This is a genomic window from Mesorhizobium sp. WSM1386 (genome assembly GCF_055901595.1).
This window is the reverse complement of sequence record NZ_CM148373.1, coordinates 896168-1007284: the sequence shown is the minus strand read 5'-3', so window position 1 is coordinate 1007284 and position 111117 is coordinate 896168. Positions and strand designations below refer to the sequence as shown.

At 64.3% G+C, this 111117-nt stretch carries 113 protein-coding genes, 1 tRNA gene and 1 pseudogene (2 of these 115 only partly in view); 53 read left to right on the top strand and 62 right to left on the bottom strand.

Annotated elements, in window-relative coordinates; all coding sequences use genetic code 11:
• From AC0NIH_RS04845 to AC0NIH_RS04800, 10 genes are all read right to left on the bottom strand, one after another.
• A protein-coding gene (locus AC0NIH_RS04845) for a 2-oxoglutarate dehydrogenase E1 component (protein ID WP_473460840.1) crosses the window boundary here: on the bottom strand, positions 1 to 2735 show its 5' portion. Its footprint begins 253 nt before the window's first position; only the first 2735 of its 2988 coding nucleotides appear in the window; the start codon lies at positions 2733 to 2735; the stop codon falls past the left edge of the window.
• A 134-nt stretch (positions 2736 to 2869) separates the two neighbouring features.
• Entirely contained in the window at positions 2870 to 3772 is a 903-nt protein-coding gene (gene sucD, locus AC0NIH_RS04840) for a succinate--CoA ligase subunit alpha (protein ID WP_023768441.1), read from the bottom strand.
• Between the two features lie 26 nt (positions 3773 to 3798).
• Positions 3799 to 4215: a PIN domain-containing protein gene (locus AC0NIH_RS04835; protein WP_473460838.1), complete on the bottom strand. Its 417-nt coding sequence runs from the start codon at positions 4213 to 4215 to the stop codon at positions 3799 to 3801.
• Entirely contained in the window at positions 4142 to 4438 is a 297-nt protein-coding gene (locus AC0NIH_RS04830; protein ID WP_023768439.1) for a hypothetical protein, read from the bottom strand. The genes AC0NIH_RS04835 and AC0NIH_RS04830 overlap by 74 nt, the downstream gene beginning before the upstream one ends.
• 83 nt (positions 4439 to 4521) lie before the next feature.
• Positions 4522 to 5019: a DUF1579 family protein gene (locus AC0NIH_RS04825; RefSeq protein ID WP_473460836.1), complete on the bottom strand. Its 498-nt coding sequence runs from the start codon at positions 5017 to 5019 to the stop codon at positions 4522 to 4524.
• Between the two features lie 3 nt (positions 5020 to 5022).
• Positions 5023 to 5394: a cupin domain-containing protein gene (locus tag AC0NIH_RS04820; protein ID WP_287272045.1), complete on the bottom strand. Its 372-nt coding sequence runs from the start codon at positions 5392 to 5394 to the stop codon at positions 5023 to 5025.
• Between the two features lie 4 nt (positions 5395 to 5398).
• A complete protein-coding gene (sucC, locus tag AC0NIH_RS04815) occupies positions 5399 to 6592 on the bottom strand; it encodes an ADP-forming succinate--CoA ligase subunit beta (RefSeq protein WP_287272043.1) in 1194 nt (397 codons plus the stop codon).
• A gap of 31 nt (positions 6593 to 6623) precedes the next feature.
• Complete coding sequence (gene mdh, locus AC0NIH_RS04810) at positions 6624 to 7592, bottom strand: malate dehydrogenase (protein WP_013892250.1); 969 nt, start codon at positions 7590 to 7592, stop codon at positions 6624 to 6626.
• Between the two features lie 363 nt (positions 7593 to 7955).
• Positions 7956 to 9155, bottom strand: coding sequence for a cell division protein ZapE (gene zapE, locus AC0NIH_RS04805; RefSeq protein WP_473460834.1), 1200 nt, complete (start codon positions 9153 to 9155; stop codon positions 7956 to 7958).
• A 185-nt stretch (positions 9156 to 9340) separates the two neighbouring features.
• On the bottom strand, positions 9341 to 9880 hold the full coding sequence (locus AC0NIH_RS04800) for a protease inhibitor Inh/omp19 family protein (protein ID WP_013892247.1): 540 nt from the start codon (positions 9878 to 9880) through the stop codon (positions 9341 to 9343).
• Between the two features lie 278 nt (positions 9881 to 10158).
• Between AC0NIH_RS04800 and AC0NIH_RS04795 the strand changes: the two genes are divergently transcribed.
• The 10 genes from AC0NIH_RS04795 to AC0NIH_RS04750 all read left to right on the top strand — a co-directional run bounded on the left by AC0NIH_RS04795 (position 10159) and on the right by AC0NIH_RS04750 (position 18359).
• The gene (locus AC0NIH_RS04795; RefSeq protein ID WP_473460832.1) at positions 10159 to 11163 is read left to right on the top strand and encodes an MBL fold metallo-hydrolase; all 1005 of its coding nucleotides are present in this window, start codon (positions 10159 to 10161) and stop codon (positions 11161 to 11163) included.
• Positions 11164 to 11259: 96 nt separating this feature from the next.
• Complete coding sequence (locus AC0NIH_RS04790; protein ID WP_023768430.1) at positions 11260 to 11826, top strand: hypothetical protein; 567 nt, start codon at positions 11260 to 11262, stop codon at positions 11824 to 11826.
• Positions 11827 to 11922: 96 nt separating this feature from the next.
• Positions 11923 to 12084, top strand: coding sequence for a DUF1328 family protein (locus AC0NIH_RS04785; RefSeq protein WP_013892243.1), 162 nt, complete (start codon positions 11923 to 11925; stop codon positions 12082 to 12084).
• A gap of 73 nt (positions 12085 to 12157) precedes the next feature.
• Positions 12158 to 13042, top strand: a complete 885-nt coding sequence (dapF, locus tag AC0NIH_RS04780; protein WP_473460829.1) for a diaminopimelate epimerase — start codon at positions 12158 to 12160, stop codon at positions 13040 to 13042.
• Entirely contained in the window at positions 13042 to 14382 is a 1341-nt protein-coding gene (mtaB, locus tag AC0NIH_RS04775; RefSeq protein WP_473460827.1) for a tRNA (N(6)-L-threonylcarbamoyladenosine(37)-C(2))-methylthiotransferase MtaB, read from the top strand. The genes dapF and mtaB overlap by 1 nt, the downstream gene beginning before the upstream one ends.
• 12 nt (positions 14383 to 14394) lie before the next feature.
• Entirely contained in the window at positions 14395 to 14751 is a 357-nt protein-coding gene (locus AC0NIH_RS04770; protein ID WP_474025160.1) for a hypothetical protein, read from the top strand.
• A gap of 254 nt (positions 14752 to 15005) precedes the next feature.
• Positions 15006 to 16382 carry a signal recognition particle-docking protein FtsY gene (ftsY, locus tag AC0NIH_RS04765; protein WP_474025258.1) on the top strand — a complete coding sequence of 459 codons (1377 nt, stop codon included), beginning with the start codon at positions 15006 to 15008 and terminating at the stop codon, positions 16380 to 16382.
• A 51-nt stretch (positions 16383 to 16433) separates the two neighbouring features.
• A complete protein-coding gene (locus AC0NIH_RS04760) occupies positions 16434 to 17108 on the top strand; it encodes a septation protein A (protein ID WP_473460823.1) in 675 nt (224 codons plus the stop codon).
• A gap of 55 nt (positions 17109 to 17163) precedes the next feature.
• Positions 17164 to 17784 carry a pyridoxamine 5'-phosphate oxidase family protein gene (locus AC0NIH_RS04755; protein ID WP_473460821.1) on the top strand — a complete coding sequence of 207 codons (621 nt, stop codon included), beginning with the start codon at positions 17164 to 17166 and terminating at the stop codon, positions 17782 to 17784.
• A 41-nt stretch (positions 17785 to 17825) separates the two neighbouring features.
• Positions 17826 to 18359, top strand: a complete 534-nt coding sequence (locus tag AC0NIH_RS04750) for an NADPH-dependent FMN reductase (protein WP_473461156.1) — start codon at positions 17826 to 17828, stop codon at positions 18357 to 18359.
• Positions 18360 to 18527: 168 nt separating this feature from the next.
• On the opposite strand, the gene AC0NIH_RS04745 is transcribed toward AC0NIH_RS04750, so the two are convergent.
• Together AC0NIH_RS04745 and AC0NIH_RS04740 are read right to left on the bottom strand one after the other, a co-directional pair.
• The gene (locus AC0NIH_RS04745; protein ID WP_013892236.1) at positions 18528 to 18734 is read right to left on the bottom strand and encodes a tautomerase family protein; all 207 of its coding nucleotides are present in this window, start codon (positions 18732 to 18734) and stop codon (positions 18528 to 18530) included.
• 176 nt (positions 18735 to 18910) lie between these two features.
• A complete protein-coding gene (locus AC0NIH_RS04740) occupies positions 18911 to 19831 on the bottom strand; it encodes an SMP-30/gluconolactonase/LRE family protein (protein WP_013892235.1) in 921 nt (306 codons plus the stop codon).
• Positions 19832 to 20123: 292 nt separating this feature from the next.
• On the opposite strand from AC0NIH_RS04740, the gene AC0NIH_RS04735 reads away from it, so the two are divergent.
• Positions 20124 to 20291: a hypothetical protein gene (locus tag AC0NIH_RS04735; protein WP_013892234.1), complete on the top strand. Its 168-nt coding sequence runs from the start codon at positions 20124 to 20126 to the stop codon at positions 20289 to 20291.
• A 152-nt stretch (positions 20292 to 20443) separates the two neighbouring features.
• On the opposite strand, the gene AC0NIH_RS04730 is transcribed toward AC0NIH_RS04735, so the two are convergent.
• The 4 genes from AC0NIH_RS04730 to ccmA all read right to left on the bottom strand — a co-directional run bounded on the left by AC0NIH_RS04730 (position 20444) and on the right by ccmA (position 22793).
• Positions 20444 to 21019, bottom strand: a complete 576-nt coding sequence (locus AC0NIH_RS04730; protein ID WP_473460818.1) for a DsbE family thiol:disulfide interchange protein — start codon at positions 21017 to 21019, stop codon at positions 20444 to 20446.
• On the bottom strand, positions 21016 to 21186 hold the full coding sequence (gene ccmD / locus AC0NIH_RS04725; RefSeq protein WP_023778908.1) for a heme exporter protein CcmD: 171 nt from the start codon (positions 21184 to 21186) through the stop codon (positions 21016 to 21018). The genes AC0NIH_RS04730 and ccmD overlap by 4 nt, the downstream gene beginning before the upstream one ends.
• 139 nt (positions 21187 to 21325) lie before the next feature.
• Positions 21326 to 21991, bottom strand: a complete 666-nt coding sequence (gene ccmB / locus AC0NIH_RS04720; RefSeq protein WP_023768421.1) for a heme exporter protein CcmB — start codon at positions 21989 to 21991, stop codon at positions 21326 to 21328.
• 193 nt (positions 21992 to 22184) lie between these two features.
• Positions 22185 to 22793, bottom strand: a complete 609-nt coding sequence (gene ccmA, locus AC0NIH_RS04715) for a heme ABC exporter ATP-binding protein CcmA (RefSeq protein WP_473460815.1) — start codon at positions 22791 to 22793, stop codon at positions 22185 to 22187.
• 285 nt (positions 22794 to 23078) lie between these two features.
• Between ccmA and acnA the strand changes: the two genes are divergently transcribed.
• The gene (acnA, locus tag AC0NIH_RS04710; RefSeq protein ID WP_224732379.1) at positions 23079 to 25769 is read left to right on the top strand and encodes an aconitate hydratase AcnA; all 2691 of its coding nucleotides are present in this window, start codon (positions 23079 to 23081) and stop codon (positions 25767 to 25769) included.
• A gap of 54 nt (positions 25770 to 25823) precedes the next feature.
• On the opposite strand, the gene AC0NIH_RS04705 is transcribed toward acnA, so the two are convergent.
• Positions 25824 to 26495, bottom strand: coding sequence for a ceramidase domain-containing protein (locus AC0NIH_RS04705; RefSeq protein WP_473460812.1), 672 nt, complete (start codon positions 26493 to 26495; stop codon positions 25824 to 25826).
• Positions 26496 to 26673: 178 nt separating this feature from the next.
• Between AC0NIH_RS04705 and AC0NIH_RS04700 the strand changes: the two genes are divergently transcribed.
• Positions 26674 to 27456 carry a DUF1223 domain-containing protein gene (locus AC0NIH_RS04700; protein WP_473460810.1) on the top strand — a complete coding sequence of 261 codons (783 nt, stop codon included), beginning with the start codon at positions 26674 to 26676 and terminating at the stop codon, positions 27454 to 27456.
• Between the two features lie 7 nt (positions 27457 to 27463).
• Here AC0NIH_RS04700 and AC0NIH_RS04695 read toward each other — a convergent pair whose 3' ends face one another.
• Positions 27464 to 28849: an NAD(P)/FAD-dependent oxidoreductase gene (locus AC0NIH_RS04695; protein ID WP_473460808.1), complete on the bottom strand. Its 1386-nt coding sequence runs from the start codon at positions 28847 to 28849 to the stop codon at positions 27464 to 27466.
• A gap of 502 nt (positions 28850 to 29351) precedes the next feature.
• Between AC0NIH_RS04695 and AC0NIH_RS04690 the strand changes: the two genes are divergently transcribed.
• Complete coding sequence (locus AC0NIH_RS04690) at positions 29352 to 29738, top strand: DUF2794 domain-containing protein (protein ID WP_013892225.1); 387 nt, start codon at positions 29352 to 29354, stop codon at positions 29736 to 29738.
• A gap of 151 nt (positions 29739 to 29889) precedes the next feature.
• Here the strand turns inward: AC0NIH_RS04690 and AC0NIH_RS04685 are convergent, their stop codons facing one another.
• The 4 genes from AC0NIH_RS04685 to AC0NIH_RS04670 form a co-directional block, all read right to left on the bottom strand.
• The gene (locus tag AC0NIH_RS04685) at positions 29890 to 30465 is read right to left on the bottom strand and encodes a GNAT family N-acetyltransferase (RefSeq protein ID WP_473460806.1); all 576 of its coding nucleotides are present in this window, start codon (positions 30463 to 30465) and stop codon (positions 29890 to 29892) included.
• Positions 30466 to 30582: 117 nt separating this feature from the next.
• Positions 30583 to 31356: a Bax inhibitor-1/YccA family protein gene (locus AC0NIH_RS04680; protein ID WP_023768411.1), complete on the bottom strand. Its 774-nt coding sequence runs from the start codon at positions 31354 to 31356 to the stop codon at positions 30583 to 30585.
• A 227-nt stretch (positions 31357 to 31583) separates the two neighbouring features.
• Positions 31584 to 34145: an ABC transporter permease gene (locus AC0NIH_RS04675; protein WP_473460804.1), complete on the bottom strand. Its 2562-nt coding sequence runs from the start codon at positions 34143 to 34145 to the stop codon at positions 31584 to 31586.
• 2 nt (positions 34146 to 34147) lie between these two features.
• Entirely contained in the window at positions 34148 to 34843 is a 696-nt protein-coding gene (locus AC0NIH_RS04670) for an ABC transporter ATP-binding protein (RefSeq protein WP_473460803.1), read from the bottom strand.
• 87 nt (positions 34844 to 34930) lie between these two features.
• On the opposite strand from AC0NIH_RS04670, the gene AC0NIH_RS04665 reads away from it, so the two are divergent.
• Both AC0NIH_RS04665 and thpR read left to right on the top strand, forming a co-directional pair.
• Positions 34931 to 35575, top strand: a complete 645-nt coding sequence (locus AC0NIH_RS04665) for an arylesterase (protein WP_473460801.1) — start codon at positions 34931 to 34933, stop codon at positions 35573 to 35575.
• 130 nt (positions 35576 to 35705) lie between these two features.
• Positions 35706 to 36302 (top strand): RNA 2',3'-cyclic phosphodiesterase, encoded by a 597-nt coding sequence (gene thpR / locus AC0NIH_RS04660; RefSeq protein ID WP_013892219.1) that lies wholly within the window; start codon positions 35706 to 35708, stop codon positions 36300 to 36302.
• Here the strand turns inward: thpR and AC0NIH_RS04655 are convergent.
• A complete protein-coding gene (locus AC0NIH_RS04655; protein WP_084018731.1) occupies positions 36206 to 36724 on the bottom strand; it encodes a low molecular weight protein-tyrosine-phosphatase in 519 nt (172 codons plus the stop codon). The two genes, thpR and AC0NIH_RS04655, sit on opposite strands and share 97 nt — an antisense overlap.
• Before the next feature lie 91 nt (positions 36725 to 36815).
• Here AC0NIH_RS04655 and AC0NIH_RS04650 point away from each other — a divergent pair, with 91 nt between their 5' ends.
• The 3 genes from AC0NIH_RS04650 to AC0NIH_RS04640 all read left to right on the top strand — a co-directional run bounded on the left by AC0NIH_RS04650 (position 36816) and on the right by AC0NIH_RS04640 (position 38389).
• Positions 36816 to 37112 (top strand): 4a-hydroxytetrahydrobiopterin dehydratase, encoded by a 297-nt coding sequence (locus AC0NIH_RS04650; RefSeq protein WP_473460799.1) that lies wholly within the window; start codon positions 36816 to 36818, stop codon positions 37110 to 37112.
• 138 nt (positions 37113 to 37250) lie between these two features.
• On the top strand, positions 37251 to 37613 hold the full coding sequence (locus AC0NIH_RS04645; RefSeq protein WP_023778919.1) for a YkvA family protein: 363 nt from the start codon (positions 37251 to 37253) through the stop codon (positions 37611 to 37613).
• Positions 37614 to 37885: 272 nt separating this feature from the next.
• Positions 37886 to 38389 carry an invasion associated locus B family protein gene (locus tag AC0NIH_RS04640; protein WP_013892215.1) on the top strand — a complete coding sequence of 168 codons (504 nt, stop codon included), beginning with the start codon at positions 37886 to 37888 and terminating at the stop codon, positions 38387 to 38389.
• Between the two features lie 69 nt (positions 38390 to 38458).
• On the opposite strand, the gene AC0NIH_RS04635 is transcribed toward AC0NIH_RS04640, so the two are convergent.
• A complete protein-coding gene (locus AC0NIH_RS04635; protein WP_224690089.1) occupies positions 38459 to 39811 on the bottom strand; it encodes a chloride channel protein in 1353 nt (450 codons plus the stop codon).
• A 99-nt stretch (positions 39812 to 39910) separates the two neighbouring features.
• Positions 39911 to 40210: a hypothetical protein gene (locus AC0NIH_RS04630; protein WP_023768401.1), complete on the bottom strand. Its 300-nt coding sequence runs from the start codon at positions 40208 to 40210 to the stop codon at positions 39911 to 39913.
• 348 nt (positions 40211 to 40558) lie between these two features.
• On the opposite strand from AC0NIH_RS04630, the gene rlmN reads away from it, so the two are divergent.
• From rlmN to AC0NIH_RS04610, 4 genes are all read left to right on the top strand, one after another.
• On the top strand, positions 40559 to 41794 hold the full coding sequence (gene rlmN / locus AC0NIH_RS04625; protein WP_473460796.1) for a dual-specificity RNA methyltransferase RlmN: 1236 nt from the start codon (positions 40559 to 40561) through the stop codon (positions 41792 to 41794).
• On the top strand, positions 41791 to 42237 hold the full coding sequence (locus AC0NIH_RS04620; protein ID WP_023768399.1) for a hypothetical protein: 447 nt from the start codon (positions 41791 to 41793) through the stop codon (positions 42235 to 42237). Before rlmN ends, AC0NIH_RS04620 begins: the two co-directional genes overlap by 4 nt.
• Positions 42237 to 42725, top strand: coding sequence for a hypothetical protein (locus AC0NIH_RS04615; protein ID WP_023768398.1), 489 nt, complete (start codon positions 42237 to 42239; stop codon positions 42723 to 42725). Before AC0NIH_RS04620 ends, AC0NIH_RS04615 begins: the two co-directional genes overlap by 1 nt.
• Before the next feature lie 157 nt (positions 42726 to 42882).
• The gene (locus tag AC0NIH_RS04610) at positions 42883 to 43440 is read left to right on the top strand and encodes a GNAT family N-acetyltransferase (RefSeq protein ID WP_473460793.1); all 558 of its coding nucleotides are present in this window, start codon (positions 42883 to 42885) and stop codon (positions 43438 to 43440) included.
• A gap of 7 nt (positions 43441 to 43447) precedes the next feature.
• Here the strand turns inward: AC0NIH_RS04610 and AC0NIH_RS04605 are convergent, their stop codons facing one another.
• The 3 genes from AC0NIH_RS04605 to AC0NIH_RS04595 all read right to left on the bottom strand — a co-directional run bounded on the left by AC0NIH_RS04605 (position 43448) and on the right by AC0NIH_RS04595 (position 45103).
• The gene (locus AC0NIH_RS04605; protein ID WP_473460791.1) at positions 43448 to 44128 is read right to left on the bottom strand and encodes an outer membrane protein; all 681 of its coding nucleotides are present in this window, start codon (positions 44126 to 44128) and stop codon (positions 43448 to 43450) included.
• A gap of 99 nt (positions 44129 to 44227) precedes the next feature.
• Positions 44228 to 44869: a LysE family translocator gene (locus tag AC0NIH_RS04600; protein ID WP_473460789.1), complete on the bottom strand. Its 642-nt coding sequence runs from the start codon at positions 44867 to 44869 to the stop codon at positions 44228 to 44230.
• Between the two features lie 108 nt (positions 44870 to 44977).
• Positions 44978 to 45103, bottom strand: a complete 126-nt coding sequence (locus AC0NIH_RS04595) for a hypothetical protein (RefSeq protein ID WP_473460787.1) — start codon at positions 45101 to 45103, stop codon at positions 44978 to 44980.
• Positions 45104 to 45183: 80 nt separating this feature from the next.
• Here AC0NIH_RS04595 and AC0NIH_RS04590 point away from each other — a divergent pair, with 80 nt between their 5' ends.
• The 3 genes from AC0NIH_RS04590 (at position 45184) to AC0NIH_RS04580 (ending at position 47714) form a co-directional block, all read left to right on the top strand.
• Positions 45184 to 46407, top strand: a complete 1224-nt coding sequence (locus AC0NIH_RS04590) for an argininosuccinate synthase (protein ID WP_473460785.1) — start codon at positions 45184 to 45186, stop codon at positions 46405 to 46407.
• Between the two features lie 172 nt (positions 46408 to 46579).
• Positions 46580 to 47164, top strand: coding sequence for a hypothetical protein (locus AC0NIH_RS04585; protein ID WP_249491025.1), 585 nt, complete (start codon positions 46580 to 46582; stop codon positions 47162 to 47164).
• A gap of 70 nt (positions 47165 to 47234) precedes the next feature.
• Entirely contained in the window at positions 47235 to 47714 is a 480-nt protein-coding gene (locus tag AC0NIH_RS04580; protein WP_473460784.1) for a hypothetical protein, read from the top strand.
• Positions 47715 to 47799: 85 nt separating this feature from the next.
• On the opposite strand, the gene AC0NIH_RS04575 is transcribed toward AC0NIH_RS04580, so the two are convergent.
• Complete coding sequence (locus AC0NIH_RS04575) at positions 47800 to 48597, bottom strand: lytic murein transglycosylase (RefSeq protein ID WP_023778930.1); 798 nt, start codon at positions 48595 to 48597, stop codon at positions 47800 to 47802.
• Between the two features lie 299 nt (positions 48598 to 48896).
• Here AC0NIH_RS04575 and AC0NIH_RS04570 point away from each other — a divergent pair, with 299 nt between their 5' ends.
• The 5 genes from AC0NIH_RS04570 (at position 48897) to rpsP (ending at position 53561) form a co-directional block, all read left to right on the top strand.
• Positions 48897 to 49994 (top strand): zinc-binding metallopeptidase family protein, encoded by a 1098-nt coding sequence (locus AC0NIH_RS04570; protein ID WP_287271984.1) that lies wholly within the window; start codon positions 48897 to 48899, stop codon positions 49992 to 49994.
• Between the two features lie 63 nt (positions 49995 to 50057).
• Complete coding sequence (locus AC0NIH_RS04565) at positions 50058 to 50660, top strand: DUF1236 domain-containing protein (RefSeq protein ID WP_473460781.1); 603 nt, start codon at positions 50058 to 50060, stop codon at positions 50658 to 50660.
• 477 nt (positions 50661 to 51137) lie between these two features.
• Positions 51138 to 52742 (top strand): signal recognition particle protein, encoded by a 1605-nt coding sequence (gene ffh, locus AC0NIH_RS04560; protein WP_023768384.1) that lies wholly within the window; start codon positions 51138 to 51140, stop codon positions 52740 to 52742.
• 7 nt (positions 52743 to 52749) lie between these two features.
• On the top strand, positions 52750 to 53091 hold the full coding sequence (locus tag AC0NIH_RS04555) for a chorismate mutase (protein ID WP_023768383.1): 342 nt from the start codon (positions 52750 to 52752) through the stop codon (positions 53089 to 53091).
• Positions 53092 to 53159: 68 nt separating this feature from the next.
• On the top strand, positions 53160 to 53561 hold the full coding sequence (gene rpsP, locus AC0NIH_RS04550) for a 30S ribosomal protein S16 (RefSeq protein WP_010912392.1): 402 nt from the start codon (positions 53160 to 53162) through the stop codon (positions 53559 to 53561).
• A 69-nt stretch (positions 53562 to 53630) separates the two neighbouring features.
• On the opposite strand, the gene AC0NIH_RS04545 is transcribed toward rpsP, so the two are convergent.
• Positions 53631 to 53894: a YMGG-like glycine zipper-containing protein gene (locus AC0NIH_RS04545; protein ID WP_224689593.1), complete on the bottom strand. Its 264-nt coding sequence runs from the start codon at positions 53892 to 53894 to the stop codon at positions 53631 to 53633.
• Between the two features lie 348 nt (positions 53895 to 54242).
• On the opposite strand from AC0NIH_RS04545, the gene AC0NIH_RS04540 reads away from it, so the two are divergent.
• Complete coding sequence (locus AC0NIH_RS04540; RefSeq protein ID WP_473460777.1) at positions 54243 to 54650, top strand: ACT domain-containing protein; 408 nt, start codon at positions 54243 to 54245, stop codon at positions 54648 to 54650.
• A 340-nt stretch (positions 54651 to 54990) separates the two neighbouring features.
• Here AC0NIH_RS04540 and AC0NIH_RS04535 read toward each other — a convergent pair whose 3' ends face one another.
• Positions 54991 to 56025 carry an aspartate-semialdehyde dehydrogenase gene (locus tag AC0NIH_RS04535; RefSeq protein WP_013892196.1) on the bottom strand — a complete coding sequence of 345 codons (1035 nt, stop codon included), beginning with the start codon at positions 56023 to 56025 and terminating at the stop codon, positions 54991 to 54993.
• Positions 56026 to 56462: 437 nt separating this feature from the next.
• Between AC0NIH_RS04535 and AC0NIH_RS04530 the strand changes: the two genes are divergently transcribed.
• Complete coding sequence (locus tag AC0NIH_RS04530) at positions 56463 to 58325, top strand: DEAD/DEAH box helicase (protein ID WP_023780815.1); 1863 nt, start codon at positions 56463 to 56465, stop codon at positions 58323 to 58325.
• A gap of 335 nt (positions 58326 to 58660) precedes the next feature.
• Positions 58661 to 59545, top strand: coding sequence for an AraC family transcriptional regulator (locus AC0NIH_RS04525; protein ID WP_031258834.1), 885 nt, complete (start codon positions 58661 to 58663; stop codon positions 59543 to 59545).
• A 79-nt stretch (positions 59546 to 59624) separates the two neighbouring features.
• Here the strand turns inward: AC0NIH_RS04525 and AC0NIH_RS04520 are convergent, their stop codons facing one another.
• Together AC0NIH_RS04520 and AC0NIH_RS04515 are read right to left on the bottom strand one after the other, a co-directional pair.
• On the bottom strand, positions 59625 to 60194 hold the full coding sequence (locus AC0NIH_RS04520; RefSeq protein ID WP_473460774.1) for a DUF3291 domain-containing protein: 570 nt from the start codon (positions 60192 to 60194) through the stop codon (positions 59625 to 59627).
• 82 nt (positions 60195 to 60276) lie between these two features.
• A complete protein-coding gene (locus tag AC0NIH_RS04515; RefSeq protein WP_473460772.1) occupies positions 60277 to 61695 on the bottom strand; it encodes a glycosyltransferase in 1419 nt (472 codons plus the stop codon).
• 140 nt (positions 61696 to 61835) lie between these two features.
• Between AC0NIH_RS04515 and AC0NIH_RS04510 the strand changes: the two genes are divergently transcribed.
• Positions 61836 to 62540 carry a DUF805 domain-containing protein gene (locus tag AC0NIH_RS04510; RefSeq protein WP_023780810.1) on the top strand — a complete coding sequence of 235 codons (705 nt, stop codon included), beginning with the start codon at positions 61836 to 61838 and terminating at the stop codon, positions 62538 to 62540.
• Here AC0NIH_RS04510 and AC0NIH_RS04505 read toward each other — a convergent pair.
• The 6 genes from AC0NIH_RS04505 to leuD form a co-directional block, all read right to left on the bottom strand.
• Positions 62530 to 63012, bottom strand: coding sequence for a GNAT family N-acetyltransferase (locus AC0NIH_RS04505; protein ID WP_023780809.1), 483 nt, complete (start codon positions 63010 to 63012; stop codon positions 62530 to 62532). The genes AC0NIH_RS04510 and AC0NIH_RS04505 overlap by 11 nt on opposite strands.
• A 6-nt stretch (positions 63013 to 63018) precedes the next feature.
• Positions 63019 to 64122 (bottom strand): 3-isopropylmalate dehydrogenase, encoded by a 1104-nt coding sequence (leuB, locus tag AC0NIH_RS04500; RefSeq protein WP_473460769.1) that lies wholly within the window; start codon positions 64120 to 64122, stop codon positions 63019 to 63021.
• A gap of 116 nt (positions 64123 to 64238) precedes the next feature.
• Positions 64239 to 64589, bottom strand: coding sequence for a VOC family protein (locus AC0NIH_RS04495; protein WP_473460767.1), 351 nt, complete (start codon positions 64587 to 64589; stop codon positions 64239 to 64241).
• 118 nt (positions 64590 to 64707) lie between these two features.
• A complete protein-coding gene (locus AC0NIH_RS04490; RefSeq protein WP_473460765.1) occupies positions 64708 to 65091 on the bottom strand; it encodes a RidA family protein in 384 nt (127 codons plus the stop codon).
• A 270-nt stretch (positions 65092 to 65361) separates the two neighbouring features.
• Positions 65362 to 66291 (bottom strand): hypothetical protein, encoded by a 930-nt coding sequence (locus tag AC0NIH_RS04485; protein ID WP_473460763.1) that lies wholly within the window; start codon positions 66289 to 66291, stop codon positions 65362 to 65364.
• A 71-nt stretch (positions 66292 to 66362) separates the two neighbouring features.
• Positions 66363 to 66968, bottom strand: coding sequence for a 3-isopropylmalate dehydratase small subunit (gene leuD, locus AC0NIH_RS04480; RefSeq protein WP_473460761.1), 606 nt, complete (start codon positions 66966 to 66968; stop codon positions 66363 to 66365).
• A gap of 159 nt (positions 66969 to 67127) precedes the next feature.
• On the opposite strand from leuD, the gene AC0NIH_RS04475 reads away from it, so the two are divergent.
• The gene (locus AC0NIH_RS04475) at positions 67128 to 67553 is read left to right on the top strand and encodes a GNAT family N-acetyltransferase (RefSeq protein ID WP_473460759.1); all 426 of its coding nucleotides are present in this window, start codon (positions 67128 to 67130) and stop codon (positions 67551 to 67553) included.
• A 91-nt stretch (positions 67554 to 67644) separates the two neighbouring features.
• Here the strand turns inward: AC0NIH_RS04475 and AC0NIH_RS04470 are convergent, their stop codons facing one another.
• From AC0NIH_RS04470 to AC0NIH_RS04455, 4 genes are all read right to left on the bottom strand, one after another.
• Positions 67645 to 68811, bottom strand: coding sequence for an NAD(P)/FAD-dependent oxidoreductase (locus AC0NIH_RS04470; RefSeq protein ID WP_473460757.1), 1167 nt, complete (start codon positions 68809 to 68811; stop codon positions 67645 to 67647).
• Positions 68812 to 68885: 74 nt separating this feature from the next.
• A complete protein-coding gene (locus AC0NIH_RS04465; protein WP_473460755.1) occupies positions 68886 to 70487 on the bottom strand; it encodes an ATP-binding protein in 1602 nt (533 codons plus the stop codon).
• Positions 70478 to 71170: a response regulator transcription factor gene (locus AC0NIH_RS04460; protein ID WP_473460753.1), complete on the bottom strand. Its 693-nt coding sequence runs from the start codon at positions 71168 to 71170 to the stop codon at positions 70478 to 70480. Before AC0NIH_RS04460 ends, AC0NIH_RS04465 begins: the two co-directional genes overlap by 10 nt.
• Before the next feature lie 3 nt (positions 71171 to 71173).
• The gene (locus AC0NIH_RS04455) at positions 71174 to 72718 is read right to left on the bottom strand and encodes a DUF4153 domain-containing protein (protein ID WP_473460751.1); all 1545 of its coding nucleotides are present in this window, start codon (positions 72716 to 72718) and stop codon (positions 71174 to 71176) included.
• A 446-nt stretch (positions 72719 to 73164) separates the two neighbouring features.
• Here AC0NIH_RS04455 and AC0NIH_RS04450 point away from each other — a divergent pair, with 446 nt between their 5' ends.
• The 3 genes from AC0NIH_RS04450 to AC0NIH_RS04440 all read left to right on the top strand — a co-directional run bounded on the left by AC0NIH_RS04450 (position 73165) and on the right by AC0NIH_RS04440 (position 74748).
• Positions 73165 to 74037 carry an HpcH/HpaI aldolase/citrate lyase family protein gene (locus tag AC0NIH_RS04450; protein ID WP_473460749.1) on the top strand — a complete coding sequence of 291 codons (873 nt, stop codon included), beginning with the start codon at positions 73165 to 73167 and terminating at the stop codon, positions 74035 to 74037.
• Between the two features lie 49 nt (positions 74038 to 74086).
• Positions 74087 to 74293 carry a DUF1737 domain-containing protein gene (locus AC0NIH_RS04445; RefSeq protein WP_473460747.1) on the top strand — a complete coding sequence of 69 codons (207 nt, stop codon included), beginning with the start codon at positions 74087 to 74089 and terminating at the stop codon, positions 74291 to 74293.
• Positions 74294 to 74460: 167 nt separating this feature from the next.
• A complete protein-coding gene (locus AC0NIH_RS04440; protein ID WP_023769487.1) occupies positions 74461 to 74748 on the top strand; it encodes a GIY-YIG nuclease family protein in 288 nt (95 codons plus the stop codon).
• 112 nt (positions 74749 to 74860) lie between these two features.
• Here the strand turns inward: AC0NIH_RS04440 and AC0NIH_RS04435 are convergent, their stop codons facing one another.
• Positions 74861 to 75283, bottom strand: a complete 423-nt coding sequence (locus tag AC0NIH_RS04435; protein ID WP_013892171.1) for a metallopeptidase family protein — start codon at positions 75281 to 75283, stop codon at positions 74861 to 74863.
• A gap of 182 nt (positions 75284 to 75465) precedes the next feature.
• On the opposite strand from AC0NIH_RS04435, the gene AC0NIH_RS04430 reads away from it, so the two are divergent.
• The 3 genes from AC0NIH_RS04430 to AC0NIH_RS04420 are packed head-to-tail and all read left to right on the top strand — an operon-like array spanning position 75466 to position 81333.
• Positions 75466 to 76560, top strand: coding sequence for an ImuA family protein (locus tag AC0NIH_RS04430; RefSeq protein ID WP_473460744.1), 1095 nt, complete (start codon positions 75466 to 75468; stop codon positions 76558 to 76560).
• Entirely contained in the window at positions 76502 to 77980 is a 1479-nt protein-coding gene (locus AC0NIH_RS04425; RefSeq protein WP_473460742.1) for a DUF6504 family protein, read from the top strand. Before AC0NIH_RS04430 ends, AC0NIH_RS04425 begins: the two co-directional genes overlap by 59 nt.
• Positions 77977 to 81333, top strand: a complete 3357-nt coding sequence (locus AC0NIH_RS04420; protein ID WP_473460740.1) for an error-prone DNA polymerase — start codon at positions 77977 to 77979, stop codon at positions 81331 to 81333. The genes AC0NIH_RS04425 and AC0NIH_RS04420 overlap by 4 nt, the downstream gene beginning before the upstream one ends.
• Before the next feature lie 271 nt (positions 81334 to 81604).
• On the opposite strand, the gene AC0NIH_RS04415 is transcribed toward AC0NIH_RS04420, so the two are convergent.
• The 4 genes from AC0NIH_RS04415 to AC0NIH_RS04400 all read right to left on the bottom strand — a co-directional run bounded on the left by AC0NIH_RS04415 (position 81605) and on the right by AC0NIH_RS04400 (position 84408).
• On the bottom strand, positions 81605 to 81844 hold the full coding sequence (locus AC0NIH_RS04415) for a Trm112 family protein (protein WP_023769037.1): 240 nt from the start codon (positions 81842 to 81844) through the stop codon (positions 81605 to 81607).
• Positions 81845 to 82009: 165 nt separating this feature from the next.
• Complete coding sequence (locus AC0NIH_RS04410; RefSeq protein ID WP_023769036.1) at positions 82010 to 82681, bottom strand: LON peptidase substrate-binding domain-containing protein; 672 nt, start codon at positions 82679 to 82681, stop codon at positions 82010 to 82012.
• 134 nt (positions 82682 to 82815) lie between these two features.
• Positions 82816 to 83826, bottom strand: a complete 1011-nt coding sequence (trxA, locus tag AC0NIH_RS04405) for a thioredoxin (RefSeq protein ID WP_473460737.1) — start codon at positions 83824 to 83826, stop codon at positions 82816 to 82818.
• 84 nt (positions 83827 to 83910) lie between these two features.
• The gene (locus tag AC0NIH_RS04400; RefSeq protein WP_287271925.1) at positions 83911 to 84408 is read right to left on the bottom strand and encodes a prolyl-tRNA synthetase associated domain-containing protein; all 498 of its coding nucleotides are present in this window, start codon (positions 84406 to 84408) and stop codon (positions 83911 to 83913) included.
• 213 nt (positions 84409 to 84621) lie between these two features.
• Here AC0NIH_RS04400 and AC0NIH_RS04395 point away from each other — a divergent pair.
• Positions 84622 to 84696 (top strand) — tRNA-Gly (locus AC0NIH_RS04395).
• Positions 84697 to 84854: 158 nt separating this feature from the next.
• Here AC0NIH_RS04395 and AC0NIH_RS04390 read toward each other — a convergent pair.
• Positions 84855 to 85601, bottom strand: coding sequence for a hypothetical protein (locus AC0NIH_RS04390; protein WP_473460734.1), 747 nt, complete (start codon positions 85599 to 85601; stop codon positions 84855 to 84857).
• Between the two features lie 171 nt (positions 85602 to 85772).
• Between AC0NIH_RS04390 and AC0NIH_RS04385 the strand changes: the two genes are divergently transcribed.
• The gene (locus tag AC0NIH_RS04385; protein WP_473460732.1) at positions 85773 to 87017 is read left to right on the top strand and encodes a M24 family metallopeptidase; all 1245 of its coding nucleotides are present in this window, start codon (positions 85773 to 85775) and stop codon (positions 87015 to 87017) included.
• Positions 87018 to 87222: 205 nt separating this feature from the next.
• Here the strand turns inward: AC0NIH_RS04385 and AC0NIH_RS04380 are convergent.
• The 5 genes and pseudogenes from AC0NIH_RS04380 to AC0NIH_RS04360 all read right to left on the bottom strand — a co-directional run bounded on the left by AC0NIH_RS04380 (position 87223) and on the right by AC0NIH_RS04360 (position 93220).
• A pseudogene (locus AC0NIH_RS04380) lies at positions 87223 to 88665 on the bottom strand (amidase).
• Between the two features lie 212 nt (positions 88666 to 88877).
• Positions 88878 to 89966 (bottom strand): Gfo/Idh/MocA family protein, encoded by a 1089-nt coding sequence (locus AC0NIH_RS04375; RefSeq protein ID WP_473460730.1) that lies wholly within the window; start codon positions 89964 to 89966, stop codon positions 88878 to 88880.
• Positions 89967 to 90307: 341 nt separating this feature from the next.
• Positions 90308 to 91471 (bottom strand): ABC transporter substrate-binding protein, encoded by a 1164-nt coding sequence (locus AC0NIH_RS04370; RefSeq protein ID WP_473460728.1) that lies wholly within the window; start codon positions 91469 to 91471, stop codon positions 90308 to 90310.
• A 64-nt stretch (positions 91472 to 91535) separates the two neighbouring features.
• Complete coding sequence (locus tag AC0NIH_RS04365) at positions 91536 to 92390, bottom strand: ABC transporter permease (protein WP_224689567.1); 855 nt, start codon at positions 92388 to 92390, stop codon at positions 91536 to 91538.
• On the bottom strand, positions 92387 to 93220 hold the full coding sequence (locus tag AC0NIH_RS04360) for an ABC transporter ATP-binding protein (RefSeq protein ID WP_473460726.1): 834 nt from the start codon (positions 93218 to 93220) through the stop codon (positions 92387 to 92389). Before AC0NIH_RS04360 ends, AC0NIH_RS04365 begins: the two co-directional genes overlap by 4 nt.
• A 313-nt stretch (positions 93221 to 93533) precedes the next feature.
• Here AC0NIH_RS04360 and AC0NIH_RS04355 point away from each other — a divergent pair, with 313 nt between their 5' ends.
• From AC0NIH_RS04355 to AC0NIH_RS04345, 3 genes are all read left to right on the top strand, one after another.
• Complete coding sequence (locus tag AC0NIH_RS04355; protein ID WP_023780908.1) at positions 93534 to 94478, top strand: MurR/RpiR family transcriptional regulator; 945 nt, start codon at positions 93534 to 93536, stop codon at positions 94476 to 94478.
• A 282-nt stretch (positions 94479 to 94760) separates the two neighbouring features.
• Positions 94761 to 96557, top strand: a complete 1797-nt coding sequence (locus AC0NIH_RS04350; protein ID WP_473460723.1) for an NAD(P)-binding domain-containing protein — start codon at positions 94761 to 94763, stop codon at positions 96555 to 96557.
• Positions 96558 to 96695: 138 nt separating this feature from the next.
• Positions 96696 to 97247: a CatB-related O-acetyltransferase gene (locus AC0NIH_RS04345; protein WP_318013308.1), complete on the top strand. Its 552-nt coding sequence runs from the start codon at positions 96696 to 96698 to the stop codon at positions 97245 to 97247.
• 68 nt (positions 97248 to 97315) lie between these two features.
• Here AC0NIH_RS04345 and AC0NIH_RS04340 read toward each other — a convergent pair whose 3' ends face one another.
• Positions 97316 to 98548, bottom strand: coding sequence for an amidohydrolase/deacetylase family metallohydrolase (locus tag AC0NIH_RS04340; protein WP_473460721.1), 1233 nt, complete (start codon positions 98546 to 98548; stop codon positions 97316 to 97318).
• A 28-nt stretch (positions 98549 to 98576) separates the two neighbouring features.
• Positions 98577 to 98942 carry a RidA family protein gene (locus AC0NIH_RS04335; RefSeq protein ID WP_031250770.1) on the bottom strand — a complete coding sequence of 122 codons (366 nt, stop codon included), beginning with the start codon at positions 98940 to 98942 and terminating at the stop codon, positions 98577 to 98579.
• Between the two features lie 216 nt (positions 98943 to 99158).
• On the opposite strand from AC0NIH_RS04335, the gene AC0NIH_RS04330 reads away from it, so the two are divergent.
• Positions 99159 to 99644, top strand: a complete 486-nt coding sequence (locus AC0NIH_RS04330) for a hypothetical protein (RefSeq protein WP_023769022.1) — start codon at positions 99159 to 99161, stop codon at positions 99642 to 99644.
• An 88-nt stretch (positions 99645 to 99732) separates the two neighbouring features.
• Here the strand turns inward: AC0NIH_RS04330 and AC0NIH_RS04325 are convergent, their stop codons facing one another.
• A complete protein-coding gene (locus AC0NIH_RS04325; protein WP_473460718.1) occupies positions 99733 to 100368 on the bottom strand; it encodes a methyltransferase family protein in 636 nt (211 codons plus the stop codon).
• A 278-nt stretch (positions 100369 to 100646) separates the two neighbouring features.
• On the opposite strand from AC0NIH_RS04325, the gene AC0NIH_RS04320 reads away from it, so the two are divergent.
• The 4 genes from AC0NIH_RS04320 to AC0NIH_RS04305 all read left to right on the top strand — a co-directional run bounded on the left by AC0NIH_RS04320 (position 100647) and on the right by AC0NIH_RS04305 (position 103957).
• Positions 100647 to 100904 carry a hypothetical protein gene (locus AC0NIH_RS04320; protein ID WP_473460716.1) on the top strand — a complete coding sequence of 86 codons (258 nt, stop codon included), beginning with the start codon at positions 100647 to 100649 and terminating at the stop codon, positions 100902 to 100904.
• 28 nt (positions 100905 to 100932) lie between these two features.
• Entirely contained in the window at positions 100933 to 101727 is a 795-nt protein-coding gene (locus AC0NIH_RS04315; protein WP_473460714.1) for a COG4705 family protein, read from the top strand.
• Between the two features lie 179 nt (positions 101728 to 101906).
• Positions 101907 to 102590, top strand: a complete 684-nt coding sequence (locus AC0NIH_RS04310; RefSeq protein ID WP_473460712.1) for a winged helix-turn-helix domain-containing protein — start codon at positions 101907 to 101909, stop codon at positions 102588 to 102590.
• Positions 102587 to 103957 carry a HAMP domain-containing sensor histidine kinase gene (locus tag AC0NIH_RS04305; RefSeq protein WP_473460710.1) on the top strand — a complete coding sequence of 457 codons (1371 nt, stop codon included), beginning with the start codon at positions 102587 to 102589 and terminating at the stop codon, positions 103955 to 103957. The genes AC0NIH_RS04310 and AC0NIH_RS04305 overlap by 4 nt, the downstream gene beginning before the upstream one ends.
• Before the next feature lie 207 nt (positions 103958 to 104164).
• On the opposite strand, the gene AC0NIH_RS04300 is transcribed toward AC0NIH_RS04305, so the two are convergent.
• Positions 104165 to 104593 carry an Lrp/AsnC family transcriptional regulator gene (locus AC0NIH_RS04300; protein WP_023769017.1) on the bottom strand — a complete coding sequence of 143 codons (429 nt, stop codon included), beginning with the start codon at positions 104591 to 104593 and terminating at the stop codon, positions 104165 to 104167.
• A gap of 123 nt (positions 104594 to 104716) precedes the next feature.
• Between AC0NIH_RS04300 and AC0NIH_RS04295 the strand changes: the two genes are divergently transcribed.
• Positions 104717 to 105820, top strand: coding sequence for a saccharopine dehydrogenase family protein (locus AC0NIH_RS04295; RefSeq protein ID WP_473460708.1), 1104 nt, complete (start codon positions 104717 to 104719; stop codon positions 105818 to 105820).
• A gap of 157 nt (positions 105821 to 105977) precedes the next feature.
• Here AC0NIH_RS04295 and lpdA read toward each other — a convergent pair whose 3' ends face one another.
• From lpdA to AC0NIH_RS04275, 4 genes are all read right to left on the bottom strand, one after another.
• Positions 105978 to 107369 (bottom strand): dihydrolipoyl dehydrogenase, encoded by a 1392-nt coding sequence (gene lpdA, locus AC0NIH_RS04290; RefSeq protein WP_473460706.1) that lies wholly within the window; start codon positions 107367 to 107369, stop codon positions 105978 to 105980.
• Between the two features lie 253 nt (positions 107370 to 107622).
• Positions 107623 to 108954 carry a dihydrolipoamide acetyltransferase family protein gene (locus AC0NIH_RS04285; RefSeq protein ID WP_473460704.1) on the bottom strand — a complete coding sequence of 444 codons (1332 nt, stop codon included), beginning with the start codon at positions 108952 to 108954 and terminating at the stop codon, positions 107623 to 107625.
• Between the two features lies 1 nt (position 108955).
• The gene (locus tag AC0NIH_RS04280; RefSeq protein ID WP_023769013.1) at positions 108956 to 109969 is read right to left on the bottom strand and encodes an alpha-ketoacid dehydrogenase subunit beta; all 1014 of its coding nucleotides are present in this window, start codon (positions 109967 to 109969) and stop codon (positions 108956 to 108958) included.
• A 4-nt stretch (positions 109970 to 109973) separates the two neighbouring features.
• Positions 109974 to 111117, bottom strand: partial view of a thiamine pyrophosphate-dependent enzyme gene (locus tag AC0NIH_RS04275; RefSeq protein WP_473460702.1) — the 3' portion only. 89 nt of this gene lie beyond the right edge of the window; only the last 1144 of its 1233 coding nucleotides appear in the window; the start codon falls outside the window, past its right edge; it ends in the stop codon at positions 109974 to 109976.

Here is a 111117-nt window from a genome sequence, read left to right as displayed (position 1 = left end):
GGGAATGGATAGAGCTGTTCGACGCGCAGCAGATAGATGTCGTTGATGCCGCGCTTCTCGCGCTCCTCGTAGAGATCGTAGTAAACCTTGCCCGTGCACAGCACGACGCGGCGGATCTTGGAATCCTTGGTGAGCTTGATCGGCTGGTTGGGCAAGAGCTGGGCGTCGTCCCACAGCAGCCGGTGGAACGAGCTTTCGCCCGAGATTTCCGGCAGCGTCGACACCGCCCGCTTGTGGCGCAGCAGCGACTTCGGCGTCATCAGGATCAGCGGCTTGCGGAAATCCCGCTTCAGCTGCCGGCGCAGGATGTGGAAATAGTTGGCCGGCGTCGTGCAGTTGGCCACTTGCATGTTGTCTTCGGCGCAAAGCTGCAGGAAGCGTTCCAGGCGGGCCGAGGAGTGCTCCGGGCCCTGGCCTTCATAGCCGTGCGGCAACAGGCAGACGAGGCCCGACATTCTGAGCCACTTGCGCTCGCCGGAGGAGATGAACTGGTCGAACACCACCTGGGCGCCGTTGGCGAAGTCGCCGAACTGCGCTTCCCACAGCGTCAGCGCCTTCGGCTCGGCCAGGCTGTAGCCATATTCGAAGCCGAGCACCGCCTCTTCCGACAGCATCGAGTTGATGACTTCGTAGCCCGCCTGCGCCGCCGACAGATTGTTGAGCGGGATGTAGCGGGTCTCGTCGCGCTGGTCGTAGAGCACCGAATGGCGCTGCGAGAAGGTGCCGCGTTCGGAATCCTGCCCCGAGAGGCGGATCGGGTTGCCATCGAGCAGGATGGCGCCGAAGGCGAGCGCCTCGGCTGTCGACCAGTCGATGCCTTCGCCCGATTCGATCGCCTCGCGACGGTTCTCGAGGAAGCGGATGATCGTCTTGTGCGCCTCGAAGCCCTTCGGCACCTCGGTCAGCTTCTTGCCGATCTCCTTCAGCGTCTTGACCGGCACGGCGGTCTTGCCGCGCCTTTGTTCGTCCTGGTTGTCGGCCGTGCGCAGGCCCGACCAGGCGCCGTCGAGCCAGTCGGCCTTGTTGGGCTTGTAGTGCTGGCCGACTTCCCATTCGGATTCCAGGTGCGCGCGCCAGTCGGCCTTCATCTGGTCGAGTTCGGCCTGGCTGATATGGCCCTCGGCGATCAGCCGTTCGCCATAGATCTGCACCGTCGTCTTATGGGTGCGGATGTTGCGGTACATGATCGGCTGGGTGAAAGCCGGTTCGTCGCCCTCATTGTGGCCGAAGCGGCGGTAGCAGAACATGTCGACCACAACGGGCTTGTGGAATTTCATGCGGAATTCGATCGCCACCTTGGTGGCATGCACCACGGCTTCCGGATCGTCGCCATTGACGTGGAAGATCGGCGCCTCGATCATCTTGGCGACGTCGGACGGATAGGGCGACGAGCGCGAGAAGCGCGGATTGGTGGTGAAGCCGATCTGGTTGTTGATGATGAAATGCAGCGTGCCGGCGACGCGGTGGCCGCGCAGGCCCGACAGGCCGAGGATTTCGGCGATCACGCCCTGGCCGGCGAAGGCGGCGTCGCCATGCAGCAGCAGCGGCAGCACCTTGGCGCGCTCCTCCAGCGGCACGATCTCCTCGCGGCCGCGACCGAACAGAGAGTCCTGCTTGGCGCGCGCCTTGCCCATCACCACCGGGTCGACGATCTCCAGATGCGAGGGGTTGGCGGTCAGCGACAGATGCACCTTGTTGCCGTCGAACTCGCGGTCCGACGAGGCGCCGAGATGGTACTTCACGTCGCCCGAGCCTTCGACCTCGTCGGGCGCGGCCGAGCCGCCCTTGAATTCGTGGAAGATGGCGCGGTGCGGCTTGGCCATCACCTGGCTGAGCACGTTCAGCCGGCCGCGATGCGCCATGCCGAGCACGATCTCCTTCATGCCGAGCTGGCCACCTCGCTTGACGATCTGTTCAAGCGCCGGAATCAACGCTTCACTGCCATCGAGGCCGAAGCGCTTGGTGCCCTTGTACTTGACGTCGATGAACTGCTCGAAGCCTTCCGCCTCGACAAGCTTCGAAAGGATCGCCTTCTTGCCGGTGGCGGTGAAGGAGATTTCCTTGTCGGCGCCTTCGATACGCGCCTGGATCCAGGCCTTTTCCTCGGGATCGGAGATGTGCATGAACTCGACGCCGAGCGTCGAGCAATAGGTGCGGGTCAGGATCTCCAGCATCTGCCGGATAGAGCCGAATTCGAGGCCGAGCACGTTGTCGAGGAAGATCGGCCGGTCGTAGTCGGCTTCGGTGAAGCCGTAATTCTCGGGCGACAATTCATTGTAGTCCTCGAGCGGCTTGGCGATACCGAGCGGGTCGAGATTGGCGTGCAGATGGCCGCGCATGCGGTAGGCGCGGATCATCATGATGGCGCGCACCGAATCGCGCGTCGCCTGGTGCACATCGGCGTCGGACAGGACCACGCCGTTGGTGACCGCCTTGTCCTTGACCTTCTTTTCGATCGTCTTCTCGACGATGCCCCAATTGCCGTCGAGCGCCGAAACCAGTTCGCCATTGGCCTGCAGCGGCCAGGAGGGCTTTGCCCAGGAAGCGCCCTTGGCGTTCCTGCGCACATCGCCGGCATCGTCTTTCAGCCCGGCGAAGAACTCCTGCCACTCGGGATCGACCGAGGCGGGATCATCCTCATAGGCGGCGTACAGCGCGTCGATATAGTCCGCGTTGCCGCCATAGAGGAAAGAGGTGAGCGAAAACTGGTCGTTGGCCTGATCTTGTCGTGCCATTTTTTGTCTGCGGAGCCCGGCTCCGTCTCCTGTTTTTGGAGGGGAGTAGGGCAGTAGGGGAGTAAGGCAGGAGGGAAAGCAGCCGCGCTCGTCCCGTTCTTCCTATTCCCCTACTGCCATACTCCCTTACTGCCTTAACCCTTGATCGCCTCGACCAGCGTCGTGCCCAGCCGTGCCGGCGACGGCGATACCTTGATGCCGGCCGATTCCATCGCCGCGATCTTGTCTTCCGCGCCGCCCTTGCCGCCGGAGATGACCGCGCCCGCGTGGCCCATGGTGCGGCCGGCCGGCGCCGTGCGCCCGGCGATGAAGCCGGCCATCGGCTTCTTGCGGCCACGCTTGGCTTCGTCCTTGAGGAACTGCGCGGCGTCTTCCTCGGCCGAACCGCCGATCTCGCCGATCATGATGATCGACTTGGTCTCGTCGTCGGCGAGGAACATCTCGAGCACGTCGATGAATTCGGTGCCCTTGACGGGGTCGCCGCCAATGCCGACGGCGGTGGTCTGGCCGAGGCCGACATTGGTGGTCTGGAACACTGCCTCATAGGTAAGTGTTCCCGAGCGCGAAACAACGCCGACCGAGCCCTTGCGGAAGATGTTGCCGGGCATGATGCCGATCTTGCATTCGTTGGGGGTGAGCACGCCCGGGCAGTTCGGCCCGATCAGCCGCGAGGCCGAGCGGTCGAGCCGCGCCTTGACCTTGATCATGTCCATCACCGGAATGCCTTCGGTGATGCAGATGATCAGCGGGATCTCGGCCTCGATCGCTTCCAGGATGGCTTCGGCGGCACCCGCCGGCGGCACGTAGACGACGGACGCGTTGGCGCCGGTCTTTGCCTTGCCTTCGGCGACGGTGGCGAAGATCGGCAGGTTCTCGCCCTTCGACCCGGTCCAGGTCTCGCCGCCCTTCTTGGGATGGATGCCGCCCACCATCTTGGTGCCATGATAGGCCAGCGCCTGTTCGGTGTGGAACGTGCCGGTCTTGCCGGTCAGGCCCTGCACCAGCACCTTGGTGTTCTTGTCGACGAGAATGGACATGGGTGATGCGCCTCTGAATTCAGCGATTACAAGAAAGGATTGACGGCTCGGACCGAGCCATAAACCTGGTTGTGATTGAGGTCTTCGGTGTAGAAAATCGGCGCGCCGAGCCGCTTCGCGGCTGCGAGCAGCGCTGCGTCGTAGTATTTAAGCTGATAGCGGCGCGCGACACGAAGTCCTGCGATGACATAGGCCTGGTCGACCGGGACAAACGGCAACGTGCCGAGGAACACCAGCCACTGATCGACCACTGCGTCGGCAGAGACTGACTTGCGTCTTGCAACGTTTGCGAACTCGGCCAAGGTCTGGCCAGAGACGCCGAAGACAGTCTCCAGCACAAGCCTTTGCGCGATATCGTGTCGGCGAGGATCACTTGTCCTCTCCGAAGCCGCGTACAGCAGGACGTTCGAGTCGAGAAAGCATTCTATCTTCTCGTTCGGCATAGATCTCGTCCCGATTCCATTTGTACGCCGGGCCCAGGTCGAGCGGAGTTTCGGCCATCAGCCTACGCATACCTTCCCGCGCCCAAGCAATCCGGTCTTCCTGCTCGACTTCATGCGCAAGCAGTGAACGAATAAGGGCGTTGAGCGTCGTCTTGCGGCGTTCGGCTAGGCCTCGCGCCTTTTCCAGCAGAGCCTCGTCCATGGCCAGGGTGACGTTCTTCATCGTTCATCTCCACATAAATACACAGCCATTATATGTGTGATTATGTGTAATTCTTCAACCGCCTTACCCACGAGCTCGATCATTCAGCCTTCCCCTATCACGGAAGGCGGGACGCGCCGGTAGAGGCCGCTCACCATGTCTTGCCAGCCGTCGCTGCCGACAGGCTGGAATTGCAGCCGCATGCGATAGCTGTCGCTGCCATCGAAATCGTAGCTCACGCGTGCGGCCCCGCGCGGTGACGAGCGCAGCAGCGTCAGCCTACTGCCGTCCCACGTGCCCGTGGCCGGCGATGCTGGCACAAAACCCATCGAATCGAACTGGTGCATGGTCACCGCGCCGCTTTGCTGGTCGAAGCCGAACACATTGTGCGCGCCGAACGAAACCGTGCCGTCGCGGCGCTGGCGATAGCGTTGCACCACGAACAGGCCGCCGAACTGTGCCTCCGCCAGCACTTCGGAAGTTGCCGTGCCGGCATCGGTCCATTGCGTGCCCGACACCTCTTCCTCGCCGCGCCACGCGCCGACCAGCGCCTGCAGGCGCTGGTGATCGGCCGAGAGCGAGGAGAAGGGGGACGCGTTCATGGCTCAGAGCCGCTTCAGGTCGGTGACGGTAAGATCGCTCTTGGCATTGCCGGTGTTGAGCGTCGTCGCCGGCTCGAACATCAGCACCACTGGCTCGGCGGTCAGCGCGCGCGGCCGGTGCTCGACGCCACGCGGCACGACGATGAAATCGCCCTCGCCAAGCTCGACCGGACCATCGCGGAAATCGATGGCGATACGGCCGCGCAGCACCAGGAAGGCTTCGTCCTCATGGTCATGCGCGTGCCAGTCGAAGGCCCCACCGAACTTGGCGACCTTAGCCTGGCTGTCATTGACGTCGCCGGCGATATGCGGATCGAAGACCCTGGTGATCTTCTGATCCGCCGCCTCGACCAAGTTTATCTTGCGCGGAGGCACCGGCTCAGCCCTTCACCGCCGCCACGATCTTCTTGGCCGCGTCGTCGAGATCGTCCGCCGACACCACGTTCAAGCCGCTGTCGTTGATGATCTTCTTGCCGAGCTCGGCATTGGTGCCTTCCAGACGCACCACCAGCGGCACCTTCAGGCCGACTTCCTTGACCGCGGCGATGACGCCCTCGGCAATGATGTCGCACTTCATGATGCCGCCGAAGATGTTGATCAGGATGCCTTTGACCGCCGGATCCTTGGTGATGATCTTGAACGCCGCCGTCACCTTCTCCTTGGACGCACCGCCGCCGACATCGAGGAAGTTGGCCGGTTCGGCGCCATAGAGCTTGATGATGTCCATCGTTGCCATGGCAAGGCCCGCGCCGTTGACCATGCAGCCGATGTTGCCGTCGAGCGCGACATAGGCGAGGTCGTATTTGGACGCCTCGATTTCCTTCTCGTCCTCTTCGGTGGTGTCGCGCAGTTCCATCACGTCGGGGTGGCGGAACAGCGCGTTGTTGTCGAACGACACCTTGGCGTCGAGCACGCGCAGCCGGCCGTTCTTCATGACGATCAGCGGGTTGACCTCGAGCAGGCTCATATCCTTCTCGACGAACGCCTTGTAGAGGATCGGGAACAGCGTGTTGCCATCGTTGGCAGCGTCGCCGTCAAGTTTGAGCGCGCCGTTGAGCGCCTTCAGATCGGCCGCGGTCACACCCTTTTCCGGATCGATGGCGACGGTGATGATCTTTTCCGGCGTATCATGCGCGACCGCCTCGATGTCCATGCCGCCTTCGGTCGAGACGACGAAGGCAACGCGGCCAACCGAACGGTCGACCAGGATCGACAAGTACAGCTCGCGCTCGATGTCGGCGCCGTCCTCGATGTAGAGGCGGTTGACCTGCTTGCCGGCAGGCCCGGTCTGCTTGGTGACCAGCGTGTGGCCGAGCATCTCGTTGGCGTTGGCGACGACATCGGCCACCGACTTCGCCAAACGCACGCCGCCCTTGGCGTCAGGGCCAAGTTCCTTGAACTTTCCCTTGCCGCGTCCGCCGGCATGGATCTGGCTCTTCACCACATAGAGCGGGCCGGGAAGCGCTTGTGCCGCTGCTTCCGCCTCTCCGGCCTTGAACACCGGCACCCCTTCGGCCACCGGCGCGCCAAAGCTCTTCAGCAGCGCCTTGCCCTGATATTCATGGATGTTCATATGGATTGTCTCCAGATCGGCTACTGGGGGTTCACTTAGAGGCGAGTTGCGGCGCGATCTTGACGCAGGCCTCGGTCAGGCCCTGCACCGTCGCCACCGAAGCGTCGAACATCTTCTGCTCGGCCTTGTTGAGGTCGATCTCGATGATGCGCTCGACACCGCCTGCGCCGATGACCACGGGAACGCCGACATAGGTGCCCTTGACGCCATACTGGCCGGAAAGGTGCGCCGCGCACGGCAGCACGCGCTTCTTGTCCTTGAGATAGGCTTCGGCCATCGAGATCGCCGAGGCGGCCGGGGCGTAGTAGGCCGAGCCGGTCTTGAGCAGGCCCACGATCTCGGCGCCGCCGTCGCGGGTGCGCTGCACGATCTGGTCGAGCTTCTCCTTCGAGGTCCAGCCCATCTTGATGAGATCGGGCAGTGGAATGCCCGATACCGTCGAATAACGGATCATCGGCACCATGGAATCGCCGTGGCCGCCGAGCACGAAGGCGGTGACGTCCTCGACCGAGACCTTGAATTCCTCGGCCAGGAAGTAGCGGAAGCGCGAACTGTCGAGCACGCCGGCCATGCCGACGACATGGGTCTTGGGCAGGCCGGAGAACTTCTGCAGCGCCCACACCATGGCATCGAGCGGATTGGTGATGCAGATGACGAAGGCCTTCGGCGCGTATTTCTTCAGGCCGGCGCCGACCTGTTCCATGACCTTGAGGTTGATGCCAAGCAGGTCGTCGCGGCTCATGCCCGGCTTGCGCGGCACGCCGGCGGTGACGATGCAGACGTCGGCGCCCTCGATGCCGGCATAGTCGTTGACGCCGGTCAGCCGGGAATCGAAACCATCGACCGGCGACGATTGCGCGATATCGAGCCCCTTGCCCTGCGGGATGCCCTCGGCGATATCGAACAGCACCACGTCGCCGAGATCCTTGAGGCCGATCATGTGGGCGAGCGTGCCGCCGATCATGCCCGAGCCGATGAGCGCTATCTTGTTGCGTGCCATGTGAGGATGTTTTCCCTTTGTCTGTGACTGCGCCCAAGTCTTTGACGACTTGATGACGGTGCCGAGGAAGGAGGCCGGAATGTTGCGGGAAACCGCGAGATTTCGCCGCACCCAATAGCCCCGGTGCGAGGTAAATTCAAACGATTATTTTGGTGTGAGCATTTTCAATCGGTTAGATGGTTTGGGATTTACGTAAACGTCAAGATTTGTAAGCCGACTTGGAGGAATTTACACAATGAAGATGGAGATCGTAAGGCTTGAAGCCGGCGATGACGCCCTTGTGATGCGGGTCCCGAGGATGTGTTCGAGTCTTGGAAGCTGGCGGGACAGCGGGGGGCGCGAAGGATCTCAACCTTGTGAACCTTAGGCCTGCGCCTGCGACGCCTCCGGCGCCGCCTTCGCCTTCCGCCGCTCCGCCCAATCCTCCAGCCAGTCCCGGCTCTGCATCTCGATCAGGCGTGAGGCCGTGCGTTCGAATTCGAACACCTCTACGCCGCGCTTGGCCACATAAAGCTCTTGCGGCGGAGCGTCGGCGCTCACCACCAGCCGCGTGTGATGGTCGTAGAGCGTGTCGATCAGCAGGATGAAGCGCTTGGCCTCGTTGCGTTTGCCTTCGCCCAGCACCGGCACATGGTCGATGAAGACGGTCGAGAAGCGCCCGGCAATGGCCAGGAAATCGCGAGCGCCAAGCGGCTTTTCGCAGAGATCGGCGAAGGAAAAACGCGCCGCGTCGCCGGCGGCGGCCGGCACGATCACTTGCCGCCCCTTCAGCGTCAGCGACGTCGCGGCCGTCGGCGTGCCGCGCGTCATCGTTTGCCAGGCCTCGTCGAGCGCCCGGTCGGCGGCAGCGTCCGCCGGCGTGACATAGACCGGCGTGCGGGCGAGCTTTTCCAGCCGGTAGTCCTTGTCACTGTCGAGCGACAGCACCTGGGCGTGCCGTTCCAGTATGGCGATGAACGGCAGGAACAGCTGGCGGTTCAGCCCGTCGCTATAGAGGTTCTCCGGTGCCACGTTCGAGGTGGCGACCAGCACCACGCCGCTGGCGAACAATGCCGAGAACAGCCGCGACAGGATCATCGCGTCGGCGATGTCGGTGACCGAGAACTCGTCGAAGCACAGCACCCAGGCCTGCTCGGCCAGCGCCTTGGCCACCGGCTGGATCGGGTCGTCTTCCCTGACCTCGCCATTCTTGCGCGCCTGCCGGTGCTTCTGGATGCGGTCCTGCACGTCGGCCATGAAGTCGTTGAAATGGACCCGGCGCTTGCGCCGGACCGGCAGCAGCTCGAAGAACATGTCCATCAGCATGGTCTTGCCGCGGCCGACGCCGCCATGGATATAGAGGCCCTTGACGACGTCCCTGGTCTCGCGCTTGCGGGCAAACAGCCAGCCCAGCGCACTCGATTTGTGCGCCAGCCGTTTTGCCGAGATCTCCGATGTCAGCCGGTCGAGTGCCGCGCCGATGCGTTCCTGCGCTGGATCGCGTTCGATCGCACCGGTCTCCACCAGATGGTCGTAGCGCTGCCTGACGGTCGCATGGGTCTGGAGGCCGTCACGCAGATGCATCGGTCACGTCGTTTGTACAGAGCAAGAATCCTCAGGGACGAGGTGTGTTGAGATTCAGGTCGGGCCGAGCCGAGAATGGTGGCTTTCGAGAACCGGAGCGGAGCGTACTTGAAGTACGTGAGCACCGGAAGCGCAGAAAACTGCCGTTCGCAGGCCGGCATCACCTGAATATCGGCATACATAGCCTACCTTGTAAGCGAAATCGCCTGGCCGCTGGAAGTCTGACCGTCGAATTTGGAGCCGCCCGAGGAATAGAGCCGCGCCAGCGAACCGCCATTCTCGTCATAGAGCGTCAACTGCTTGCCGGCGACATTCCAGGACTTGATGCCGTCGATCGGCGCCGGGCAATGCAGCGGCCCGGCGCGGAAGCCGGCGCCGAACTTGGTCTGCGGCGTCGCTACCTTGCAGCTCTGGCCGGCAACGCTGACGTTCCACACGCCGGCGACGCTGGCCGCGCTGAGGTCCGCGGCCCCTGCCGGCGCTGTGCCATCCGGCGGCAAGGACGCGACCTGCGTGTTCGCCGGCGCTGTCGGGAATTGCGCTGGGTCGGTGGTGCCGGGCGCGGCCGGCGGCGGCAGCTGGTTCGAGGTCACCTGGCCAGCCGGGGCCGGCTGCAGCGGCGCCGGCTGCTGGTCGTCCATCGACGAGAAGCGTGAGGTCGAGCAGCCGCCCGCAAAAAGCGCTGCCAACGATACGGCCACCAGACCGCTTTTCGAAAAATTCATTACAACCTCCGTCGGATCCGGCTGGGGGATGCCGTCCGCGCAATCTCACCTCCACCAAGATGGAGAAGGTGGCGAAATTTCAACCCGATATGGTTAAAATAGGGTTTGCAGCAAGATTTGTTGCAAATTTGTCGCTATGACATGGACCGGAGCTTCGCCGTTCGGCCTCGACGATCACAAATGGAGAAGCGTCCATCCCTGTCATTCTCGTGACGGCTGCTTGCACGAATCGGCGCAGATCCTATGTCTAGGGGCCGAAATTCGCTGGAGCGCAGACGTTGGCCGCGAGGAAGAAAAACGCCAACCGCTATTACAGCGGCCCGCCCAGCGACCATTTCGATGGCACCCTCTTCTTCAATCCTGGCGGCCAGCCGCCCGGGCGTTTCGCCGACGCGCTCAAATGGCAGTTCAACGGCCAACGCGCGAAGTGGCCCGCGGCCGATCCGAGCCCTTTTCCGCAGGCAAGGCCGGCAGCGAAGGTCGAAGGTGCCGACCTCGCGGTGACCATGATCGGCCACGCCACGCTGCTGGTCCAGACCGCTGGGCTGAACATCCTCACTGATCCGGTCTGGTCGCAACGCGCATCGCCGTTTTCCTTTGCCGGACCGAAGCGCGTCAACCCGCCGGGCATCGCCTTTGCCGATTTGCCGCCCATCGACCTCGTGCTGGTCAGCCACAATCATTACGACCATCTCGATCTCGCCACGCTCAGGCAGTTGAAAGCCGGCCATGACCCGCTGCTGATCACTCCGCTCGGCAATGACATGCTGATTGGCCATGCGGTTCCCGGCATGCGGCTGGCGGCCCATGACTGGGGCGACAGGGTCGACATCGGCAATGGCATCTTCATCCATATCGAGCCGGCGCATCACTGGTCGGCACGCGGCACCCGCGACCGGCGCATGGCGCTGTGGGCCGGCTTCGTTGTGGAGACACCGGGCGGCAAGACCTACTTCGCCGGCGATACCGGCTTCCACGATGGCATCAACTACCAGCTGATGGCTGACAAGCATGGCGGCTTCCGCTTCGCCATCCTGCCGATCGGCGCCTACGAGCCGCGCTGGTTCATGGCACCCCAGCACCAGAACCCGGAGGAAGCGGTGCAAGGCATGAAACTGTGCAATGCGGCTTTCGCCGCCGGCTGCCACTGGGGCACCTTCCAGCTCACCGATGAGCCGATCGACGAGCCGGTCCGGAGGCTGGCCGAGGCGCTTGCGGCCGAGCAGCTGCCGCCGGAGCGCTTTCGCGCCTTACGGCCCGGCGAAGTCTGGGACGTGCCCTGAGGTCAGGCCTTGGCATCTGCCAGGATTGGCGTTTACCTCACGCCGGTTTTCGCCCACCATGATGTCGTGATGTTTCGAGGAACGGAGTCGCGTCTCATGAAAACAGTCCTGGCAGCCCTCATGGCCGCCGCAATCTCCACCTCGACGGCCTTTGCCGGTGAGATCGGCGACCGTGCCGCCGAAGCGGAAAAGCTGCTCCAGTCCGGTGATTCCGCCGGCGCGCTGGAAAAGTTCCGCGGCGCCGAGGACGCGCTGTGGGAGGCGATGCCGCTCGCCGTGCTCAACGTCAAGCACGTCGACACGGCGGCGGGTTTCGGCATCTACACCGAGCGCGCGAACCACATCTACAAGCCCGGCGAGAAGATCGTGCTCTACATGGAGCCGGTCGGCTACGGTTACGGCTCCGACGGGCTCGGCAACAAGCAGATCTCGCTTTCGGTCGACCTGACCGTGGTTTCAGCCTCCGGCGAGGAACTCGGCAAGATGGAGAAGATCAGCCGCGTCCAGGTCGCCTCGCGCTCGCGCAACCGCGAACTGTTCTTCAAGCTGGACCTGTCCCTCGATGGCTTGCCGCCCGGCAAATACCGCTGCGACTTCCTCATGCACGACGAGAATTCGAGCAAGACGGGGCCGTTCAGCACCGACATCGAGATCGCCGGCTAGGTCTGCCACCGACATCGCTTCGCGAGCGACGGAACCCAAGCACGACAGCAGCGTTTTCATGCAGTTACAAAATCTGTCGGCTCGAGAGGCATTTCCATGCTCAGATGGATCATCATTCTCCTGATCATCGCCGCCGCCGCCAGCCTGCTCGGCATGCCGGCGTTGGCCGGGGCCGCAGCCACTGGCGCGCGCATCCTTATCGGTATCGTGCTCATCATCTTCCTGCTGATCTTGTTTGGGGTCTTCGCGGTGACGTAAAGCGGCTGCGCACTGGTAATTCCCGCCCGTTTCCGCCATATAGCGCCAAACGGACACGGAACTTTTCGGAGCGATGGCAAGCACGACCCCTTTCGCCAAGATGAACGGCATCGGCAACGAGATCATCGTCGCCGACATGCGCGGTCGCGCCGATCGGGTGACGGCGGCTGCGGCAATCGCGCTCAACGCCGATGCCGCGACCGGCTTCGACCAGATCATGGCGATCCATAACGCGAGGACGCCGGGCACCGCCTTTTTCATCGACATATTGAATTCCGACGGCACCGGTGCACAGGCCTGCGGCAACGGCATGCGCTGCGTCGTCCAGGCGCTCGCCGCCGAGACCGGCCAGAAGAGCTTCACCTTCGAGACCGTCGCCGGCATCCTCAACGCCAGTGAACATGCCGACGGCTCGATCTCGGTCGACATGGGTATGCCGCGTTTCGGCTGGCAGGACATTCCGCTGGCCGAAGAATTCCGCGACACCCGCATGATCGAATTGCAGATCGGCCCGATCGACGCGCCGGTGCTGCATTCCCCCTCCGCCGTCTCGATGGGCAACCCGCACGCCATCTTCTGGGTCGACCGCGACGTCTGGTCCTACGAGCTCGACCGTTTCGGCCCGCTGCTCGAAAACCACCCGATCTTCCCCGAACGCGCCAACATCACGATCGCGCAGGTCACGTCGCCCGAGAGCATGATCATCCGCACCTGGGAACGCGGCGCCGGCCTGACCAAGGCCTGCGGCTCCGCCTCCTGCGCCGCCGTGGTGGCAGCGGCCCGCACCAGGCGGACAGGGCGCAGCGTCAGCCTGCTGACCCCCGGCGGCGGCACGCTGCATGTCGAATGGCGCGACGACGACCATGTCATCCTGACCGGTGCCGCCGAATGGGAATTTTCCGGCAGCTTCGATCCCTCGACCGGCGCCTGGGCCCGCGACACCGAAAGCGCGGCCTGATGTCGGTTGCTCTGTCCAAGAGCCCGAACGTCGATGGCTCCCTTTCCGAGGCCCCCAGCCGCATCGACGTAGTGACCTTCGGCTGCCGGCTGAACACCTATGAATCCGAGGTGATGCGGCGCGAGGCCGAAACCGCGGGTCTCGGCGCGCTGGCCGGCGGTGCCGTGATCTTCAACACCTGCGCCGTCACCGGCGAGGCCGTGCGCCAGGCCAGGCAGGCGATCCGCAAGGCGCGCCGCGACAACCCGCAGGCGCGCATCATCGTCACCGGCTGCGCCGCGCAAACCGAGCCTGAAAAATTCGCCGCCATGGACGAGGTCGATCTCGTGCTTGGCAATGAGGAGAAGCTGAAGGCAAACGCCTATCGGGCGCTGCCGGACTTTGGCGTCAACGACACCGAGAAGGTCCGGGTCAACGACATCTTCTCGGTGCGCGAGACCGCCGGCCATATGGTCGACGCCATCGAGGGCCGGGCGCGTGCCTTCGTCCAGGTGCAGAACGGCTGCGACCATCGCTGCACCTTCTGCATCATCCCTTACGGCCGCGGCAATTCGCGCTCGGTGCCGATGGGCGCCGTGGTCGAGCAGGTCAAGCGTCTCGCCGGCAATGGTTATGCCGAGATCGTGCTGACCGGCGTCGACATGACGTCTTTCGGCGCCGACCTGCCGGGCGCGCCCAAGCTCGGCAAGCTTGTGAAGACGATCCTCCGGCAGGTGCCGGACGTGAAGCGCCTGCGGCTGTCGTCGATCGATTCCATCGAGGCCGATGACGAACTGCTCGACGCCATCGCCAACGAGCCCAGGCTAATGCCGCATCTGCACCTCTCGCTGCAGTCGGGCGACGACATGATCCTGAAGCGCATGAAGCGCCGCCATCTGCGCGACCAGTCGATCCGCTTCTGCGAGGATGTGCGCAAGCTGCGCCCTGCAATCGTCTTCGGCGCCGACATCATCGCCGGCTTCCCGACCGAGACCGACGACATGTTCGAGAACTCGATCAATATCGTCGCGGAGTGCGGCCTGACCCATCTCCACGTCTTTCCGTTCAGCCCGCGCGAAGGCACGCCCGCGGCACGCATGCCGCAGCTGCGCCGCGAGGTGGTCAAGCAGCGCGCCGCCCGGCTGCGCGCAGCCGGTGAAGCCGCCTATCGGCGTCACCTGTCGTCACTTCCCGACACGCGCCAGTCGATCCTGATCGAGCGTGACGGGCTTGGCCGCACCGAAGGCTTCACGCTTGCCGCATTGGGCACCGGCGCGCCGGGCGAGATCGTCGAAGCGACAATTACTGGCCACGATGGCGCCCGGCTGATCGCGGCCCCGCTTGCCGCTTGCGCCGCCTGAGAAACGCAAAGCATGGCTGGTTTTTTCAAGAAGATATTTTCGTTCGGCAAGAAAGAAATTGTCGAGGAACGGATCGACGAGACCGCGCCCCTCCCGCCGATCAAATGGGATGCGCTGGACGCGCTGAAGCCGGCGGCCGAACAGGCCGTACCGGAGTTCCTGAAGCGCGACGAGCCGCTGCCCGAGGCAGAGAGCGTGCCTGCGCCGGCAGTTGCGCCGGAATCGGAACTGGCGCCGACGCCCCACCCTCCCCTCGATGGGGAGGGTCGCCACGAAGTGGCGGGGAGGGGTGACAGCGCCGACGCTGGCGCTAGTCACCCCCACCCCCGAGCTGCGCTCTCGGGACCTCCCCCATCGAGGGGGAGGTAAAGCCTGCGCCTCAACCGGCACCCGAAGAACCAGCACCCGAGCCGGCGCCCATCATCCCGCCCTCGCCCGAGCCGACGGTTCCATCCGAGCCGGAACCGCTGCCCGGACCGGAGCCGGACGAGGAGCCGGCACCCGCGCCAGAGACCCCGGAGCCACCGGCGCCAGAGGAAATTCCGGTACCCCCGGCGGCTCCGGAGCCCGTTCCCGAGCCTCAGCCGCAAGAAGTTCCTGCTCCCGCGCCGGCCGAGCCGGAAATTGTTCCGTCGCGCCCGGAGGGACCGCCGGAACAAGCGCCCGTCGAAGTGCCGGTCCCGCCTGCCGAGGTCCCAGCCGAACAGCCCGCACCTGTCGAGGTGCCGCCGGCCGCGCCTTCCGCACAGCCGACTTCAAAGGCCAGCGCCGCCCCTCATCCGCCTGCCGGCACCTTCTCCCCGTATAGTGACGGGGAGAAGGAAGAAGCGCCAACGCCCCACCCTCCCCTCGATGGGGAGGGTCGCCACGAAGTGGCGGGGAGGGGTGACAGCGCCGACGCCGACGCCAGTCACTCCCACCCCCAAGCTTCGCTCGGGACCTCCCCCATCGAGGGGGAGGTAAAGCGCACGCCTGTTCCGCCATCGCCGGCGCCGGAGCCCAAACCCGCTCCTGGCAAGGTGACCGTCACCAAGAAGGTCGAGCAGAAGGCCGAACCGGTGAAGGCGCCGGAGCCGGCGCCGAGGCACTCCTGGTTCCAGCGCATGCGCGACGGGCTCGCCCGCTCCTCGCGCGAGCTCACCGGCAACATCGCCGGCGTCTTCACCAAGCGCAAGCTGGACGAGGAGACGCTGCAGGACCTGGAGGACGTGCTGATCCGCGCCGATCTCGGCATGGAGACGGCCTTGCGCGTCACCGATGCTCTAGCCTCCAGCCGCTACGGTAAGGACGTCTCCGACACCGAGGTGCGCGCCATCATGGCGGCCGAGGTGGAGAAGGTGCTGACCCACGTCGCCATGCCGCTGGAGCTCGACCTCTCGCACAAGCCGCATGTCATCCTGGTGGTCGGCGTCAACGGCACTGGCAAGACCACGACCATCGGCAAGCTCGCCGCCAAGCTGACCGATGGCGGCCTGTCGGTGATGCTCGCCGCCGGCGACACTTTCCGCGCCGCCGCGATCGAACAACTCAAGATCTGGGGCGAGCGCACGAACTCGCCGGTCATCGCCTCCAAGCTTGGCGCCGATGCCGCCGGCCTCGCCTACGATGCTTTCGAGCGGGCGAAGGAAGCCGGCTCCGACGTGCTGATCATCGACACCGCTGGCCGCCTGCAGAACAAGACCGAGCTGATGGCGGAACTGGAAAAGATTGTGCGCGTGCTCGGCAAGCTCGATCCGGAAGCGCCGCACACCGTGCTGCAGACCGTCGACGCCACCACCGGCCAGAACGCGCTCAACCAGGTCGAGATCTTCCGCAATGTCGCCGGCGTCAACGGACTGGTGATGACCAAGCTGGACGGCACGGCGCGCGGCGGTATTCTGGTGGCGATCGCGGCGAAGCACAAATTGCCGGTCTATTTCATCGGCGTCGGCGAACAGGTCGACGACCTCGAACCTTTCTCGGCAAGCGAATTCGCCAGGGCGATCGCTGGAGTTGCGTAGCGGCATGATCCCGAAAATTTTTGAACGGGATCGTGCGTAAGAAGGAAGATCATGAACCCACCCATTCTCGAACGCGACCCGTCCGACCCGCAGAAAGAGAAGAAGGAAGGCGTCAATCCCGTACTCAAGCTGGTGCTGGAGCTTGGGCCCTTGCTGGTCTTCTTCTTTGCCAATGCGCGCGGCCCATGGCTGGTGGAGAAATTCCCGGTGCTGGCGGAGTTCGGCGGCCCGATCTTCGTCGCCACCGGTCTCTTCATGGCCGCCACGGCCATCGCGCTGGTGGTGTCCTGGCTGCTTATTCGCAGCTTGCCGATCATGCCGTTGGTGTCCGGCGTCGTCGTCTTCATCTTCGGCGCGCTGACGCTCTATCTGCAGGACGACATCTTCATCAAGATGAAGCCGACCATCGTCAACACGCTGTTCGGCGGCGTGCTGCTCGGCGGCCTGTTCTTCGGCCGGTCGCTGCTCGGCTATGTCTTCGAGTCCGCCTTCAAGCTCGACGCCGAAGGCTGGCGCAAGCTCACTTTCCGCTGGGGCCTGTTCTTCCTGTTCCTGGCCATCGTCAACGAAGTGGTGTGGCGCAATTTTTCCACCGATGCCTGGGTTACCTTCAAGGTCTGGGGCATCATGCCGATCACGCTTCTGTTCACCTTCAGCCAAATGCCGCTGATCCTGCGCCATTCGCTGGACGACAAGGCCGGCGGAGAAGAGAAAGCCGGCAAGTAGACCAATTCCAGGTTTTCCGCCTGGAGTAGCGTCAAGACAAGAAGGGGAGAGGGTCATGGAATTCGTCAGCACGCGCGCGGAACTGCGGACCATCTACAAGACGCCGCGGCCGACCGATGGTTCGATTCGCAAGGAATTGAAGGCGCTCGACGGCCATTGCCGTTCCTTCATCGGCAAGAGCCCGTTCGTGCTGATCGGCTCCTCCGATGGCGAAGGCAATTCCGACGTAACGCCGAAGGGCGACAAGCCGGGCTTCGCCGTCGTTCTCGACGACAGGACCATCGCCATTCCAGACCGGCCCGGCAACAACCGGCTGGACACGCTGGAAAACATCCTGCGCAATTCCTCGGTCGGGCTGCTTTTCCTCATTCCCGGCATGAATGAGACGCTGCGCGTCAATGGCGATGCCCGCATCACCGTCGACGCGGGTTTGCGCGAGCGCCTTTCCGTCGATGGCAAGGAGCCGCAAAGCGTCATCGTCGTCACCGTCAAGGCCACCTACATGCATTGCGCCAAGGCCTTCATGCGCTCCGACCTGTGGAAGCCGGAGACCTGGTACGACCGCGCGACGCTGCCGACACTCGGCCAGATCTTGCGCGACCAGCTGGCACTAGCCGATTCGGCCGAGGCGACCGACCGCTGGCTGGACGACGAATACAAGCAGTCCATGTGGTAGGCTTTTCCGGACACGATTCGTCCGAACTGGCCTCACCGACTGTGCTGAACATCCTCGCCATTTCCGGCAGCCTGCGGGCGGCCTCCACCAATTCGGCCTTGGTCGAAGCACTGGTGCGCACCGCGCCTTCAGGCTGCCGCGTCACCGTCTATGACGGGCTTGGCCGCTTGCCGATCTTCAACCCCGACGACGAGGACGAGCGCACGCCGCGCGCAGCCTCCGAGCTGATCGACGCCGTCACCCGTGCCGACGGCGTCATCCTCTCTTGTCCCGAATATGCCCATGGCGTGCCGGGCGGGCTGAAGAACGCGCTCGACTGGCTGGTGTCGCGCGACGCCGCCGTTGCCAAGCCAGCCATGCTGGCGCACGCCTCGCCGCGCTCGCTCTACGCCCGCGCCGCCCTGGCCGAGATCATGCGCACCATGTCGTTCGCGCTTTACGAGGACGCGGTGCTGGAGATTGCCCTGCTCGGCAAGAAGCCGCCGGAGGTGGAGGCCATTTTGGCTGAGCCGGCGAATGTGCTGGCGATGCGCGACGCGCTTATGGCTTTCACGGGCTTTATCCGCGCACGTTGAATGGCGCCCGCTCTTCCTTCTCCCCTTGCGGGAGAAGGTGGCCTCACGAAGTGAGGTCGGATGAGGAGTGTTCCAGCTTGGCGCCGACGGCATTCCGTCACCCACCCCTCAACCGTCTCGGCGCTGACGCGCCGACCCACCTTCTCCCACAAGGGGAGAAGGGAAGACCTACCCCTTCCGCAACGTCTCCACATCGGTCTTGCCGACATACCAGTCGCGGGCGTTGACCTCTTCGAATACCACCCAGACATCGTCATTGCCGAGCCCGGTGGCGTCCATGATCGCGGCCGTGACTTTCTTGGCGATGTCAGCCTTCTTGCCTGCCGGATCGGCGGCGATCACTTCCTTGACGATGCGGATGTTGACGAATGGCATGACGTCCTCCCCTTCAAATGGCTAACGCCGTTGAGAGACCGTTTCGAAATTCGCTCTGGCGAGTCATATGATGGTGGTTTCGAGAACCGGAGCGGAGCGTACTGGGTACGTGAGCACCGGAAGCGCAGAAAACGCCTTCAGATGGCCGTAAGAGTAGAATTTCCAAACGGTCTCACTCAAAAAGTCTTGGCTCCGTTCACCATCAGCCGCACCATGTAGAGCGAGGTGGTGCCGGCGATGTAGAGACAGTTCAGCTTATTGCCGCCGAACACGCAATTGGCGGTCACCTCCGGCACCTTGACCTTGCCGATCAGCGTGCCGTCCGGATCGTAGCAATGGATGCCGTCGGCGGCGCTGGTCCAAATGCGCCCGTCCGCGTCGAGCCGGAAACCGTCGAACAGGCCGGCCGTGCAGTCGGCGAAGACCTTGCCGCCCGACACCTTCTTCCCGTGCTTGCCGACATTGAAGACCCGCATATGCGCCGGGTTCTCGGCGCCATGCGTGCGGCCGGTGTCGACGACATAGAGCAGGCTCTCGTCCAGCGAAAAGGCGAGCCCGTTGGGTCTGACCATATCGGTGATGACCGCCTCGATCTCGCCGGTATCGGGATCGACCCGGTAGACGTGGCAGGCACCGATCTCGCTCTCGGCCTTGTCGCCCTCATAATCGGTGTCGATGCCGTAGGTCGGATCGGTGAACCAGATCGAACCGTCGGACTTCACCACCGCGTCATTGGGCGAGTTCAGCCGCTTGCCCTTCCATTTGGCGGCAATCGTTGTGACCGAGCCGTCATGCTCGGTACGGCTGACGCGGCGGCCGGAGTGCTCGCACGTCACCAGCCGGCCCTGCCGATCGACGGTGTTGCCGTTCGAATTGCCCGACGGCTGCCGGAACACGCTGACGCTGCCGTCCGTCTCGTCGTAGCGCAGCATGCGGTTGTTCGGGATGTCGGACCAGACGACATAACGACCGGCGGCGAACCAGGCCGGTCCTTCCGCCCAGCGGCATCCGGTGAACAGCTTTTCCACCTGCGCGTTGCCGTTGAACAGGCGCGCGAAGCGCGGATCGAGAATTTCGTAATAGTCTGCGGCCGCCATGCATTTCCTCCCGGCATCACGTGACGCCGGATCAAGCCAGCCCGCGATCGATATGGCAAGACGGGACGCCTGCAATTTGTATGACAAAACGGAGAGGAAGCAGCCGGTCGACCTGGCTCGGCACACGCCGCCGACCCGAACGCGCTTTAGGATCCGATTAACCGGCTATGCACTACGCGCAATGGTGCATTGCAACATCTTCTTTTTGCAACGCACCAATACTATGTCATGTTCCGTACTGCCAAGGGAGGAAGAACCCGCCGCCAGAATGCGGCACAGAAGGACCCTTGCTATGATCTTCAACGATCTCATGACCCGCGCTCGCACCAGCATCGCCAAGCGCAAGCACTACAACCGCCTCGTCGCCGAAATCGACAGCTTTTCCAGCCGCGACCTCGCCGACATGCGCGCTGATCGCTCGGAAATGCTCTACCAGATCCACAAGCAGATCTACGGCTGAGTTCTTGACCTTGCGCCACCCCGGCGCGTTGAGATTCAGGTCAGGCCGAGACGAAAACGGTGGATTCTGAGAACCGGAGCGGAGCGTACTTTTCGTACGTGAGCACCGGAAGCGCAGGAAGCCGCCGTTTGCAGGCCGGCATCACCTGAATATCAATGCGCCGCGAGCGCCTTGTCGATCTGTGGCAGCAACAAATCCCTTGCCGTCTCCGCCGTCAGCGGGCCGACATGCTTGTAGGCGATCTTGCCGTCCTTGCCGATGACGAAGGTTTCCGGCACGCCATAGACACCCCAGTCGATCGCCGCACGGCCGGCCTCGTCGACACCGATGGCCTGGAACGGATTGCCGAGATCGCCCAGGAACCGTCGGGCGTTCTCCGGCCGGTCCTTGTAGTTCAGCGCCGCCATCACGAACCGCTTGTCCTGCGACAGCGCCAGAAGCACCGGGTGCTCTTCGCGGCATGGCGCGCACCACGACGCAAAGACGTTGACCAGCGTGACCTTGCCGGCGAAGGTCTTGGAATCGAGCCCCGGCAGGTTCGATCCTTCCAGCGCCGGCAGGTTGGTCTGCGGCGCCGGCAGGCCGATCAGCGCCGACGGCACTTCCGAAATATCGCGCCCCGACAATAGCTGCGACAGGAACAGTCCTGCCAGGCCGAGGAAGACCAGCAGCGGCAAGAGCACGAACAGGCGCCGGCTGCGTGACGGTGTTTCGGTTTCGTTACTCACGGCTTTGCCGTCCCCTTGTCGGAACGGCGCTTCACGCCGGCTGCTTCGAGTTCGGCGAGCTCGCGCCTGCGCGCCCGCTGGTCGAGCAGGATCCAGCCGATCAGCCCGGCCAGAACCAACGCGGTGATGGCATAGGCCGCGGCGACATAGAGCGCATGCGCACTCATGCGGTCCGCTCCATTCCAGCGTCTCCATTCAACCGTCGTTCGATCATGCTTTCCCTTAGCCGCGCATCGGCAGCTTCGCAATCGGACGCCGCGCCGCAGTCCTCAGGCCCATGGTCTTCTGCAGGCTTGTACTGCCGCATCAATCCGTACCGTGGCGCAAGGCCAGCGCCGCCGACACCGGCCCCAGCACAGCAAGAAACAGTGTCAGCGCGGCAAGAATGAGGAAGGGTTGCAAAAACGGATCGGGATTGGCCGTGGCGCCATAGCTCGCCGAAACACCGAAGATCAGCACCGGTATGGTCAGCGGCAGCACCAGCACCGAGATCAAGAGCCCACCGCGCGGCAGCGCCACCGCCACCGCCGCCCCGGCGGCACCGATGAAGGTGATCGCCGGCGTGCCAACCAGCAGCGTCAGCGCCGTGGCGCCTATCGCCAGCGGCTCCATGTTCATGAACAGACCAAGCAAGGGAGCCGCGACCACCAGCGGCAGCACGCTGCCCGCCCAATGCGCCAGGCATTTCACCAGCACCGTCAGCGCCAGCATGTGCCGGTCGTTGCCGAGCACCAGGAGATCGAGCGAGCCATCCTCGCGATCGGCCTGGAACAGCCGGTCGAGCCCGAGCAGGCAGGACAGCAGCGCGCCTATCCACAATATCGCCGGGCCGATGCGGGAAAGCAGCTTCAGGTCCGGTCCAACGCCGAACGGAATGGTGGCGATGACGGCCAGGAAGAAGATGACGCCGGTCAGCGCCCCGCCGCCGGCGCGGATGTTGAGGCGGATGTCGCGGGCGAAGAGGGCTAGCATGATGTGAGATGTCGGCGCCCAGGCACCCCCCTCTGGCCTGCCGGCAATCTCCCCCGCAAGGGGGGAGATTGGCAGTTCATGCGGCTCCCCAGCCTTTGAACGTTGAAGATTGGCGAAGGCCGAGACAACATCCGATCTCCCTCCTTGCGGGGGAGATGTCCGGCAGGACAGAGGGGGGTGCCTCGCACAATCATCAATCTGTTTCCCCCATCACCAACGTCTTCGCCCCATCCAATCCCAACGGCAGATGCGTCGCCGCGACAATCAACCCGCCCCCAGCACAATGCCTCGCCATCTGCCCCGCAAACCGCGTCTCCGAAGCCTTGTCCAGCCCCGCCGTCGGCTCATCGAGCAGCCACAGCGGCCGCTGGCTGACCAGAAGCTTGGCAATCGCCGCGCGCCGCCTCTGTCCTGTCGAGAGATAGCCGAACGGCAGATGGCCGATGCCGCCGAGCCCGACGGTCTCCAGCGCCTCGTCGACGCCGACGTCTCCGCCACCGTTGAAATCGCGCCAGAAGCGCAGGTTTTCCGCCACGCTCAGCGCCGGCTTCATCGCATTGTGGTGGCCAAGATAATGGCAGGCCGAGGCAATGGACGGAAAAACCTCGCCGCCGCCTTCGAGCAGCAACCGGCCTTCGGCCACCGGCAACAGCCCGGCGACGATCCTGAGCAAGGTCGATTTGCCCGATCCGTTCGGCCCGGTGACGACCAGCGCCTGGCCTTGGTCGAGCGCAAAACCGACGCCGGAAAACACCGTCTCGCCGCCGCGTTCGCCGCCCAGATTTTCGGCGATCAGCCGCATCCCTCGCCTGCCCTGAAATCAATGTTTCGCGAGCGCTGCCGCATCGCACAAATTTGCTCCGCAACTGTCTAGAACTATTCCAGAAAATTCTCTATATGCGGTGCATCCGTGCCAGCGGTCGGCGCGGGAACAGAATTTGCGCCGAACCAGCGCACGCGCCGCCTTGAACGGCTCGGGTTGCTTGGGAACGGACAGCGGAAATGGCCGTACCCGCACCTTTGCGCGTGATTGCATGCCATCGGCGTCCGTTCCCTTTCAGGCTGAACAGACAAGGACGGATCGCACGTGTCAAAATCCCTCGATAGCTTCAACTGCCGCCGCACCCTGACCGCGGGCGGCGCCGAGTATGTCTATTTCGACCTCGTCGAGGCCGAGAAGAACGGCCTCACCGGCATCGCCCAGCTGCCCTATTCTATGAAGGTGCTGCTCGAAAACCTGCTGCGCAACGAGGACGGCCGTTCGGTCACCAAGGACAGTATCCAGGCGGTCGCCGGCTGGCTGACCGACAAGGGTACGGCCGGCGTCGAGATTGCCTACCGCCCGGCCCGGGTGTTGATGCAGGATTTCACCGGCGTTCCCGCCGTGGTTGATCTGGCCGCCATGCGCGACGCCATGGCCTCGCTCGGCGGCGACCCGCAGAAGATCAACCCGCTGGTGCCCGTCGACCTCGTCATCGACCATTCCGTCATCGTCGACGAATTCGGCACGCCGCTGGCCTTCGCCAGGAATGTCGAGCTCGAATACGAGCGCAACGAGGAACGCTACAAGTTCCTGAAATGGGGCCAGCAGGCGTTCCGCAACTTCCGCGTCGTGCCGCCCGGCACCGGCATCTGCCACCAGGTCAACCTCGAATATCTCGGCCAGGTCGTGTGGACCAACACCGAGGACGGCGAAACCACCGCTTACCCCGACACCTGCGTCGGCACCGATTCGCACACCACCATGATCAACGGCCTTGGCGTGCTCGGCTGGGGCGTCGGCGGCATCGAGGCCGAGGCGGCCATGCTCGGCCAGCCGGTTTCCATGCTGCTGCCCGAAGTCATCGGCTTCCGCCTCACCGGCAAGCTCAAGGAAGGCGTCACCGCCACCGACCTGGTGCTCACCGTCACCCAGATGCTGCGCAAGAAGGGCGTCGTCGGCAAGTTCGTCGAGTTCTTCGGCCCGGGCCTGTCCAACATGACGCTGGCCGACCGCGCCACCATCGGCAACATGGCGCCCGAATATGGCGCCACCTGCGGCTTCTTCCCGGTCGATTCGGAAACCATCCGCTATCTGACAATGTCCGGTCGCGAGGAAAGCCGCATCGCGCTGGTGGAAGCCTATTCCAAGGCGCAAGGCATGTGGCGCGAGGCCGGCTCGGCCGACCCGGTCTTCACCGACCTGCTCGAACTCGAGCTGAGCAGCGTCGTGCCGTCGATGGCCGGCCCCAAGCGCCCCGAAGGCCGCGTCGCGCTTGAAGGCATTCCAGCCGGCTTCGCCAAGGCGATGGAGACCGAATACAAGAAGGCCGCCGAAATCTCCAAGCGCTATGCCGTCGAAGGCACCGACCATGATCTCGGCCATGGCGACGTCGTCATCGCCGCCATCACGTCGTGCACCAACACCTCGAATCCGAGCGTGCTGATCGGCGCCGGTCTTTTGGCGCGCAACGCCAACCGCCTCGGCCTCAAGCAGAAGCCGTGGGTCAAGACCTCGCTGGCGCCCGGCAGCCAGGTGGTCGCCGAGTATCTGGAAAAGTCCGGCCTGCAGAAGGAGCTCGACCAGATCGGCTTCAATCTTGTCGGCTTCGGCTGCACCACCTGCATCGGCAATTCCGGCCCGCTGCCGGCGCCGATCTCCAAGACCATCAACGATAAGGGCTTGATTGCCGCCGCGGTGCTCTCCGGCAACCGCAATTTCGAAGGCCGCGTCTCGCCCGACGTGCAGGCGAACTACCTGGCGTCACCGCCGCTGGTCGTCGCCCATGCGCTGGCCGGCACTGTCACCAGGGACCTGACCACCGAGCCGCTTGGCGAGGACAAGAACGGCAATCCGGTCTACCTCAAGGACATCTGGCCGAGCTCGACCGAGATCCAGGAGTTCATCGAGAAGAACGTCACCCGCGAGCTGTTCGCCCGCAAATATGCCGACGTCTTCAAGGGCGACGAATACTGGCAGAACGTCAAGGCGCCGGAAGGCCAGACCTATGCCTGGGACGACAACTCGACCTATGTGCAGAACCCGCCCTATTTCGCCGGCATGACCGCCGGTTTCGGCAAGATCGGCGACATCAAGGGTGCCCGCGTGCTCGGCCTGTTTGGCGACAAGATCACCACCGACCACATCTCGCCGGCGGGCTCAATCAAGGCGGCGTCGCCGGCCGGCAAATACCTCACCGACCACGGCGTCGGCGTCGCCGACTTCAACCAGTACGGCACGCGCCGCGGCAATCATGAAGTGATGATGCGCGGCACCTTCGCCAACATCCGCATCCGCAATCACATGTTGGGCGAGAACGGCCGCGAGGGCGGCTACACCATCCACTACCCGTCGAAGGAAGAGGAATCGATCTACGACGCGGCGATGGAATACAAGAAGGAAGGCGTGCCGCTGGTCATCTTCGCCGGCGTCGAATACGGCAACGGTTCGTCGCGCGACTGGGCGGCCAAGGGAACGAACCTGCTTGGCGTCCGCGCCGTCATTGCCCAGTCCTTCGAGCGCATCCACCGCTCGAACCTGGTCGGTATGGGCGTCATCCCCTTCGTCTTCGAGGAAGGCACCTCATGGGCCTCACTCAACCTCAAGGGCGACGAGGTGGTCGAGATCGACGGCCTGAGCACCATCAAGCCGCGCCAGACGATGAACGCCAAGATCACCTATGGCGACGGCACGGTGAAGAACGTGCCGATCATCTGCCGCATCGATACGCTGGACGAGCTCGACTACTTCAAGAACGGCGGCATCCTGCAATACGTGCTGCGCGATCTAGCCGCGTAGCGGCAAGGGAGTAGGGCTTAGGCAGTAGGGAGTAGAACACCTACTGCCTACTGCCTACTGCCCTTGCTTCGGCGCCCCATACCGCGCTGCCGCCGCCAGCAGCACACCCAGCATCAGCCCGTTGAAGATGTGCCACAGGAAATGCGTGCCGAGCGGAAAGCTGCCGCAGACCATCGGGTCGATCATGCGGCAGATGACGGACACCACGAAGATCGCCGAACCGGCCAGATTGTACCAGCCGGCGCGGTTGCCGCTCACCGTCACCCAGACGCCGAAGAAGGCGAGCGCCAGGAACGGCGGCAGATAGCCCGTCGTGCCGTTCGATGCCTGGCGCAGCCAATCCGGCACGGCGAAGGTGATCAGCCCGACAACCGCGTAGAAGACGACGAAGACCGCGATCGCCTTGCCCCACTCCATGCCGAGGAAACGACGCAGGTTGAACAGCGTGTAGGCCAGGGTAAAGCTTGCGATCGGCAGGATATCGGCCCAGATCGTGCCCCGTGTGGCAAAGATATGGAAGATCGTCGAGCCGATGCCGATCGCCACCACCCACCAGGCCAGCACTTGCGCGAAGGTGCCGGTTTTGTGCCGCCGCACTTCGAGCACACCCCATAATCCCGCCGCGATGAAGGCGAGGTTGGTCAAAGCATTCGTCGGCTCGGCCCAAAGTCCAGGACCGGTCCGCTCGCAATAGAGATCGACAGGGGTCAGGAGAGTTTGCCACATGGTGATGATCCCAGCCCGAATCGAACCGCGTAGTGAAATGCAGTGCCCACTCCTATTGCGACCTTACCTGCGGCTGCAATGGCAAAATTTCACCGCAACGTGACTTCCCGTTGACTTCGGCTTCTGCCACATATTTCAGCAAATCAGAACAAAGCCGGCATCACCGGCGGGAATTGGAATGGTCATGGCCTCGCGAAGATCCCTGTGGCTGGCAGCCCTTGCGCTGGCCTTCTCGGCGGTTGCCGGTGCTGGCCATGCCAGCGAATCCGAGAAAATGCATGCGGAACCCCAGGCCGACAAGCCGCTCGGCGTGGTCGAGCTGTTCACCAGCCAGGGCTGCAGTTCCTGTCCCCCGGCCGATGCCTTCTTCGCCGAACTCGCCACCAAGGACGACATTGTCGCGCTCGCCTATCACGTCGACTACTGGGACTATCTCGGCTGGAAGGACACGCTGAGCCGCAAGGAGAACACCGAGCGGCAGTACGACTACATGCGCGCCTTCGGCAGCCGCTCCGTCTACACGCCGCAGGCGGTCCTCAATGGCCGCATCCATGTCAACGGCGCCAATCGCACCGAGGTCGACGGCGCGCTCGCCCGAATGGCCAGATCCGGCGAAGGCATGCGCGTCGCCATCAAGGTCAGCCGGACCAGCGACCGTGTGATCATCGATGCCGGCGATGCCGGCACCGGCCCCAGCGACGCCCATGTCGTCATCGTCTATTTCGAGCCGCCGCAAACGATCAAGATCGCCCAGGGCGAGAACTCCGGCCGCAAGATGACCTATTGGAACGCGGTTACCGGCATCCAGACCGCGGGCATGTGGCACGGCAAGGCGCAGCGCTATGAATTGCCGATAAGCGAGATCGTCAAGAAGGGCGGCTGCGCCGTGCTCTTGCAGTCCGCCGGCAAGGACGGCATGCCCGGCCCCATTCTCGGCGCCGCCTTCATCCACAAGCCTTGAAAAGACTTCAATGCCCGGTCAGGCGATCCGCGAAAGCGGCGAGCCGGGACGTCCGCCCGAGACCGTTTGCCTCGCGCCGGTCGGCGATGCGATAGAGCTGGTACATGGAGTGGACGCCGAGCCAGCGCAGCGGTTCCGGCTCCCATTTCTTGACCGTCCGGTTGACCCAGGGCAGCCGGGTCAGTTCGGTGTCGTGGCCGAGCACGAGGTCGCGCAAGGTGCGGCCCGACAGGTTCGAGCTGGAAACGCCGAGCCCGACATAGCCGCCGGCCCAGCCGATGCCGGTCTCGCGATCGAAGCCGCAGGTGGTGCACCAGTCGCGCGGCACGCCGAGCGTACCGCACCAGGCGTGGTCGAGGCGCACGCCCTTGGTCTGCGGCAACAGCCTGGTCAGGATCTCGTGCAGCTGGTCGATGGTCGCCTGCTGGGTCTGGCCGCGCACGTCCGTGCGCGAGCCGAAACGGTAGGGCACGCCACGGCCGCCCATGGCGATCCGGCCTTCCCGGGTGCGCTGCGCGTAGCAATAGGTGTGCGCGGCATCGCCCAGCACCTCGTAGCCGCTCCAGCCGATCGTGTCCCAGAGCTTTTGCGGCAGCGGCTCGGTCACCACGATGGCGCTGTTCAACGGCAGCCAGAGGCGCTTGAGGCCGGGAATGCCGGCCGTGAATCCTTCGGTGGCACGCAGGATCTTTTCGGCGCGCACGATGCCGCGATCGGTGGTCACCTTGCCTTTTTCGATCGCCAGAACCTGCGTCTGCTCATAGATCGGAACGCCTGATCGCACGACCGCCGCCGCCAGGCCCTGCACCAGCTTGGCCGGCTGCACACGGGCGACGTTGCGGACGACGAAGCCGCCGAGCACCTTGTCGATGGCGATGCGCTCGCGCGCTTGCCCTGCGTCCAGGAAGGCTAGCCTCTCCGGTGGCATGTCCCAGCGCAGGAGCTCATCGTATTCCGCCCTGGCGCGCTGCAGCTGCGCGGTGTTGGTGGCCACGGTGATGTTGTCGACGCGGCGGATATCGGCATCGATACCCTCGGCCTGCGTCACCGAGATCACTTCGTCGACGGTGCCGAACATGGCGCGCTGCATGTCGATGACAGCGCCCCGCGACGAGGACGCCGCATATTTCTCGCGCGACCAGCTGAAGCCGCCCGACAGCCAGCCGCCATTGCGGCCCGAGGCGCCGAAGCCGGCGAACTCCTTCTCGACGATGGCGATGCGCAGCGACGGCTGCGCCTTCTTCAGGTAATAGGCCGTCCACAATCCGGTGTAGCCGGCGCCGACGATGCAGATATCGGCCTCGATGTCGCCGGGCAGCGCAGGGCGATAGGCCGGGATGCCGCCGATATCGGCATACCAGAACGACACGTCGCCATTGTGCTTGGCTTGCATGGGGATGCTCTCGAATGATTCAGGTGAGCGTGACAGGATTCGAGGCAGCGGTCGCGCCAATCATGGCGCGGGTTCGCAAACAGGCTCTCGGTCGAGGGAAATCCGCCGTCGCGGCGATGCGGGCATGAAAAAACCGACGTCAGCTTGCTTCTGACGTCGGTCATTTAGGTTTTGGGATCGTCGCACCCGGTTTTTCCAAGGAAAAACCGAGGTTGGTTCGATCCGACGCAGACCCGTGGGCGGGGGGCTTGGGGTTTACGAGCCGGTGCCGGACCGAACCGTCTCAGGCAACGCCGGTAAATTCGTCGGAGATTGGGGCACGAGCGCGGATAAAAAAAGGCAGAAATGTGGCGAAGCATCACCAATTCCAACATGCGGTTCGCAAATGTGACTGGACGTGACCGAAACGGCGCGTCGCTGGCGCTGCTTCGCCGGCTCTTGCAATTCGATGGCGAAGGGGCCAACTTTGGTTGGCAAAGATTCATTTTCGAAGGATCGAGGCATGACTGATGACAGCGGCGGGATGGGGGATGGGGACGCATCCGCAATATTGATCCCGCTGCACGAGGCCCGACGCGAGCGCCTCGACCAGCCGGTGCGCTTCGAGCGGCGCGAGCTCGACCAGATCCTGAGGCTGTACGGACGGATGGTCGCCGCCAACGAATGGCGCGACTACGCCATCGACCATCTCACGGACCGAGCAGTGTTTTCCGTCTTCCGCCGCGCCAGCGAAGTGCCGCTTTTCCAGATCGTCAAGGACCCGAAACTGGCGCGCAAGCAGGGCGCCTTCGCCGTCATCGCCGCCGGCGGCCGCATCCTCAAGCGCGGCCAGGAACTCGGCCGCGTGCTTGGCGTGTTCGACAGCAAGCTGAAGGTTGTTGAGGCCTGAGGGGGAATTGGGGAACTGAGGAACTGAGGAACTGGGGAACTGGGGAACTGAGGAACTGAGGAACTGAGGAACTGAGGAAAAAGGCACTCAGCGCCTGATGATTCGCCTTCTTCAATTCTTCAATTCTCCAATTCCCTCAGTTCTCCATTCCTCAATTCCCCCTGCCCTCGCGAAACCTCCGCTCCGGCAACGAATCAGCGGCGGGCGGGAGCGATGCACCGCCATTCAGCGATAGTTGCATGAACACCGTGTCCAGCCAGCGGCCGTGCTTGTAGCCGGAGCCCTCGAGGCGGCCTGAATGGCGGAAGCCGAGCCTTTCATGCAGCTTGACCGAGGCGCTGTCGGGATGGCCGTCGCCGATCACCGCGACGATCTGGCGGAAGCCCGCCGCCTCCACCGCCGCGATCAGGCTTTGCATCAGTCTGAGGCCGACACCCTGGCCCTTGGCGTCAGGCGCGACATAGACCGAATCCTCGACGACGAAGCGATAGGCCGGGCGCGGGCGGAAGGCGCCGGCATAGGCATAGCCGAGCACGGCGCCATCCTTCTCCGCCACCAGATAGGGGAAGCCGCCGGCCGTCAGCGTGTCGAATCGCTTGCCCATTTCGGTGCGACTGGGCGGCTCCAGTTCGTAGCTCGCCGTGCCGTTCTTCACCGCATCGGCACAGATTTCTGTGATGGTGTCGAGGTCGGCCGAGGTCGCCGGCCGGATCGCAATATTGCTCATTCTTTATGCAAGCCTTTCATTTGCCTTCGATAACAGCAAAGACCGGCGCAAAAGAAAAGGGCGGCTGTTGGGCCGCCCTTCCAAACCCGATGGTCCAGTCAGACCATGATGCGTGCCTTAGCGGCGGTCGCCCATGAACTGCAGCAGGAACATGAACAGGTTGATGAAGTCGAGATAGAGCCTCAACGCGCCCATGATGGCCTTGCGGCCGGCGACATCGGAAGCATCACCCTCGAAATACATCTCCTTGATCTTCTGCGTGTCATAGGCGGTGAGGCCGGCGAAAATCAGCACGCCGATCGCCGAGACGGCGAAGGACAGCGCCGACGACTGCAGGAAGATGTTGATCACCATCGCGATGATCAGGCCGAACACGCCCATGATCAGGAACGAGCCCATCGCAGTCAGGTCGCGCTTGGTCGTGTAGCCGTAGAGCGACAGCGCGCCGAAGCCCGCGGCGGTGGCAAAGAAGGTCTGCGCGATGCTTGCCGTGGTGTAGACCAGGAAGATCGACGATAGCGACAGGCCGACGAGGCCGGCATAGACCCAGAACGTCGTCTGCGCCGCCGAAACGCTCATCGACTGGACGCGGAACGACAGGAACATCACCGCGGCCAGCGGGGCTAGAATCACCACCCAGCGTAGCGGCGAGCCGAAGATTGCGTAGCCGAAGGAGGTCAGCATTTCACCGCTCGGCAGCGTTGCGACAGCCGAGGCCGGATCGGTGGTGGTGGCCAGCATGATCGTGCCGACAGCGGCAAGGCCGGTGATGAGGAGGCCAAGCCCCATCAGATTGTAGACCTTGACCATGTAGGCGCGCAGGCCCTGATCGATATCGACGCCGGCGCCGGGCACGGCGCGCGTCTGATAATTGCGAATGGGTTCAGCCATTGGAGTCCTCTATTGCTTCTGCCCCGTCCGGTGTCAGGTCCATCCGGACCCAGGCGCCGCTGGCGGGGCTCCAGCATGCCTGTGGCGAAATATGATGGTTATTCGCGTCAAGAACAAGACCGTAACCGGATGTAACGGTTCGTGAGAGGCCGAAATGCCGATTCCCGGGCTTTCTGGCCGGCATCCTTACCAAGATTTAACCTGGGATAGCCGTTCCGGCCCTGAATTTACAGGTTGCGCAGCACCGGTGCCGCCTTGTGGCCGAGCACCCGCCAGGTGCCGGCAAGACCGATGCCGACCGTGATCACCAGCGCGAAGACGATGGTTGCGACCGCCACTTCCGGCATGAAATGCGATGGCAGGGTCATGATGCGGGCGACGATGTACCAGGCCGCGATCCCGCCGGCCGCCAGCGCGAAGAGTGCCGTGGCCAGTCCGATCAGCATGTACTCCAGCGAGAATGCCGTTATCAGCGTTCGCCTGGTCGCGCCAAGCGTCTTCAGCACCACCGCGTCATGGATGCGCGCCCGGTTGCCGGCGGCGAGCGCGCCGGCCAGCACCAGCACCGAGGCGATCAGCGCCACCCCGGCTGCGGCCCTGATCGCCGTGCCGAGCTGGCCGACCAGCCGGTTGACGACATCGAGCGCATCCTTCACGCGCACCGTCGTCACCGCCGGGAAGGCGCGGGTGACGGCATTGAGGATGCGCGCATCGTCGGCCGTCGTGGCGCTCTTTTCGGTCAGCGTCGCCATCCACCCATGCGGGGCGCCAGTGAATGTGTTGGGCGAGAACACCATGACGAAATTGATGCCCATCGTCTCCCATTCGACCTGGCGGAAACTGGCGATCCTGGCCGTGACGTTGCGGCCGAGAACATTGACGGTGACGGTGTCACCGAGCTTCAGCCCGATTTCCTTGCCCTCCTGCGCCGAAAACGAGACCAGCGGCTCGCCGGAATAATTGTCCGGCCACCATTTGCCCTCGGTCAGCGTCGCGTTTTCAGGCTGTTTCGCGTCATAGGTGAGGCCGCGATCGCCTTTCAGCACCCAGGCGCCTTCGGCCGGCACCTTGACCTTGTCGACGTCGACGCCGTTCAGCGCCATCACCCGGCCACGCAGCATCGGCACCTTGGCCAGCGTGCCCCGTGGTGCCTCCTTGCCGATTAGGGCGGAGAACGCGTCGACATCACTGCCCTGGATGTCGACGAAGAAGAAGTTCGGCGCCCGCTCGGGCAGGTTGCCGGATATCTGCCGCCGCAGATTGCCGTCGATCAGCGCCAGCGTCACCAATAGCGTCAGCCCGAGCCCCAGCGACAGCACCACCGACGGCGTCAAGGCGCCGGGCCGGTGGATGTTGCCGACGGCAAGCCGGAGCGCCACGGAGCGCACACGCGGGCTCTTCCTCGCCGCCCACTGCACCAGCGCGCCGACGAGGCGCAGCACCAGGAAGGCGAAGATCGTGGCCCCGACAAAGATGGAGGCGATGCGCTGGTCGCCCGAGAACAGGATCGCCAACGCCGCCAGGAACAGCGCGATGCCAAGCGCCGAAGCGACGTAGACGAGGCGCGACCGGCCACGGCCTTCCATCCCCATCTCCCGGAACAGCGCGGTCGCCGGCACGTCGCGGGCGCGGCCGAGCGGCAGCAGCGCGAATGCCAGCGTCACCAGCAGCCCGAACAGCGCCGCCATGCCGAGCGCGCCGGGATAGAAGCCACCTTGCGCCGGCACCGGAATGACGGACTGCAGGGCAGCGCTTGCCGCGAACGGCATCAGCGCCCCGATGACAAGGCCGAGCACGATGCCAAGGGCCGCGATGATCAGGATCTGCACGAGGTAGACGGTAAAGACGAAGCCGCCGGAAGCGCCAAGGCTCTTGAAGGTGGCGATGACGCCGCGCTTGCCGTCAAGATAGGCGCGCACCGCATTGGCGACGCCGACGCCGCCGACCACCAGCGCCGTCAGCCCGACCAGCGTCAGAAACTGCGAGAACCGTTCGATGTTGGCCGACAGCGCCGGCGCGGCATTGCCGCGCGTGCGGATCGACCAGCCGGCCTCGGGAAAATCCTTTGCCGCCTGGTCCTGGATGGCTTTCAGCCGCGCTTCGTCGGCGTCAGCCGGCAGTCGGATCTTGTAGGCGTTCTCGACCAGGCTGCCCGGCTGCACCAGCCCGGTGGCGGCCAGCGCCTCGGTCGAGATCATCAGCCGCGGCGCGAAGCCGAAACCGTCGGACACCGCGTCCGGCTCGGTGACCAGCCTGGCGCGCAGTTCGAACGTGGCGGTGCCGAGCTTCAGCCGGTCGCCGAGCTTGACATGCAGCCGCTCGAACAAGAGATCGGGCGCGGCCGCACCAAAAACGCCGAATTGCCTCCCGAACAATTCCTGTTCCGTCAGCGCCGGCTCGGTTTCCAGCGCGCCGTAGAGAGGGTAGGCGTCGTCGACGGCCTTGGCCTCGACCAGCGCCTGGTCGGACCCGTCGGCCAGACGCGCCATCGAGCGCATGCTGGCGGTGCGCGAGACCGCACCCAGCCCGTCGAGGAAGCCGCGTTCGGCCGGGCTGGCGCCACGCTGGTTGATCTGGAAGCGAAGGTCGCCGCCAAGCAGCGTCTGGCCTTGGCTGGCGACGCCGGCACTGATCGAGCGCGCCACCGAATTGACGCCGCCGATCGCCGCGACGCCAAGCGCGATGCAGGCGAGGAAGATCAGGAAGCCGGAAAGGCCGCCGCGCATTTCGCGCAGCGAGAAGCGGACGGCGAGTGAAAAGGTCCGCGACCAGTCAGCCTTTTCCGCCATGGCTAGGCCGTCACTTTGAGCAAGGGCGCGTCCTCGATCAGGCCGGAGCGCATCGAGACCTGGCGTGAGCAGCGCGCCGCAAGAGACGGATCATGGGTGACCAGCACCAGCGTCATGCCGCGCTCGGCCGCCTTGGCGAACAGGAGATCGGCGACCTGCCGCCCCGTCGCCTGGTCGAGATTGCCGGTCGGCTCGTCGGCGATGAGAATGCGCGGCGACGGCGCCAGCGCCCGGGCAATCGCCACGCGCTGCTGTTCGCCGCCCGAAAGTTCGCCGGGATAATGGGTGACGCGGTCGCTGAGGCCAACCGCCGCCAATTCGCGCTCCGCCACCGAAAACGGATCGGCGTGGCCGGCCAGCTCGAGCGGCACGGCGACATTTTCGAGCGCTGTCATGTTGGGAATGAGGTGAAAAGACTGGAACACGATGCCGATGTTTCGGCCTCGAAACGAAGCAATCTGGTCCTCGCTTTTGCCGTTGAGCAGTTCGCCGGCGATCCGTACCGTGCCCGAATCGATCCGCTCCAGGCCTGCCAGCACCATCAGCAAGGTCGACTTGCCGGAGCCCGACGGGCCGACGATGCCGGTCGCTTCGCCGCGCGCCACCTCGAGGCTGATGCCCTTCAGCACATGGACGGAGGAAACGCCTTCACCGAGCGTAAGGGATACGTCTTTCAACTCGATGACGGCTTCTGTCAAAATGAAAGCGTCCTATATGGGAGGGAAGGCTCTGCTTGCCGGAAGCCGTCGCCGGAAGAATTCGTTTGCTCATATGGGGCCTGCCGCATGTCTTTCAAACGCCGCATTGCCGCAGGCGTGATCGTTTTCCTCGCCATTTGCGGCGCCATTTCGTCGGCGCGCGCCGAGCCTTTCAAGATCGTCGGCTTCGGTGACAGCCTGATGGCGGGTTTCGGCCTCGGACCCGACGAGGGGTTTACCGACAAATTGCAGGCAGTCCTTCGTGCCAAGGGCCATGATGTGGCTGTCGCCAATGCCGGCGTTTCGGGCGACACCACCAGCGGCGGCCTGGCGCGGCTCGACTGGTCGGTGCCCGACGGCACGCGGCTGGTCATCCTCGAACTTGGCGCCAACGACATGCTGCGCGGCGTCGCGCCCGACATCACCAGGAAGAACCTCGACGAGATGCTGGCCAAGTTGAAGGAGCGCAAGATCGCGGTGCTGCTGGCCGGCATGCGCGCCGCGCCCAATCTCGGCGCCGACTATCAGAACGCCTTCGACGCCATTTTCCCGGGCCTTGCGAAGAAATACGACATCGACCTTTATCCATTCTTCCTCGACGGCGTCGCCGGACAGCCCGGCATGCAGCTCGAGGATGGCTTGCATCCGAGCGTCAAAGGCATCGACCGGATGGTCGAGCGCATCCTGCCGACGGTCGAGAAGGCCATCGCGGCTGCCCCGAAAGCTTCGTAAGGACCGAACCGGAACAACTTCCGGTGCGGAAGCTTAGTTAAGGACCTGCGATCAACAAACCACTTGCTCCATTTGATTATCGATGATTCGCTACGGGTGACAGTTTCGATTCGAGGAAGGGAGGCTTTTCATGCCGCGTCTTTTCACCGCCCTCGAAATTCCGCGTGACGCCGCCCTTTCGCTGTCCCTTTTGAGGGGTGGCCTGCCAGGGGCGCGCTGGATCGATGTCGAAAACTATCATCTGACGCTGCGTTTCATCGGCGATGTCGAGGGCCATGTCGCCGACGAGATCGCCAACGCGCTCGACCGCGTCCACCGCCCGTCCTTCTCGCTGACCCTGACCGGCGTCGGTGCTTTCGGCCAGAAAAAGCCGCATGCGGTGTGGGCCGGCGTGTCGGCTTCGCCCGATCTGGCGGCACTTCAGGGGGAAATCGATCGCATCTGCCAGCGGCTCGGCATCCCTGCCGACCCGCGCAAATTCATGCCGCATGTCACACTTGCAAGGCTGCGCAATTCGAGCCCGCTGGACGTCGCCCAATATCTGTCGGCGCGCGGCAATTTCTCGACCCTGCCGTTCCGCATCGGCCGCTTCGTGTTGATGTCGTCGCGCGATTCGGTCGGCGGAGGACCCTATATCGTCGAGGAAGCCTGGCCGCTGTCGAGCACCGACGCCCGCCCGGCCAGCCGGGTCGCCAGCGCCTCCGACGCCTCGCGGATCATGCGGTAGACCTCGGCGAAAGCCTGCTGACCGTCGTAATAGGGATCCGGCACGTCGCGCGGTTTTCCCTGCGCGAAGTCCAGGAACAGGTGTATGCGCTCGCGCATCACCGCCGGCGCCAGCGCCTTCAGGTCGCGAACATTTGATCGGTCCATGCCCAGGATCAGGTCGAAGCGGTGAAAATCCTGCGACGTGATCCGGCGTGCCCGCTGCGCGGAAATGTCGATGCCGTGATGCACGGCAATCGCCATCGAGCGCGGATCGGGAGCGGAGCCGACCTCCCAGCCGCTTGTGGCGGCCGAATCGAGCAGGATGTCCCGGCCAAGCCCGCGCTCCGCCCAGACCGCGCGAAACACGCCCTCGGCCAGTGGCGAACGGCAGATATTGCCGAGGCAAACGAACAGAATGGATTTTATCGGCTTCGCGCTCATCGATCCGGAATTTCGTTGCGCATGTCGTTATCCCAAAACCGCGACATGCATTATGGTGACGACTTCAATCGAGATAGCATGGGAAAAGAACATGGCGAGAGAGAAACTGGACAGGCAAGCCGCCGAAGCAGCGCTGACCGGGCTCGATGGCTGGTCACTGGCCGCAGATGCAGGATCCATCAGCCGCACCTTCACCTTCAAGAATTTCTCCGAGGCCTTCGCCTTCATGACCCGCGTCGCGCTTGCCGCGGAAAAGATGGACCACCACCCCGAATGGTCGAACGTCTACAAGACGGTCGAGGTCACGCTCAACACCCATGATGCCGGCGGCCTGACGGCACTCGACATCGAGTTGGCGAAGAAGATGAACCGCTTTGCCGGCGGCTGAACATTACCTTTTCATGCCCGCAACCGGGCGCGGATCGCCAAATCGGCACCGGCATCTTGCAGCGGGGTTCGGCTTTCACCACATTTTCGCTCGCGAGGCGTGCGCTTGGATGCGCATGAGACCCGCGAGGAGCGATTGATGGCGCAAGAATCCGGTTTTGATTTCTTCGGCTTTGGCGACAAGCTCGCCGGCGAGGGCGAAGTGCGCGAGAAATTCTGGCGCACGGCCAAGAAGGCAGCGCGGCAGATTCCGTTCATGGAAGACGTCGTCGCCGCCTATTACTGCGCCATGGACAAGAACACGCCGCTGCGCGCCAAGGGCATATTGGTGGCGGCGCTCGGCTATTTCGTGCTGCCGGTCGACCTGATCCCCGACTTCATCTTCGGGCTCGGCTTCACCGACGACATTGCCGTGCTGACCGCCGCGATTACCGCCGTCAGCGCCCACATCACGCCGGCGCATCGACAGGCCGCCAGGGATGCCATCGCCGACAAGGGCTGAGCGTCCCGATGCCCGCCAGGCCTCTGGATACAGGCGTTCGGAGGCCCGGCAAAAAAGTCAAACTCTTGCCGCTTTCGTGGCCTCCAAGTCGCCGAAGGGACGTCGCGCCAGCCGCTGACAAGGCGGCGGCGCGAAAATGGCGGCGGTTTCCTAGGGTGAGTGTCCTTTTCTCAGAGAAGTTCACCGTTTGGTAACCCAGATTAAATCAAAATGAAGCGACGGCAGGACGCCATGCGGCCCGCCTCCGCACCATTTGGAATACGGGAAAAACGATGCGCGGATTGATTGCACTAGTCTCGGGTCTGGCCTTGGTGGCCTTTGCAGCGCCGGCGCTGGCGCAGCAGGCGACCAAGATCGGCCAGCACAATGCCTGGGGCACCTACAGCTACCAGGCGTCGGGCGGCAAGGTCTGCTATGTGCTGACCGTGCCGACCGACAAGCAGCCGCCGACGCTCGATCATGGCGACATGTTCTTTTTCGTCAGCCAGCGCCCCGGCCAGCAGGTCTCCTACGAGCCGCAGTTCATCGCCGGCTACAATTTCCAGGAAGGCTCCAAGGCCACCGTCACCATCGACAAGAAATCCTTCTCGATGTTCACGCGCGGCAAGTCGGCCTGGGTCGAGAACGCCGCCGAGGAGCCGGTGCTGATCGCCGCCATGAAGACCGGCAGCGACATGAAGGTTTCGGCGAAGTCCGGCCGCGGCAACCCGACCTCCTATGTCTTCTCGCTGAAGGGCATCTCGGCGGCGCTGTCGTCGATCGCCAAGTGCAAATAGGCACGAACCATATTTGAACCGGAGGCCGGGCCGCAAAGCCCGGCCTTTTGCTTTTTCGGCCCCTGCGGCTCAGTCCTGCGGGGCCGGCGCGGCTTCCGCCCGCCGCCGCCGGATCGCCTCGGCGATGAAGACGCGCGACAGCGCGTGATAGAGCGGCTCGTGCGAGATCATGCGCGCCGTGCCATAGCCCAGCATCGAGGCCAGCATCAGCGCGATGACGTTGTCGTGATTGCCGGTCATTTCCAGGATGATCACGAAAGCCGTCATCGGCGCCTGCACGACGCCGGCGAAATAACCGGCCATGCCGAGCAGAGCCGCCGCACCGGTGCTGGCGCCGAGGACGAGGCCGAGCGAACTGCCGATGCCGGCGCCGACCGCCAGCGATGGCGCGAAGATGCCGCCGGGAATGCCCGAGACCATCGACAGCAGCCCGGCCAGGAACTTTTCGGCGAAAAAGAACCAGGGCAGCGGCGTACCCTCGACGGCGCCGCGCGCCTGCACATAGCCGGTGCCGAAGGTCAGCCCGCCCGAGGCGATGCCGATCGCCGCAACGGCAAGCCCGCAGACGGCGGCCACCAGCAAGGCGCGCTGCAGGGGTTGCCCTGTGTGCCAGCGCCGGATCCGTCGCGTTATCTTCAGCGCCAGCAGCGAGAACAGCGCGCCGAAGCCGCCGCCGATGACGCCGCAGGCGATCACCAGCGGCCAATCGGCGGCAAACGCGATCGTCTCCTTCGAGACGCCGAAATAGGTGTAGTTGCCGAGCAGGCCGAGCGAGGCGATGCCGGCCAGGATCACCGCAGTCAGCACCAGCCCATTGGTGCGCGCCTCATAGGTGCGCCCCATTTCCTCGATGGCGAAAACGATGCCGGCCAGCGGCGTGTTGAAGGCGGCGGCGATGCCGGCCGCCGAGCCGGCCAGGATCAGGCCGCGCGCCTGCGCCATGCCGCCCCAGCGCGCCGCCTGCAGCATCAGCGAGGCGCCGACCTGCACAGTCGGCCCCTCGCGGCCGATCGAAGCGCCGCAGAACAGGCCGACGATGGTGAGCGCGATCTTGCCCGCCACCAGCTTGAGCGAGAGGATGTGGCTGCGGTCGTCGTCGTCGCGCAGGTGCCGGGCGGCGATCGCCTGCGGAATGCCGCTGCCTTGCGAGCCGGGGAAGAAGCTGTGGGCCAGCCAGGCGCACAGCACGAAGCCCAGCGGCGTGAGGATGAGCGGCAGATAGAAACGCCAGCCGTCCTCGCTGCCCGTTATCAGATGGAACAGTTCCTGCGCCCTGTCGGCCAGCACCGCGAACAGGACGCTGATCACGCCGATGCCGACGGCGCCGGCCCAGAACACCAGCCGCGGCTGCCAGACGCGCCGCGAGCCCCACATCGCGCGCGAGCGCCGCAACAGGGGATATTTTCGCGATTGGCCGGCCATGTCTGTCCTCGGATGGAGTCTGAGCCCTAGCACAGACATGGCGCCGATCAAGCCCGCCGGCGCGTGCGCCGACGGGACAAGTCGCTACGGATCCAGGCCTCACATGGCCATTTTTTCACATTCGGCCTGGGCCTTCTTGGTCGACGTATCGATCATGTAGGCTTTGCCCTTGGCGTCGGTCATCATCATCATGCAATGCTTGATCGGCTTTGCCATCTTCATCATCTCGGCACCCATCTTCGCATCCGGCATCATGGTGCCCATGTGCCCGTCCGGCATGATCGCCGTCACCTCCCCGCCTTTCATCATGGTCATTTTGCCCATCGCATCTTCGGCAAGTGCCTGCGAGGCGAAAAGGCCGACGAGCCCTGCAAGGACGGCGATCTTGATCGAGTTCATTGTGCATACTCCCATTTGTCGAGGGCATGGTTGCCCCTTTCAGACTTCGAAGCCGGCATGGGAATCGTTACGCCAACACGACAATGTGATCGGTCCCAGCGCACCGGAAGCGGCCGCAAGGCCGGCGTAGCGGGCGTTGTCGTGCGTCAGACCGGGTGGTCCGTGAGTGCTCGGGTCAGCCCCATGGGTTCGTCCGTCGACCAGAACCTTCACGATCGAGACCCCGCCGGCACGAAGGCGTTGTGTGCCATCCGGCATGACTCCGCCCTCAACCTGTGCTATGCGCCGCGCTTCACGTCCGGCACGATGTCTGAACATTGGCCGCAAACCGCTTATATCTGTGAAACCATGACCCTTTCATTCGACCTCACCGCTGAAGGCGCCCGTGACGCGTTGCGCGCCCGCGCCTCGTCGGCCGAAAAACCGTCGCTGATCGGCCTGACCCGGGCCGAGCTCGGCGAGGCGCTGGTCGCTTCGGGCATCGTGCCGCAACGCCAGGCAAAAATGCGCGCCCAGCAGCTCTGGCACTGGATGTATGTGCGCGGCGTTTCCGACTTCGCCGGCATGTTCAACATCTCCAAGGACCTGCGCGCCGAACTGGACAAGCATTTCACCGTGGCGCGGCCCGAAATCGTCGAGGAGCAGATTTCCGCCGACGGCACCCGCAAATGGCTGTTCCGCTTCCCGCCGCGCGGCGCCGGCCGGCCGGTCGAGATCGAGACCGTCTACATCCCCGAGGAAGGCCGCGGCACGCTCTGCATCTCCTCGCAGGTTGGGTGCACGCTGACCTGCTCATTTTGCCACACCGGCACGCAGAAGCTTGTCCGCAACCTGGCTGCCGAGGAAATCCTGGCGCAATTGCTCACTGCCCGCGACCGGCTCGGCGATTTTCCCGACCGCGATACGCCCGACGGCGCCATCGTGCCGGCCGAGGGCCGCAAAGTGTCCAACATCGTCATGATGGGCATGGGCGAGCCGCTCTACAATTTCGAAGCGGTCAAGAAGGCGCTGCTGATCGCCTCCGACGGTGACGGGCTTTCCTTGTCGAAAAGACGCATCACACTGTCGACCTCCGGCGTCGTGCCCGAGATCTTTCGCACCGGCGAGGAGATCGGCGTCATGCTGGCGATCTCGCTGCACGCCACCAATGACGATCTGCGCGACCTGCTGGTGCCGATCAACAAGAAGTATCCGCTCAAGGAGCTGATCGCCGCCTGCCGCGCCTATCCCGGCCTGTCGAACGCCAGGCGCATCACCTTCGAATATGTGATGCTGAAGGACGTCAACGATTCCATCGAGGACGCCAAGGGCCTGATCAAGCTGCTCAAGGGCATTCCGGCCAAGATCAACCTGATCCCGTTCAATCCATGGCCGGGCACCAATTACCAGTGCTCGGACTGGGAGACGATCGAGAAATTCGCCGACTACATAAACAATGCCGGCTATGCCTCGCCGATCCGCACGCCGCGCGGCCGCGACATCCTTGCCGCCTGCGGCCAGCTAAAGTCGGAATCGGAGCGCATGCGCAAGGTCGACCGGCTGGCGCTGGAAGCCATGATGATCGCGGGGCACGGCGAGGCGTGAACCGTCTCGTCGCCGGGCTCAAGCGTTTCGCCATCATAGCGGTCGGTTATGTCGCCGCCGTGCTGACCTCCATCCTGGTGCCAGTCCTGCTGATCACGCTTCTGGAAGGGATCGAATACGGCAACTGGTCCCTGGTTTTCACCTTCGACTGGCTGGGGTCCTTTCCGCTCGCCGTGTTGACCGTGGCCGTCTGCGCGCTGCTGGTCGTCGGCCCTGCCATCGTTCTCGCCGAATGGCGATCGCTTCAGGGATGGTTCTACTTCGCGGCCACGGGTGCGATCACGTCCATCGCCTTTGGTGTTTTGGTCCCGGGCTCGGCGGGAGGATTTGTTTTCAATCCTGGCTTCCTCGGTTTCCTGGCCACCGCCGGCACCGCTGCCGGTTGGGTCTACTGGCTTCTGGCTGGGCGTGGGTCCGGTCAGCTCAAGCAGCGGGATCCGTGATGGGCCGCCTGGTCACCTACATCGTGCGCCTTGCCGTCATCCTGTTCGGCTATGCCGTCGCCTCGCTGGCGGCGAGCGCTTTTCTCAACGTCCTGTTCCTGGCATCGCTCGGCTACACGCCGGAACAGGCGCATCCGGCGGCGACGGCTTCGCTGTATTTCTCGATTCCCTTCGTCGCCCTGTTCGTCGCCTATTTCGCTTTCATGCCGGCGGCGGTCGTCGTCCTGGTTGCCGAAATCCTCGGCCGGCGCGACTGGCTGTTCTATGCGCTGGCGGGCGCCGTTGTCGCGGCCGTGTTCCTCGGCATTGTCGACCACATCGGTGACACCACCTTCGCGGTGACCGGCACCAGCGCCATCATGGCGGTGATCGGCAGCGGCATGGTCGGCGGCATCTTCTACTGGCTCGCCGCCGGGCGCTGGGCGGGAAGCTGGTGGCAAATGGCCACGCGAAGCTTTCAGGCGCCTGATCTCGATCGGCGCTCTTGACCCCGACCGCTTGCTTTCGCATGACTAGGCGATGCCAAAAATGCCGCAGCAGGGCGCAAGGTCGCCACTCCCACCGCTTGTTACACCTCTTGCGGCACAGCGACTGAAGCCGGTCTTTGTCGACAGGTGGAGCGACAAGGCTCGCATCCGAACGCTCGTGCCGTCCGAGGTCACGCCTGAGATCACGGAATGGCTGACCGATCCGGCTGTCATGGAAGGGCTGAACGCGCCGCAGAAAGCCATGGGTCTCGACGCTTTCCGCGCCTATGCCGCGAGCTTCGACAATCTGAAGCGAAACCTGATGGCGATCCTGCGACGGCCCGATGACGTGCCGCTAGGCCTGGCCGTGATGGAGGTTGACCTGAGGCACCGCCTCGGCTCGCTCCATTTGATCATCGGCGATCCGGACAACCGCGGCCGCAACATGGCGTTCGAGGCGTCGATCGTGTTGCTCCGGCATTTCTTTCGCGAGCGCAAACTGGAGAAGGTTACATTCCAGCCACTGGCGCGCAATCAAGCGGCCATCGCCGTCTGCGAGCGATCCGGCTTGCGGCTCGAAGGCACCTTGCGGTCGCACCGCATCGATGGCCGCACCGGCAAACGCATCGACCAGATGCTCTATGCGCTGACGCTCGAAGAGTATGAAGAGCGTGCAAAGATGGCCGAGGCGGCCGGATTGATCCGCCCCTTCGCCGGACCCGGTCTTCCCGCCTAGCTTACCCTTAGAAGCGATACGCTATACCGAATTTCACTGTGTCGAGAGACGGCCGGAAACTCGCGCCGGCCGTACCGCCCGGCCCCGGCTCGATCTCGTCGAATATGTAGTGGAGATATTCCGACTTCAGCGACCACTTGTCAGCCAGCGCATATTCGGTGCCAAGGCCGAACACGCCACCGAACTTCACGCCGGAGAAGTCCGAGGTCGACGCCGAGGAAAACGGAGGAAACGGAACGAAGACGTTTGAATAGGATGTCGCCTGAAAATGCCCAGCCGCCACGCCACCGGTCACATAAGCCAGCAAACCGTCCGTCACCGCATAGCCGGCGCGGCCGCGCGCGGTCGCAACCCAGTCGACGTCGTAGGTGTAGGTCTCGCCCTTGCCTAGAAGGTCAAGCTGGCCGAATTCCGTGTCGTGCATGCCGATGAAATCGAAATCACCGACTACGCCATAGACGAATTGTCCGCTTTGCCAGTCATGCCCGGCGTAGATGCCGCCGAGATAACCATCCTTGTGGTAGGTGTCGTCGAAGCTGGTCGCGTCGGCATTGAAGCGGACCGAAGAGCCGGCATAGCCGCCCTCGACACCGATATAAGACCCCGACCAGTTGTAAGCCGCGTCCTGCGCGCTGGCCTCGCAGACCAGCCCGATCAAGGCGACAGATGCCAAAAGTATGCTTTTCATTGATTTCCCCAAGTGCCCTAGCGGTTCTTAGGCGAGCGCAACGGAGCCTACAATTGCAACAATGCAACAGCGCCGGTAAATTTGCGGTAACGGGAAAGCCTATTTCGCGTGCGCCGTCAGGATCTTGAGCGCGAAGGCGGAGAACACGCCGGCGAAGAGATAGTCGACCACCCGCGTGACCCGCGGGCTGGCTTTCATCGCCGCCGAGAACTTTTCCGCCGCCAGCACCATCGGCGCCGTCACCGGGATCGACAGCACGATGAACATGAGCCCAAGGAAAAACAGCTTTCCTGGCGCGTTCGGGTCGTGCGCGGAGACGAATTGCGGCAGGAAGGTCATGAAGAACAGGATGATCTTCGGATTGAGCAGGTTGACGCCGAGCCCCGCCGCCCAGCTGCGCAACAGCGAGATCCGCGGGCCCGTCTTCTTTTCCGGCGAGAAGGCCGAGCCCTTGGCGATCGCCTGCCAGGCCAGGAAGACGAGATAGCCGGCACCAAAGATCTTCAGCCCGAAGAAAGCCATCGGCGAGGCGACGATCAGCGCCGAGATGCCGACCACCACCAGCGTGGTGTGGATCAGCGTGCCGCACAGCGCGCCGGCCATAGAGGCAAAGCCGGTGGCCCGCCCCTGGCTCAGCGTGCGCGAGACGAACAGCGTCATGTCGGGTCCAGGCGTGATCGCCAGGATGACCGTGGCGATGGCGAACTGGATCAGCGTGGTGGTGTCTGGAATGAAGGACATGGAAGGCTCCGGGAGAACCTGGGGCCTATACAAGACGCGTCGCGCCGGCGCCAGATGGCTAGTTAGTGCATCTCCGGCGGGCACCCTCGAGCGGCAAGGACCTTTCTTTTAGGTGGCCGGACGCTTCGGAGCTTCCTCACGTGCATCGATCAGGCTGACGATCCATTCCAAATCGCGAAGAGTTTCAGAAACGCCAGCCGCCACGCGCTGGATCAGCAGTCTGGCGCCGCGCATGCTTGCTCGCTTTGCCGTTCCTGCTAAAAGGCGCTCCGACAATGCGTGACGCCCAAGTGTCCGCCATCGACGGAGCAGAAATGTCCAAGACCAAAGACGTCAAGAAGGTCGTGCTCGCCTATTCCGGCGGCCTCGACACATCCATCATCCTGAAATGGCTGCAGACCGAGCTCGGCGCGGAGGTCGTTACCTTCACCGCCGATCTCGGCCAGGGCGGCGAGCTGGAGCCGGCGCGCAAGAAAGCCGAGATGATGGGCATCAAGGACATCCGCGTCGTCGACGTGCGCGAGGAATTCGTGTCCGACTTCGTGTTCCCGATGTTCCGCGCCAACACCGTCTATGAAGGCACCTACCTGCTCGGCACCTCGATCGCGCGTCCGCTGATCTCCAAGCACCTCGTCGAGATCGCCAGGGAGACCGGCGCCGATGCGATCGCGCATGGCGCCACCGGCAAGGGCAACGACCAGGTTCGCTTCGAGCTTTCGGCCTACGCGCTGAACCCCGACATCAAGGTCATCGCGCCGTGGCGCGACTGGTCGTTCAAGTCGCGCACCGACCTGATCAATTTCGCCGAGCAGCACCAGATCCCGGTGGCCAAGGACAAGAGGGGCGAGGCACCTTTCTCCGTCGACGCCAACCTCTTGCACTCCTCCTCCGAGGGCAAGGTGCTGGAGGACCCTTGGGTGGAGCCGCCGGAATTCGTCCACCAGCGCACCGTTTCGCCGATGGATGCGCCCGACAAGGTCACCGAGATCGAGATCGAGTTCCTGAAGGGCGATCCGATCGCGCTCAATGGCAAGAAGCTGTCGCCGGCAACCATGCTGGCGGCACTCAACGATCTCGGCCGCGACAACGGCATCGGCCGGCTCGACCTGGTCGAGAACCGCTTCGTCGGCATGAAATCGCGCGGCGTCTATGAGACGCCCGGCGGCGCCATTCTCATCGTCGCGCACCGCGCCATCGAATCGATCACGCTCGACCGGGGTGCTGCCCACCTCAAGGACGAGTTCATGCCGCGCTACGCCGAACTCATCTACAATGGCTTCTGGTTCGCGCCCGAGCGCCTGATGCTGCAGGCGATGATCGACAAGAGCCAGGAAGACGTCGAAGGCACGGTGCGGCTGAAGCTCTACAAGGGCAACGTCATGGTCACTGGCCGCAAGTCCAGGAAGACGCTCTATTCCGACGCGCTGGTCACCTTCGAGGACGACCGCGGCGCCTACGACCAGAAGGACGCCGCCGGCTTCATCCGCCTCAATGCGCTCAGACTGCGCACGCTGGCCGCACGCAACCGCAAGGGCTGATATCCGGACAACGGCCTGGCGCTTTGCCAACTACGCCTAAGAAACCCGACGGAGACGTCGGGTTTTATTTGGCGCCTCTAATATAAACAAAATCAAGCCGCCTGGACTCGGTTCCTGTTTGACCTTTTGGCGGTATCATCTAAGTTCACTTGCGGGTTTAGGGGGTTTGACAGTGAAGAATAGTATTTCTCTTCTGCTTGGCTTGATCGTCGTCTTGACGGTGTGCCAGTCCTCACAGGCAGGCGCCAAGCGTGACCCGAAGGCGGAGATGAACGAATGCGTCGCCTCCGCTCGCACACGGGACCTTACGTTCAAGCATGACATGGCTTTGTTCATGGGCGTCTCGCAAGAGCGCATGCCCGCCCTGTTTTGCCAGCGCATTGCCGATGGGATACGCAGCGGCCGCATCAGCTATTCCGACATAAACAGGCTTCAGCTCGACCAGCCGACCGAAATCTGGATGGTCCTCAAGGGCAAAGCAAAGGCGGCTGCGCCCGCGCAAGCCCAGGCGCCGCGGTCACCCAACTTCCGTAACTGCAGCGGCATTGACGGCGCCTTCCAGGTTCCCGCTTCCCAGAAATGCCCTTCGAGCGGCTACGCGCAGAATTCCGGAGTCCCGACGGTCATCGAGGGCAAGCGAAGGACGGTTGCCCCGCCGCCGCAAAACCCTAGATTCCGTAACTGCAGCGGTATTGACGGCACCTTCCGGGTTCCCGCCTCCCAAAAATGCCCGTTGAGCGGCTACGCGCATTATTGAGTGTGATGTGTCTAGGCGCTCGGCCATTCCTGGAAACTGTTTCCTGCCGGCGGTGGCTATCCTGGCGAATTTGGCTGTTGCCAAAGCCGGCGACTATGATCCCGCCTCGCTCGACCTCGCCGCACTCCTCGAATGCCGGGCAGACGTGCCGAACTACAACAGCTTTGGCCTGTGGCTGGCCGGCGAGCGTAGGGCGGCGGATACGCTTGGCTGGAAAGAGGTTGCATCGGGCAATCCCTTCCTGCGGCAGTATCAACTGCCTGCTCCGGTCCATGTCTTCGGACGCGAGACGGTGACAATCGCCTTTACCGCAACCGGACCGATGGCCGTGCTTGACGGCATCGCCGCAGCGGATCTCGCCCGCCAGCTCAACGTCCCGGCGGCGGTCTCGACCCCGGACAAATTCCTGGGCGAGAAGGTCGTGGCCGAAAGCACCGAGGACAGCGGCGGCGTGAGACTTGCCACGCGCATCACGCTCAACGTCGCGACCGTCGAATCCCACCCCGGCAAGGCGCTGGCTGGCTGCTCCTACGCGCTCGACGTGAAGTAGCCTCCAGACGCTGAAGCCGTGTTTGCCGCTCCCATCAACAAAAAAGCCCGGCCATGGCCGGGCTTTTGCCGAATAGAGATTTCTATCAGTCGGCGTCGATCGCCGTGGCGATTTGGGCGATGGCCTGTTGATAGACGCTCGCGGAATTCCAGCCGGCAATCGCGCCCATATTCGCGTTTGCGCCCGCGCCGGCGCGCCAGCCGTGGCCTTTGAGGAAGTTGGCGGTGGAAGCGAGCGCCGTGGCCTTGTCACGCAGGTTCCCGCTGCCGACCGCATACTTCAGGACATTTCCAGGCAGGAACTGCGTGTGGCCGACCTCGCCATGCATGGCGCCGACCGACGAGGCGCTCAGCGCTCCGCGATCGACCAGCTTCAAGGCCGCAATGGCATGCGGGTGAAAATAGTCCGGGCGGCGGCAATCATAGGCCAGCGTCAAAATGGCGGAGACCGTGTTCTGGTTGCCCATGGAGGCACCGAAGCCGGTTTCCATACCCCAGATGGCGAGCAACACGCCCGGCGACACGCCGTAGTTCCGCTCGATCTGGTTGAACAGCGCGGCGTTCGACTTCTTCAGCGCACGGCCCTTGGAAATGATCGCGGCCCCGCCACGGCGTTTCATGAAGGCTTCCACCGAGCCGCTGAAAGCCTTGTGGATTGCACGGTCGGCGGAGATCGTCCTGGTTGCGTAGGTCGCGCCGGCCAAGGCGGCCAGACCCTTCGAGCCGACACCTTCGGCCTTGGCGTCCGCGGCAAAATCCTGTTTCCAGGCCTCGAAGCCGGCACCGGTCTTGCCGCAGCTGGATGCTGCCTGCGCGCCCGTTGCCAGCGCAAGTACCGCCACTACGGTGGCCGCTAAAATCCTACCCTTGGCAAGAAATGCCATGTTGTTCTCCTGGTTGCCTGATTCACGTCCCGCGCGAATTTGCCAGCGAAACATGCTCTTGTCACTGTCCCAGACGCGCCCTTTGTCGCTGTCTCGGACGTCCTCTTGTCACTGTCTCTACCGCAATGCTGGCGAATGCCGTGGAATTTGCCTACGATCAAGTGATTATTGTGGCGGGCGCGGCCGAAACCCCGCCGATCCTTCCACCATGTTGCTGAATGGTGTCACGGTCGGGAACGACGCCTGATGATCGGCGTTTGAACGACGTCCTTCCCCCTGATCCGACGATTGAGACCGACATGAAACTTTTCGACTGCCCGCATTGCGGCCACCGTCTCTACTTCGAGAACGCCCGGTGCCTGAATTGCGGGAGTCTCGTGCTCTATGATCCCGCCCATGCCCGATTTGCCTTGTCGGGCGCCGACGGCGCCTTCCAGTGCACCAACGCCGACGAGTGCGCCTGCAACTGGATGACCGAACCCGGACAGGCTTTTTGCCGTGCCTGCGTGCTGAACCAGCTGATCCCCGATCTCTCGGTCGACGGCAATCGCCGCCGCTGGATCCGGGTCGAGGCGGCCAAGAAGCGCGCCATCTATTCGCTGCTCGCCTTCGGCCTGCCGGTCGCGCCCAAGCAGGCCCCCACCGACGAGATAGGCCTCGCCTTCGACTTCCTCGCCGATCCGATCGGCGGCGGCCCCGGCGGCGAACGGATCCTTACCGGCCACGACAATGGCCTGATCACGCTCAATGTCGCGGAGGCCGATTCCGCCGAGCGCGAAAAGCGCCGCGTCGAGATGGGTGAGAATTACCGCACGCTGCTCGGCCATTTCCGCCATGAACTCGGCCATTATTACTGGGACCGCCTGATCCGCGACGATCCGCAAAGGCTGGAAGCCTTCCGCGCTTTGTTCGGCGATGAACGCGCCGATTACGAACAGGCGCTGAAGACCTACTATGCCAACGGCGCGCCTCCCGACTGGCAGCAGAACCACATCTCGGCCTATGCCACCTCGCATCCGTGGGAGGACTGGGCCGAAACCTGGGCCCACCATCTGCACATCACCGACACGCTGGAGATGGTCCATGCGCTGAACTTCCCGCTCGGCCGGCTCGAGACAGTGGAAGCCAACGATCTGCCGCGAGGCGACACCGGCGGCGAACTGCAGGCAGCACCTTCGGAACCCGCAAACACGCCCGAGCCCTTCGACAAGATCCTTGCCCGCTGGCTGGTGCTGTCGGAAGCCTCCAACTCGATCAACCGCTGCATGGGCCTGCCCGACCTCTACCCCTTCGTCATTTCGGACGTCACGGCGCGGAAACTCACCTTCGTTCACGACCTTCTGACCGGTTTGCCGAAAGAACCGGGAACAAATCGTGAGTTGATGCAGGCGTTTTAGCCGGAACGCATACGCCGCTGCGCCGTTTTCACCGCCGAGGGACCATGAAAACGGAGAGAAATCATGAAATCCGTATTGTTTCCCGCGGTCGCCGGGATGCTGACCGTGATGTCGGGTTCAGCACTTGCCGATACCGCCGTCTCGGCGGTCACCGATCTCAACGTTCGCGCCGGCCCCGGGCCGCAATATCCGGTCATCGGCGTGCTCGCCGCCGGCCAGTCGGCAACGCTCAATGGCTGCATCGAAAACAGCAAATGGTGCACCATCGCCGAAGCCGGCGGCCAGGGCTGGGTCTATTCCGACTATGTGACGGCCGATTTCGGCGGCAGCCGGGTGGTGCTGACGCAGCGCCCGCACGGCTCCAGCGTCGCCGTCGTCTCGCCGCCGGAAGACATCGGCGACTACTCGACCGATTATACCGGAGCGATCGTCGCCGGCGAGCCGGTCGATGCCATCCCGCGGCCACCGGCCGAAGTCCGCACCTATGTCGATACGCATCGCCTCGACCCCGTCTATCTGGATGGCGAGGTGGTGACCGGGGCAACCTTGCCCGACACCGTCGAACTGCGCGAAATCCCGGACTATAACTACCGCTATGTCTATGTGAACGGCCAGCCGACCCTGGTCGATCCGCAGACGCGACGCATCATGTACGTGGTGCGTTGATAAAGACCAGCGGTCGCCGAAGCGGCCGCTGCGACTGCTCCCTTCTCCCCGTCTCTATACGGGGAGAGGATGCCGGCAGGCGGATGAGGGGCAGCGCGGACCTGACGCAATTGCAGCCCTTGCCTTGACTCTTCGGCCGATTTCCTGTCTACACGCCTCGAATTCCGCGACGAGTATCCCTCCGAGCAAGCCGACCAGGACGCCGAAGCCTCTTTGAGGCCAAGTGCTGTAAACAGATCCTGGAGGCCAACATCCGGCAGCGCTGAGCGCCCCCGGGTGCTTTTTGGTTTTGGGCTTTGCTCGCCACGAGACTTGGACACTTGGCGCGAACGCATTACTTCTCGGATCGAACCCGAACCGAGATTGAAGGACGATCGATGTTTGAATCGCTACAGGAGCGCACAAGAGGCGTGGAGGGCCATCGGCCCGACAGGGATTGCTATGAATCCAAGGCGCTCTCGCGCGGCGAGTTGACCAATGTTTGAGTCCCTGCAGGAGCGTCTTGGCTCCATCCTGAACGGCCTGACCGGCCGCGGCGCGCTGTCGGAGGCTGATGTCTCGGCGGCGCTGCGCGAGGTGCGCCGTGCGCTGCTCGAGGCCGACGTGGCGCTCGAAGTGGTGCGCACCTTCACCGACAAGGTGCGCGAGAAGGCCGTCGGCGCCGCCGTGCTGAAGTCGATCAAGCCCGGCCAAATGGTCGTCAAGATCGTCCATGACGAGCTGGTCGACATGCTGGGCGCCGAAGGCGTGGCCATCGACCTCAATGCGCCGGCGCCCGTCGTCGTCATGATGGTCGGCCTGCAGGGCTCCGGCAAGACGACCACTTCGGCCAAGATCGCCAAGCGGCTGACCGAGCGCCAGAACAAGAAAGTCCTGATGGCCTCGCTCGACACGCGGCGGCCCGCGGCGCAGGAGCAGCTGCGTCAGCTCGGCGAGCAGGTCAAGGTGGCGACGCTGCCGGTCATTGCCGGCCAGAACCCCGTCGACATCGCCAAGCGCGCCGTCCAGGCGGCCAAGCTCGGCGGCCATGACGTTGTCATCCTCGACACCGCCGGCCGCACCCATATAGACGAGCCGTTGATGGTCGAGATGGCCGACATCAAGAAGGTGTCGAGCCCGCACGAGATCCTGCTGGTCGCGGATTCGCTGACCGGCCAGGACGCCGTCAACCTGGCGAAAAGCTTCGACGAACGCGTCGGCATCACCGGCCTTGTGCTGACCCGCATGGACGGCGACGGCCGCGGCGGCGCCGCACTTTCGATGCGCGCCGTCACCGGCAAGCCGATCAAGCTGATCGGTACCGGCGAAAAGATGGACGGGCTGGAGGAATTCCACCCCAAGCGCATCGCCGACCGCATCCTCGGCATGGGCGACATCGTCAGCCTGGTCGAGAAGGCCGCCGAGAACATCGACGCCGAGCAGGCGGCGGCGATGGCCAAAAAGATGCAGTCGGGCAAGTTCGACCTGAACGATCTCGCCCAGCAGCTTCAGCAGATGTCGAAGATGGGTGGCATGGGCGGCATCATGGGCATGATGCCGGGCATGGGCAAGATGAAGGACCAGATGGCCGCCGCCGGCCTCGACGACAAGATGTTCGGCCGCCAGCTCGCCATCATCTCCTCGATGACCAAGGCCGAGCGCGCCAATCCCGATATGCTCAAGCACTCGCGCAAGAAGCGCATTGCCGCCGGCTCCGGCACCGACGCGGCCGAGATCAACAAGCTCCTGAAGATGCATCGCGGCATGGCCGACATGATGAAGGCGATGGGCGGCAAGGGCAAAGGCGGCGGCCTGATGCGCGGCATGATGGGTGGCCTTGCCTCCAAGATGGGCCTTGGCGGCATGATGCCCGGCGGCCCCGGGGGGATGATGGGCGGCATGCCCGACCTTTCCAAGATGGACCCCAAGCAGCTTGAAGCCTTGCAGAAGCAGGCGCAGGCCGCGGGCCTTGGCGGCATGAAGGGCCTTCCCGGCGGTCTTCCTGGAGGTAGTGGCCTGCCCGGCCTGCCCGGCGGCATGAAGCTTCCGGGGCTTCCGGGCCTCGGCGGCGGCGGGCTGCCCGGCCTCGGCAAGAAGAAGTGAGGGCGCTATGAACGAAGAAAAAGACATGGCCGACGCACGCACCATCCTGGCCGGCTACCGCGCCTCGATCGACAACATCGATGCCGCCCTCATCCACATGTTGGCCGAGCGCTTCCGCTGCACCAAGGCGGTCGGCGTGCTGAAGGCCGAGCATGGCTTGCCGCCGGCCGATCCGGCGCGCGAGCAGCAGCAGATCGCCCGTCTTCGCCAGCTGGCGCATGACGCACATCTCGACCCCGATTTCGCGGAGAAATTCCTCAACTTCGTCGTCCGCGAAGTGATCCGGCACCACGAACAGATCGCCGCTTCGAGCAGCGGCGGGACAAAAAATCCGCTGCCAACGGCGTGACGAAAACCGGCTGAGAAATCTCAGTTGAAATCCAATCAAACGAAATCAGAGCTTTTAGGAGAAAAGAAATGGCACTGAAGATCAGACTGGCCCGTGCGGGCTCGAAGAAGCGTCCTTACTACCACGTCGTCGTTGCCGACGCCCGTTCGCCACGCGACGGCCGGTTCATCGAGTCGCTCGGCTCGTGGAACCCGCTGCTGCCCAAGGACGGCGAGCGCGTCAAGGTCGACGCCGACCGCGTCAAGCATTGGCTGTCGCATGGCGCCCAGCCGACCGACCGCGTGCTGCGCTTCCTCGACGAGGCCGGCCTCGCCAAGCGCGATGCCCGCTCCAACCCGAAGAAGGCCGAGCCGGGCAAGAAGGCGCAGGAGCGCGCCGCCCTGCTGAAGAAGGCGCAGGAAGACGCCGCTGCCGCCGTCGCGGCCGCTGCCGCGGCTCCTGCCGAAGCGGAAGCCGCCACCGCCGAGTAAAATATTGCTTCATCGCATCGACGAAACGGCGGGCCTGTGCCCGCCGTTTTGATCTCAGCCCTGAGGCGATCAATAGCCGCTCGGGCAGCGGTCGACATAGACCCGACCATAGCGGTCACGGTATCGGCACTGGCCGCTTTCGCTGGCATGGCCGATCAGTGCGCCGGCCACGGCACCGACCGCGCCCCCGACAACCGCGCCCTGCACCGGATCGCCCGCAACCGCGGCACCGACCGCGGCACCGCCAAGGCCACCCACGGCAGCGCCTTTTTCCGTCTGCGAACATGCGCCGAGCGCCGTCGCCAACACCAGAATGGTCAAGATTTTTCTCATCTTTTCGTTCCTCTCACACGCGGATCGCCGTCTCGCCGCCTGGTTCTTAACTCTCAGACGGCTAATTTGATCCCGAGGAGAACAAAGATCGCGACGCCGCCTGCTCGAACAAGCGGTAGCGTGCCGCGCCGGTCATGCCTCGGTTTCGCGCTCCAGATGGCGAGGCCGACGTCGAAAATCCCAGCCAATCAGCGAAATTGGCTATTGGCGAAAGCAGAAGCGACATCCGATCTCCCCTCGCTTGCGGGGGAAATGCCCAGGCAAAGGGGGGTGCTGTCCCTCCAGCCTCACATCGCGACTATCGGCATTCAACGCTCGCGGCTATGGATGCATCCAGGTGAGGAACAAATGACCGGCGAAACCGATCTGAAAACATTGCTGGCATCGATGACGCCGGAATTGCTGGATGGCATTTATGTCTTCGCCACGCTGGCGCCTGGAATTCCCCGGCCGGAAGGCCTCGAACCGCTCATGATATTCCGCGAGCGCGAGGGCATGACGCTGATCGTGACCGAGGCGGCGGCCCGTGCCGCCGGGCTGGCCGCCTCGTTCCGCTGCCGGATGATCACGCTGAACATCCACTCATCGCTGGAAGCAGTCGGCTTCCTCGCCGCCATCACCACGCGGCTGGCAACTGCCGGCATGGGCGTCAATCCGGTCTCGGCTTTCTACCACGATCACCTGTTCGTGCCGGCGGAGCGGGCCGAGGAGGCAATGGAGCTGCTGATGCAATTGGCCAAGGAGAACAGAGTTTAGCGCGGCGGCCAAAGCTGCCGATCTCCCCCCTCGTGGGGGAGATGCCCGGTAGGGCAGAGGGGGGCGTGAAGGAATGCCAACCTCCTTCATTTGCCCAGTAAAAGGGTCGGTGAGCACAGCCGAGATCGATTTGAGAGACAGAGGGACAGCGCCCCCCTCTGTCCTGCCGGACATCTCCCCCACGAGGGGGGAGATTGGCCTTCATCAATGCCTTCGCAAATCTAACACCAATCGGCCGAAGGCCGAGCCCGCGACTGCGGGCCGCCGGTCGTCCGGCGCCCCTGCGGAGGGCCAGCCGCGCAAGCGGCGGTGCGGCCCGTGAGCGATAACCAAAGAGCCGTCAGGCCGCCTTCTTCTTCGGCTGGATCAGGCCGCGCTCGACCAGCAGTTCGGCGATCTGCACCGCGTTGAGCGCCGCGCCCTTGCGCAGATTGTCGGAGACGATCCACATCGACAGGCCGTTGTCGACGGTCGAATCCTCGCGGATGCGCGAGATGAAGGTGGCGTCTTCGCCGGCCGATTCCAGCGGCGTGATGTAGCCGCCGTCCTCGCGCTTGTCCAAAACCTGGCAGCCGGGAGCATCGCGCAGGATATCGCGCGCCTCGTCGGCGGTGATCGGCTTCTCGAACTCGATGTTGACCGCTTCCGAATGGCCGATGAATACCGGCACGCGCACGCAGGTCGCGGTCAGCTTGATCTTGGGGTCGAGCATCTTCTTGGTCTCGGCCACCATCTTCCACTCTTCCTTGGTGAAGCCGTCGTCGAGGAAGACGTCGATATGCGGGATGACGTTGAAGGCGATGCGCTTGGTGAACTTCTTGACGTCGACCTGGTCGGCGACGAACACCGCGCGCGTCTGCGTGAACAGCTCGTCCATGCCTTCCTTGCCGGCGCCGGATACTGATTGATAAGTGGCGACGACGACCCGCTTGATGGTGGCGGCATCGTGCAGCGGCTTCAGCGCCACGACCAGCTGTGCCGTCGAGCAGTTCGGGTTGGCGATGATGTTCTTGCGCGTGAACAGCGAGATCGCGTCCGGGTTCACTTCCGGCACGATCAGCGGCACGTCCTGGTCGTAGCGGAAGGCCGACGAATTATCGATGACCACGCAGCCCTGCTTGCCGATCTTCGGCGACCATTCCTTGGAGACGTTGCCGCCGGCCGACATGATGCAGATGTCGGTGTCGGAAAAATCATACTGGTCGAGCGTCCTGACCTTCAGCGTGCGGTCGCCGAACGACACTTCCGTGCCCTGGCTGCGCCGCGAGGCGAGCGCCACGACTTCGCTTACCGGAAAGCCGCGCTCTTCCAGTATGTTGAGCATTTCCCGACCCACATTGCCCGTGGCGCCGACGACTGCAACCTTGAAACTCATCGAAATCTCCTGTCCCTCTCCGCTTGGTTTTTGGAGAAAACCCGCCGGCCGATGCGGGTTCCGTCCCCCGGGCCGAACCCGGGAGAGGGTGGTTAGGCCAAGGGAATCACACCGTTTTGGTGGTGGTTTTGGCCATGGTTTTGCTGGAACGGACGGACGCGTCCGAGCGCCCAGCCCAATGCCTTACATTGTGGCTGGGGGCGTCGAATGCAAGAAGAGCCGTCAGAAGGCCGCGCATCGAAAACAATCCCGTTCGAAGCCGGCTTTTACGCGGTTTGTATCAGGAGTCAATCGGGCGAGGGGGAAGGCCGGTGCCGCTTGCCCTGTACAAGAGCGGCGGCAGGAAGTACGAACGGCCAAGATTGTTTGGCTGGCGATGCCGGCCCCGGCTCGTGCTCCCATGATGAGCGCAGAACCTCGAATTCCGAAAGAGTAAGATGTCCAACTTCGAAGCACTTGTTCCCGCGCTGGCAAAGGCGCTGGAAAAACGCGGCTATTCCGACCTGACGCCGGTGCAGAAGGCCGTCCTGGAGCTCGGCCAGGCCGATGCGCTGGTCTCGGCGCAGACCGGCTCCGGCAAGACCGTCGCCTTCGGCCTTGCCATGGCGCCGACGCTGCTCGACGGTGCGGAACGCTTTGCCCCAGCCACAGCGCCATTGGCGCTGGCGGTGGCGCCAACGCGCGAACTGGCGCTGCAGGTGACGCGCGAACTCGAATGGCTTTACGAGCTGACCGGCGCCACGGTGGCGTCCTGCGTCGGCGGCATGGACATGCGCACCGAGCGGCGCGCGCTGGAGCGCGGCGCCCACATCGTCGTCGGCACGCCCGGCCGGCTGCGCGACCACATAACCCGAAACTCGCTCGACATGTCGGCGCTGAAAGCCGTCGTGCTCGACGAGGCCGACGAGATGCTCGATCTCGGTTTTCGCGAGGATCTCGAATTCATCCTCGACGCAGCACCCGCCGAGCGCCGCACGCTGATGTTCTCGGCCACCGTGCCGCGCTCGATCGCCACGCTCGCCCAGGGCTATCAGCGCGATGCCGTGCGCATCTCGGCCGCCGGCGAGGAAAAACAGCATCTCGACATCGAATACCGGGCGCTCAGCGTCGCCCCGGCTGACCGCGAGAACGCCATCATCAACGTGCTGCGTTTTTATGAGGCGAAGAACGCGCTGGTGTTCTGCAACACGCGTGCCGCCGTCAATCATCTCACCGCCCGCTTCAACAACCGCAACTTTTCGGTCGTGGCGCTGTCCGGCGAGCTCAGCCAGAACGAGCGCAGCCATGCGCTGCAGGCGATGCGCGACGGCCGTGCCAAGGTGTGCATCGCCACCGACGTCGCGGCGCGCGGCATCGACCTGCCCAATCTCGAACTGGTCATCCACGCCGACCTGCCGACCAACCCGGAAACGCTGCTGCACCGCAGCGGCCGCACCGGGCGCGCCGGGCGCAAGGGCGTCAGCGCGCTGATCGTGCCCAACAGCGCCCGCCGGCGCACCGAACGCCTGCTGCAGAGCGCCAAGCTGACCGCGACATGGGCAAGCCCGCCATCGGCCGACGACGTGATCCGGCGCGACGACGAGCGCATCCTTGCCGATCCGGTCTTCGACGAGCCGGTCAAGGACGACGAGCGCGCCTTCATCGACGCGCTTCTGAGCCAGCATGGCGCCGAGCAGGTGGCCGCCGCCTTCGTGCGCCAGTGCCGCGCCAGCCGCTCCGCGCCCGAGGATCTCATGGATGTCGCGCCGTTCACGCCCTCGCGTGAAAGACCGGCGGGCGAAGGTTTCGCGCGCCGCGACGAGGCACCCAGCCGGCGCGACGATTTCGGCGCCAGCGTCTGGTTTTCGCTGTCGATCGGACGCCGGCAGAATGCCGAGCCGCGCTGGCTGATCCCGATGCTGTGCCGCACCGGCAGCATCTCGAAGCGCGAGATCGGCGCCATCAAGATGCAGCCGGAAGAAACCTTCGTGCAGATCGCCGCCGACTGGGCCGATCGTTTCCTGACGGCGATCGGTCCCGACCGCAAACTCCAGGGCAACATCGTGGTCAAGCGGCTGGACGGCACGCCGGACCTGTCGCGGGCCGGCTACCAGCCGCCAAGCCCCGACAAGAAACCGCATCGCGGCAAGGCGCCGTTCGACCCCAACGCACCGAAGCACAAGTTCGAGAAACGTGCCCCGGCAGCCGAACGCCCCGCCGCCGCGCATGAGGCAAAGCCGTGGGCGAAGAAGCCGGGCAAGCCGAAATTCGACAATGCCGGCCCGCCGAAGCACAAGAAGGCGAAGAAGCGGCCAGTTTGAGCATGATGGCGAAAAGTGTGAAACGGGTTCCCGTCCGCAATCGCATCAAAGCCAAGAGATAGAGTGGGTTGCCGTTTCCGTGAAACGGTGAACTGCACTCGCGCTGTCGATCATTTGGATGTCGCCGCCTTGTGCTGCCGCGATGGCATCCATCATGCGGCCTCCGCCTTTCAGCAGCGCACAAAGCGATTGTGGCTGATCGTGCCCGGGCCGTCGCGCGCTGGCAGATCGCGCCATGGTGTCCAGGCCCCTGTTGATCCATGCCAAAATCGCAAGATCGGTCGAGCGCGACATATCCGGAAAGGCCTAGTTGGTGTCGCCACGGAGGAAGAGCGTTGAAGGCAGCACTTGAAAACTACCAAGCCCGAATGCAGCGGGTGCTGGACCACATCGACCAGCATCTGGATGACGATCTGGGCCTGGAGGCGTTGAGCGGTGTCGCGGCGTTCTCGAAATACCATTTCCATCGGCAGTTCACGTCCACCTTCGGGTTGTCCGTGCATCGCTATGTCCAGCTCGCCCGCATGAAGCGCGCTTCATACAGGCTTGCCGAAAGTGACGCCCAAAGCGTCACCGATATCGCGATGGATGCCGGTTATGACGCGCCGGATGCCTTCGCCCGCGCCTTTCGGCAACGGTTCGGACAATCGCCCTCGTCGTTCCGGAAGTCTCCCGACTGGGGGTCGTGGCTCATGGCCTTCGGGCCCCTCGAAAAAGCAAGGAACACACTCATGCAGATAATTTTTGATCACGGCGACGTGACGATCCGCGATGTGCCCCCGACGCCGGTGGCGATCATGGAGCATCGCGGAGACCGGGCGACGCTCCAGGACACCATCCAGCGTTTCATCGCCTGGCGTAAGGCCGCGGGCTTGTCGCCCGAGACAAGCCCGACCTTCAACGTCTTCCGTTCCGAAAGAGAGCCTGCGGTCCCGGCTGACTACAGCATGGACATTTGTGCCGGGACCGACCAACCGATCGAGGCGAATGACGCGCAGATGAAGGCTGGCGTGATCCCGGGCGGACGCTGTGCGGTGCTGCGCTACCCCGGCAATACCAACAATCTCGAGCCCGCAGCACTTTACCTTTATCGTGAGTGGCTTCCTGCCAGCGGCGAGGAAGCACGCGACTTTCCAATCTATTGCCAACGACATCTGTCCCACTTCCCGGAGGGGCCGCTACGCGAAGTGGTCGTTGAACTCTTTCTGCCTCTGAAATAGCTCGGCAGGGCAGCGGCCTGTCCCTTCCGATGGCAAGAAACGGACAGGCGGCTGTCACTCCCATCTCGGCCATTCCGCATTACGAGTTCACGGTCTGGATCATTTGCTGCTGGCGTTCGTCATTCAAGCGCATGTTTTGCTTGACCACCTGGCTGTCGACTGTCGTCGAGCAGCCGTCTTCATCGAAACATGTCTTGAAATCGAAGGCAAAAGCGCTGGCCTTGTGGTCGTGGAGAAATTCGTGTCGGACCACGGCTTCCGTCCAGGTGGGCGTATAATCCCGCTCGACCCACCACAGCACATAGGGCGGGCAGGCGGGTTTGAGAAACCATTCTCGTCCGTGCCTCATCGCCTCCCTATGAATTCCCTCATAGGAGAATGCCATCGGCGATGCCAGGTCTTTCCACAGCGACAACGTCGATGGCGACCAACCGTCTCCACGTTCACTATAGAAGCGCGGAAAAACTTGCGTGCCCCAGCTTTCCGGACCAGGTTCCTCCTCATAGCCCGACCTTGCGATGAATCCCTCGCTCGTTTCGGCAATCAGAAAATTGCGATCGTTGCGGTCATGAAAACCCTGGTTCACGGGATCACTGGCTGGAGCACGGAATATGCCGAAAGTGTACAGGGCAAGTCTTTTGCTCTTCATTTTACCTCCGCCAAACAGCCCTGTTGCACTCATTTTTCTCCATTGTTCCAGGCCAGTAACGGATCGAAACCGGCCGGTTCGGTCAGGCGTTCGAAGCCCGGGAGACCGACGCATGCAGACCGGCCTTGATGGCGGCCCAGCTTGCCGATGCAGGCGTCGGGCGGTGCTGCTTGGCGATGCGCTCGGCCAGCGACGAGCGCCAGGCGTGATCCTCCGTTATCCTGCGGATGGCCGCATACCAGCCGGCTTGGTCATTGGAATCGATCGCCGGCATCAGCCCGCCGGTCGCTTCGATCAGCGACGGCGCCATCGACACGATGACCGGGACGCCGAAATCGAGGCATTCCGAAGCGCCATAGCCCCAGCCTTCGATATGCGAGGGAAAAACGCCAAAGGTGGCGCTGCGATAATATTGGATGAGCTGCTCGTCGCTGACCAGCCCGGTGAACGTGATCGACCGGAGCAGTTCGGCATGCGCCTTGAGATAAGCGCGCAGCGGCTCGATCATCCAGCCCCAGCGCCCGACGCAGACAAGCCTTGGCAGCTTGACCCCTTCTTCCAGCGCCTGTTGCCAGATCCGCGCCAGCAGGATGTGGTTTTTGCGCACTTCGATGGTCGAGCAGTAGATCACGAATGGCTCGCCGGTCTCGGTGCGCGACGTCGCGCCCATGCGCGATGCCGTCTCGTGCAGGATCGAGGGCATCGGGAACCGGTATACGACCGGCGCGGCGATGCCGGCCTTGCGCATGTGATCGGTCAGCGTGACGCCGACCGCGTCGGAAGCGCAGAACGCCGGCGCGCCTTGGCGCACGAGGTGTTCGATATAAGACCCGAAGCGGCGTTCACCAGTGCCCGCTCCAAGCAAATCGGGACGCAACGCCGGGATGATATCGTGGCAGAGGAAGGCAAGCTTGCCGGCGTCGCCGGAGACGGCGGACCGGTCTTCCTTGGTCAGGATGTGATGGCTGATCAGCACGAGGCCGCGTTCAACCTCGACCGGCAGGGGTGGAGTCAGCTGGCTTAGGCGGACCCTGGTCCGCCGGTAGAGACGATAGGCGCGGATAAGCAGCCGGGTCGCCTGGTAGACGATCCCCTTACGACCATTGGTCACCGCCTTGGCCAGATGGCGATCCGTCTCGCGCCTCCCCGATGGATATTGCCTCACGGCCTCGAAGGCCTGCGACAGCGCAGCGCGCCTTCCTGGCCACCGTGTGACATGATGCGGTGAAATCTCGCCTGCCGCGACATGGTCTTGTTCATAGGGTGCGAGTGGTCCGAACCGGCCGTCCCCAGACCTGAACGCGACCACCTCCACGCAAGGGTCGGGATCGGCCAGCGCCGCGTTGACGAGAAAGCTTTCCACCCGCGGGATGCCGGCCAGCCCCTTGCCGGGTGGCCAGAGCATCAGGCCGGTGGCGTCGATCGCCAATACAGAGGGGGCAGGCCTCTCGGCCTCGCCGGCTTGCGTCGCGACACTGGCATCAGGGCACTCGGCTGTCATTGTCTGCTTTGGGCGAGGATGGCTGCTTCTGACGCCTTATGCTTCATTTGCCGCTGATATGGTAGCCATGGCGCATGGCTTGCCCATGGGCGCGGCCCCATGCGACACCTTGGCAGGGACATTGGCGACAGGGGTGGCGCATGCGCGGCGAAGTTCTTCACTATGACGAGGACCAGGGCTTCGGCTTCATCACCGGAGCCGACGGTAACCGCTACACCTTCACCCGCGAGAACCTGCGCCGGCAAACCGCAATGACCAAGGGGACGGTGGTCGAGTTCCAACCGGGCGGCGGCCAGGCGCGCGATGTTTTTTCGATCGCCGCTGCGAGCCCGGTTGCCGACGCCGCTTTGAGCGCCGCACCGGCTCAAGCTGGTGCGGCACCCGCAGCCGCCCCATCGCAGGCACGGCATTTCGGCCGCTCCTCCGAGCCGGCCGAACCCAGCGACCTCTGGGGTTATTTCTGGCGGGGCGTGACCCAGAACTACTTCAATTTTGCCGGCCGCGCCCGCCGCAAGGAATATTGGGGCTATTGCCTGTTTTGGACGGTTTGCCTGCTGATCATCGGCGGCATCGGCATCTTCGCCGATATCGAAATGGGCAATTTCGACAGCTCCGAGATGCCCGCGATGACGATCGGGCTTTTAGGCATGTTCCTGCTGGCCACCTTTCTGCCTAGCCTCGGCATGATCGTGCGCCGCCTGCACGACCTCGGCCTGACCGGCTGGCTCTGCCTGCTGATCCTCATCCCGACCTTCGGCAGCCTGATCATCCTGGTCTTCGCCCTGATCCCGACGCAGGGGCGCGAAAACCAGTGGGGACCGGTGCCGGCGGGCGTCAGGGTTTGATCTTCTTCAAGGCGGCGCCAGACAATCTGAGGAAGATCTTCTGGCCGTGGCGCTCGGCGCCAAGCCGGTCGTAGAAACGCAGCGCACCCTCGTTCCAGTCCTCGGTGGTCAGGTCGATGCGGCCGATGCCTTCGCGCATGCAATGGCCGGCGAGAAAGCCGATCAGCGCTCGGCCGACACCGCCGCCCCGGGTTCCGTCCAGCACGAACAGATCCTTGAGGAACAGCAGCCGCTCGAGATCGATACCCGGATGCGCGATCGCCACCGACGCCAGCCCGCCGACCTCTCCGTCGACGAAGGCGAGCGCGAAGTGCGGATAGGCCGGGCTTTCCTCGCCAAGCCATTTGCGCGCCGCCGACAGGGCCCGGTCCGGGTCGAGCGGCGATTGCTTATAGTGCACCGCCATCGCACACAGCATGGGGGCAAGTGCGCTGGCGTCGCCAGTCGTCGCCCAACGGACGGCGACCGCCATGGTGGATCAGCCCAGGAATTTGGCGATAATCGCGTCGCCCATCTCGACCGTCCCAACCTCGGTCATGCCGGGCGAGAAGATATCCTTTGTGCGCAGGCCCTGGTCGAGCACGGCGGCGATCGCGCCTTCCAGCCTGTCGGCTTCATCGACCATGCCGAAGGAATAGCGCAGGCACATGGCGAAGGAAGCGATCATGGCGATCGGGTTGGCGATGCCCTTGCCGGCAATGTCCGGCGCCGAGCCATGCACCGGCTCGTAGAGCGCCTTGCGCTTCTTGGTCTTGGCGTCGGGCGCACCGAGTGAGGCCGACGGCAGCATGCCGATCGAGCCGGTCAGCATGGCTGCGATGTCGGACAGCATGTCGCCGAACAGATTGTCGGTGACGATGACGTCGAACTGCTTGGGCCAGCGCACCAGCTGCATGCCGCCGGCATCGGCCAGCATGTGGTCGAGCTTGACGTCGGAATATCTAGCCTTGTGCGTCTGGGTGACAACCTCGTTCCACAGCACGCCCGACTTCATGACGTTGCGCTTTTCCATCGAGGTAACGTGGTTCTTGCGCGTCCGTGCCAGCTCGAAGGCGACGCCCGAAATGCGTTCGATCTCGAACGTGTCGTAGACCTGGGTGTCGATGCCGCGCTTCTGGCCGTTGCCAAGGTCGATGATCTGCTTGGGCTCGCCGAAATAGACGCCGCCGGTCAATTCGCGCACGATCAGGATGTCGAGGCCTTCGACCACTTCCTGCTTCAGCGAGGAGGAAGCGGCCAGCGCCGGATAGCAGATGGCCGGGCGCAGGTTGGCGAACAGCTCCATGTCCTTGCGCAGCCGCAGCAGGCCGGCCTCGGGGCGCACCTCGTAGGGCACGGCATCCCATTTCGGCCCGCCGACGGCGCCGAACAGCACCGCATCCGCCGCCATAGCCTTTGCCATGTCGGCATCCGAAATCGCGGCACCATGCGCATCATAGGCGCAGCCGCCGACCAGGCCTTCGTCGGTGGCGAAGTCGCTGCCGAGCTTTTCATTCATGGCCGCGATCAGTTTCTTGACCTCGGCCATGGCCTCGGGGCCGATGCCGTCACCGGGGAGCAGGAAAAGATGCTTCGTTGCCATGAAAACCGTCCCAGAAAGATTTGAACCGGCGCTTTGCTAAACGCCAAGCGCTTGCGACGCAAGGGGACGAGCGCCGAGATCCTTCCCACGAGCGTCCGAAGAGGTCCTGTGGCCGCCTACCGATGCGAGAGAATATTCACCAGCCGGCCGAACGGATCGCGCACATAGAAGCGGCGCACGCCCCAGGGCTCGTCGGCCGGCCCGTATTCGATGGCAAAGCCTGCCGTCTTCATGCCTTCGAGCGCCGCCTCGACATCGTCGACCTCGATCGAGAGATCCGGCACCGGCGTGCCGGAGCCGCCTTGGGCCATGAAGGAGACCTGCACCTGCATCTCCGCCTCGGAACCGTAGGTGGCGATCCAGCCAAGGTCCATCAGGACGTCGAGGCCGAGCACGTCCTGATAGAAGCGCTTCGCCGCCGCGATGTCTTGCGTAGCGATATTGGCGACCATGCGCCGGACCTTCATGGCCTTGGCCTCAACTACCTGGAGCAATTCCAGGAAAAGTGTGAACGGTTTTCCGTCCGGAATTGCGTCAAAACAAAGAGATAGAGCGGTTCGCCGTTTCGTGAAACGGTGAAGTGCTCTAGGCCGAGCGCCGCAGCGCCGTCACCTCGATCTCGATCTTCATCTCCGGCTTGTTCAGCTGGCAGACGATCATCGTCGCCGCCGGCCGGATGTCGCCGAACGTCTCGCCCAGGATCGGGAACACCACGTCCACGAAAGCCTGGTCGGTGATGTAGTAGTGCGCCCGCACCACATCGGCCATTTCAAAACCGCCGTCCTCCAGCGCCTTGCCGATCGTCGCCAGGCAATTGCGCGTCTGCGCCTCGACGCTGTCGGGCATCGTCATGGTGGCATAGTCATAGCCGGTCGTGCCGGACACGAAGCACCAGTCGCCCTGCACCACCGCGCGCGAATAGCCGGCGGTTTTTTCGAACGGCGAACCGGTGGAGATGAGTTTGCGCATGGAAGGCCTTGCGGATGTTAGTGGCATTTTGCAGGGAAAGGGCTGGGGTGACCATGGGCCAAAGCGGTTGATGTCGGCGGGACAGCGCCCCCCTCTGCCTTGCCAGGCATCTCCCCCTCAAGGGGGGAGATTGCAGTCGTCCCGGCTTTCGCCAAATTATTGCAGGAATGAGCGGAGCGCCGAAACAGCCAATCTCCCCCCTTGAGGGGGAGATGTCCGGCAGGACAGAGGGGGGCGCGAAGGATCGCGGCCTCACAGCAGGAGCCCGTTCTAATTCGCTTCGCCCAGCGCCTTGTCCAGCGCCGCCTTCACATCGGCCGGCCAGGTCTTCGCGTCAGGCCAGGTGTTCGGCTGGCCATTGTCGCCGCGGCGGGCGAAGTAGAGCTTGTGCTGGGCCGGGTCGACGGCCATGAAGCCGTCATTGCCGCCGCAATCATGCGGCACGCAGCCGCTGGCGTAGAAGGCGCCGGACGCGGTCTTTTCCGTGCCGCCGCCGACCAGCAGGCTGGTCGCCACGTCGGGCATGTCCTTGCCGAGCAGCGTCTCGGCTTGCTTGTAGACGGCCTCGTTGTGGAAGGCGTCGATGATGTTCTGGTACTTTTCCGGATCGATGTCTTTCCAGTCGGTGCCGGGCTCAGGCATGTAGGTCAGATTGCCCGAAATCGTCAACCCGTCCGTCGGCGACCATTGCAAAGCCGGCTTCTGATCGCCCGGCAACAGATAGGGCACGAAATAGATGGCGTTGTCCGACACCGCCGAGGGCGGCGCGCCGCACTCGTCCTGTTCGACCGTCGTGCTCTGGATGGTCTCGCCTTCCGGCTTCCAGACGATCACCGTCGCCGGCCCGCACTGATTGCCGCCATCGCCGACATCGAACAGCGCCACCTTGACGCCGCCGACCTCGACGACCTTGTCGAAGAAGACGTCGTAGTTGCTGGCCAGCTGCTTGCCGTCATAGGCGAGCACCTTCTCGCCATCCTGCTCCGGATGCGTGATGGTCAACTGGCCGCCCTCGAAGGGTATCGGGCCCTGGTTGTCATCGTCGGCTAGGGCGGCATTGCTCGACGCGCCCGGGTCGGTGGCCCCGCTGGATGCATCGCCAGCCGGCACGAGCACCGTGTCGGTCTGTGCATGCGCACCAGCCACCGGCATCAGCACCCATGCCAGCCCGCAAACGCCGGCAAGAAGCGAACGCGCCATGACTGTTCCTCCCCTTCAGTCGCCGCAACCCCGGCCTGAGCGGCCGGGTTATATCTCCAGCAGAGTACCGCTCAGGCCCAGGGGCGCTGTTCGGCGTTCTTCTTCTCGAACGAGGCGATGGCGCCGGCCTTCTCCATGGTCAGGCCGATATCGTCGAGGCCGTTCAAGAGGCAGTGGCGCTTGAAGTCGTCGAGGTCGAAGCTGACCACGCCGCCGTCCGGGCCACGGATTTCCTTGGCTTCGAGATCGACCGACAGCGTGGCGTTGGAGCCGCGCGAGGCATCGTCCATCAGCTTCTCGAGATCCTCGGGGCTGACGGTGATCGGCAGCACGCCGTTCTTGAAGCAGTTGTTGTAGAAGATATCGGCGAACGAGGTCGAGATGACGCAACGGATGCCGAAATCGAGCAGCGCCCACGGCGCGTGCTCGCGCGACGAGCCGCAACCGAAATTGTCGCCGGCGACCAGGATCTGCGCTTTGCGGTAGGCCGGCTTGTTGAGCACGAAATCCGGATTTTCCGAACCGTCGTCCTTGTAGCGCATTTCGGCGAATAGGCCGGTGCCAAGCCCGGTGCGCTTGATCGTCTTGAGATAATCCTTCGGGATGATCATGTCGGTGTCGACATTGACGATCGGCATCGGCGCGGCGACGCCGGTGAGCTTGGTGAATTTTTCCATGGCTTTGGCCCGTTTTTTCGTTGCGGGGGGAATTTGCTGAGGCACGGTTTACACAAAGCCGCGGGCAAATAAAAGGCAATCGTTTATATGAGGAAGCCACACGCCGGCCGCGCAAAAAACAGCTTCGAATTGGCCGCCCGATGATGCAGTCTGGCGGACATGGCTCAAAACCCCCTCGTCCTGTACGCGCGCGAAGCAGCGCTCGACATCGCCGAATTCCGCCGTGTGCTGGTGGAATCCGGCCTCGGCGAGACGCGGCCCGTCGATGACGACGCGCGCCTGCAGGCGATGCTTTCAGGCGCCAACCTGGTGCTGACCGCTCGTCTCGACGTGGAGGGCAAGCCGCTGATCGGCGTCGTCAGGGCCGTCACCGATTTCTCCTGGGTCTGTTACATATCGGAGCTCGCCGTCTCCCGATCGGCGCAGGGTCTCGGCATCGGCAAGGGCCTGATGGACGAGGCACGGCGGCAGCTCGGCCCCTCCGTCGCCATCAGCCTGATTTCGATGCCCGACGCCTTCGGCTTCTACGAGCGCATCGGCATGAAGCGCATGCCCGATGCCTTCTGGTTCGGCCGGAGGGGCTGACTTTTTCTCCAGTGGCTACTGGCTGGCAGGGCTACAGAATTAAAAAACGCTGCGCAGCGGTCCTTCGCGCGCCCCTCCTGGTCTGCCGGCGTCAAATCACGTTCAATTCCCGGAACGCCCTTCCTTCTGCAACCCGGCCATAGCCGAACGCCGCGCAATCCACCGTCCGGTAACTGCCATGCACGATGAGTTCAGCCAGCGCCTTGCCGACCGCCGGCGCCTGCTGCAGCCCGTGACCCGAAAACCCATTGGCGAAGATGAAATTCCCGACCTCGGGATGCGGGCCGATCACCGCGTTCTGGTCGAGCGTGTTGTAGTCGTAGTGGCCGGCCCAGGCGCGGGTCGCCTTGATCGCCTCGAAGGCCGGAATGCGGGTCGCCAGCACCGGCCAGATCACCTCTTCGAACAGCGGCCAGTCGACCTCGAAATCGCCGGGCGCGGCCGGGCCGTCGCCCTCTTCGGGTTCGGCGCCGCCGGTGAGGTAGACCGAGCCTTCCGGGCGCACATAAATGCCGGAGGGATCGACCAGCAGCGGCATGTCGGCATATTTCTCGCGCGCCTCGAAAACGAAGACGTTGCGCTTGCGCGGCTCGACCGGCAGCTCGAGCCGCGCAAGAGCCGCGACCTTGCCGGCATTCGGCCCGGCGGCGTTGACGACGATGCCGGCTTCCAGCGCCTGGCCATTGTCGAGGCTGACGCCGGTGACGCGGTTGCCGTCGCGCGCGATGCCGGTGACATCGGCGGTGATGAAATCGATCTTCTTGTCGCGCAACGCCTTGCGGAACAGCGTCAGCATCGCATGCGCATCGAACCAACCTTCGCCGGTGCGGCCATAGGCGCCGGCGGAAATGCCTTCGGTCGACAGCCAGGCGAAGCGCCGCGTCAGCTGCTCGGCGTCCTCCAACACGATGTCGGCGCCCTCGGCGATCTGCGCCTCGTGATTGGCCTTCAGGATCGGCAGCCCGGCTTCCCCGGCAAGGATGAGATAACCGCCCTCGCGGAAACCGATATCCGCATCGGTGCCGAACTCTTCCTTCAGCCGCCGGAACAGTTTCAGCGTGAACTGCGACAGCCGGATGTTTTCCGGGATCGAGAATTGCTGCCGGATAGAGGCCATGGACAGCGTCGTTGCCGCCTGCGCGAATTGCGGATCGCGCTCGATCAGCGCGATCGAGCCGGAAAACCCTTCCTCGCGCAGGTAATAGGCGATGGAGGACCCGACGATGGCCCCGCCGATGATGACGATGTCGTAGCGCACGCTTTATGCCTCTCCAAGCCTAGAGCATGATCCCGAAAAGTGGCCGCCGGTTTTCGGAAAGATCATGCTCACTCTCATACTACCGGCAGAATGATCTCGAAGCGCGTGCCGGGCTCGCTGTCAACCAGCCGGATCATGCCATCATGCGCTTTCAGGAGGGCCAGCACGATGCCGAGGCCCATGCCGGTGCCGCCGGTAGAGCGCCGCGTGGTGAAGAACGGTTCGAAGATGCGTGCCCGGTTGCTCGGCGAAATGCCGGCGCCATCATCGCCGACCAGCACCGTCGCCTTGCCGCCGGCGCTTGCAGCGATGATCGAAACCTGTGTCGCGCCGTGCCGGGCCGAATTGTCGATGAGATTGCCCAGCACGATCGCCGCGTTCTCCGCCGATATGCGCAAGGCCAGGTCGCCGCCGGCCTCGACGCGAACCGCCAGCCTGGTGTCGACCGGGAGCAGGGCGAGCGCTGCATCGATCGAGGTGCTTTGGCCGCTGGGCGCGAGGTTTTCCGCCCGTGCCAGGTCGAGCAGCCGCCGCACCAGCAGGTTGAGCCGACCGGCATCGGTGACGATATTGTCGGAAAAGCGCCGGCGCTCGGCATCGTCCATCGCCGAGCCGGAATCGCGCAGCAGCTCGGCCGCGCCCTGGATCGCCGTCAGCGGCGATTTGAGCTCGTGCGAGACATGGGTGGCGAAAGTCTGGATCGAGTCCGATCGCGCCTGCAGCTTTTCAGCCATGTCGAGGAAGGCTGCAGAAAGCTCGGCCATCTCGTATGTGCCGTGGTGGTCGAGCGGCCGGATCGCGTCGCGGTCACCCGCGGCGATGCGCTCGGTGCGGTCGATCAGCGCATAGATCGGCCGGCTGACGGTGCGCAGGAAGACCAGGCCGATGAGCAGCGTGCCACCGAGGATGGCGATCGCCGCCAGGGTCACCTTGCCGCGCTCGCCATAGAGATGCTTGACGATGTTGTTGGGCGTCCGCGACACATAGACCACGCCGGCGACCTTGCCGTCGACGGCCACCGGCAAAGCGACGAAGACACGCACCTTGGTGCCGCGACTGACCGAATAGAGGGGCGGCGTCGGCTGGTCGGGAATGCGCAGCCGGAGCGCGCTGGCATAGCGGCCACCGAGCGCGGTGCGCACCTCCTCGACCTCGCCGAGCGACTGCCCGACCTCGCCGCGCCCGGCAATGACGACGCCCCGGGGGTCGAGCAGCCGGAAACCGGCCAGCGTGGTTTTCTGCGTGGCGTCGAGAATGCCGGACAGGCGCGTTCCGATCGCGGCGAAGGCGGGATCGGCGATTGCGGGCGTCGCCGCCGGCCGGGTCGGAAGCACATAATCCGAGGCGAGATCGAGGCGCGGCTCGATCGGCCGGTAGGGGCCGTCGGGATTGTTGCTTCGGCTTGAGATCCCATTTGCCCCAGGTGTCGGCGCGCCAAGCTTTTCCGGCGCGATGCCGGCGTCGCGAACGTCCTGCGCGTAGATGGCGGCGATGGCCGCACCTTGCGCGATCAGTTCCGCCTCGGTCTGGCGGATCAGCTGGTTCTCGTAGAGGCGGAAGAAGAACAGGCCGACCAGCGGCAGCGCCATCACCATGACCAGGATAGCGACGACGACGGTGGCAAGCCGTGGCCGCCATTTGCGGCCGATCCATTTGCGCGAACTGGTCAGCCGCATCGGCCGAGCCGGAAGCCGACGCCGTGCACCGTCTCGATGGCATCAAGGCAACCCGCCGCCGCCAGCTTGGCGCGGATGTTGCGGATATGGCTGTCGACGGTGCGATCGGCGACATGGACCTTGCCGGCATAGGCATTGGCCATCACCGCGTCGCGGTCGAGCACATGCGCCGGCCGCGCCAGAAACCCTTTCAGGATCGAGAATTCTATACCCGTCAGCGACAGCGGCTTGCCATCGAAGGCGGCGCCGTGGCTGGCCGGCACCAGAATAAGCTTGCCATGCGCGAACTGCCTGTCGTCGGCCGGTTCGGGCGCCATCGGCCGGGCGCGCCGCAGGATGACGTTGACGCGGGCGACCAGCTCGCGCGGGGAAAACGGCTTCGTTACATAATCGTCGCCGCCCATTTCGAGACCGAGGATGCGGTCGATCTCCTCGTCTCGCGCCGACAGGAACAGCACCGGCACATCGGATGTGTGCCTGAGCCGCCGGCAGACCTCCAGCCCGTCCATCTCCGGCATGCCGATGTCGAGCACGACCAGGTCAGGTGTGTGCCGTTCGATCGCCTGCAGGGCGGCCGCGCCGTCGGAAACGGCAGCCGTCTTCATGCCGGCCTTTTCCAGGGCGAAGCAAATCACCTCGCGGATATGCGGGTCATCGTCGGCGACGAGGATGTGATGCGGCATGGATCAGCGGTCCGGCGCGGTAGGTTGCGAGGGCTGAGGAAGCACGAGCGACCCCTTGCTGTCGAGATCGCGCAGCAGGCGCCAGTCTCGAAAGCTCCAGGCCCGCCAGTTGTTCTGGACGCTGCGATACCAGCTTTCGTCGCTGTCGCGCACACGCTCCAGCTCGCGGACAGCGCCGGCGGCAGGCGTCTTGTCCTGGTGATCGAAGAACCGGTCGAGCGCCGGAAACGCGCCCGGGCCGAGCGAGCGCAGATACCAGGCGTCGAGGGGAATGCCCTGGCCGGTCATTTCAAGGGAATGGTCGACATTGTAATTGGCGATCGTTGCCGCGAAGTTGATGAAGCAACAGCCATAAAGCGCCAGGGATAACGTCAGAAGATTGGCGGAGAACAGCCATTCGTTGGATTTTTGCAGTGCGATGCGGGCGATGATCAGCGCAAGGCCCGCCGCCACCAGCCCCATCCAGACGAAAGCCCCGATACGCCAGTAGGTCAGCGCATAGATGCCGACATAGAGATCGAGCCGCAGGATCGACGAGATCACCAGCATGATGTTCTGCGCCACCCAGGCATAGACCAGCCGGCGAACGACCGGATCGGCCGAGGTCGCGCTGCCGGGCCTGAGCGCTACCAGGACGAATCCGGCGGCAAGCAGCGCGGTGGCAACAAGCGGATAGGCGCCGCGATGCGCATAGGCGGCGTAGCTTAGGCCGTCGGGAAGGCCCACCCCGCCCCACAGATAGGTGGCGTCGAGCCCGGTCTGCAGCGCGAACAGCACGTTGAAGACGATCAGCGCGCGCAGGATGGCCGCCTTGCCGAAAACGATATCCTCGATGACGTGAACTTGCGGATTGGTCGCCGGTTGAGCAGCCGGGACATGGTTTTGCCGGGAGGCGCGCCGACGAAATCGCGGCAGGCGTGGCCGCAAAAAGGCCCAGACGCCGGCGAGCACGAGCAGCCAGAAGGCAATGCGCGCCAGCTGGATGAGATCGAGCAGCTTCAGAAGGTCGATCAGCGACAGCCAGTAGCCGATGACCGGATTGGCGGCGCCGAACAGCGCCAGGAAGACGGCGCCCAGCGTCAACGGCATCACCCAGACGGCGATCGCCGCCAGCCGGACGCGGCGCCGGCCGAACCGGCGCGCTGTCCCGCGCCAGCGGATGAAATCGCCAACGAACCGAAACGGCGCCGTTAGCCAAAACAGGGCGATCTGCCGGGCAATGCGGGTGGGGCCGTGCCGCAGGCGCCCGCTCAGCGAAAGCGCGAACACGACAAGGGCCGCAAGCGCGATCGAGACGGACAAGGCGCTGGCATTTTCGGCGAGCGGGAGCAGCGCGACCAGCAGCGCGGCGGGCTTCAGCCAGACTCTGCTATCGCTGAAGGCCGCGGGATGCACGGCCACGACCGCGGCGGCGATCAGGATGGCGAACAGCAAAACCGTGATGCCGACTGGCTGGCGGTAGAACAGGAAATCCGCCAGCACGACCAGCAGCACGGCAATGCCGAAGCGGCTGCAATAGCTTGGTGCCGCTGTGAAGAACGACGTCATGAACCGACCTTCCTGGCAGCATCTGGCCTGGCAGCTTCTGGCCTGATCGCATCCGGCCGCATTGGCGGCGGGCTCTTGCGGACAAAGGGAATGAGCATGGCGGTGGGACCCGCCCGTGGCGGATCGGCCAGCCACCAGCACTCACTGCGCAACCGGTAGGGCAGACGGGGAGTTGCTCGCTTTTGCATGCCGCCTGTCTCGCAGACCGACGGGGAAACCGTGCGGCGGATGCAAGGAGGTTTCCCGCAGTCGCGTGCAGTTTTCGTGCAGGGACGAGGAGGGCGGCTTCTACCTCCCCCTTGTGGGGAGGTCGGACCGAAGGTCCGGGTGGGGTCTGGCGCCGCACCCCCACCCCGCTGCTTCGCAGCGACCCTCCTCACAAGGGGGAGGGTGAAACGCTGCCCTGCGCGCTTGCCTCCACCAGCCACACGCGGCATAGATCGGACATGGATATCTATCGCCCGCGCCGTTCGGTGCTCTACGTCCCGGCCTCCAATGACAAGGCGCTGGCCAAGATCGCGCAGCTTTCGTGCGATGCCGTCATCATCGACCTGGAGGATGCCTCGTCGCCGGCCGACAAGATCGCCGCGCGCGGGAAGTTGGCGAAGATCTTCGCCGATGCCGATCGCCGCTGCGAGATGATCGTCCGCATCAATGCGCTGTCCAGCGAATGGGGCGCCGATGACCTGCTGGCCGCCGCAAGCTGCGAACCCGACGGCATTCTCTTGCCCAAGGTCGATGCGCCGCGCGACCTGCTCGAGGCCGGCGATATGCTCGACGACATTTTTGCCCCCGATAGCGTAAAACTGTGGGCGATGATCGAGACGCCCAAAGCGCTGCTCAACATCGGCGCGATCGCCGAACTTGGCCGCGATCCGGCCTCACGCCTTGATTGTCTCGTTGCCGGAACGAATGACCTGGTCAAGGACACCGGCGTGCTGGCGATACCCGATCGCCGCTACCTCGTGCCCTGGCTGATGCAGATGGTGTTGGCCGCGCGCGCCGGCGGCCTCGACATGCTCGACGGCGTCGCCAATGATTTTCGTGACCTCGACGCTTTCACCCGCGAATGCACGGAATCCGCCGCCATGGGGTTCGACGGCAAGACCCTCATCCACCCGGCCCAGATCGAAGCCGCCAACCGCGCCTTCGTGCCGTCAACGCAAGCGGTGGCCGAGGCGCGCGCGGTGAAGGACGCCTTCTCGCTCGCCGAAAATGCCGGCAAGGCCGTGATCGCGCTGAATGGCAGGATGGTCGAGCGGCTGCACCTGACGCAGGCTGAAAAACTGCTGGCGAAGGCCGCCGCCATCGGCGCATGATATCGGCCCTATGCTCGCGGGCTATGGGTATTCACGACAGGACTGGAAAATGAAACTCTATCGCTTTCTGACGGCCCCCGACGATGCCAGCTTCTGCCACAAGGTGACGGCGGCGCTGAACAAGGGCTGGCACCTGTTCGGCTCGCCGACCTACGCCTTTGACAAGAAGGCCAAGACCATGCGCTGCGGCCAGGCCGTGGTGAAGGACGTCGAGGGCCAGGAATATGGGCCGGATACCAAGCTCAGCGACTGGTAGATTTTGCCAAGCGGCGAGGCCCTTCTCTCTCTTCGTCATCCTAGGGCGTAGCAAGGAGCGAAGCGACGCGGCGCAGACCCTAGGATCCATGCCGTGACATTGGTCGTAGAGTGTGGCGGAGCAGAAATGGCGCTTGCACGCCCACTGACACGGGCTACCCTTCGACCATGACCGGCTACGTCTACATGACCGCGAGCCAAAAGCGCGGCACGATCTACATCGGCGTCACCAACGATCTCGGTCGCCGCGTACCCGAGCACAAGTCTGGCCAAGGCTCAGGCTTCACCGGTCGTTACGGCGTGCAACGCCTTGTCTGGTACGAAGAATTTTTCGACATCGCAGACGCCATCCAGCGCGAAAAGTCGCTGAAGCGCTGGCCGCGCCAATGGAAGATCGAGCTGATCGAAAAGGCCAATCCCGAGTGGTTCGAACTCTTTCGTGGAACAGGCTGGTAGGTTCGCTGTTTCTTGCGCCGCCGGAGCACTGCACCACCGGCACGGCATGGATCCTAGGGTCTGCGCCGCGTCGCTTCGCTCCTTGCTCCGCCCTAGGATGACGAAGGTGGTCCTACTCGGCAGCCTCTTCGATCCGCTCCATATCGTCGTCCGACAGGCCGAAATGGTGGCCGATCTCGTGGATCAGCACGTGGGTGATGATGTCGCCTAGCGTTTCCTCGTTTTCGGCCCAGTAGTCGAGCATGGCGCGGCGATAGAGCGTGATGCGGTTCGGGCCTTCGCCGGTCTGCGGGTTCCAGCGTTCGGCGATGCCGCGTCCCTCGAACAGGCCGAGCAGGTCGAATGGTGTTTCCAGCGACAAATCGTCCATGATCTCGTCGGTCGGGAATTCGGCGATCTGGATGACGATCTCGCCGGTCAGCTTGCGAAACTCCTCCGGCAGATGGGCGTAGGCCTCCAGCGCCAGGAACTCCAACTCCTCCATCGAGGGCGCAAGTTCGCCGTGCCAGGTGCGGGTTTTGTAGATGCGAGCCATGCTTTGTCCTTTGATCCCGGCATATAGGCTTTCGCACCGGAATCGGCAAACGATGCGGCCGGTGCGCCCCGCGCTTGCAGATAGCCAGGAATAAATTCCTTGTGACTCTGCTTGACTCTTCGGACCGCCTCTGGAATCTATTAGAACATAACGGGAACAATTGTGAGTGGAAGCTGACCGTCATGGCGATGACCGCCGTGGCGCGGGAGACTGTTTTTGCCCTGCGCCGCCAGATTGCGAAGATCGAGGGAACGCTGCCCGAGCGCCTGCAGGCGCCGGCCGCCGCGCCCCTTGGTGCTGGCGCCAGCCCCGATCTTGCCTCTAGCATTGATCTCGCAACCAATGCCGATCCCACCTCCAGCCTTGATCTCACGATCATCCGCCGCGGCCTTGCCGCGGCGGCGCCGGATGCCTTCCTGCCGATCGGCGTCGACCGCCTTGATGCTGCCCTGAGCGGCGGCCTGCCGAAAGCCGCGCTCAGCGAAATCCATGGCCTGGAAACCCGCGACGCCGGGGCCGTCGCCGGTTTCGCCCTGTCGCTCACCAGCCTGATCCTCAAGCAGGCGCGGGGGCTGCCCATCTTATGGATCGGCACCACGGAAATCTTCCGCGAGGCCGGCTTTCCCTATGCCAGGGGACTGCACGCTTCGTTCGGCATCGAGCCGGAGCAATTGCTGTTTTCCGAGGCGCCCAGGCTTGTCGATGCGCTGTGGGTCGCCGAGGAGGCCGCCCGGATGACGGCGCTCGCTGCTGTCATCCTGGAAATTCGCGGCAACCCGCAGCGGCTGGACCTGACCGCGACGCGCCGGCTGCATGCGCGGGCGATGAGTGCCGGCCGGCCGGTGTTCCTGTTGCGGCAGGCGGCCGGGCCCGAGCCGACGGCGGCGCCCGTCCGCCTCATCGTCGCGCCGGCGCCGGCGGCGCCGCGCGCCACGGTCGCCGGGCCGCTCGCCGGTTCGATCGGCCGCCCGGCCTTCACCATCACCATCGGCAAGAGCCGCACGGCCCTGCCTGGACAATTCACACTGGAGTGGAACCCCGATGAACGCGGATTCGATGAAAGAGCGGGCGACGAAAGAAGGCGCGAAAGAGACCGGGCAAAGGATCCTGTCCCTGTGGTTTCCCTATCTGGCGGTGGAAAGAATCCTGCGCCAGCGTCTGGGGCGGTCCTGGCGTTCCCGGCCTTCGGATCACCTGACGCCATTTCACCCGCCGCTCGTGATCAGCCACCGCCAAGGGAACGCACAGCGTATCTCGGCCCTCGACGAGCGGGCTGAGGCGCTGCACCTGAAACGCGACATGGGCATTGCCGACGCGCGCGCCATGTACCCGTCGATCGACATCGTCGAGGCCGATCCCGAGGCCGACCGGCGCCTGCTCGAAGGCCTTGCCGACTGGTGCGACCGCTACACCCCGCTGGTGGCGATCGACGGCACCGATGGGCTGTTTCTCGACGTCACTGGCTGCACCCACCTGTTCGGCGGCGAACGCGCCATGCTGGACGACATCCTGTCGCGCTTCTTCCATCAGGGTTTTGCCGTCCGTGCCGGGCTTGCCGCGACACCGGGCGCGGCCTGGGCGGCGGCGCGCTTTTGCGGCGACCGCATCGTCGTGTCAGGCGAGGAGGAGGCCCTGCTCGCGCCCTTGCCGCTGGCCGCACTGCGCATAGCGCCGGAAACCCGCACCAGCCTGGAAAGCGTAGGCCTGCGCACGGCGGGCGCCGTCATGGCGGCACCGCGCGCCCCGCTTGCCCGCCGCTTCGGCGGCTCGCTGCTTTTGCGCCTCGACCAGGCGCTTGGCCGCCTCGACGAGGCGGTCTCGCCGCGCCTTCCCATCGCGCCGCTTTCGGTCGAGCGCCACCTCGCCGAGCCCGTCACCCTGACCGAGGAGATCGAGCGGCTGGTGGGCATGCTGGCGACGACCTTGAAGGCCGATCTCGAGCGCCGCGGCGAGGGTGCCCGGACGCTGGCACTGCTGCTCTTTCGCGTCGACGGCGCCGTCAGCCGCATTGCGCTCGGCACCTCGCGGCCGATGCGCGATCCCCGGCTGATCCAGAAACTCTTCCATGAAAGGCTGGCCGCGCTCGAGCAGCATATCGATGCCGGCTATGGTTTCGACCTGGTGCGGCTTTCCGTGCTGGCGGCCGCCGCCTTCGACATGCAACAGGCCGATCTGACCGGCGAGGTGAACGACGACGGCGCCGACATCGCGCTGTTCGCCGACCGCATTCGCGCCCGGCTCGGCGAAGGTGCTGTCCTGCAGCCGGTCGCTGTGGAAAGCCATCTGCCGGAACGCGCTGTCGCGACCATCCCCTTCACCGAGGCCCCGCGCCGGACCACGCCGCCAAGGAAGCCGGACCGGTTGCAGGCGCCGATGACCATCTTCCCGCCGGAGCGGCCGATCCGGCTGTTCCGCGCGCCCGAGCCGATCGAGGTGCCGGCCACCGAAATGCCTGAGGGACCGCCGCTGAATTTCCGCTGGCGGCGCGCACTCTACCGGGTCACGCGTGCGGAGGGACCGGAACGCATCGCCGCCGAATGGTGGCGCGAGGCGCCAAGCGACGCCGCGGCATCGACACGCGACTATTTCCGCATCGAGGATGCCGACGGCCGCCGCTACTGGCTCTACCGGCAAGGGCTTTACGGCGGCGCCTCGCAGATCCCGCCGCGCTGGTTCATGCACGGGATCTTCGCATGAACGCGCTGACCGCCATCCCCTATGCCGAGTTCGGCATCCAGTCGAATTTCTCCTTCCTGCGCGGCGCTTCCAAGCCGGAAGAGCTGGTGGTCGCGGCCAAGCTGCTGGGCTTCTCCGCGATTGGCCTTGCCGACCGCAACACGGTGGCCGGCGTGGTACGCGCCTGGCAGCAGGCCAAGGTCGAAAAGCTTTCCTATCATCCCGGCTGCCGGCTGGTCTTCTGCGACGGCACGCCGGACATTCTCGCCTATCCCAGGGACCGCACGGGCTGGGGGCATCTGTGCCGCATGCTGACGCAAGCCAACCTGCGTGACGAAACCGAAAAGGGCGCAACGTTGCTTCAGCGCGGCGACCTGCTCGAATGGGGAGACCTGATGTCGCTGGCGGTGCTGCCTGATCCGGTGGCGGGCGCTGAAAACAGTCTCGCCCTCATCCGCCGGTTCAAGGACCGTTTCGGTAAAGCCCTGCGACTGGGCGTCTCGCCCGATTATGCCGGCAATGACCGTTTCCGCATCGAGCAGGCAGCCGCGCTTGCAGAGAGTGCCGGCATCCCGCTGATGGCGACCAACGACGTTCTCTACCACACCGCCGAGCGGCGGCCGCTGCAGGACGTGCTGACCGCGATCCGCCTCAACACGCCGGTCGCCGAGGTTGGGCTGCAGCTCACCGCCAATGCCGAGCGCCATTTGAAGCCGCCGCTGGAGATGGCCCGCCTGTTCCGCCGGCATCCGCAGGCGCTGGCCGAGACCTTGCGGTTCGCGGAAGAGCTGACCTTCTCGCTCAGCGACCTCCAGTACAACTACCCCGACGAGCCGACGGAATCCGGTCTCGGCCCACAGGCGGAGCTTGAGAGACTGGCGCGGGAGGGAGCCGCCAGGCGCTACCCGGCCGGAGTGCCTGCCTTCGTGATCAAGCGCATCGGGGAAGAACTCGCTCTCATCGAGCGCCTCAACTACGCCCGCTATTTCCTCACCGTCCACGACATCGTCAAATACGCCCGCAGCCAGGACATACTGTGCCAGGGCCGTGGTTCGGCCGCCAATTCGATCGTCTGCTTCTGCATCGGCATCACAGAAGTCGGGCCGGACAAGATCGATACGCTGTTCGAACGCTTCATTTCCGAGGAGAGGAACGAGCCGCCCGACATCGACGTCGATTTCGAGCATGAAAAGCGCGAGACCGTCATCCAGTACATCTACGAGAAATACAGCTCCAAGCGCACCGCGCTGGCCGCCGCCGTCATCAGCTATCGCGGCCGCTCGGCGCTGCGCGAAGTGTCGAAGGCGATGGGCCTGTCCGAGGATGTCAGGGCGTCTCTGTCCGGCTCGATCTGGGGCTGGTCGACCTCCGAGCTTGGCGAGAAGGAAGCCCGCGCCGGCGGCCTTGACAGGACCGACCCCGTGTCGAGGCACGTGATGGAACGCGCCAACGAGATCATGGGCTTTCCCCGCCACCTCTCCCAGCATGTCGGCGGTTTCGTCATCACCCGGGACCGGCTCGATGAGATCGTGCCGATCATCAAGACGGCGATGGACGAGCGCAAGATGGTCGAATGGGACAAGGACGATCTCGACGCGGTGAAGATCCTCAAGGTGGACATCCTGGCGCTCGGCATGCTGACCTGCCTGCAACGCGCCTTCACCTTGCTTACGGAGCACTATCCGAAGGCGCGGGATCCGTATGGGCAACCCTATGTGCTGGCCACGCTGCCGCCGGAGGACAAGCAGGTCTACAAAATGATCTGCCGCGCCGACACGATCGGCGTCTTCCAGATCGAATCGCGCGCCCAGATGTCGATGCTGCCCAGGCTCAGGCCACAGAATTTCTACGACCTGGTCATCGAGGTGGCGATCGTGCGGCCCGGCCCGATCCAGGGCGACATGGTCCACCCCTATCTGCGCCGCCGCCAAGGCAAGGAGGAGGCAGAGTATCCCAAGCCGGAGCTGAAAGAGATCCTCGGCAAGACGCTGGGCGTGCCGTTGTTCCAGGAACAGGCGATGAAGATCGCCATCGTCGCCGGCGGCTTCAGGCCGGGCGAGGCCGACGAATTGCGCCGCGCCATGGCCACCTTCAAACGCACCGGCACAATCGGCAATTACCGCCAGCGCATGATCGACGGCATGATGGGCAAGGGCTACACGAAAGACTTCGCCGAACGCTGCTTCAAGCAGATCGAGGGTTTTGGCGAATATGGCTTTCCCGAAAGCCACGCCGCCTCCTTCGCCTTGCTCGTCTATGCCTCTTGCTGGTTCAAGACCTTCTATCCCGACGTGTTCTGCGCCGCGATCCTGAATTCGCAGCCGATGGGCTTCTACCAGCCGGCCCAGCTTGTCCGCGACGCGCGCGACCACGGCGTCGATATCCGCGAGGTCGACGTCAATTTCTCCATCTGGGATTGCACCCTGGAAGAAGCGCCTTTCGACCCGGCCCGCATCCTGCCGCGCCATGCCGAAATGCGCGGTGTCATCGAGACGGCCCACGCCGTGCGGCTTGGCTTCCGGCAGATCAAGGGACTGTCCAAGGAACGCATGGAGCAGTTCGTCGCGCGACGCAGCTCCGGCTACTTGTCCGTCCGCGACGTCTGGCTGCGCTCCGGCCTCGATGTCCACGAGATCGAGCGGCTGGCGCAGGCCGATGCCTTCCGCTCGCTCGGCCTCGATCGCCGTGAAGCCTTGTGGGCGGTGCGCGCGCTGGACGGCAAGAGTGCCGCCGAAAAGCTGCCGCTGTTCGACCAGCCGGCCCTGCGCCTGCGCGAACTCGAACCCGAGACCAAGCTGCCGAAAATGCCGCTCGGCGAGCATGTCATCCACGACTACCGCTCGCTCGGCCTGTCGCTCAAGGCGCATCCGGTGGCCTTCCTGCGCGAACGGCTCGACCGCGCCGGCGTCACGCCCAATGCCAACCTTTCTTCCGTGCGCGACGGCAGGCGGGTCTCCGTCGCCGGCCTCGTGCTGGTGCGCCAGCGCCCCGGCAAGGGCAACGCGATCTTCCTGACGCTGGAGGACGACAAGGCCGTCGCCAACGTCATCTTCTGGGAGAGAACCTTTACCCGCTTCCGCCCCATCGTCATGGGCGCGCGGTTCGTGAAGGTCAGCGGCAAATTGCAATCGGAATCCGGTGTCGTCCACATCGTCGCCGAGAAGATCGAGGACCTGACGCCCTGGCTGACCGTGCTGCTGGAGAAGGTCAGCCAGGCGGGAGCGCCGGACGCTGCTTCTCAGCGGCACGTCTCCAGGCAGGGAACCGATCGCTCCAGCCAACCCGCGATACGCAAAGCACCGGTCGGGCAGGATCTCGCAACGCTATCGGAAGAGGCGGAAAGGGTCATGCCCAAGGGACGCAATTTTCAGTAGGCCCAGCCTCACCTTCGTTACCCACGGCGGAGCAGGAGTGAGAGGCAACCTTGACGTCGGCGGGACAGCGCCCCCCTCTGTCCTGCCGGACATCTCCCCCACTTGGGGGGAGATCGGCAGCTTCGCCAGCCGGCCTGTCTTTCAACGCTGGAGATTGGCGAAAGCGGAGACAGCAGCCAATCTCCCTCCTTGTGGGGGAGATGTCCGGCAGGACAGAGGGGGGCGCTGTCCCGCTAGCCTCTGGCAATCTTCTCGTCGCATATGTTCGAATTTACGACGGCCCACCCAATTTCGGCGGCGACAGCACATCCTCCGCCGAAATCGTCCGCGCCTCCGATGGCAGCATGATCGGGATGCCGTCGCGCACCGGATAGGCGAGCTTGGCGACCCGCGAGATCAGCTCGCCCCGCTCCGGATCCCAGGCCAGCGGCCCTTTGGTCAGCGGGCAGGCCAGGAGTTCCAGCAGTTTGGGGTCGACAGTGGTTTTCCTTCCGTCACGCCCATCCGCCATCGCGCTCTCCTCCAGCTTCACGCAGAAGATGTGTTGAGATCCGGGTCAGGCCGAGTCGAAAATGGAGGCTTGCGAGAACCGGAGCGGAGCGTACTTTCGTACGTGAGCACCGGAAGCGCAGCAAACCGCCATTTGCGGCCGGCATCACCCGGATATCGACGCATCTTACTGCAGGCTCGAACCAAAATCCTCATTCTCGCGCGCCAGCGCCATCTCCGTGATGGCGATCAGCGTTTCGGCGCGCGTCTTCAGGTCCGCTGCTTCGAGCAGCGCCTGCTTTTCGGCCGGCCCGTAGGGCGCCATCATCGACAGCGCGTTGACCAGCATGGCGTTCTCGGCGCGGCTGACGCTTTCCCAGTCCGCCTCCAGGTCATTGGCCTGCAGATAGGCGCGAAATGCTCTCAAAAGCGCGGGCCGGTCGATCTCGTCCGCCGCCTGGTCCTCATCGAGGTCGGCGAGGAAAGGCGCCGGCTTGGCCTGGCGAAACGGCGTCTTGACCGTCAGTTCGTGGGCGATGCGGAACCGGCACACGCCCTGCAGCGAAATCAGGTAGCGGCCGTCGCCGGTCTCGGAAAAGGCGATGATGCGCCCGGCGCAGCCGACATTGCAGAGCTCCGGCTCGCCATCGTCGCGCAGCGCGCCGTCGAGGCGGGGCTGGATAACGCCGATGAGTCGCGAACCGGCAACCGCCTCGTCCACCATCTGCAGGTAGCGCGGCTCGAAGATATTGAGCGGCATGCGGCCGCCCGGCAGCAGAAGCGCCCCCTCGAGCGGAAAGATCGGGATCGCTGACGGCAAATCCTTGGCGAGCCGGTAATGCGCGTTTCCCGCTTGCACCTCGTTCCTCCGATCGCTTCCACAAGGAAGCGCGTCAACTCTGCCTGGTTCCAGCCTGCCAAGTTCCAGCCTGACCTATCTGGCGCTTTGGCCTGATCTCGCAAGCCTGTGCGACAAAACAGCCGATAACCGGCTCAGGAGAACAGCAGCGACGACAATTTGCGCCGCGCGGCCAGCGTCGCCTCGTCGGTCATGCCCCAGGCCTCGAAGAACTGCAGCAATTGCGTCTTGGCGCCGTCTTCGTTCCACGCGCGGTCGGTCTTGATGATGGCGAGCAGATTGTCGGCCGCCGCCGTGCGCTCGCCCCTCGCGTTCTGGATCATGGCCAGATCGAAACGCGCCTGATGGTCGTTGGGATTGTCGGCCAGCCGGCGCTCGAACTCGGCCGGATTGCCAAGCGAACCGGCTTGCGCGGCCAGCGCGATCTTGGCGCGCACGGCGGCAAGCGCCGGCGCATCCTTCTTGGCCTCCGGTGCTGTCGCCAGCAGCGCTTCGGCGCCGTCCGTGTCGCCGGCCTCGAACAGCAGCTCGCCCAGCCCGGCGATCGCCTCGATCGTATCCGGCGCCTGCGCCAGCACGGCATCATAGATATCGGCGGCGGTCTGCATGTCGCCGGCGTCGCGCGCCTCGGTCGCCGCCGCCAGCGCCTCGGCCACGGCCTGCGCGCCATTGCCCTTGCCGCCGACCTTGGTGATGAATTCGGCGATCTGGCTCTCGGGGATGGCGCCCATGAAGCCGTCGACCGGCTGGCCATCCTTGAAGGCGATGACCGCCGGAATGGACTGGATGCCGAGCTGGCCGGCGATCGAGGGATGATCGTCGATGTTCATCTTGACCAGCTTGACCCTGCCGCCGGCGGCCCTGACCGCCTTTTCCAGCTGCGGGGTGAGCTGCTTGCAAGGCCCGCACCACGGCGCCCAGAAATCGACCAGCACCGGCTGGCGGCGCGATTCCTGGATGACGTCGGCGGCGAAGGCGGCGGTCGTGGTGTCCTTGATGACATCCCCAGCAGCAACAGGTCCGGCGGGCGCATCGCCAAGCGCGACTTTCGCGCGCGCGGGCTCGGTTCCGCCGTACTGGACCGAGGGCGAATACTGGCCGCCATTGCTGCCGAATGACCCGCCAAACGGATTGTTGTCGCTCATCTCGTCACCCTTTCGGTTGCGCCGCCGGCCCGCGGGTCGACGCAAAGTCTTCATTGGAAGTCGGTTTCGCCATCCATGTGGCGATCACGCCGAGACTTTCAAGATAGCAGCATCATGCCCGGTTGCCTCGACGAATCTGATCAGGTCGGCCGCCGCGATCGATGTCGTCGCTTCATTGGTCAGCGGATGCGCGTTGATGACGGCATGCTCCATCAAATCCTTGTCGAGCACCAGCTTGACCCTATTTTCCCTGTCGTTGATGACGCCAAACACGGTAACCGCGCCCGGCGCGACGCCGAGAAGCTCCATCAGCATCTCCGGTTTGCCGAACGAAACCCGGCCGGCGGCGCCGATCAGCTGGTGGATCTGCTTGAGATCGACGACGGCGTCCTCGCCGACGGTGACCAGGAAGAAATTGTCCTTCTTGTCCTTCAGGAACAGGTTTTTGGTGTGCCCGCCGGCGATTTCGCCGCGCAGCGCCTGCGAATCGGCGACCGTGTAGAGCGGCGGATGGCGTATCGTCGAAACAGCGATCCCGAGTTCGGCCAGGAATGCAAAAAGTTCGGCTTCGGTTTTCGGCATCGATCTTCTTCTTCGTCCGTTTGCTTGCCTTGCCGTTTACGGCCAATGAGGCGGCAGACACAAGACCATCGCGCAAGGCGACGGTGAAATCCGCGCCGAGCCGGCGGTTTGCCGGCATCACCCCGGAGCTTGTAAAAAGGCTCGCGATTCCCTGTTGCAATCGCCGCGCTCTTCAGCCATATAGGCCCGGCTTGCGGCCAAGACGCCGTGTGAGCGGGTGTAGCTCAGGGGTAGAGCACAACCTTGCCAAGGTTGGGGTCGAGCGTTCGAATCGCTTCACCCGCTCCAATTTCCTTCAGGGAATCAAGCATCTACGAAAAAGGGCCGGGCTATTGTCCGGCCTTTTCGTTTTATCCGGGCGGAAACCGGAAAAGCCCGGAAAAGCGAGCCTTTGGGCGGACCAAAGGCAGGGTGACCAGCAGCGGCCGGCATTTGCACGGATCAGCTCAAAATGTCACGCGAGCCACGATCTTCGCCGGCTTTGCCTGGGGAATTGCGGGCGCGATCGTCTCCGGAACCTGGAAAGCCCTCAAATTCCGTGCCTTGCTGGTCGATCCCGGTATGGCTGCCTCCGCGGCGGCGATGTCCTTCGCGCTGACCTGCAGGGACCTGCAAGCGCCTTTCTCATCCCAAAGGTTCCTGGCGACGACGCTTCCGACGGCAGCCGTTATGGCGTTTGGCGCCACGTCGTTGGGGGCCACCTGTCGAGCCTTGATCAGCGCCTTGATCGCTTCGCCGAGAATTGCGGCGGAATCGTCGAATTCTACGTCGCGAACCTGGTCGAACCGGTTCTCGCTGCTGCCGTCCACTATGCAATGATGGGCGATAAAGACCCAATCATGGATCATGTAGGCCGGCGCGTAGCCCCAAGGCGACAGCCCCTTGAAGACCTGCGCGATTTTCGGGATCGAACCGCCATCCGTGTACATGAGACCCGGCTGGATCGTGCTGCCCGGAGCAGACGGATCCGATCGATGGAAGATCAATGGATCTCGTGGGTCGGGCACGAACAGGAAATTTCCGTCGCCCGAACTGTTGCCCTCACCGACCCACATGACGAAAAGGCTTCCCGACAGGTGACCCGTGGTGAGTTTCTGATAGTCGATTGAACCGCACCCCGCCGCCATGGCGACGACCAGTCCCAACAGGCCCATGGCTGTCTTTTTCAGGGCACCGGCTTTGTCGATCCTCATGAAATCTCCCCCCTGCGCAAGTTTGACATGGAATGCCATTCTTGTCTCGGTCGAGCTTTCCACGAGGCCGCCTTGCGGCTGCTCCGCTCAGGATGATGAAGTTCGAGCAACCTGCTTGATTGTCCGCACCCGCAATGCTCCGTTGCCGCTTCAAGCACGCGGAGAAAGAACATGACCGGCTTTGTCGACCGCCAGCGCGCCGCGCATTTGATGCAACGGGCCGGCATCGCGGCGCTGGTGCTCTCAGCGCCCGAGGCGTTCCACTATGCGACCGGCGCCTGGATCGGCCCGGCGGGCTTGTTCCGGCGTGCCGGCGGCGGCTTCGTCGTCATCCCGGCCCGGCAGGACCTGCCGATCGGCGTCGTGGTCGCCGACTTCAACGCGGCGCAGCTGCGGACCGCGGCGCCCAAGGCGGTGATGCGCTCGCACCCCATCTGGATCGAATCCGCACCGGTCGAGACAGGATCTCAGAGCCTCCCGCTAGCCGAGCGCATCGAGGCCGGCCTCGCCTCGCTCGGCCGCGCGCCCGATTTCTCCCGTCCCGCCACCTTCGACCTCGCCGGCTCGGTGCGCCAGCTGCAGGCCTTGCTCGCCGAATTCGGACTGGCGCGCGCGACGCTGGGCGTCGACCTCGACTTTATCCCCGCCGCCGATTTCGCCGCCATCCAGGCGCTGCTGCCGGATTGCCCGATGGTCGACGGCTCGCCGGTGCTTGACAGGCTGCGGGCCATCAAATCGCAGCGCGAGATCGATCTCCTGCAGCAAGGCATTTTTCTCTCGGAAGCCGGGCTGGAGCGGCTGCAGGTGGATGCGATGGGCGGCATGCGCCAGGCCGATCTCGTCGCGCTCTACCGGCAAGGCGTCGCCGACGCGGCGGCCGGGCTGTCCCATACGGTGGCGACGGCGGAATATGTGACGCTGGGCGCCCGGGCCAAGGGCGCCGACCCCAAGGCAACGGCCGGCGATCCCTTGAAGTGCGACATGGTCTGCACGGTCGGGTTCTATGCCTCGGACATGTCGCGCAATTTCACTTTCGGGTCGCCTTCCGCCGACCAGGCGGAACTGCACGCCATCGCCGAGCGCGCCTTCGATGACGGGCTGACCGCGCTCGTGCCGGGAAACACGCTCGCCCATGTGCACCGCGTGACCACCGAAAGCCTGGCGCGGCAAGGGCTGCGCTCCTATCACCGCGGCCATTTCGGTCACAGCGTCGGTCAATCGGTCTTCTCCGAACAATGGCCGTTCATTGCCGCCGACAGCGATGTCGAGATCGAGGCCGGCATGGTGCTGGCCTTCGAAATCCCGCTCTATATAGACGGCCTCGCCAGCTTCAACCTGGAAGACCAGTTCCTGATCACGCCGGATGGGCCGAGGCCGATGAACCGGCTGCCGAGGCGGCTGGAGACGATTGGGTAGGCCGCCACTCTACGGCGCCCCCCTCTGCCCTGCCGGGCATCTCCCCCACGAGGGGGGAGATCGGCTGCCGTGACCGCTTTCGCCAATTTTCAACATTGCAAGAAGACGAGCCGGCGCCGAAACGTCCAATCTCCCCCCTTGAGGGGGAGATGTCCGGCAGGACAGAGGGGGGCGCCACGGAACTCGACGCCGATTGCCTAGCCAACTAACCACTCACTGCCGGCCGCCTCTCCCTCCACGGCATCGCCTGCTCCAACTGCGCCGACGCGGCCAGCACCGTCGCCTCGTCGCCATAGCGGCCGACCAGTTGCACGCCGATCGGCACGCCGCCTTTCGACCAGCCGAGCGGCAATGAGATCGCCGGCTGGCCGGAAATGTTGAAGGGGAAGGCAAACACTGCATCCGTCCATTTGGCGTTGTAGCGGTCGATATCGGTCTCCGACATATCGTAATAGCCGAACGGCCGTGGCAGTTGGGTCAGCGTCGGCGTGATGAAGAGATCGTAGGCGCCGAGATCGCCGACGATGTCGCGGCCGACCTGCCGGAGCTGCTCGACATCGCTGATGTGCCTGATGCCGCTGGTCGCACGGCCGCGCTCGATGATCGCCCAGGTCACCGGCTCGACGTCATCTGGCGTTACCGGCCGGCCGATCACCGTCTCATGGTAAGCGAAGGTCGCCGCCGTCTGCACGCAGGTCATGTTGGTGTAAGTCGCCCAGACGCCATTGGCGTCGAACGGCATGTCATGCTCCTCGACGTCGTGACCCAGCCCTTCAAGCATCGCGACGGTCGCCAGCACCGCCGCCTTCACCTCCGGGTCGATCGCCGTGCCGTTGGGCGGCGTCACGGAAAAGCCGATGCGCAGCTTCTTCGGCGCCCGCGCCGACAGGATGAGCCAGGAGCCGTCCGGGACCGGCGGCGTATAGGGGTCGCCCGGCAGCGCGCCGGATACCGCGTCGAGATAGGCTGCGGTGTCGCGCACGCTGCGCGAGCAGCACAGGAACTAGGCGCCGCCATACCAATAGTCGCCGAACGGCGCGAGGCTGACGCGGCCGCGCGACGGTTTCAAGCCGACGATGCCGCAGCAGGAGGCCGGAATGCGGATCGAACCGGCGCCGTCGCTGGCCTCGGCGATCGGCACCATGCGCGCGGCGATGGCCGCCGCCGCGCCACCGCTCGAGCCGCCGGGCGTGATGCCCTCCTTCCACGGGTTTTTCGTCGCGCCGTAGAGTTTCGGCTCCGTGGTGATCGACCAGCCGTTCTCCGGTGCGTTCGACTTGCCGACCAGCACCAGCCCCGCCGCCTTCATGCGGCGCACGACCTCGGTGTCGAAGTCGGCGACGATGTCTTTCAGGTAGAAGCAGGAATTGGTGTTCGGCGCGCCAGTCCAGGACGAGGCGAGTTCCTTGAGCAGGAACGGCACCCCGGCGAAAGGCGCCGATCTGTCGACCGTTTGCGCCTGCGCGCGGGCCATGTCGTAGAGGCGATGGATCACCGCGTTGAGCGCCGGGTTGAGCCGCTCGACCAGCGTGATCGCCGCCTCGACCAGCTCCGCCGGCGAGACCTGGCCGCCGCGCACCAGTCCCGTCAGATCGAGCGCATCGGACTCGGCATAGGTTTTCAGGAAGCTGTCGGTGACGGCGGCCATGTATTGCTCCTTTTATGTCGGATCTGAGTGACTCACCCTCACCCAGCCTCCGCTTCGCTCGGCTGACCTCTCCCCGAGGGGAGAGGAGGGAGACCGTCTCGCGCTGGCGCCTCCCTCTTCTCCCCCACGGGGGTCCGAAGGACGGGCGAGGCCGGTGACTCGCCCCGGCACAGGTGGCCGCGAAGCGGCCGGATGAGGGGGCTAGCGCGACGTCAGGCCAGCTCGACGGTGCGCCCCAGCGCGATGCTCTGTTCGGCGGCGAGCACGATGCGCAGGCTGTTGACCGCCGCATCCATTTGCTCGGTCAAATCGAGATCCTCGCGGATGGCGCGCAGGAAGAACGCCTGCTCGCGGTCGCACAGTTCCTGATGGCCGGGCTCGTCCTCCATGCTGACGATCTCGTCCGGTTTGGAGAAATTCTTGTCGGCGTCGAGGGAGGCATAGTGGATCTTCAGCGCATCGGTCTTGGTGTGGCGGTCGATGTCGGCCGAGTTCGACACTTCGGCGTCCTTGTCATTGCTCGCGGCTTGGCCAGCGACGATCGACACCGCGCCCTTGGGCCCGACCACATCCTTCACGAAATAGGCCGTCTCGCTCATCATCGGCCCCCAGCCGGCCTCGTACCAGCCGACCGAGCCGTCATCGAAGGTGACGTGCAGATGGCCGTAATTCTGCTTGTCGGCCTCGGCCCAGAGCTTGGCGCCGATGCCGTGCACGCGCACCGGCTTGGCGCCGGTGAGCTGGCACATGACGTCGACATAGTGCACGCCGCAATCGACGATCGGGATCAGCGAATCGATCAGGTTCTTGTGCCAGTGCCAGGCGGTGCCGCTGCTCTGCTGGTTGAGATTGAGGCGCATCACCAGCGGCTTGCCCAGCGTCTTGCCGACCTCGATGAACTTGATCCACGAGGGATGGACCCGCAGAATATAGCCGAGCACCAGCTTGCGGTTCTTCGCCCGTGCGGCGGCCACGACCTTTTCGGCGTCCTCGATGTTGGTGGCGAGCGGCTTTTCCATGAACACATGGCAATTGGCCGCGATCGCCTTCAGCGCATATTCGGCGTGCGTGTTTGGCCAGCTGTTGATCGACACGGCGTCCGGCCTGGTTTCCTTCAGCGCCAGGTCGAAATCCTCGTAAAGCGGATAGCCGGCTAATTCCGCCGGTATCTTCGTGTTGCTCTTGATCGACCGGCTCATGATGCCGACGATCTGAAAACCGTCCGAGCGGTGATAGGCGCTGGCGTGCGAGGCGCCCATATTGCCGAGACCCACCACCAGCACTTTTACCTTGTCGGCCATTTCAGCCTCCCAAATTCTTCATTGACCAATTCTTCATTGAATGTGCGCGGCGATCGGCTGCCGCTCGTATGTCTATCCGGGACAATCACCTCAGGTCAGCGCCACCGCCCTTGGCCCGCCTTGGCTCCCTTCCTCTCCCGCGTCGATCGGGGGAGAGGTGTCGAGCGAAGCTCGACGGAGTGGGGGTCGACCTTCGCCGCCCGTCTCAGGTCAGCGACTGCGCGTTTGGCGAACGCCTTCCCCCACTCAGTCGCCGCTGCGCGGCGCCACCTCTCCCCCTCCGGAGGGAGAGGAAAGGAGCCAAAGCGGGCCAAGGGCGGCGCTCACCTCGGTTGCAGCCCTCACTTCACCGCCGAATCGAACAGATGCGCCTTGATCTTCTCGACATCGAGCGCGGCAAAACCTTCCGAGAGCTTGACGCCGTCGGCATCGGCCTTGACCTTGGCCTTGTCGAAGTCGTTGGCCGCGGGAATGAGGTCGTTGCTGCAGACATCCTCGGCCTTCACCGGATTGGTGATCTGGCCGATCTTGTGGATCTCGTCGAAGAAGCCCTGCCAGCTCGCCATGTCGTGCGAACCCCAGCCGCCGCGCTTGTCCATGTCGCCGCGGAAGACGTTGATCTGCTGCAGGATCGAGGTGGTGCCGAGCCCCGGCCCGAGATTCTTGGCCAGTGTCGGGAATTGCTCGAACACCGCTTCGACGGCCGCGCGTGGATTTTGATAGCCAAACTCCAGGCCCATCGCCCAGCCGCGCAGATATTTTTCCAGGAACGCCTTCTTGTCCGGATCCTCGAGGTCGGCGGCGCGCACCACGAAGGTGTTGGCCGGCAGCTTGGAGTTCTTCACGCCGAGCCAGTATTCGAAGTCGAGGCCCTTGGCGATCCATTCGGCGCGCAGCCCCTCCCATGACAAGGCAGCGTCGCCCTGGCCACCGGCAAGCGCCGTGCCCCAGGTCGGCCAGCCGGCCTCGACATATTTGACCTTCTTGATGTCGACGCCTTGCGCGGCGAGCAGCGGATCGGTGATCGACTGCCAGGCGGCGGAGCCGAGCAGGATGGTCTTGCCTTCGAGCTTCTTCAAATCGTTCGACCCCTCGCCCTTGCGGAAGGCGATGCTGAACGTGTCGCGCGCACCCATGTGGAACACCGACTTCAGCTTCATGCCGTTCTGGATGGCGAAGGAGAACACGCCGGGCGACGGGAAGCCCATGTCGGCCTGGCCGACATCGACGAACTTCACCGTCGCGGTGCCATCCGACGGCCCCGGCTGCATGTCGGTCTCCAGCCCGTCGAAATAGCCGGCCTTCTTGGCCGCCCAGTAGGGGTAGTCGTCGAGCACTTCGAGCGTGCCGCGCGGCGATATCCAGGTGAATTTTCCATAGGCCTCGGCCCGCGCCTTGAAGCCGGTGGCGCCAAGCGCCGTCGCCGTCACCAGGCCGGCGCCGGTCACCTGCAGGAAAGTGCGGCGGCTCATTCCCGCCTGTTGGACGAAATCGTCTTTGGTCATGGCATTCCCCTTTTTGTTTGACGTCAGTCTGCCGCCCGCCTCCCGGGCGTCTTGCTTTAAACCCTCATGCCTCCCAGCTCGCCCATTTCTTGCCGATCAGGAAGAACAGCACGTAGATCAGGATGCCGAGCGTCGACAGGATCAGCACCACGGCGAAGAACTGCGGCATCTGGATCATCGACGAATAGGTGGTCAGCCGGTTGCCGAGGCCGAAGCCGCCGCCGACCATCTCGGCGCCGACGGCGGTGAGCAGGCCGAAGATGGCGCCGATCATCAGGCCGACCAGGATCATCGGCAGGGCCATCGGCGCGCGGATCTTCCAAAAGATCTGCAAGGTGCTGGCGCCATAGGAACGCGCCAGCGCGATCTTGGCGCTGTCGACGCGGCGAAAGCCGGTGGCGGCATTGATCATCACCATCGGCCCGGCGGCCAGCGCCACCGCGATGATGCGCGGCGTGTAGCCGAAGCCGAAGCGCAGGATGAGCAGCGGCACCAGCGCCAGCATCGGCGTGGTGACCAGCAGCAAAATGTAAGGCGCGACGATTTTTTCCGCGAACGGGAACTGGGTGATGACGGCGGCCAGCACCAGGCCGACGACGGCGCCGATGGCAAAGCCGGACACAAGCTCGACCAGCGTGTAGCCGAGATGCGGCGCGATCAGCGGGAACTCGTCGAACAGCGCATAGGCAATCGAGCTCGGCGGCGGCATGATGTAGAGCGGCACATGGAACAGCCGCAGCGCCAGTTCGATGCCGCCGATGATAATGACCGCGACAGCGAGGATTGCCGCCACTTCCTTGCCCGACTTGATGCCGGGACCGCTGGCGAAGGCCGACAAATTGGTCAGGCTGACATCGTGGCCGTCACCCGACTTGGTGCCCGACTTGGACTTGGAGAATTCCGGGATGGCGTCGCTCACGGCCTGATCCTCACGATCTCGGCGCTGGTGCGCTCCTGTTCCGGCGGCTTCGGCCTGGCGCGCTCGCCGACAATGTCCATCTTGATCCGGTTGGTGAGGTCGAAGACCTCCTTGGTCGCCATGATTTCCAGTGAGCGTGGCCGCGCGAACGGCACCCGGTATTCCCTGGCAACCCTGCCCGGCCGCGCGCTCAGCACCACCACCCGGTCGGAGAGGAAGATCGCTTCCTCGATGCTGTGGGTGATGAAGACGATGGTAGTCTTGGTGTCGAGCCAGATCTCCTCGACCAGCCGGTTCATCTCCTCGCGGGTAAAGCTGTCGAGCGCGCCGAACGGCTCGTCCATCAAAAGCACCGATGGCTTCAGCGCCAGCGCCCGCACGATCGCCGCGCGTTGCTGCATGCCGCCCGAAAGCTCGCGCGGGAACTTGCCGCCGAAGCCGTCGAGCCCGACCCGGTTGAGCAGATGCGCGATCCACGCCCGGTCAGGCTTCTCGCCCTTGATCTCGAAGGGAAAGCGGATGTTGGCGTCGAGATTGCGCCACGGCAGGAGGTTTGCTTCCTGGAAGACGATGCCGATGTCGGGATGCGGCCCGGTGATTTCTTTGCCGTCGAGCCGGATTTCGCCGCTGGTCAGGCTGTGCAGGCCCGACATCGACCACAAAAGCGTGGTCTTGCCGCAGCCGGACGGGCCGACGATCGAGACGATTTCATTGGCGCGGACATCGAGGCTGCAGCGGTCCAGCGCCAGCAGGTCGCCGGACGCCGTGTGATAGATCTTGGTCGCTGCCTGCACGCCAAGCTTCGGCGTTGTTATCTCGCCCGCGTTCATCCGCCCCTCGGAGACTGCGTGATGATCCCAATGGTCATCGGACTGCCGAAAATCAGTCTGTAACTATCCTACTTTGCTGTCAAGCACCGGCGGTGGCAACCGTATCATCAAAATTCCACCTAAAGGCTATGGAATTGTTTTTGCAATATTTTCTACGTCTTGAATTCCGTGTTGCTTTCCTACATACTTGTCGAGAGGAGCGCGAACATGCCTTTGCGGCACGCAACGGTTGCACCGTGGCCGGGCGCATGGAACGACAGCGTTCAAACGTGATAAGAGGTCAGGTCCAAAGGGGCGGAGGAAGACCCACTTCATGACCGAAGCTGCCAGCCACGAAGAGCCTGTTCCAGATCACGACCAGGATGGGCGCGAGCCTGTCAGGCGCATTCCCGACATCATCTCGCTGGTCAAGGATTCCTACAGCGAGTTGCGCCGGGCCGAGCGCCGCGTCGCCGATGTCGTGCTCGACGATGTCAAATACGCGGTCGACGCTTCCAACGCCGCCCTTGCCCAGCGCGCCGGGGTCAGCGAACCGACGGTGACGCGGTTTTGCCGCGCCATCGGCTGCGAGGGCGTGCGCGATTTCAAGCTCAAGCTGGCTCAGAGCCTCGTCGTCGGCGCGCTCTATTTGGCCAAGTCGCCGGCGCCGGGCAGCGGCAACGGCATGCCATTCTGGAATGCCGTGTTCGGCGAGGCGCGCCGGGCGCTGCAGGAGGCCGAGCGGCAGCTCGATCCGGTTGAACTGGAAAAGGCCGCCGAGCTGATCGCCAAGGCGCGCCAGGTCACGGTGTTCGGGCTGGGCGGCAGCTCTTCGGCGCTGGCGCAGGAAACCCAGTACCGGCTGTTTCGCTACGGCATCACGGTCAATGCCCAGTGCGACCCCTATCTGATGCGCATGACCGCCTCGACCTTGAAACCCGGCGACCTGGTGATCGCGATCTCTGCGACCGGGCGCACGCGCGAGGTGATCGAGGCCGTCGAACTCGCCAAGCATTACCGCGCCAACGCCGTCGGCGTGACCGCGCCCGACACGGAGCTCGCGCGCGCCTGCGACGTCAGGCTGACGGTCGCGGTGCCGGAATATCCCGACACGCTGAAGCCGACCGCCTCCCGCTATGCCTTTCTGGCCATGATCGACCTGCTCGCCGTCGCCGCGGCCTACAAGCTCGACGCCTCGGCGCGCGAAACGGTGCGCCGCATCAAGTACAACGCCCAGATCCACCGCACCGGCAAGGAGATGGAGCCGCTGGGAGATTAGGGCACATCTTCCACCTTCTCCCCTTGTGGGGTGAGCAGCTGGTTCGCGCAGCGAATTCATCGTGCCGGTGGCACGATGAAAGGCGGCGAACGCTGGGACGCTGCGAAGCAGCGGGGACCCGGCGGGGTGGATCGGCCACCCCCCGGCCCTTCGCAGGCTCCGGGCGTTCGAAGCTCGAAAAGCCAAGCAATTGGCTTTTCGTCCGCTACGCAGACCGCTTCTCACCCCGCAAGGGGAAAAGGAAGGACCGCGCGATACCAAGCTGAGGAAAGAGGAAAAGACATGCTCGAAATAGCACCGACGAAACAGGCAGCCGCATGGCTCGAATCCCTGGCACGCGCGCTCGCGGCCGGTGACGTTTCGGCAGCAAGCAACCTGTTCGTCGACGACTGCTACTGGCGCGATCTGCTGACCTTCACCTGGAACGTCACCACCATGGAAGGCCGCGAAGCGATCGCCGACATGCTCGAGGCAACGTTCGCCACCACGAAGTCGACCGCATGGCAGCTCACCGGCGAGGCGACCACCGACGAAGGCACGATCGAGGCGTGGTTCAGCTTCGAAACGGCGGTGGCCTGGGGACAGGGCATCGTGCGCCTGCGCGACGGCCGTTGCCGGACCTTGTTCACAGCGATGACCGATCTCAAGGGGTTCGAGGAGCGCAAGGGCGCCGAACGGCCGCTCGGCGTGCGCCACAAGGCCGACCCCGAGCGCGAGACCTGGTCGGAGGCGCGGGCGCGCGAGACGCGCGAGCTCGGCGCATCCGAGCAGCCCTATTGCCTGGTCATCGGCGGCGGCCAGGGCGGCATCATGCTCGGCGCGCGGCTCAGGCAGCTCGGCGTACCCACCATCGTCATCGAGAAGAACGCGCGGCCCGGCGATTCCTGGCGCAACCGCTACCGCACGCTCGTGCTGCACGACCCGGTCTGGTACGACCATCTGCCCTATATTCCGTTCCCGGAGAACTGGCCTGTCTTCACGCCCAAGGACAAGATGGGCGACTGGCTGGAAATGTACACGCGCGTCATGGAGCTCAACTACTGGGTCGCCACCAAATGCCTCAGCGCTTCCTATGACGAGGCCGAAAAAGTCTGGACCGTGGTGGTCGACCGTGTCGGCCGGCAGATCACGCTGAAGCCGAAGCACATCGTCTTCGCCACCGGCGCCTATGGCCCGCCCCGAAAGATCGACCTGGCCGGCGCGGACCGGTTCAAGGGCGAATTGCTGCACTCCAGCCAGTATGCCAGCGGCGAGAAATTCCGCGGCAAAAAGGTTGCGGTCATCGGCGCGGCAAGTTCGGGGCATGATGTTTGCGTCGACCTCTGGGAAAGCGGCGCAGATGTCACCATGATCCAGCGCTCGCCGACCACCGTGGTCAAATCGGACACGCTGATGGAGGTCGGCTTCGAGATCTTCTCGGAGACCGCGCTGGCGCGCGGCATCACCACCGAGAAGGCCGACATGATCGTCGCCTCGACCCCGTTCGCGCTGGTGCCCAAGGGCCAGCGCGCGCTCTACGAGGTGATCAAGGCGCGCGACGCCGCCTTTTACGACCGCCTGCGCGCCGCCGGCTTCGCCCTTGATTTCGGCGACGACGAGACCGGCCTGCTGATGAAGGCCTACCGCACCGGCTCCGGCTATTACATCGATGTCGGCGCCTCGGACCTGATCATCGACGGCAAGATCGGCATCCGCAGTGGCGTCGCCATCAAGTCGCTGACGCCGAACGGCATTCTGTTCGAGGACGGCAGCGAACTCAAGGCCGACGCCATCGTCGCCTGCACCGGCTACCAGTCCATGAACGAGAATGTCGCGGCACTCGTCTCGCGCGAGGTCGCCGACAAGGTCGGCCCGTGCTGGGGTCTCGGCTCGGGCGTCAAGGGCGATCCCGGCCCCTGGCAAGGAGAGCTGCGCAACATGTGGAAGCCGACGGCACAGGAAGCGCTCTGGTTCCACGGCGGCAATCTGGCGCTGTCGCGCTTCTATTCGAAATACGTGGCGCTGCAGATCAAGGCCCGGATGGAGGGTATCGCAACCCCGGTTTATGGGAAGCCGAGCAATGCTTCGCGTCGGACCTGAATCGAGCCGGCGCTCTGGACCAGCACCCTGGATCGAATTCTCTCGCAAAGTCTGAGATGCGAGGAGGATTTTCCGCTACAATGGCCGTAACTCGGGGGAGGAACGCGGATGGGGTGGTTAAGAGGGCTACGCATAAGGTTGGGCCTGAAGAAGGATCCGTTGCCACCCCTTCCAGGTGTCGAGATCGGTCGCCACACCTACGGTCTCACGAAGGAATCGTTCTTCGTCCCGCATCGCAACGTGCCGGTGCGAATAGGCTCGTTCTGTTCAGTCGGCCCAGGCGTTCTCTTCATCTGCGCGGCCGGCCACCGTCTCGACACCGCGACCACCTATCCGATCCAGTTTGTGGACGGGAAGATCCACAATGCGCCCGGCACAACCGGCAAGGGGCCAATCACGGTCGGTCACGACGTTTGGATCGGTGCCCGCAGCATTATTCTTGCCGGCGTGACGATCGGCAATGGCGCGGTGATCGGCGCGGGCAGCATCGTCACCAGGGACATTGCGCCCTATGCCATCGCGGTCGGCAATCCGGCTCGTGTATTCCGATATCGTTTCGCGCCTGAGATCATCGAGCGCCTGCTATCCTTGCAGTGGTGGAACTGGAGTGACGATCTGATCCGCGAACGCGTCGAGCTGTTGACGGCGATGGGTGTCGAGCGTTTCTTGAATGCGCCGGGCATCGCGTAATTACGACCCGGCGTAATGGTATCGGCGGTCAATCAGCCGCTGCACGCAACGTGGCCTTCGCGGGCGGATCAATCGTGCCGATGCCCGAAATGCCGGGCCGCCACCTCGACATGCGTATGCGCGGGATGCGCCTCGAAACGCTCCGTCTCGTCATGGTCGGGCGTCTCGTTCGGCCACCATGTGCCGCCGATGACGATGCCTTCCGACACCAGCCGCTGGTCGGCGACAAGCGAGGCGCCGATCGCGTCGACGAAGGTGAAGCGGCCCGGGCGCTGCCGGAGCACGGCGACGTCGCCGACCGTGCCGACAGCCAGCGTGCCGAGGTCCGGCCGTGCGATCGCCCGCGCCGGGCCTTGCGTCGCCGCGCGCAGGGCTTCGACCAGCGGCATGCCGAGCGCCATCAGCTTCGACATGCAGACCAGTATGTCGAAGGCCGGACCGTCGACACAGTAGAGATGCACGTCGCTCGAGATCACGTCGGGCGCCAGCCCCTCGGCGAGCATCGCCCGGGCGACGTCGAAATCGAACGATCCCATGCCGTGGCCGAGATCGAAGATGACGCCGCGCTCGCGCGCCAGCCGCATGTCGGGCCGCACCGCGCCGGAGGCGAAGACCGGCGCGTTGGGAAACGGGCGGAAGCAATGGGTGAGGATGTCGCCCCGGCGCAGGCGCGGCAGCACTTCGGAGCGGCCGGGCGGCGGCTCGTCTATATGCGCCATCAGCGGCAGGCCTGCTTTGTCGGCGGCCTCCAGCGCGAGATCGACCGGGGCGATGCCGCTGGTGCCGCCGGCATGCTTGCCGGAGCGGACTTTGACGCCGACCACGACATCGGCGTGCTCGCGCGCGGCGGCAACCACCTCGCGCGGCTCGCAGAGCCTGAGATCGCCGCATTCGCCGACCGACACCGTCTGCGAGAAGCCGAAAATGCCGGCAAAGGAAATGTTGACATAGGCCAGGATGCGCACCTTCGAACGCTCCATGACGTGGCGGCGGAAGCCGAGGAAATTGCCGGCGCCGGCACTGCCCGCATCGATGAAGGTGGTGGTCCCGCTCTTGGCCGCCAGCCGGTCGGCATCGACGCCGAGCGAGGTGCCGCCCCAATAGACGTGGCTGTGCAGGTCGATCAGGCCTGGCGCAACGATGCAGCCCGTCGCATCGACCACCCGCGTGGCCCGATCGGCCGGAATGTCGGCATCGACCGCCGCGACGCGGCCATTGGCGATGGCGACGTCGCGTGGCGCATCGAGGCCAGCCGCCGGATCGATCAGCCGTCCGCCCTTCAGCAGGAGGTCGAATTGCATTGGGGGAACCTCCGCTTCGTTGTCTTTGTCAGACCGGCCGGTAAGCGACGGCCTCGACTTCGATCTTGATGTCGATCATCAGCCGCGACTCGACCGTGGTGCGGGCCGGCGGGTCCTTGGGGAAGTGCCTGCCGTAGACGGCGTTGAAGGCGCCGAAGTCGCGCGCGTCCTCGAGCCAGACCGTGGTCTTCACCACATCGTCCATGGTGCAGCCGGCCAGCGCGAGCGCGGCCTTGACGTTGGCAAGCACCTGCTCGGTCTGTTCCGTTATGCCGCCCTTGACCACGATGCCGTCGCTGCCGACCGGAACCTGGCCCGAGACATAGACGAAGTCGCCGGCCCGCACGGCGGGCGACAGCGGCACATGGGACGTTCCAAAAGTCTGCTTGGGCAAGGGGTGACCTCCTGTGATAACGCGACACCGCGCCTTTGGCGCGGTCGCCTTGGCCGAGATTTACCCCGATCGGGACGATCCGGATAGAGGCCTTGTTGGAAAGCAACATTCTTCGAAGTCCACGTTGCTTTATTACAGAAGCGCCTGCATCGTGCGTGCGCCGGGCGGCTCCCGAAACCGCCAAGGATCCGTGCCTTCCCGACTGGAGAAACCACAATGACCTTCGACAAGAACCCGTTTCCACCAGGCGATGCCGACCGCCACGCGCTGTGGGAGATGCTGGTGCGGCGCGACATCGACGCCTTCATCGGCCAGGACTGGCCGATGGTCGAACATGATTTCCTCGCCGAAAGCTTTTTCGGCATGCACGCGCATTTCCTGCCCAACGCCGACGCCTGGCGGCTGCAATTCCCCAGGCTGGAAATCTATCGCGACGAGTGGCTGCGCCAGGCCAGGGAGACGGCGGCCACGGAATTCGCCGAGCCGCTGCGCGAGGCGCTGTTTCGCGTCACCAATTTGCGCGACATCGATGTCGACGGCGACCGCGCCGTGCTGCACAAGAAGTTCGACGGCACCGTCGCCAAGGCGGATGGCAGTGTCGACCGGCTGAAATGGCAGACGCTGTATTTCTGCAGGAAGGTCGCAGGCAGTTGGAAGATCGCGGGCTTCGTCGGCTACATGCCCTATCCGCTGGGCGGCTGAAGCAATTCCAGGAAAACTGTGAAGCGGTTTTCCGTCCGGAATTGCGTCCGCTCTGAAGCCGCCCTGGAGACAGGTCGCGTCACCATGATCAGTAGAGCGTGATGAAAGCCGGAAACAGCAGGCCGGTGTGCCTGAAATACTCGATCAGCTCGATGGCCGGGAAGATGGCGAGGAAATAGAGCCCGTCGAAGAATGTGCGCTTGAGCGCGCGGGGCGAGAACTGCAGCTGATCGTCGTCGCGGTAGAGCAGCGGATTTGGCCAGAACCGGGGAGTGGCCTTGATATAGGCGGCATAGGCCGGGCCGAACTTGCCCAGCAGGTATTCGGCCTCCTTGCGCGCCGTGAAACGGAAGATGAGGAAGCTGGCCACGCCAAGCACGCCGGCCGCCACCAGCGAGCCGTAGAGCAATCCGATGCCGATCGCGCCGATCGTCGAGAAGAAATAGAGCGGGTTCTGGCTCATTGAGAACGGTCCGGTCGAAACCAGTTCCTCGTTCTTCTTGCCGCCGACATAGAGGATGCTCCAGAGCCGGCCGGCGACGCAGGCGAGCACCAGACAGAAGCCGAGAAATTCAAGCGTTTCGTGGCCGTTCGAGCCTTCGCTCAGCGCCGGCTTGGTGAGGAACAGAAGCAGCACCGCGAGCACCGCCGCCGCCCGCACGAAGATCAGCCGCTTGCGCTGGGCGAAGGCCTCCGTGACCGGCTTGAGGGAAGCGTAGCTCATTCGTGTTTTCCTGGGGCGACAGGCCCGGGAGCACTGGGGCACGCCATTGATGGCGGATACAAGGCAGTGGCTTTCTATCAGCGCACCACGCGGCTTTCGTAAAGGCCCTTTGGCTGACCGGCACCCATTCTTACGAAATTGTATGCCGGCGGACAGGCCGGCGTGACGTCGCTTCCCTATTGTCGAGATGCCGGCCCGCCATTTAGGGGCCGGCTTCGATTACCGCAGCCGGACCGCCTTCATCAGATGGGCTGGTATCAGCAAAGGGGAATGGTTTCATGAGAAGATTTGCACTTGCCGTCGCAGTGGGCATCCTCGCCGTCTCGGCCTCGATTTCCACCGTTTATGCGGCCACCGCGCCTTGCGAGGACACGCTGAAGGCCCTTCGGGCCGCTGAAGCGGCAGCCAAGCTCAGCGCCACCGACAAGAACAAGGTCTCGGAGCTGGAGGCCAAGGGTATCGAACGCTGCAACGCGGATGACGACAAGCGCGCCGACGATTTCTTCGCCCAGGCCATGAAGGTCATGGGCAAGTAACCCGCCACAGCCATCGAGGATTTCGGCCATGCTCGCGCCCCACACCCATCCCGCCGCACCCGCCCACAACAGGGTTCCGGACGTCACTCTCGATTTCTGGCTGATCAAGCTGATGGCGGTCACCATGGGCGAAACGGCTGCCGACTATCTCGCCGTCAATCTCGGGCTCGGGCTGACCGTCACCTCGCTGATCATGACCGGCGTCCTGATCGTTGCCCTTGTCCTGCAGTTCGCGCAGAAGCGCTACGTTCCCTGGGCCTACTGGCTGGCGGTGGTGCTGATCAGCGTCGTCGGCACGCTGATATCAGACAACCTCGTCGACAATTTCGGCGTGCGCCTGCAGACCACGACGATCGCTTTCTCGGTCGCGCTCATCGCGACTTTCGCGGTCTGGTACGCCAGCGAAAGAACACTGTCGATCCACACCATCTTCACCACCCGCCGTGAGATCTTCTACTGGCTGGCGATCCTGTTCACCTTCTCGCTCGGCACCGCCGCCGGCGATCTCGTCGCCGAGAGCTTCGAGATGGGCTATCTGACGTCGGGTCTCATGTTCGGTGGTGTCATAGCGCTGATCGCGCTTGCCTATTACCTCGTCCATCTCGACGCCATCCTGGCCTTCTGGCTCGCCTACATCCTGACGCGGCCACTCGGCGCCTCCTTCGGCGATTTTCTGTCGCAGCCGGCCGAATATGGCGGCCTCGGCTTCGGCACCACCTTCACCAGCCTGATCTTCCTTGGCTGCATCATTGCCCTCGTCCTCTACATGACCCTGAAGAAGACCGACGACGAGGCCGACGAAATCCTGCTCGAGTCGGATTAGGCACAGGCGGTTGCGCTGGCGTTGACAATTGTCGAAACCCCACCGCTTCGTCATCCTCGGGTCTGTGCCGCGTCACTACGCCCCTTGCTCCGCCCAGGGACGAAGGTTTGTGCCATCCTAGGAACGGAACCGAGCCGGTGATAGCTTGTCGCCAATATCGGCAATCAACCGGAACAATGATGCGACTTCTGCTTGTCGAGGACGACCACAGGACGGCCGACTACATCGTCAGGGGGCTGACCGAGGCCGGGCATGTCTGCGACCTGCTGCGCAACGGCCACGACGCGCTGTTCGCGGCGACCAGCGGCACCTACGACGTGATCGTGGCCGACCGGATGATCCCCGGTCTCGACGGCTTGTCCCTGGTCAAGGCGATCCGGGCGGCGGGGGTACGCACGCCGGCGATCTTCCTGACCTCGATCGGCGGCATCGACGACCGCGTCGAAGGTCTGGAGGCCGGCGGCGACGACTATCTGGTCAAGCCCTTCGCCTTTTCCGAGCTGCTCGCCCGCATCAACGCGCTCGGACGCCGTCCGGCGGCTCAGGAACAGAAGACGGTTCTGCGGGTCGCCGACCTCGAGATGGACCTGATCATGCGGCGCGTCGTCAGGCAGGGCCAGCCGATCGACCTGCAGCCGCGCGAGTTCAGCCTGCTGGAGGTGCTGATGCGCGGCGAGGGCCGCGTCATCACCCGCACCATGCTTCTGGAGCGCGTCTGGGATTTTCATTTCGACCCCAGGACCAGCGTCGTCGAGACCCATATCAGCCGGTTGCGCGCCAAGATCGACAAGCCGTTCGAGACCCCGCTCATCCACACAGTCCGCAACACCGGCTACAGCCTGCACGCATCGCCTTCGCCATGACCGCGACATGGGTCCGCCTGCTGCGCAGCACGCCGTTCCGGCTCGCGCTGACATTCGCCTTCCTGTTCATGCTTGCCTTCGTGCTGTCGGGCGCCATCGTCTACCAGATGATGAGCGCCGATCTCGCCGAGCAGCTCGACGACACCATCCGGGAGACCTACTCGGTCATCGCCGCGACCTATGCCGACAAGGATCTCAAGGAACTGGTGGAGACCGTCCAAAGCCACTCGGCGCGCAGCCTGAAGAAGGAACAGCTGTTTTCGCTTACCGACGCGGCCGGCGACCGCCTGGCCGGCAACTTCACCGCGGCGGGACTTCCCGACGGGTTCTCGGCCTTCGACGCCGTATTGCCCGGCGTGCCGCCGGACACCGGATATCGCGCCTTTTCCGGCGCGGTCGGCGGCAACACCCTGACGGTCGCCTTCAGCCTTTCCGAGACGGAGGAGTTGGAGACGATCATGCTGATGAGCTTCGGCTGGGCCACTCTGATCATCACCGGCCTGGCGGTGGCTGGCGGCGCCCTGCTCGCCTCGCGCGTCCAACGCCGTCTCGATGGCATTGCCGCCACCATGGTCGATGTCTCGCATGGCCGGCTGGACACCCGCATTCCGCTGACCGGCAAGGGCGACGACATCGATCTCGTCTCCATCCAGGTCAATGCCGCGCTCGACCGGCTGTCGGGCCTCGTCGAAGGCATGAAGCAGGTCAGCGCCAACATCGCGCACGATTTGAAGACGCCGCTCAACCGGCTGCAGATGATCCTGGAGAGCGCGGCCGACAAAGCCGGGCAGGACCAGGACGTTTCCGGCGATCTGGCGGACGCGCGCACCGAGGGCCATCAGATCAACGAGACCTTCGACGCGCTGTTGCGGATCGCCCAGATCGAGGCTGGCGCGCGCAAGGCGCGCTTCACCGATGTCGATCTCGGCGAAATCCTGGAAACCATCGCCGAGATCTATGCCGACGTCGCCGACGATGACGGCAAGTCACTGTCATTGGTGCAGCCGCGGGAGGTGGCGGACCGCATCCATGGCGATCGCGAGCTGCTGACGCAGATGTTCGCCAACCTGGTCGAAAACGCGCTGCGCCATTGCCCGCCGGGCACGACGATCAAGCTGTCGGTGGCGCGCCAGGGCGGACATTTCGTCGGCAGCGTCGCCGACAATGGACCAGGCATTCCGACCGAGGAGCGTGAAAAAGTGTTCCAGCGGCTCTACCGTTTGGACCACAGCCGCTCGACGCCAGGCAGCGGCCTCGGTCTCAGCCTGGTCAGGGCAATCGCCGACCTGCATGGGGCATCGATAGCACTGGAGGATTGTCGGCCTGGGCTGGCGGTGGTGGTGAGCTTTCCCATCGCAATGGATTAGCCGGCGAAGTCGCAGCCGATCTCCCCCCTTGCGGGGGAGATGCCTGGCAAGGCAGAGGGGGGTGCTGTCCCGCCAACCTGTCGATGTCTGGCGACCAATCGGTAGGCTCACGCCTACAACAAACCGGGCGAGGCCGGCGTTCCTTCACACCCCCCTCTGGCCTGCCGGCCATCTCCCCCGCAAGGGGGGAGATTGGCTGTATCGCCCTCACCGCTCTATCCTTGTCGACAGGATGATCGACGACGAGGTCCGCTCGACGCCGTCCATGGCGCCGATCTGGTCGAGCAGCGCGTCGAGGTCGCGGATCGACGGCGCGTCGACTATGACGATCATGTCGAAATTGCCGCTGACGGAATGCAGCGTCCTGACCGGCGGCAGTGCCTGCAGGGCGCGCACCACCTTGTCGGCGAGCTTCGGCGTCACGGTGAGCAGCACATGCGCCTTGACCAGCCCCTGCTCATAGTCGGCGGAGAGCTTGACGCCGTAGCCGGCGATGATGCCGCGCTGCTCCAGCCGCTCGATCCGGCTCTGCACAGTGGTGCGCGATACGCCGAGCTGGCGCGCCAGTTCGGCGGTCGAGGCGCGTGCGTTGGCACGCAGCAGGGAAAGCAGGGCTTGTTCGGCTTCACTGAGCATTTCGACGAATCCCTTCGGCAATTCAGCTAAAGATAGGTTTCACTCTGCCAGATTCCACGCTTCCTTTCGACAGGCAAGCTGCGATTCTATTCCCACAATCAGCTTTGGTTCGAGGGATCAGTCATGAAGAAAATCATCGTCGTCGGCGCCGGCAAGATCGGCTCGACCATTGCCGAGATGCTTGCCGCAACGGGCGACTACCACGTCACCCTCGTCGACCGCTCGGCGGCGCAGCTCGCCGCGGCCGAAGTGTCCGATGGCGTCGAGACGCTCGAACTCGACATCGCCGCGACAGGCACGCTCGAAGCAGCGCTCGCCGGCAAGTTCGCGGTGCTGAGCGCGGCACCCTTCCATCTCACCACGCGCATCGCCGAAGCGGCGGCCAGCGCCGGCGTGCACTATCTCGACCTGACCGAGGACGTGGTCTCGACCCGCCGCGTCAAGGAGCTGGCGCGCTCGGGCAAGAGCGCCTTCATTCCCCAATGCGGCCTCGCGCCGGGCTTCATCTCGATCGTCGCCAACGATCTCGCCAGCCGCTTCGACACGCTGGAAAGCGTGCGCATGCGCGTCGGCGCGCTGCCGCAATACCCGTCCAACGCTCTGAACTACAATCTGACCTGGAGCACCGACGGCGTCATCAACGAATATTGCGAGCCGTGCGAGGCGATCGTCGAGGGCGAGCTGGTCGAAGTGCCGCCGCTGGAGGAGCGCGAGGAGTTCTCGCTCGACGGCGTCACCTACGAGGCGTTCAACACCTCGGGCGGGCTCGGCACTTTGGCCGAGACGCTGAAGGGCAAGGTGCGGACGCTGAACTACCGCACGATCCGCTACCCCGGCCACGCCGCGATCATGAAGGCGCTGCTCAACGATCTTGGCCTGCGCCATCGCCGCGAGGTGCTCAAGGACATTTTCGAGAGCGCCCTGCCGGCGACGCTGCAGGACGTGGTCATCGTCTTCGTCACCGTTTCCGGCCGCAAGAACGGCCGCCTGCTGCAGGAAACCTACGCCAACAAGATCTATTCGAAGCGGATCGGCAGCGTGGTGCGCAGCGCCATCCAGATCACCACCGCGTCCGGCATCTGCGCCGTGCTCGACATGCTGGCCGACGGCAGCCTGCCGGCAACCGGCTTCGTCAAGCAGGAAGAGATCGCGTTGGACGCATTTCTAGCCAACCGCTTCGGCCGCGCCTACGCCCAGCACGAGATGGTGAGCCGGCTAGCGAGCTGAGCCTTTCACCCTCCCCCTTGTGGGGAGGGTCGGCTCGCAGTCGGAGCGAAGCGGAGATTGCGAGACGGGGTGGGGGAGCGCTGGCGGAAGGTGAGTACCCCCACCCCGCTCCGCTTCGTGGATCGACCCTCCCCACAAGGGGGAGGGTGAAGAACCCTCAAATATGCAGCGCGTGCCCTAGCGCCTTGAGCGCCGCCTCCTGGAATCCCTCACCCTGCGTCGGATGGGCATGGATCGTCCCGGCGATGTCCTCCAGCCGCGCACCCATCTCCAGCGCCAGCCCAAAAGCCGCCGACAGTTCCGACACGCCTTGCCCGACCGCCTGAATGCCGAGCACCAGATGATTGTCGGCGCGCGCGACGACGCGAACGAACCCATCCTCGCCCATCTTCGTCATCGCCCGCCCATTGGCGGCGAACGGGAACAGGCCGATCTTGATCTCGCCGCCGAGCGCCTTCGCCTCTTCCGGTGACAGGCCCGCCGTCACCAGCTCCGGATCGGTGAAGCAGACGGCGGGGATTGAGCGCTTGTCCCAGCTGCGCTTGTGGCCGGCGACGATCTCGGCGACCATTTCGCCTTGCGCCATCGCCCGGTGCGCCAGCATCGGCTCGCCGGTGACGTCGCCAATGGCGAAGATGCCGCGCATCGAGCTGCGGCACTGGTCGTCGATGCGGATGAATTTCCCGGCCATGTCGAGGTCGATCTGGTCGAGCCCCCAGCCTTCGGTCACCGGCTTGCGGCCGACCGTGACCAGGATCTTGTCGGCGGCAATTTTGGCGCTCTTGCCGTCCGCGGTCTCCACCAGCACCGCATCGCCTTTGACGCCCTTGGCCTTGGCGCCCAGCATCACTTCGACGCCGAGCTGGGCGAGCCGTTTCACGACAGGCCGGGTGAGTTCGGCATCATACTGCGCCAGCACGCGCGGCAAGGCCTCGACCACGGTCACCGCCGTGCCCATCTTGGCAAAGGCCATGCCGAGTTCCAACCCGATATAACCGCCGCCGACCACCGCGAGCTTCTTCGGCACCTCGCTCAAAGCCAGCGCATCGGTCGATGAAATCACCGGCCCGCCGAACGGCAGGAACGGCAATTCGACAGGCGCCGAGCCCGTCGCGATGACGATCGCCTCGGCGCGGATCACCTGTACGCCGGTCTCGGTCTCGACCGCGACGGTCTTGCCGTCACGGAATGTCGCCCAGCCATGCACGGTCTTCACGCCGGCCTTCTTGAGCAGGCCGGCAACGCCGCTGTTGAGCCGGCTGACGATGCCGTCCTTCCAGGCGACGGTTTTGCCGAGGTCAAGCGTAGGCGCGGCGACCGAAATGCCGAGCGGGCTCTTACCGCCGGCCATGTGCGCGACCTTCTCGAACTCTTCCGCCGCATGGATCAGCGCCTTCGACGGAATGCAGCCGACATTGAGACAGGTGCCGCCCGGCTTGCCCACCTCGACGATCACCGTATCGACGCCGAGCTGCCCGGCGCGGATAGCGCAGACATAACCGCCCGGACCGGCGCCGATGACAAGCAGCTTGCAGGAGATTTCTTTCATCTTGGCTGTCCTTTCGGCGAACGCCACGGCGCGCCTTCCCTTCTCCCCTTGTGGGAGAAGGTGGATCGGCGCTTTAGCGCCGAGACGGATTTGGGGTGCTCCAGCGGAGTGAGGCGTTGGTGTTTCAGCGGAATGAGACGTCTGCGTTCCCTGGAACACCCCTCATCCGTCGCCTTCGGCGCCACCTTCTCCCACAAGGGGAGAAGGGGGAGCCTGGATCCCGACGCTTCGTGCTTCGCGATCAACATCCCCCTCAATCCACGAAGATCAGCGCTGGGGTTTCCAGCAGCGCCTTGATCCGCTGGATGAACACCGCCGCGTCCCAGCCGTCGATCACCCGATGATCGAAGCTCGACGACAGGTTCATCATCTTGCGCGGGATGAACTGGGTGCCGTCCCACACCGGCCGCACCATCATCTTGTTGACGCCGATGATCGCCACTTCGGGATGGTTGATGACCGGCGTCGTCACGACGCCGCCCATGGCGCCCAATGAGGTGATGGTTATGGTCGAGCCGGACAGCTCGTCGCGGCTCGCAGTACCCGACTTGGCCGCTTCGGCCAGCCTGACAACCTCGGCGCCGCAATCCCAAATGTCGCGCGCCTCGGCATGCTTGACCACCGGCACCACAAGCCCCGACGGCGTCTGCGCGGCGATGCCGATATGGATGCCGCCATGCTGGTGGATGATGCCGGCCTCGTCGTCGAACAGCGAATTGAGCTGGGGCTGCTCCGATATCGCCTTGACCATCGCCCGCATCAGGAATGGCAGCAGCGTCAGCTTGGGCCTCTCCGCACCCCCCTTGCCGGAGCGCTTCTCCTTGTTGAGCGCGGCGCGCAATTCCTCCAGCGCGGTGACGTCGATCTCCTCGACATAGGTGATGTGCGGGATGCGCGACTTGGACAGCGACATCTTCTCGGCGATCTTGCGCCGCAAGCCCACCACCTTGATGTCCTCGACCGCGTCGTTGCGGGAGAGGCCCGATGCCTTGGCGACCTGCGGCCCACGTGCCAGGAACGCCTCGATATCCTCATGGCCGATGCGGCCCGCCGGGCCTGTTCCCGCGACCTGCCTGAGATCGATGCCGGCCTCTTTGGCCCGCAGGCGAACAGCTGGCGATGCCAACGGCTTTTCACCCTCTGGACGCGGCGCGCCGGAGACGGATATCTTTGCCGAACTTTTCGAAGCGGCCGCGGCGGGTTTCGCCTCCAGCACACTGGCCTTCGGCTGAGCTTTCGCGGTCGGCGCGGCGCTTTCGGGCTTCGGCGTCGGAAGCTTCGCCGGAGGCTCGGGGGTCACCGCCTCGGCGTTGGCACCGCCCTGCGGCTTTACGTTCCCCTCGCCTGCCACTTGCAGCCGCACGATCGGCGAACCGATCGCCACCGTGTCGCCGATCTCGGCGCCCAGCCAGACGATCTCGCCATCGACGGGCGACGGAATCTCGACCGTCGCCTTGTCGGTCATGACGGCGGCGAGCACGGTGTCCTCGCGCACGATGTCACCGACCTTGACGTGCCATTCGACAAGTTCGGCCTCGGCGACGCCCTCGCCGACATCGGGCAGCTTGATGATGTGTTCGCCCATCCTAAGCTCCCATCGTTTCAAGTAGAGCGCGGCCGACCCGCGCCGGTCCAGGGAAATAGTCCCACTCCTGCGCATGCGGATAGGGCGTGTCCCAACCGGCGACGCGGGCCACCGGCGCTTCCAGATGATAGAAGCAGTTTTCCTGCACCAGCGCCGACAGCTCGGCGCCGAAGCCGGAGGTCAGCGTCGCTTCATGCACGATGACGCAGCGCCCGGTCTTCTTGACCGAGGCCACGATCGTGTCGAGGTCGAGCGGCAAGAGCGTCCTCAGGTCGATGATCTCGGCATCGATGCCGGTCTCCTCGGCCGCTGCCTGCGCGACATAGACCATGGTGCCGTAGGCGAGCACCGTGACCGCCGAGCCCGCCCTGCGGATCGCCGCCTTGCCGAGCGGCACGGTATAATGGCCGTCGGCGACCTCGCCGAGCTCATGCTTCGACCACGGCGTCACCGGCCGGTCGTGATGGCCGTCGAAGGGGCCGTTGTAGAGCCGCTTCGGCTCGAGGAAGATCACCGGATCGGGATCCTCGATCGCCGCGATCAGCAGCCCCTTGGCGTCATGCGGGTTGGACGGCACCACCGTCTTCAGGCCGGACACATGGGTGAACAGCGCTTCCGGACTCTGGCTGTGCGTCTGGCCGCCGAAAATGCCGCCGCCGGTCGGCATGCGCACCACGATCGGACAGGTGAAGTCGCCATTCGAGCGATAGCGCAGCCTGGCTGCTTCCTGGGTCAGCTGGTCGTAGGCCGGATACATGTAGTCGGCAAACTGTATTTCCACGCATGGCTTAAGCCCATACGCTGCCATGCCGATGGCCGAGCCGACAATGCCGGATTCGTTGATCGGCGCGTCGAAGCAGCGGCTCTTGCCGTATTTGGCCTGCAGGCCCTGCGTACACCGGAAGACGCCGCCGAAGAAGCCGACGTCCTCGCCGAACACGACGACCTTGTCGTCGCGCCCCATCGACACATCCATGGCATCACGGATCGCCTCGATCATGGTCCGCCTTGGCATGGCTTCAGACTCCCGCCTGCTGGCGCTGGCGCCGGAGATGCGGCGGCATTTCGGCGTAGAGCCCCTCGAACATGTCCCGCGTCGACGGCTTGCCCCCGGCATGCAGCGTGCCGTGGCTTTCGGCCTCCTTCTGCGCCGCGATCACCGTGTCGAGGATTTCAGCCTCTGCCTGCGCGTGCCGTTCGTTCGACCAGACACCGAGCCGGATCAGGTGGTTCTTCAGCCGCATGATCGGGTCGCCGAGCGGCCACGCGTCGGATTCGGTCTTCGGCCTATAGGCGGAAGGATCGTCCGAGCTCGAATGGGCTCCGGCGCGGTAGGTGACATATTCGACCAGCGTCGGCCCAAGATTGCCGCGCGCGCGCTCCGCCGCCCATTTGGCCACGGCATGGACGGCGAGATAGTCGTTGCCGTCGACGCGCAGCGAAGGGATACCGAAGCCGAGGCCACGTGCGGCAAAGGTGCCCGAGCCGCCACGCGCAATGCCCTGGAAGGTCGAGATCGCCCACTGGTTGTTGACCACATTGAGCACGACCGGCGCCTTGTAGGTGGAGGCGAACACCAGTGCGGAGTGGAAATCGGACTCCGCCGTCGAGCCGTCGCCGATCCAGGCGGCGGCGATCTTGGAATCGTTCGAGATCGCCGAAGCCATCGCCCAGCCGACCGCCTGGATATACTGCGTCGCCAGATTGCCGGAGATCGAGAAGAAGCCGTGCTCCTTCGAGGAATACATGATCGGCAATTGCCGGCCCTTCAGCGGATCGGCCTCGTTGGAATAGATCTGGTTCATCATCGTGACCATCGGATAGCCGTCGGCGATGAGCAGGCCGGCCTGCCGATAGGTCGGGAAGTTCATGTCGCCCGGCGATAGCGCCTTGCGGAAGGCGCAGCTCACCGCCTCTTCGCCGAGATGCTGCATGTAGAAGGATGTCTTGCCCTGCCGCTGCGCCATCTGCATGCGCGCGTCGAATGTCCTGAGCGTCATCATGTGACGCAGGCCCTCCAGCAGCTCCTCGTCGGTGAGCAGCCCGGCCCACGGCCCGACCGCCTCGCCATCGCGGTTCAGCACGCGGATGATCGAGAAGGCCATGTCGCGGGTGCTGCGCGGATCGACGTCGATATCGGGGCGCGGCACCGAACCGGCCGAT

Bases quoted from the DNA above. Each gene is read 5' to 3' on its own strand.
- ffh (WP_023768384.1), top strand. From the start codon at position 51,138: ATGTTTGAGTCCCTGCAGGAGCGTCTTGGCTCCATCCTGAACGGCCTG.
- AC0NIH_RS04760 (WP_473460823.1), top strand. From the start codon at position 16,434: ATGAACCCACCCATTCTCGAACGCGACCCGTCCGACCCGCAGAAAGAG.
- AC0NIH_RS04455 (WP_473460751.1), bottom strand. From the start codon at position 72,718: ATGACGTCGTTCTTCACAGCGGCACCAAGCTATTGCAGCCGCTTCGGC.
- zapE (WP_473460834.1), bottom strand. From the start codon at position 9,155: ATGCATCTGCGTGACGGCCTCCAGACCCATGCGACCGTCAGGCAGCGC.
- AC0NIH_RS04310 (WP_473460712.1), top strand. From the start codon at position 101,907: ATGCGACTTCTGCTTGTCGAGGACGACCACAGGACGGCCGACTACATC.
- AC0NIH_RS04315 (WP_473460714.1), top strand. From the start codon at position 100,933: ATGCTCGCGCCCCACACCCATCCCGCCGCACCCGCCCACAACAGGGTT.
- AC0NIH_RS04705 (WP_473460812.1), bottom strand. From the start codon at position 26,495: ATGTGGCAAACTCTCCTGACCCCTGTCGATCTCTATTGCGAGCGGACC.
- leuB (WP_473460769.1), bottom strand. From the start codon at position 64,122: ATGGCAACGAAGCATCTTTTCCTGCTCCCCGGTGACGGCATCGGCCCC.
- trxA (WP_473460737.1), bottom strand. From the start codon at position 83,826: ATGAGCGACAACAATCCGTTTGGCGGGTCATTCGGCAGCAATGGCGGC.
- AC0NIH_RS04360 (WP_473460726.1), bottom strand. From the start codon at position 93,220: ATGAACGCGGGCGAGATAACAACGCCGAAGCTTGGCGTGCAGGCAGCG.
- AC0NIH_RS04475 (WP_473460759.1), top strand. From the start codon at position 67,128: ATGGCTCAAAACCCCCTCGTCCTGTACGCGCGCGAAGCAGCGCTCGAC.
- AC0NIH_RS04590 (WP_473460785.1), top strand. From the start codon at position 45,184: ATGTCCAAGACCAAAGACGTCAAGAAGGTCGTGCTCGCCTATTCCGGC.
- AC0NIH_RS04645 (WP_023778919.1), top strand. From the start codon at position 37,251: ATGGCGCAAGAATCCGGTTTTGATTTCTTCGGCTTTGGCGACAAGCTC.
- AC0NIH_RS04675 (WP_473460804.1), bottom strand. From the start codon at position 34,145: ATGGCGGAAAAGGCTGACTGGTCGCGGACCTTTTCACTCGCCGTCCGC.
- sucD (WP_023768441.1), bottom strand. From the start codon at position 3,772: ATGTCCATTCTCGTCGACAAGAACACCAAGGTGCTGGTGCAGGGCCTG.
- AC0NIH_RS04825 (WP_473460836.1), bottom strand. From the start codon at position 5,019: ATGAACGCGTCCCCCTTCTCCTCGCTCTCGGCCGATCACCAGCGCCTG.
- AC0NIH_RS04495 (WP_473460767.1), bottom strand. From the start codon at position 64,589: ATGAAGGTCCGGCGCATGGTCGCCAATATCGCTACGCAAGACATCGCG.
- AC0NIH_RS04790 (WP_023768430.1), top strand. From the start codon at position 11,260: ATGAAAACAGTCCTGGCAGCCCTCATGGCCGCCGCAATCTCCACCTCG.
- AC0NIH_RS04770 (WP_474025160.1), top strand. From the start codon at position 14,395: ATGGCTGGTTTTTTCAAGAAGATATTTTCGTTCGGCAAGAAAGAAATT.
- AC0NIH_RS04295 (WP_473460708.1), top strand. From the start codon at position 104,717: ATGAAGAAAATCATCGTCGTCGGCGCCGGCAAGATCGGCTCGACCATT.
- AC0NIH_RS04600 (WP_473460789.1), bottom strand. From the start codon at position 44,869: ATGTCCTTCATTCCAGACACCACCACGCTGATCCAGTTCGCCATCGCC.
- rpsP (WP_010912392.1), top strand. From the start codon at position 53,160: ATGGCACTGAAGATCAGACTGGCCCGTGCGGGCTCGAAGAAGCGTCCT.
- AC0NIH_RS04650 (WP_473460799.1), top strand. From the start codon at position 36,816: ATGGCGAGAGAGAAACTGGACAGGCAAGCCGCCGAAGCAGCGCTGACC.
- AC0NIH_RS04605 (WP_473460791.1), bottom strand. From the start codon at position 44,128: ATGAAAAGCATACTTTTGGCATCTGTCGCCTTGATCGGGCTGGTCTGC.
- AC0NIH_RS04515 (WP_473460772.1), bottom strand. From the start codon at position 61,695: ATGACAGCCGAGTGCCCTGATGCCAGTGTCGCGACGCAAGCCGGCGAG.
- AC0NIH_RS04745 (WP_013892236.1), bottom strand. From the start codon at position 18,734: ATGCCATTCGTCAACATCCGCATCGTCAAGGAAGTGATCGCCGCCGAT.
- leuD (WP_473460761.1), bottom strand. From the start codon at position 66,968: ATGGAAAAATTCACCAAGCTCACCGGCGTCGCCGCGCCGATGCCGATC.
- AC0NIH_RS04330 (WP_023769022.1), top strand. From the start codon at position 99,159: ATGACCTTCGACAAGAACCCGTTTCCACCAGGCGATGCCGACCGCCAC.
- AC0NIH_RS04465 (WP_473460755.1), bottom strand. From the start codon at position 70,487: ATGCGGCTGACCAGTTCGCGCAAATGGATCGGCCGCAAATGGCGGCCA.
- AC0NIH_RS04300 (WP_023769017.1), bottom strand. From the start codon at position 104,593: ATGCTCAGTGAAGCCGAACAAGCCCTGCTTTCCCTGCTGCGTGCCAAC.
- AC0NIH_RS04755 (WP_473460821.1), top strand. From the start codon at position 17,164: ATGGAATTCGTCAGCACGCGCGCGGAACTGCGGACCATCTACAAGACG.
- AC0NIH_RS04350 (WP_473460723.1), top strand. From the start codon at position 94,761: ATGCTCGAAATAGCACCGACGAAACAGGCAGCCGCATGGCTCGAATCC.
- AC0NIH_RS04655 (WP_084018731.1), bottom strand. From the start codon at position 36,724: ATGAGCGCGAAGCCGATAAAATCCATTCTGTTCGTTTGCCTCGGCAAT.
- AC0NIH_RS04640 (WP_013892215.1), top strand. From the start codon at position 37,886: ATGCGCGGATTGATTGCACTAGTCTCGGGTCTGGCCTTGGTGGCCTTT.
- AC0NIH_RS04575 (WP_023778930.1), bottom strand. From the start codon at position 48,597: ATGGCATTTCTTGCCAAGGGTAGGATTTTAGCGGCCACCGTAGTGGCG.
- AC0NIH_RS04510 (WP_023780810.1), top strand. From the start codon at position 61,836: ATGCGCGGCGAAGTTCTTCACTATGACGAGGACCAGGGCTTCGGCTTC.
- dapF (WP_473460829.1), top strand. From the start codon at position 12,158: ATGGCAAGCACGACCCCTTTCGCCAAGATGAACGGCATCGGCAACGAG.
- mdh (WP_013892250.1), bottom strand. From the start codon at position 7,592: ATGGCACGCAACAAGATAGCGCTCATCGGCTCGGGCATGATCGGCGGC.
- thpR (WP_013892219.1), top strand. From the start codon at position 35,706: ATGCCGCGTCTTTTCACCGCCCTCGAAATTCCGCGTGACGCCGCCCTT.
- AC0NIH_RS04375 (WP_473460730.1), bottom strand. From the start codon at position 89,966: ATGGCCGACAAGGTAAAAGTGCTGGTGGTGGGTCTCGGCAATATGGGC.
- AC0NIH_RS04520 (WP_473460774.1), bottom strand. From the start codon at position 60,194: ATGAAGAGCAAAAGACTTGCCCTGTACACTTTCGGCATATTCCGTGCT.
- AC0NIH_RS04460 (WP_473460753.1), bottom strand. From the start codon at position 71,170: ATGCCGCATCACATCCTCGTCGCCGACGATGACCCGCATATCCGCGAG.
- AC0NIH_RS04690 (WP_013892225.1), top strand. From the start codon at position 29,352: ATGACTGATGACAGCGGCGGGATGGGGGATGGGGACGCATCCGCAATA.
- AC0NIH_RS04430 (WP_473460744.1), top strand. From the start codon at position 75,466: ATGGCGATGACCGCCGTGGCGCGGGAGACTGTTTTTGCCCTGCGCCGC.
- AC0NIH_RS04325 (WP_473460718.1), bottom strand. From the start codon at position 100,368: ATGAGCTACGCTTCCCTCAAGCCGGTCACGGAGGCCTTCGCCCAGCGC.
- AC0NIH_RS04545 (WP_224689593.1), bottom strand. From the start codon at position 53,894: ATGAGAAAAATCTTGACCATTCTGGTGTTGGCGACGGCGCTCGGCGCA.
- AC0NIH_RS04285 (WP_473460704.1), bottom strand. From the start codon at position 108,954: ATGGGCGAACACATCATCAAGCTGCCCGATGTCGGCGAGGGCGTCGCC.
- AC0NIH_RS04490 (WP_473460765.1), bottom strand. From the start codon at position 65,091: ATGCGCAAACTCATCTCCACCGGTTCGCCGTTCGAAAAAACCGCCGGC.
- AC0NIH_RS04535 (WP_013892196.1), bottom strand. From the start codon at position 56,025: ATGAGTTTCAAGGTTGCAGTCGTCGGCGCCACGGGCAATGTGGGTCGG.
- AC0NIH_RS04635 (WP_224690089.1), bottom strand. From the start codon at position 39,811: ATGGCCGGCCAATCGCGAAAATATCCCCTGTTGCGGCGCTCGCGCGCG.
- AC0NIH_RS04685 (WP_473460806.1), bottom strand. From the start codon at position 30,465: ATGAGCAATATTGCGATCCGGCCGGCGACCTCGGCCGACCTCGACACC.
- AC0NIH_RS04630 (WP_023768401.1), bottom strand. From the start codon at position 40,210: ATGAACTCGATCAAGATCGCCGTCCTTGCAGGGCTCGTCGGCCTTTTC.
- lpdA (WP_473460706.1), bottom strand. From the start codon at position 107,369: ATGAAAGAAATCTCCTGCAAGCTGCTTGTCATCGGCGCCGGTCCGGGC.
- AC0NIH_RS04435 (WP_013892171.1), bottom strand. From the start codon at position 75,283: ATGGCTCGCATCTACAAAACCCGCACCTGGCACGGCGAACTTGCGCCC.
- AC0NIH_RS04785 (WP_013892243.1), top strand. From the start codon at position 11,923: ATGCTCAGATGGATCATCATTCTCCTGATCATCGCCGCCGCCGCCAGC.
- AC0NIH_RS04355 (WP_023780908.1), top strand. From the start codon at position 93,534: ATGACCGAAGCTGCCAGCCACGAAGAGCCTGTTCCAGATCACGACCAG.
- AC0NIH_RS04565 (WP_473460781.1), top strand. From the start codon at position 50,058: ATGAAATCCGTATTGTTTCCCGCGGTCGCCGGGATGCTGACCGTGATG.
- AC0NIH_RS04440 (WP_023769487.1), top strand. From the start codon at position 74,461: ATGACCGGCTACGTCTACATGACCGCGAGCCAAAAGCGCGGCACGATC.
- AC0NIH_RS04735 (WP_013892234.1), top strand. From the start codon at position 20,124: ATGATCTTCAACGATCTCATGACCCGCGCTCGCACCAGCATCGCCAAG.
- AC0NIH_RS04595 (WP_473460787.1), bottom strand. From the start codon at position 45,103: ATGCGCGGCGCCAGACTGCTGATCCAGCGCGTGGCGGCTGGCGTTTCT.
- AC0NIH_RS04665 (WP_473460801.1), top strand. From the start codon at position 34,931: ATGTCTTTCAAACGCCGCATTGCCGCAGGCGTGATCGTTTTCCTCGCC.
- AC0NIH_RS04505 (WP_023780809.1), bottom strand. From the start codon at position 63,012: ATGGCGGTCGCCGTCCGTTGGGCGACGACTGGCGACGCCAGCGCACTT.
- sucC (WP_287272043.1), bottom strand. From the start codon at position 6,592: ATGAACATCCATGAATATCAGGGCAAGGCGCTGCTGAAGAGCTTTGGC.
- AC0NIH_RS04740 (WP_013892235.1), bottom strand. From the start codon at position 19,831: ATGGCGGCCGCAGACTATTACGAAATTCTCGATCCGCGCTTCGCGCGC.
- AC0NIH_RS04420 (WP_473460740.1), top strand. From the start codon at position 77,977: ATGAACGCGCTGACCGCCATCCCCTATGCCGAGTTCGGCATCCAGTCG.
- AC0NIH_RS04530 (WP_023780815.1), top strand. From the start codon at position 56,463: ATGTCCAACTTCGAAGCACTTGTTCCCGCGCTGGCAAAGGCGCTGGAA.
- AC0NIH_RS04450 (WP_473460749.1), top strand. From the start codon at position 73,165: ATGGATATCTATCGCCCGCGCCGTTCGGTGCTCTACGTCCCGGCCTCC.
- AC0NIH_RS04615 (WP_023768398.1), top strand. From the start codon at position 42,237: ATGGGCCGCCTGGTCACCTACATCGTGCGCCTTGCCGTCATCCTGTTC.
- AC0NIH_RS04680 (WP_023768411.1), bottom strand. From the start codon at position 31,356: ATGGCTGAACCCATTCGCAATTATCAGACGCGCGCCGTGCCCGGCGCC.
- AC0NIH_RS04485 (WP_473460763.1), bottom strand. From the start codon at position 66,291: ATGGCGCGTTCGCTTCTTGCCGGCGTTTGCGGGCTGGCATGGGTGCTG.
- AC0NIH_RS04695 (WP_473460808.1), bottom strand. From the start codon at position 28,849: ATGCAAGCCAAGCACAATGGCGACGTGTCGTTCTGGTATGCCGATATC.
- AC0NIH_RS04800 (WP_013892247.1), bottom strand. From the start codon at position 9,880: ATGAATTTTTCGAAAAGCGGTCTGGTGGCCGTATCGTTGGCAGCGCTT.
- AC0NIH_RS04445 (WP_473460747.1), top strand. From the start codon at position 74,087: ATGAAACTCTATCGCTTTCTGACGGCCCCCGACGATGCCAGCTTCTGC.
- AC0NIH_RS04835 (WP_473460838.1), bottom strand. From the start codon at position 4,215: ATGCCGAACGAGAAGATAGAATGCTTTCTCGACTCGAACGTCCTGCTG.
- rlmN (WP_473460796.1), top strand. From the start codon at position 40,559: ATGACCCTTTCATTCGACCTCACCGCTGAAGGCGCCCGTGACGCGTTG.
- AC0NIH_RS04700 (WP_473460810.1), top strand. From the start codon at position 26,674: ATGGTCATGGCCTCGCGAAGATCCCTGTGGCTGGCAGCCCTTGCGCTG.
- ccmD (WP_023778908.1), bottom strand. From the start codon at position 21,186: ATGAGTGCGCATGCGCTCTATGTCGCCGCGGCCTATGCCATCACCGCG.
- AC0NIH_RS04280 (WP_023769013.1), bottom strand. From the start codon at position 109,969: ATGCCAAGGCGGACCATGATCGAGGCGATCCGTGATGCCATGGATGTG.
- AC0NIH_RS04305 (WP_473460710.1), top strand. From the start codon at position 102,587: ATGACCGCGACATGGGTCCGCCTGCTGCGCAGCACGCCGTTCCGGCTC.
- AC0NIH_RS04570 (WP_287271984.1), top strand. From the start codon at position 48,897: ATGAAACTTTTCGACTGCCCGCATTGCGGCCACCGTCTCTACTTCGAG.
- AC0NIH_RS04390 (WP_473460734.1), bottom strand. From the start codon at position 85,601: ATGAGGATCGACAAAGCCGGTGCCCTGAAAAAGACAGCCATGGGCCTG.
- AC0NIH_RS04555 (WP_023768383.1), top strand. From the start codon at position 52,750: ATGAACGAAGAAAAAGACATGGCCGACGCACGCACCATCCTGGCCGGC.
- AC0NIH_RS04540 (WP_473460777.1), top strand. From the start codon at position 54,243: ATGACCGGCGAAACCGATCTGAAAACATTGCTGGCATCGATGACGCCG.
- mtaB (WP_473460827.1), top strand. From the start codon at position 13,042: ATGTCGGTTGCTCTGTCCAAGAGCCCGAACGTCGATGGCTCCCTTTCC.
- AC0NIH_RS04370 (WP_473460728.1), bottom strand. From the start codon at position 91,471: ATGACCAAAGACGATTTCGTCCAACAGGCGGGAATGAGCCGCCGCACT.
- ccmB (WP_023768421.1), bottom strand. From the start codon at position 21,991: ATGCTAGCCCTCTTCGCCCGCGACATCCGCCTCAACATCCGCGCCGGC.
- AC0NIH_RS04400 (WP_287271925.1), bottom strand. From the start codon at position 84,408: ATGCCGAAAACCGAAGCCGAACTTTTTGCATTCCTGGCCGAACTCGGG.
- ccmA (WP_473460815.1), bottom strand. From the start codon at position 22,793: ATGCGGCTGATCGCCGAAAATCTGGGCGGCGAACGCGGCGGCGAGACG.
- AC0NIH_RS04415 (WP_023769037.1), bottom strand. From the start codon at position 81,844: ATGGCGGATGGGCGTGACGGAAGGAAAACCACTGTCGACCCCAAACTG.
- AC0NIH_RS04830 (WP_023768439.1), bottom strand. From the start codon at position 4,438: ATGAAGAACGTCACCCTGGCCATGGACGAGGCTCTGCTGGAAAAGGCG.
- AC0NIH_RS04340 (WP_473460721.1), bottom strand. From the start codon at position 98,548: ATGCAATTCGACCTCCTGCTGAAGGGCGGACGGCTGATCGATCCGGCG.
- AC0NIH_RS04385 (WP_473460732.1), top strand. From the start codon at position 85,773: ATGACCGGCTTTGTCGACCGCCAGCGCGCCGCGCATTTGATGCAACGG.
- AC0NIH_RS04320 (WP_473460716.1), top strand. From the start codon at position 100,647: ATGAGAAGATTTGCACTTGCCGTCGCAGTGGGCATCCTCGCCGTCTCG.